This is a genomic window from Ruminococcus sp. AF17-22AC, from assembly GCF_003460065.1.
Classification (GTDB): Bacteria; Bacillota; Clostridia; order Lachnospirales; family Lachnospiraceae; genus Blautia_A.
In genome coordinates, this window is record NZ_QRXT01000001.1 from 517,225 (window position 1) to 632,567 (window position 115,343).

General features: G+C 41.5%; 105 protein-coding genes, 1 tRNA gene, 1 other RNA gene, 1 pseudogene and 1 other annotated feature (2 of these 109 only partly in view). Of the genes and pseudogenes, 7 read left to right on the plus strand and 101 right to left on the minus strand.

Going from position 1 to position 115,343, the window contains the following annotated elements; all coding sequences use genetic code 11:
- The 26 genes and pseudogenes from DWW86_RS02670 to DWW86_RS02790 form a co-directional block, all read right to left on the minus strand.
- A protein-coding gene (locus DWW86_RS02670) for an AAA family ATPase (RefSeq protein ID WP_117942174.1) crosses the window boundary here: on the minus strand, positions 1-450 show its beginning. The gene continues 1,257 nt to the left of window position 1, outside the view; the window shows 450 of its 1,707 coding nt (coding positions 1-450); it begins with the start codon at positions 448-450; its stop codon lies off the left edge, out of view.
- A gap of 135 nt (positions 451-585) precedes the next feature.
- Positions 586-1,416, minus strand: coding sequence for a hypothetical protein (locus DWW86_RS02675; RefSeq protein ID WP_117942175.1), 831 nt, complete (start codon positions 1,414-1,416; stop codon positions 586-588).
- Positions 1,410-2,666 (minus strand): AAA family ATPase, encoded by a 1,257-nt coding sequence (locus tag DWW86_RS02680; RefSeq protein WP_117942176.1) that lies wholly within the window; start codon positions 2,664-2,666, stop codon positions 1,410-1,412. Before DWW86_RS02680 ends, DWW86_RS02675 begins: the two co-directional genes overlap by 7 nt.
- Before the next feature lie 98 nt (positions 2,667-2,764).
- Positions 2,765-3,211 carry a hypothetical protein gene (locus tag DWW86_RS17055; protein WP_181985288.1) on the minus strand — a complete coding sequence of 149 codons (447 nt, stop codon included), beginning with the start codon at positions 3,209-3,211 and terminating at the stop codon, positions 2,765-2,767.
- Positions 3,208-3,729 (minus strand): VanZ family protein, encoded by a 522-nt coding sequence (locus DWW86_RS02690; protein ID WP_117942177.1) that lies wholly within the window; start codon positions 3,727-3,729, stop codon positions 3,208-3,210. Before DWW86_RS02690 ends, DWW86_RS17055 begins: the two co-directional genes overlap by 4 nt.
- Positions 3,730-3,927: 198 nt before the next feature.
- Positions 3,928-5,049 carry an acyltransferase family protein gene (locus DWW86_RS02695; RefSeq protein WP_117942178.1) on the minus strand — a complete coding sequence of 374 codons (1,122 nt, stop codon included), beginning with the start codon at positions 5,047-5,049 and terminating at the stop codon, positions 3,928-3,930.
- A 404-nt stretch (positions 5,050-5,453) separates the two neighbouring features.
- Positions 5,454-6,413, minus strand: a pseudogene (locus DWW86_RS02700) (acyltransferase family protein); the annotation flags it as partial.
- 112 nt (positions 6,414-6,525) lie between these two features.
- Positions 6,526-7,014 (minus strand): BCCT family transporter, encoded by a 489-nt coding sequence (locus DWW86_RS02705; protein WP_117942180.1) that lies wholly within the window; start codon positions 7,012-7,014, stop codon positions 6,526-6,528.
- A gap of 72 nt (positions 7,015-7,086) precedes the next feature.
- Positions 7,087-7,638 (minus strand): IS66 family transposase, encoded by a 552-nt coding sequence (locus tag DWW86_RS02710; RefSeq protein WP_117942181.1) that lies wholly within the window; start codon positions 7,636-7,638, stop codon positions 7,087-7,089.
- Position 7,639: 1 nt separating this feature from the next.
- A complete protein-coding gene (locus tag DWW86_RS02715; RefSeq protein ID WP_117942182.1) occupies positions 7,640-9,190 on the minus strand; it encodes a lipopolysaccharide biosynthesis protein in 1,551 nt (516 codons plus the stop codon).
- 897 nt (positions 9,191-10,087) lie between these two features.
- A complete protein-coding gene (locus tag DWW86_RS02720) occupies positions 10,088-10,738 on the minus strand; it encodes an acyltransferase family protein (RefSeq protein WP_181985289.1) in 651 nt (216 codons plus the stop codon).
- 45 nt (positions 10,739-10,783) lie between these two features.
- Positions 10,784-11,956 (minus strand): glycosyltransferase, encoded by a 1,173-nt coding sequence (locus DWW86_RS02725; RefSeq protein WP_117942184.1) that lies wholly within the window; start codon positions 11,954-11,956, stop codon positions 10,784-10,786.
- Between the two features lie 60 nt (positions 11,957-12,016).
- Positions 12,017-13,126, minus strand: coding sequence for a polysaccharide pyruvyl transferase family protein (locus DWW86_RS02730; RefSeq protein ID WP_117942185.1), 1,110 nt, complete (start codon positions 13,124-13,126; stop codon positions 12,017-12,019).
- A 12-nt stretch (positions 13,127-13,138) separates the two neighbouring features.
- Entirely contained in the window at positions 13,139-14,350 is a 1,212-nt protein-coding gene (locus tag DWW86_RS02735; protein WP_117942186.1) for a glycosyltransferase, read from the minus strand.
- Positions 14,351-14,365: 15 nt separating this feature from the next.
- Entirely contained in the window at positions 14,366-15,109 is a 744-nt protein-coding gene (locus tag DWW86_RS02740; RefSeq protein ID WP_117942187.1) for a glycosyltransferase family 32 protein, read from the minus strand.
- 12 nt (positions 15,110-15,121) lie between these two features.
- On the minus strand, positions 15,122-16,021 hold the full coding sequence (locus tag DWW86_RS02745) for a glycosyltransferase family 2 protein (RefSeq protein ID WP_117942188.1): 900 nt from the start codon (positions 16,019-16,021) through the stop codon (positions 15,122-15,124).
- Position 16,022: 1 nt separating this feature from the next.
- Positions 16,023-16,574, minus strand: a complete 552-nt coding sequence (locus DWW86_RS02750; protein WP_181985290.1) for an acyltransferase — start codon at positions 16,572-16,574, stop codon at positions 16,023-16,025.
- Between the two features lie 22 nt (positions 16,575-16,596).
- Positions 16,597-17,706, minus strand: coding sequence for a glycosyltransferase family 1 protein (locus DWW86_RS02755; protein WP_353652665.1), 1,110 nt, complete (start codon positions 17,704-17,706; stop codon positions 16,597-16,599).
- A complete protein-coding gene (locus tag DWW86_RS02760; RefSeq protein ID WP_117942191.1) occupies positions 17,706-18,818 on the minus strand; it encodes an EpsG family protein in 1,113 nt (370 codons plus the stop codon). The genes DWW86_RS02755 and DWW86_RS02760 overlap by 1 nt, the downstream gene beginning before the upstream one ends.
- Position 18,819: 1 nt before the next feature.
- A complete protein-coding gene (locus tag DWW86_RS02765) occupies positions 18,820-19,923 on the minus strand; it encodes a glycosyltransferase family 4 protein (RefSeq protein WP_117942192.1) in 1,104 nt (367 codons plus the stop codon).
- A 57-nt stretch (positions 19,924-19,980) separates the two neighbouring features.
- Positions 19,981-20,154 carry a hypothetical protein gene (locus DWW86_RS17060; protein WP_181985291.1) on the minus strand — a complete coding sequence of 58 codons (174 nt, stop codon included), beginning with the start codon at positions 20,152-20,154 and terminating at the stop codon, positions 19,981-19,983.
- Positions 20,155-20,368: 214 nt separating this feature from the next.
- Complete coding sequence (locus tag DWW86_RS02770; RefSeq protein ID WP_117942193.1) at positions 20,369-21,337, minus strand: ATP-grasp domain-containing protein; 969 nt, start codon at positions 21,335-21,337, stop codon at positions 20,369-20,371.
- A 14-nt stretch (positions 21,338-21,351) separates the two neighbouring features.
- The gene (locus DWW86_RS02775) at positions 21,352-22,020 is read right to left on the minus strand and encodes a sugar transferase (protein ID WP_117942194.1); all 669 of its coding nucleotides are present in this window, start codon (positions 22,018-22,020) and stop codon (positions 21,352-21,354) included.
- 16 nt (positions 22,021-22,036) lie between these two features.
- Positions 22,037-23,320, minus strand: a complete 1,284-nt coding sequence (locus DWW86_RS02780; protein ID WP_117942195.1) for a DegT/DnrJ/EryC1/StrS family aminotransferase — start codon at positions 23,318-23,320, stop codon at positions 22,037-22,039.
- Between the two features lie 11 nt (positions 23,321-23,331).
- Positions 23,332-25,413, minus strand: coding sequence for a polysaccharide biosynthesis protein (locus tag DWW86_RS02785; protein WP_353652666.1), 2,082 nt, complete (start codon positions 25,411-25,413; stop codon positions 23,332-23,334).
- A 231-nt stretch (positions 25,414-25,644) separates the two neighbouring features.
- Positions 25,645-26,703 (minus strand): helix-turn-helix domain-containing protein, encoded by a 1,059-nt coding sequence (locus DWW86_RS02790; protein WP_117942196.1) that lies wholly within the window; start codon positions 26,701-26,703, stop codon positions 25,645-25,647.
- 16 nt (positions 26,704-26,719) lie between these two features.
- Between DWW86_RS02790 and DWW86_RS02795 the strand changes: the two genes are divergently transcribed.
- Entirely contained in the window at positions 26,720-27,964 is a 1,245-nt protein-coding gene (locus DWW86_RS02795; protein WP_502696633.1) for a hypothetical protein, read from the plus strand.
- On the opposite strand, the gene DWW86_RS02800 is transcribed toward DWW86_RS02795, so the two are convergent.
- The 4 genes from DWW86_RS02800 to DWW86_RS02815 form a co-directional block, all read right to left on the minus strand.
- Positions 27,930-28,535, minus strand: coding sequence for a YobI family P-loop NTPase (locus tag DWW86_RS02800; protein ID WP_117942198.1), 606 nt, complete (start codon positions 28,533-28,535; stop codon positions 27,930-27,932). The two genes, DWW86_RS02795 and DWW86_RS02800, sit on opposite strands and share 35 nt — an antisense overlap.
- Complete coding sequence (locus tag DWW86_RS02805) at positions 28,535-29,350, minus strand: glycosyltransferase family 2 protein (RefSeq protein WP_502696634.1); 816 nt, start codon at positions 29,348-29,350, stop codon at positions 28,535-28,537. The genes DWW86_RS02800 and DWW86_RS02805 overlap by 1 nt, the downstream gene beginning before the upstream one ends.
- Positions 29,351-29,512: 162 nt before the next feature.
- The gene (glmS, locus tag DWW86_RS02810; RefSeq protein WP_117942200.1) at positions 29,513-31,351 is read right to left on the minus strand and encodes a glutamine--fructose-6-phosphate transaminase (isomerizing); all 1,839 of its coding nucleotides are present in this window, start codon (positions 31,349-31,351) and stop codon (positions 29,513-29,515) included.
- A gap of 134 nt (positions 31,352-31,485) precedes the next feature.
- Positions 31,486-32,496, minus strand: coding sequence for a calcium/sodium antiporter (locus DWW86_RS02815; protein ID WP_117942201.1), 1,011 nt, complete (start codon positions 32,494-32,496; stop codon positions 31,486-31,488).
- Positions 32,497-32,658: 162 nt separating this feature from the next.
- Here DWW86_RS02815 and fliB point away from each other — a divergent pair, with 162 nt between their 5' ends.
- Positions 32,659-33,864 carry a flagellin lysine-N-methylase gene (gene fliB / locus DWW86_RS02820; RefSeq protein WP_117942263.1) on the plus strand — a complete coding sequence of 402 codons (1,206 nt, stop codon included), beginning with the start codon at positions 32,659-32,661 and terminating at the stop codon, positions 33,862-33,864.
- Between the two features lie 38 nt (positions 33,865-33,902).
- On the opposite strand, the gene DWW86_RS17065 is transcribed toward fliB, so the two are convergent.
- The 10 genes from DWW86_RS17065 to DWW86_RS02865 all read right to left on the minus strand — a co-directional run bounded on the left by DWW86_RS17065 (position 33,903) and on the right by DWW86_RS02865 (position 44,493).
- On the minus strand, positions 33,903-34,073 hold the full coding sequence (locus tag DWW86_RS17065) for a hypothetical protein (protein WP_181985292.1): 171 nt from the start codon (positions 34,071-34,073) through the stop codon (positions 33,903-33,905).
- 9 nt (positions 34,074-34,082) lie between these two features.
- A complete protein-coding gene (locus DWW86_RS02825) occupies positions 34,083-34,358 on the minus strand; it encodes a hypothetical protein (RefSeq protein ID WP_117942202.1) in 276 nt (91 codons plus the stop codon).
- A 35-nt stretch (positions 34,359-34,393) separates the two neighbouring features.
- Positions 34,394-35,833: a hypothetical protein gene (locus DWW86_RS02830; RefSeq protein ID WP_117942203.1), complete on the minus strand. Its 1,440-nt coding sequence runs from the start codon at positions 35,831-35,833 to the stop codon at positions 34,394-34,396.
- Positions 35,834-35,847: 14 nt separating this feature from the next.
- The gene (locus DWW86_RS02835; protein ID WP_117942204.1) at positions 35,848-36,531 is read right to left on the minus strand and encodes a hypothetical protein; all 684 of its coding nucleotides are present in this window, start codon (positions 36,529-36,531) and stop codon (positions 35,848-35,850) included.
- Between the two features lie 138 nt (positions 36,532-36,669).
- Entirely contained in the window at positions 36,670-38,139 is a 1,470-nt protein-coding gene (gene spoIVA / locus DWW86_RS02840; protein WP_117942205.1) for a stage IV sporulation protein A, read from the minus strand.
- 134 nt (positions 38,140-38,273) lie between these two features.
- Entirely contained in the window at positions 38,274-38,843 is a 570-nt protein-coding gene (locus DWW86_RS02845; RefSeq protein WP_117942206.1) for a Fe-S-containing hydro-lyase, read from the minus strand.
- Positions 38,844-38,845: 2 nt separating this feature from the next.
- A complete protein-coding gene (locus DWW86_RS02850) occupies positions 38,846-39,688 on the minus strand; it encodes a fumarate hydratase (RefSeq protein ID WP_072521067.1) in 843 nt (280 codons plus the stop codon).
- A gap of 753 nt (positions 39,689-40,441) precedes the next feature.
- Positions 40,442-42,130 carry a [FeFe] hydrogenase, group A gene (locus tag DWW86_RS02855; RefSeq protein WP_117942207.1) on the minus strand — a complete coding sequence of 563 codons (1,689 nt, stop codon included), beginning with the start codon at positions 42,128-42,130 and terminating at the stop codon, positions 40,442-40,444.
- Between the two features lie 15 nt (positions 42,131-42,145).
- Positions 42,146-44,017 carry an NADH-quinone oxidoreductase subunit NuoF gene (locus tag DWW86_RS02860; protein WP_117942208.1) on the minus strand — a complete coding sequence of 624 codons (1,872 nt, stop codon included), beginning with the start codon at positions 44,015-44,017 and terminating at the stop codon, positions 42,146-42,148.
- On the minus strand, positions 44,014-44,493 hold the full coding sequence (locus DWW86_RS02865; RefSeq protein ID WP_072521064.1) for a complex I 24 kDa subunit family protein: 480 nt from the start codon (positions 44,491-44,493) through the stop codon (positions 44,014-44,016). The genes DWW86_RS02860 and DWW86_RS02865 overlap by 4 nt, the downstream gene beginning before the upstream one ends.
- 388 nt (positions 44,494-44,881) lie before the next feature.
- On the opposite strand from DWW86_RS02865, the gene DWW86_RS02870 reads away from it, so the two are divergent.
- The gene (locus DWW86_RS02870) at positions 44,882-46,387 is read left to right on the plus strand and encodes a 4Fe-4S dicluster domain-containing protein (RefSeq protein WP_072521063.1); all 1,506 of its coding nucleotides are present in this window, start codon (positions 44,882-44,884) and stop codon (positions 46,385-46,387) included.
- Positions 46,388-46,549: 162 nt separating this feature from the next.
- Here DWW86_RS02870 and DWW86_RS02875 read toward each other — a convergent pair whose 3' ends face one another.
- The 16 genes from DWW86_RS02875 to DWW86_RS02950 form a co-directional block, all read right to left on the minus strand.
- Positions 46,550-47,350 carry a glucosaminidase domain-containing protein gene (locus tag DWW86_RS02875; protein ID WP_117942209.1) on the minus strand — a complete coding sequence of 267 codons (801 nt, stop codon included), beginning with the start codon at positions 47,348-47,350 and terminating at the stop codon, positions 46,550-46,552.
- Positions 47,347-48,201 carry a bifunctional 5,10-methylenetetrahydrofolate dehydrogenase/5,10-methenyltetrahydrofolate cyclohydrolase gene (locus tag DWW86_RS02880; RefSeq protein ID WP_072521061.1) on the minus strand — a complete coding sequence of 285 codons (855 nt, stop codon included), beginning with the start codon at positions 48,199-48,201 and terminating at the stop codon, positions 47,347-47,349. Before DWW86_RS02880 ends, DWW86_RS02875 begins: the two co-directional genes overlap by 4 nt.
- A gap of 39 nt (positions 48,202-48,240) precedes the next feature.
- On the minus strand, positions 48,241-48,870 hold the full coding sequence (locus tag DWW86_RS02885) for a cyclodeaminase/cyclohydrolase family protein (protein ID WP_015542880.1): 630 nt from the start codon (positions 48,868-48,870) through the stop codon (positions 48,241-48,243).
- 940 nt (positions 48,871-49,810) lie between these two features.
- Positions 49,811-51,496, minus strand: a complete 1,686-nt coding sequence (locus tag DWW86_RS02890; protein ID WP_117942210.1) for a formate--tetrahydrofolate ligase — start codon at positions 51,494-51,496, stop codon at positions 49,811-49,813.
- A 65-nt stretch (positions 51,497-51,561) separates the two neighbouring features.
- Positions 51,562-52,263: a DUF3786 domain-containing protein gene (locus DWW86_RS02895; protein ID WP_083585457.1), complete on the minus strand. Its 702-nt coding sequence runs from the start codon at positions 52,261-52,263 to the stop codon at positions 51,562-51,564.
- Positions 52,264-52,273: 10 nt separating this feature from the next.
- Positions 52,274-54,202 carry a corrinoid activation/regeneration protein AcsV gene (gene acsV / locus DWW86_RS02900; protein WP_072521059.1) on the minus strand — a complete coding sequence of 643 codons (1,929 nt, stop codon included), beginning with the start codon at positions 54,200-54,202 and terminating at the stop codon, positions 52,274-52,276.
- A 102-nt stretch (positions 54,203-54,304) separates the two neighbouring features.
- Entirely contained in the window at positions 54,305-55,093 is a 789-nt protein-coding gene (gene acsE / locus DWW86_RS02905) for a carbon monoxide dehydrogenase/acetyl-CoA synthase methytransferase subunit (RefSeq protein WP_015542884.1), read from the minus strand.
- An 80-nt stretch (positions 55,094-55,173) separates the two neighbouring features.
- Positions 55,174-56,520, minus strand: a complete 1,347-nt coding sequence (acsC, locus tag DWW86_RS02910) for an acetyl-CoA decarbonylase/synthase complex subunit gamma (protein WP_015542885.1) — start codon at positions 56,518-56,520, stop codon at positions 55,174-55,176.
- Between the two features lie 25 nt (positions 56,521-56,545).
- Positions 56,546-57,487: an acetyl-CoA decarbonylase/synthase complex subunit delta gene (gene acsD / locus DWW86_RS02915; protein WP_072521058.1), complete on the minus strand. Its 942-nt coding sequence runs from the start codon at positions 57,485-57,487 to the stop codon at positions 56,546-56,548.
- 198 nt (positions 57,488-57,685) lie between these two features.
- Entirely contained in the window at positions 57,686-59,815 is a 2,130-nt protein-coding gene (acsB, locus tag DWW86_RS02920) for an acetyl-CoA decarbonylase/synthase complex subunit alpha/beta (RefSeq protein WP_072521057.1), read from the minus strand.
- 17 nt (positions 59,816-59,832) lie between these two features.
- Complete coding sequence (locus DWW86_RS02925; protein ID WP_015542887.1) at positions 59,833-60,606, minus strand: ATP-binding protein; 774 nt, start codon at positions 60,604-60,606, stop codon at positions 59,833-59,835.
- 43 nt (positions 60,607-60,649) lie between these two features.
- Positions 60,650-62,542 (minus strand): anaerobic carbon-monoxide dehydrogenase catalytic subunit, encoded by a 1,893-nt coding sequence (gene cooS / locus DWW86_RS02930; protein ID WP_072521055.1) that lies wholly within the window; start codon positions 62,540-62,542, stop codon positions 60,650-60,652.
- 176 nt (positions 62,543-62,718) lie between these two features.
- Complete coding sequence (locus tag DWW86_RS02935) at positions 62,719-63,489, minus strand: ATP-binding protein (RefSeq protein ID WP_072521054.1); 771 nt, start codon at positions 63,487-63,489, stop codon at positions 62,719-62,721.
- Positions 63,490-63,570: 81 nt separating this feature from the next.
- Positions 63,571-64,497 (minus strand): methylenetetrahydrofolate reductase, encoded by a 927-nt coding sequence (locus DWW86_RS02940; RefSeq protein WP_072521053.1) that lies wholly within the window; start codon positions 64,495-64,497, stop codon positions 63,571-63,573.
- A gap of 71 nt (positions 64,498-64,568) precedes the next feature.
- Positions 64,569-64,751 (minus strand): CooT family nickel-binding protein, encoded by a 183-nt coding sequence (locus DWW86_RS02945; protein WP_015542891.1) that lies wholly within the window; start codon positions 64,749-64,751, stop codon positions 64,569-64,571.
- Between the two features lie 105 nt (positions 64,752-64,856).
- The gene (locus tag DWW86_RS02950) at positions 64,857-65,258 is read right to left on the minus strand and encodes a DUF8180 domain-containing protein (protein ID WP_117942211.1); all 402 of its coding nucleotides are present in this window, start codon (positions 65,256-65,258) and stop codon (positions 64,857-64,859) included.
- 353 nt (positions 65,259-65,611) lie between these two features.
- On the opposite strand from DWW86_RS02950, the gene DWW86_RS02955 reads away from it, so the two are divergent.
- On the plus strand, positions 65,612-66,439 hold the full coding sequence (locus tag DWW86_RS02955; protein ID WP_286187632.1) for an aldo/keto reductase: 828 nt from the start codon (positions 65,612-65,614) through the stop codon (positions 66,437-66,439).
- A 144-nt stretch (positions 66,440-66,583) separates the two neighbouring features.
- Here the strand turns inward: DWW86_RS02955 and DWW86_RS02960 are convergent, their stop codons facing one another.
- Genes DWW86_RS02960 through DWW86_RS02975 form a run of 4 tightly spaced genes read right to left on the minus strand, consistent with a single transcriptional unit; the run spans position 66,584 to position 70,939 of the window.
- Complete coding sequence (locus DWW86_RS02960) at positions 66,584-67,594, minus strand: NAD(P)H-dependent glycerol-3-phosphate dehydrogenase (RefSeq protein ID WP_117942212.1); 1,011 nt, start codon at positions 67,592-67,594, stop codon at positions 66,584-66,586.
- 12 nt (positions 67,595-67,606) lie between these two features.
- Positions 67,607-68,263, minus strand: coding sequence for a glycerol-3-phosphate 1-O-acyltransferase PlsY (gene plsY / locus DWW86_RS02965; protein WP_117942213.1), 657 nt, complete (start codon positions 68,261-68,263; stop codon positions 67,607-67,609).
- Positions 68,264-68,268: 5 nt separating this feature from the next.
- Positions 68,269-69,594: a ribosome biogenesis GTPase Der gene (der, locus tag DWW86_RS02970; RefSeq protein WP_072521049.1), complete on the minus strand. Its 1,326-nt coding sequence runs from the start codon at positions 69,592-69,594 to the stop codon at positions 68,269-68,271.
- On the minus strand, positions 69,557-70,939 hold the full coding sequence (locus tag DWW86_RS02975; protein ID WP_117942214.1) for a DUF512 domain-containing protein: 1,383 nt from the start codon (positions 70,937-70,939) through the stop codon (positions 69,557-69,559). Before DWW86_RS02975 ends, der begins: the two co-directional genes overlap by 38 nt.
- A gap of 202 nt (positions 70,940-71,141) precedes the next feature.
- Between DWW86_RS02975 and DWW86_RS02980 the strand changes: the two genes are divergently transcribed.
- The gene (locus DWW86_RS02980) at positions 71,142-72,314 is read left to right on the plus strand and encodes a ribose-phosphate pyrophosphokinase (protein ID WP_072521047.1); all 1,173 of its coding nucleotides are present in this window, start codon (positions 71,142-71,144) and stop codon (positions 72,312-72,314) included.
- 75 nt (positions 72,315-72,389) lie between these two features.
- Here DWW86_RS02980 and pgeF read toward each other — a convergent pair whose 3' ends face one another.
- The 17 genes from pgeF to DWW86_RS03065 all read right to left on the minus strand — a co-directional run bounded on the left by pgeF (position 72,390) and on the right by DWW86_RS03065 (position 89,833).
- On the minus strand, positions 72,390-73,241 hold the full coding sequence (gene pgeF / locus DWW86_RS02985) for a peptidoglycan editing factor PgeF (protein WP_072521046.1): 852 nt from the start codon (positions 73,239-73,241) through the stop codon (positions 72,390-72,392).
- 20 nt (positions 73,242-73,261) lie between these two features.
- Positions 73,262-73,621, minus strand: coding sequence for a YraN family protein (locus tag DWW86_RS02990; protein WP_330392794.1), 360 nt, complete (start codon positions 73,619-73,621; stop codon positions 73,262-73,264).
- A gap of 68 nt (positions 73,622-73,689) precedes the next feature.
- The gene (rnhB, locus tag DWW86_RS02995) at positions 73,690-74,445 is read right to left on the minus strand and encodes a ribonuclease HII (RefSeq protein WP_117942215.1); all 756 of its coding nucleotides are present in this window, start codon (positions 74,443-74,445) and stop codon (positions 73,690-73,692) included.
- Positions 74,445-75,299: a ribosome biogenesis GTPase YlqF gene (gene ylqF / locus DWW86_RS03000; protein WP_117942216.1), complete on the minus strand. Its 855-nt coding sequence runs from the start codon at positions 75,297-75,299 to the stop codon at positions 74,445-74,447. The genes rnhB and ylqF overlap by 1 nt, the downstream gene beginning before the upstream one ends.
- A gap of 7 nt (positions 75,300-75,306) precedes the next feature.
- A complete protein-coding gene (gene lepB, locus DWW86_RS03005; RefSeq protein ID WP_072521043.1) occupies positions 75,307-75,900 on the minus strand; it encodes a signal peptidase I in 594 nt (197 codons plus the stop codon).
- A gap of 130 nt (positions 75,901-76,030) precedes the next feature.
- Positions 76,031-76,378 carry a 50S ribosomal protein L19 gene (gene rplS, locus DWW86_RS03010; RefSeq protein WP_015542902.1) on the minus strand — a complete coding sequence of 116 codons (348 nt, stop codon included), beginning with the start codon at positions 76,376-76,378 and terminating at the stop codon, positions 76,031-76,033.
- Between the two features lie 116 nt (positions 76,379-76,494).
- Positions 76,495-77,490 carry an OmpA family protein gene (locus DWW86_RS03015; RefSeq protein WP_072521042.1) on the minus strand — a complete coding sequence of 332 codons (996 nt, stop codon included), beginning with the start codon at positions 77,488-77,490 and terminating at the stop codon, positions 76,495-76,497.
- A gap of 12 nt (positions 77,491-77,502) precedes the next feature.
- Positions 77,503-79,134, minus strand: a complete 1,632-nt coding sequence (locus tag DWW86_RS03020) for an anti-phage protein ZorA-like protein (protein WP_117942217.1) — start codon at positions 79,132-79,134, stop codon at positions 77,503-77,505.
- Positions 79,135-79,331: 197 nt separating this feature from the next.
- Positions 79,332-79,946: a histidine phosphatase family protein gene (locus tag DWW86_RS03025; RefSeq protein WP_117942218.1), complete on the minus strand. Its 615-nt coding sequence runs from the start codon at positions 79,944-79,946 to the stop codon at positions 79,332-79,334.
- Positions 79,946-82,363: a phenylalanine--tRNA ligase subunit beta gene (gene pheT / locus DWW86_RS03030; RefSeq protein ID WP_117942219.1), complete on the minus strand. Its 2,418-nt coding sequence runs from the start codon at positions 82,361-82,363 to the stop codon at positions 79,946-79,948. Before pheT ends, DWW86_RS03025 begins: the two co-directional genes overlap by 1 nt.
- 55 nt (positions 82,364-82,418) lie before the next feature.
- Positions 82,419-83,438: a phenylalanine--tRNA ligase subunit alpha gene (gene pheS, locus DWW86_RS03035; protein WP_072523307.1), complete on the minus strand. Its 1,020-nt coding sequence runs from the start codon at positions 83,436-83,438 to the stop codon at positions 82,419-82,421.
- 49 nt (positions 83,439-83,487) lie between these two features.
- Positions 83,488-83,711: a binding site (T-box leader), on the minus strand.
- 4 nt (positions 83,712-83,715) lie between these two features.
- On the minus strand, positions 83,716-84,618 hold the full coding sequence (locus DWW86_RS03040) for a YihY/virulence factor BrkB family protein (protein WP_117942220.1): 903 nt from the start codon (positions 84,616-84,618) through the stop codon (positions 83,716-83,718).
- A gap of 60 nt (positions 84,619-84,678) precedes the next feature.
- Entirely contained in the window at positions 84,679-85,815 is a 1,137-nt protein-coding gene (locus tag DWW86_RS03045; RefSeq protein WP_117942221.1) for a SpoIID/LytB domain-containing protein, read from the minus strand.
- 72 nt (positions 85,816-85,887) lie between these two features.
- Positions 85,888-86,943: an aldose epimerase family protein gene (locus DWW86_RS03050; protein ID WP_083585455.1), complete on the minus strand. Its 1,056-nt coding sequence runs from the start codon at positions 86,941-86,943 to the stop codon at positions 85,888-85,890.
- A 71-nt stretch (positions 86,944-87,014) separates the two neighbouring features.
- Positions 87,015-87,192, minus strand: a non-coding RNA gene (gene ssrS / locus DWW86_RS03055) — 6S RNA.
- Between the two features lie 121 nt (positions 87,193-87,313).
- Positions 87,314-88,801, minus strand: coding sequence for a threonine synthase (gene thrC, locus DWW86_RS03060; protein ID WP_117942222.1), 1,488 nt, complete (start codon positions 88,799-88,801; stop codon positions 87,314-87,316).
- A 186-nt stretch (positions 88,802-88,987) separates the two neighbouring features.
- Complete coding sequence (locus DWW86_RS03065; protein ID WP_117942223.1) at positions 88,988-89,833, minus strand: cell wall hydrolase; 846 nt, start codon at positions 89,831-89,833, stop codon at positions 88,988-88,990.
- 586 nt (positions 89,834-90,419) lie between these two features.
- Here DWW86_RS03065 and DWW86_RS03070 point away from each other — a divergent pair.
- A complete protein-coding gene (locus tag DWW86_RS03070) occupies positions 90,420-91,016 on the plus strand; it encodes a cytidylate kinase-like family protein (protein ID WP_117942224.1) in 597 nt (198 codons plus the stop codon).
- 469 nt (positions 91,017-91,485) lie between these two features.
- On the opposite strand, the gene DWW86_RS03075 is transcribed toward DWW86_RS03070, so the two are convergent.
- The 7 genes from DWW86_RS03075 to DWW86_RS03105 form a co-directional block, all read right to left on the minus strand.
- Positions 91,486-92,583 (minus strand): DUF362 domain-containing protein, encoded by a 1,098-nt coding sequence (locus DWW86_RS03075; RefSeq protein WP_117942225.1) that lies wholly within the window; start codon positions 92,581-92,583, stop codon positions 91,486-91,488.
- A gap of 115 nt (positions 92,584-92,698) precedes the next feature.
- The gene (locus DWW86_RS03080) at positions 92,699-93,346 is read right to left on the minus strand and encodes an ABC-2 transporter permease (RefSeq protein ID WP_117942226.1); all 648 of its coding nucleotides are present in this window, start codon (positions 93,344-93,346) and stop codon (positions 92,699-92,701) included.
- Positions 93,343-94,194 carry an ABC transporter ATP-binding protein gene (locus tag DWW86_RS03085; RefSeq protein ID WP_117942227.1) on the minus strand — a complete coding sequence of 284 codons (852 nt, stop codon included), beginning with the start codon at positions 94,192-94,194 and terminating at the stop codon, positions 93,343-93,345. The genes DWW86_RS03080 and DWW86_RS03085 overlap by 4 nt, the downstream gene beginning before the upstream one ends.
- Entirely contained in the window at positions 94,188-94,568 is a 381-nt protein-coding gene (locus tag DWW86_RS03090) for a GntR family transcriptional regulator (protein ID WP_015542969.1), read from the minus strand. Before DWW86_RS03090 ends, DWW86_RS03085 begins: the two co-directional genes overlap by 7 nt.
- A gap of 158 nt (positions 94,569-94,726) precedes the next feature.
- A complete protein-coding gene (locus DWW86_RS03095; RefSeq protein WP_117942228.1) occupies positions 94,727-95,281 on the minus strand; it encodes a DUF5662 family protein in 555 nt (184 codons plus the stop codon).
- The gene (locus DWW86_RS03100) at positions 95,241-97,127 is read right to left on the minus strand and encodes a Type II secretory pathway, pullulanase PulA and related glycosidase (protein ID WP_117942229.1); all 1,887 of its coding nucleotides are present in this window, start codon (positions 97,125-97,127) and stop codon (positions 95,241-95,243) included. Before DWW86_RS03100 ends, DWW86_RS03095 begins: the two co-directional genes overlap by 41 nt.
- Positions 97,128-97,165: 38 nt before the next feature.
- Complete coding sequence (locus tag DWW86_RS03105) at positions 97,166-97,927, minus strand: exodeoxyribonuclease III (protein WP_072521029.1); 762 nt, start codon at positions 97,925-97,927, stop codon at positions 97,166-97,168.
- Between the two features lie 200 nt (positions 97,928-98,127).
- Between DWW86_RS03105 and DWW86_RS03110 the strand changes: the two genes are divergently transcribed.
- Entirely contained in the window at positions 98,128-98,502 is a 375-nt protein-coding gene (locus tag DWW86_RS03110; protein ID WP_117942230.1) for a DUF1292 domain-containing protein, read from the plus strand.
- Between the two features lie 68 nt (positions 98,503-98,570).
- On the opposite strand, the gene DWW86_RS03115 is transcribed toward DWW86_RS03110, so the two are convergent.
- The 17 genes from DWW86_RS03115 to DWW86_RS03195 all read right to left on the minus strand — a co-directional run.
- Positions 98,571-99,089 carry a dCTP deaminase/dUTPase family protein gene (locus DWW86_RS03115; protein ID WP_015542974.1) on the minus strand — a complete coding sequence of 173 codons (519 nt, stop codon included), beginning with the start codon at positions 99,087-99,089 and terminating at the stop codon, positions 98,571-98,573.
- Between the two features lie 62 nt (positions 99,090-99,151).
- The gene (nrdG, locus tag DWW86_RS03120; RefSeq protein WP_072521027.1) at positions 99,152-99,646 is read right to left on the minus strand and encodes an anaerobic ribonucleoside-triphosphate reductase activating protein; all 495 of its coding nucleotides are present in this window, start codon (positions 99,644-99,646) and stop codon (positions 99,152-99,154) included.
- A 2-nt stretch (positions 99,647-99,648) separates the two neighbouring features.
- Positions 99,649-101,742, minus strand: a complete 2,094-nt coding sequence (locus tag DWW86_RS03125) for a polyribonucleotide nucleotidyltransferase (protein ID WP_072521026.1) — start codon at positions 101,740-101,742, stop codon at positions 99,649-99,651.
- Between the two features lie 201 nt (positions 101,743-101,943).
- Positions 101,944-102,210: a 30S ribosomal protein S15 gene (gene rpsO / locus DWW86_RS03130; protein ID WP_015542977.1), complete on the minus strand. Its 267-nt coding sequence runs from the start codon at positions 102,208-102,210 to the stop codon at positions 101,944-101,946.
- Positions 102,211-102,346: 136 nt separating this feature from the next.
- Entirely contained in the window at positions 102,347-103,279 is a 933-nt protein-coding gene (locus DWW86_RS03135; RefSeq protein WP_117942231.1) for a bifunctional riboflavin kinase/FAD synthetase, read from the minus strand.
- 19 nt (positions 103,280-103,298) lie between these two features.
- Positions 103,299-104,183 carry a tRNA pseudouridine(55) synthase TruB gene (truB, locus tag DWW86_RS03140; protein ID WP_117942232.1) on the minus strand — a complete coding sequence of 295 codons (885 nt, stop codon included), beginning with the start codon at positions 104,181-104,183 and terminating at the stop codon, positions 103,299-103,301.
- Positions 104,183-105,145 carry a DHH family phosphoesterase gene (locus tag DWW86_RS03145; protein ID WP_117942233.1) on the minus strand — a complete coding sequence of 321 codons (963 nt, stop codon included), beginning with the start codon at positions 105,143-105,145 and terminating at the stop codon, positions 104,183-104,185. The genes truB and DWW86_RS03145 overlap by 1 nt, the downstream gene beginning before the upstream one ends.
- Before the next feature lie 11 nt (positions 105,146-105,156).
- A complete protein-coding gene (gene rbfA / locus DWW86_RS03150; protein WP_117942234.1) occupies positions 105,157-105,540 on the minus strand; it encodes a 30S ribosome-binding factor RbfA in 384 nt (127 codons plus the stop codon).
- 13 nt (positions 105,541-105,553) lie between these two features.
- The gene (gene infB, locus DWW86_RS03155; protein WP_286187634.1) at positions 105,554-108,241 is read right to left on the minus strand and encodes a translation initiation factor IF-2; all 2,688 of its coding nucleotides are present in this window, start codon (positions 108,239-108,241) and stop codon (positions 105,554-105,556) included.
- A gap of 138 nt (positions 108,242-108,379) precedes the next feature.
- Positions 108,380-108,697, minus strand: a complete 318-nt coding sequence (locus DWW86_RS03160; RefSeq protein WP_072521022.1) for a L7Ae/L30e/S12e/Gadd45 family ribosomal protein — start codon at positions 108,695-108,697, stop codon at positions 108,380-108,382.
- Positions 108,681-108,962, minus strand: a complete 282-nt coding sequence (gene rnpM / locus DWW86_RS03165) for an RNase P modulator RnpM (RefSeq protein ID WP_117942235.1) — start codon at positions 108,960-108,962, stop codon at positions 108,681-108,683. Before rnpM ends, DWW86_RS03160 begins: the two co-directional genes overlap by 17 nt.
- 3 nt (positions 108,963-108,965) lie before the next feature.
- On the minus strand, positions 108,966-110,135 hold the full coding sequence (nusA, locus tag DWW86_RS03170) for a transcription termination factor NusA (protein WP_072521020.1): 1,170 nt from the start codon (positions 110,133-110,135) through the stop codon (positions 108,966-108,968).
- Positions 110,136-110,181: 46 nt separating this feature from the next.
- Positions 110,182-110,646, minus strand: a complete 465-nt coding sequence (gene rimP / locus DWW86_RS03175) for a ribosome maturation factor RimP (RefSeq protein WP_072521019.1) — start codon at positions 110,644-110,646, stop codon at positions 110,182-110,184.
- A gap of 128 nt (positions 110,647-110,774) precedes the next feature.
- The gene (locus DWW86_RS03180; RefSeq protein WP_117942236.1) at positions 110,775-113,021 is read right to left on the minus strand and encodes a DNA gyrase/topoisomerase IV subunit A; all 2,247 of its coding nucleotides are present in this window, start codon (positions 113,019-113,021) and stop codon (positions 110,775-110,777) included.
- 14 nt (positions 113,022-113,035) lie between these two features.
- Entirely contained in the window at positions 113,036-114,961 is a 1,926-nt protein-coding gene (locus DWW86_RS03185; RefSeq protein WP_117942237.1) for a DNA gyrase/topoisomerase IV subunit B, read from the minus strand.
- Between the two features lie 157 nt (positions 114,962-115,118).
- Positions 115,119-115,190: transfer RNA gene (locus DWW86_RS03190), tRNA-Glu, on the minus strand.
- A 104-nt stretch (positions 115,191-115,294) separates the two neighbouring features.
- Positions 115,295-115,343: the final stretch of a PTS sugar transporter subunit IIC gene (locus DWW86_RS03195; protein WP_117942238.1), read on the minus strand. It continues 1,088 nt past the right edge of the window; only the last 49 of its 1,137 coding nucleotides appear in the window; the start codon falls outside the window, past its right edge — the gene reads right to left on this strand; it ends in the stop codon at positions 115,295-115,297.

Sequence of the window (115,343 nt, forward strand, 5' to 3'; positions counted from 1 at the left end):
CTTCTCGTCTATTCTGATAATCTGCCTGTACAGCTCTTTTTCCTTCTGTGACAATATCTTGCTGTCTTCCAGAAACTGAAAACGCATTGCTTCAGTACCAATGATTCCCTTCAATGCGGTACATGCCGCTTCAAATGTTCGCCCATCTACGCCTTTCATACTGATTGAAATTACCGGAAACTGCCCCATATATTGCTCACAAAGTTTCACATTGTGTGATATTTTCAATCCTTCGAATATTGACGGATCACAGCCTCTTTCAAAAAAAGTCTTGAGCATACTCATGTTCAGAGACTTTCCAAAACGACGCGGACGGGTAAACAGATTCACTTTTCCCCAATTATTAAGAAGTTCCTCTATTAATCCCGTTTTATCAATATAGTAAAAATTTTCCCGGATTAATTCATCAAAAAATTCTATTCCCACCGGAAGTCTCTTCTTAGCACCCATCACACATACCTCACAATCAAAAAAAGATTTCACGATATCAATGCTGATAAAATAATGATACCATGAAACCTTTTTTCCGTAAAGAAAATCTACCTGCAGCTGTCCATCGAAAACTCATTTCTTATTTCATTGCACTTAACTTTCTCCCATTGTAAAATCACTCAATTCCAAATATGTCGGTCTGAAAAAATGTCGGCAACGTGCTCCCAAAATATCCGGTACAATCGTTCTCATCATTCGATCACCATGTAACTTCTTAGAATAGTACAAATTTCTGGAAGCTGAGATTTTTTCAGCATATGTATGATTAGCACTATTTTCAAGCAGGTACTTCTTAATATCCTCCAAAATAACCCGAATAATCTGGTCACTTAGTTTTAGATATTCATCCCCAAAATAGCCATACATTTCAATATCATCCGCATACTCCTTTAAGACTTCGCGATCAAGGTACTGCTTTAATTGATGTGTAAAAAATTGTCGTTCCGAATACTCCAGATCATTTATAGAATTACTTTCATATAAGGCTTTAAATCCATTATCCCAGTCTGCCACAAACCAGGCTTCTGCTTCAGGTGAAGCAAATAGAAAAAACACCTTCATTTCCTTGTTTTCCAGAATGTCACGAACCCGATCCACAATCTCCTTTTTATACAAATCGATTTTTTTATCCGTCCAATTGTGAAATTTTCCGTCTAAATCATCTTCAATCAGAACCGCCCGACAGCAATTTATTTCATCTTTATGTTTATCAAGAATTTCATATACCTTTTTCAGAAGATTTTCTCCAGTCAATCCACTTATCTCTTTATCAATACTTTTAGGAAAACCTTTCTTTTTAATTGTCTTATTTGGCAGGTACTGCTTGTACTCAAACTCATCATTAACTTTGCGCAAGAAAAACTGCATTGCACCTGCCTCGGTATATCCACATGTCAAAAAACAGGCAATTCGATTGTTTACCACGGCCACCCTCCTAAAGCAGGATCATTCGTTCTATACAGGTCTCCCAGTTCCCATTCACCTAATTCATCTGCAATATCGGCATATGTAATCTTTTTAATTGTGCCATTATTGTCAAATACAAATACTGCAACATTTTCATATTTAAACTCCTCTGTAAATACATCCAGGAAATCTGGTGAATGTGTACTGATAAAACATTGTTCATAGTTTTCAGATGTCTGAATCCAGTTTCCTATTACCTTCTGCCATGCCGGATGCAGATTATTCTCCGGTTCATCAATCGCAAGCATTGATTTCTTCGTTTCCATCGGCATATTGATCAACATATTAAGAATCAGGCCCTTTAAAGTACCTTCCGAAATATCTGACAAATCATATTGCTCATCACCATATACCAATTTAAAAATCAAATTATCATAATTTGTAACTGTATCTACCATCTGCAGATTTGGAATAAGTTCTTTCATAAAAGATTCAAATCTGGACTTCCACATAATATCTGCGGATTTGTAATGATTAAACACATTTGTAAAATTTGCTCCATCATAACTTAATATACTGTCAAGATTTTTCACACTGACCGGGGCTCGCATTTTTCCTGTATTAAATTTAGAAGTCGCATAAACGCTGTATTGAGAAAAGTACTCCTGAATCTGATATAACAGTCTCTGGATTTGTCCTCTTACTAATGTATTACCATAAATTCTGGCATTATTTAACAGAATATCTTTGAACTGGCAAATAAGAGATTCTTTGCTATCAAGATTAAATCTTAATCTTGTATTACGTTTGCCTTTTTCAACAGCACTTGAGAATACACCCTTTCCGAGTGTTCTATCATGACATCGAAAATAATTAAACGCCTGCGAATATTTTTCATTTTTAGCAGCAGAGTTAAGCTCTTCCAGAACAATATTACAATTCTCTATATTATTTCCAACCGTACAGGCAAATACATATTCAACCGGCTCTCCATTTAAATCAAGCTTCCATGAAAATCTGATTTCTTTATCATCGGTTGCTTTATTGTTCAACATATGCCCCCAGCCATTTCTGGCTACTGCATTTAAAAAAGATGATCTTAAGTTCCCCTCATCAGCCCGATCAAGCATTTCAGCCAAAAAAGTAAATGCTCTGATAAAATTAGTCTTACCTGAGTTATTTGGTCCTATAAGAATATTTATTTTTTCAAACGATAAGTTCTCCGCTGTAATATTTCTAAAATTCTTGCAGGAAAAATTCTGTATCATGATTTCACTCCGTTTCGCATATTTCCAATCTAATAAGTCTCATTATATCATATTTTATATTATATATCTGTCGAAATTTCTGTGATTTCTCATAGAACTTATATTGCACCCGCACCACCTGACAGACAGTTTCCTTTGGTGCTATGAAGACATTCTTCAATTCTTACCGCATTTTTTAGATCTCGCGTCACCCACACCTGATCATATATTTCAAGTTGTGAGATAATCTTTCCTACTTCGTAAGAAAACTCCATTTCATTCATGTCATTCGGGCTGCCCATAACTCGATAAATCTGTTGCAGTCTGCTCAATATCTGGTCGGCATTTAAATCCAGTGGTACGTAAATACGGACATTATCATCAGCTAAAATGCCTCCATCAGAATGAATTTTCCCAGTGAGCGCCTTTTGATGTTGTTTTTCCGTCTCGTAACCAAAAGCAGCATCTGCAATTGAAAGATCATTGATATAAAGAACTTTCTCCGGAATTGGGTGGATGTCTAAATCGTGATGCATAATGAATTCCTCCACAATTTCCATGTTCATCTTTTCTTTATCCCTTCCGCAACCACCTCTGCCAATACCCCCAGCGCACACCCAAGTGTATTACAGATTACATCGTCCGTCTCTGCCCTTCCCAGTGTAAATACGTACTGAATACTCTCCACACTAACACTCACCAGAAATCCAATCCATATACAAAGCAGCCATTTCCGGCGTTTGTTCTTTATATGATCAAATACATACGGCAGGGTCAGGCCAAATGGAAGGAACAGAACTACATTCATCACCATTGTGCGGATTGCTTCCTCATTATCTTCCATTGTCATCAGTTCATCGAACGGAATCAGCTGTAGCTCCCTTGTCCCCGGGTTTCTTCCCCACAAGGTAAACTTAATAATCAATCCAATGGCAACAATGCACAAAAAGGCATTCGCATATTTCCATATCCTGTACTGTTCAATCTTTTCGGTGTTAAATACAATTTCCAGACATATCCATAAAAGAATGCCTGAAATAATCAAATTAAATACTTCCCTCATCGGCAATGTATAAAACGTCATGCCTCAATTTCCCTCTTTCTGTGCAACACTCACAGTATTTTTCATCAAGTCACCCGCCTTTTCCCTAAAAAAAACATCCAGATCAAAACCGGCAAAGCAAGATTATAAACGAACATATATCTGGCTTCAAAGAAAATCGGAGTAGATTCAATCAATACAATACCTAAAAACAAGAATATTCAATTCATTATTAATATTCTACCTATTTTTAATCCTTCTGGCCATCGGCTCCAACACCATATTTAATAAATATGAACACGCAATACAAATCCCCAACATCAATCCTAATATAATTATCGGATATCGTCCTACATAAACTAAATTCTTAAAAATATAAAGATAAAAGAACATATGTATTAGCCAAATATTTGTAGAGTGTTTTCCTATCAGCATAAAAAACGTTTCTACACATTTAGGTTTATTCCATGTCAGGAACAATACTATAATAAGTATTCCTGTAAATGGTGCAACAAACAAACTCGGAACAATCAAAGTATGTCCTATAAGTATTCCTACTAATAAAACAATCCCAATAAATATGCGTTGCCATTTTTTCAGCTTTCCTATGACTTTGTTTATTTTTTCCATCCAATTATATTTCAAGAAATATATGCCTATGCAAAATTCAAATAACGTCATTCCAAATGTGCCGTACTTAATCAGCCCCCAATTTGTGGTCGGCATATAAAATCTTACATAATATGCAGAGGCGTATACTAATAATAAGCCAGCCCCACTGATCCACATCGGAAATCTATCACAGCATTTAAATATAAGCGGTGATATCACAACTAACACCATATAAATAAATATGTACCACCATGCTCCATTATAAGTTGTATTAACAGCAAAAAAATTACCTGCGAATTCACCAATAGATCCTGGTATATTTTCACCATTACCTGCTAAAACACTTATAATAGTAAACGCAAATAATACAACCCAATAATTTATTAATAAAACAAGCAAACCTTTACCACGTCTTTTTACATATGTACTTATATCTGATTCCTGAAATTGCTTATATAAAGCATATCCTGAACAAAAAGCAAACCCCATTACGCAAAAATCGCTCAACTGTGCAATGTAAAAAATCAACGGTTTTCCTGCCAGAAAAAGCACTGGTACATATAAGCCAGAATAATCTAATCTATCAAACAAATGTAATATTATCATTGCCAGAACGGATAACCCATGTATCATTCTCGTATCAGCATACGTCAGCTTTGTTTGTTTGTTTGTTTGTTTGTTTGTTTGTTTGTTTGTTTGTTTGTTTGTTTGTTTGTTTGTTTGTTTGTTTGTCAATATTGTACTTTTCATAATTCAACTTTACAACGCTCCTTTTTCTACATGATTTAAGACACCCTACAAAACTATAATTGCCCACTCACTTTCTGTCACTTACTTTTAATCTGAATAATTCAAAATTTCCGTTAAAAACTTATAAAAAGTAAACTCTTCATTCTGATAAGAAACCTATTTTACATATTCCAAATTAGGCATTAATTTTTTAACATATTCAGGAGATGCATTCTCTTATAAATAATCAAATGTCCAATTTGAAAAAACAATGTGTGCATTATACTGCCCAACATTTTTAAAAACATCTATAGGTTGAAGGCATTCAACTCTCTACCAACACAATCGCAAACTAAGCATTTCTCGCATCATCGGACAGACAGCTTCCCGTCTGCCGAATTTGCAGTGTTATCGCCCAAAAATAATCATTTAAATTTTAATATGTACTTTTCAATATAATTTGTGATGAAATGCATACACATAGCCACGACAATTGTCACACCTACTACTATAAGTGATGAAATAATCCAATTACCATTTATATTCATTAACGATACTGGCCCTACAATAAACATATAATGATATAAATATATCTCAAAACTGATTTTACAAATCCATTTAAGTAACTTATTACCATTATTTTGGGGAAAAATCACTGCGAACACTGCCAGCATACTACCCGCTGCTATATATTGCGTATAACCAACAATAATACAATTATAGAATCTTGTATTGTCCCAGAGAATTCGACCTCCAAACCTTATTGCAAATGCACATAAGATTATTAATACATATAAAATAAAATATTTATTTTTAAATTGAAATCCATCTTTTAACTTTGTTCCAAACCAATATGCTATTACATAGAAACATACATATGCTCCAATTGTATGACATGTTACCCACGGAATATATGCCAATAGTATTGGTAAAAACAGGCTTATAATAAGTACCAGCAACTTCCATTCATTTCTTATTTTCACATTACAAAATATCTTTGATAATATCGGTGTTATTAAATAACAAATTAATAATGCTGTAAGAAACCATGTATGATCCGCACCTAATACACCTACCTGAGCACCCTGCACTCCAATAACACATGAAATCCAATTACCAAACTGCAGATGTCTACCTGTTATCAGATATACCACCGCTAAAAATATTAAAAAAGTTTCATACGGAATATAAATACGGCAAGACCTTTTTTTATACCATTTTGTAGTATTCTTAATTGCTCCCTGCAGACCAAAACATATGCCAGAAATAATGATGAAAATATTTACACCTATATTAAATAATTGTGCTGTCATTTGTACATAAACATTAGAATTTTCTACCACTAAATGACACAACAATATGCAGATTACTGCAAAGGCTCTATAATATGAAAGATACTCTGTCTGTCTGTCTGTCTGTCTGTCTGTCTGTCTGTCTGTCTGTTAAAATTATATTTAACTGTCTGCACTTCGTCTACCTCTATTCCCTATTAATACTCTATTTTTTATGACATTTTAGATAATTTCCTGCTTCCTTAATAAAGCTAGCTGTTATCATTACAATAACAATTCCAATTGGAAAAGCTGCAATAATACTCACAGACTGGAGATTACTCATCGAGCTTTCCGAAAAGACTAGCGCAATAGGCAAAACAATAAGTAAAATGCACCACAGCAATTCTACTCCACGGTGAGGCTGTTCATTTTCTTCTAAACTGTAATAACTATAGCACGATGCAGTATATGCTATCGAATCAAATGATGTCGCATAAAAGGCAATCATAGTAATTAAAATAATCACCAACACCAACGGTGCGCAAGGCAATGTTTGAATTATTTTAATGATCATATCATAGAGATCGCCTGACTTATTATATTCAGCTATAAAGTCCATCGCCCCTGATGTCTGAAGCCCCAGCGAATAATCTCCTAATACAATGAAACTGACAACTGTAGAACCAACTCCAAATACATATCCTCCCAGAATTGTCTGTCTTACGTATACGGTAAACTATCCGTACTGCTATAACTTTAAGCCGCCGTTTCCGGCGGCAAGGTTTTAAATATTAGTTGCTTTTGTTTTGCTCCGGCATATTGCTGGAAGTTTTTCAGACCATGGCAGGATATCATCTATAAAACTGTATTCCCTGTCATCCTGGTGGTCCTTCAATACAGTCAGGACATGTTCAAGATACCGGAAAGGATTCAGATTGTTAGCTTTTGCCGTTTCTGTGATGCTGTAGATAATGGCACTGGCATTTGCGCCATCCAGACTGTCGATCAGCTTCCATGTATGCTTATGGAGACAAAAGCTACGCAGAGCACTTTCTGTCGCATTGTTATCCATAGGAATATCACCGTCTTCCAGAAAAGCTTTCAGAGAAACTTCCTGATTGATACAGTAGTTGATCCCATCCAGAGTCTTTCCTCTGGAAAGCTGATTTTTAGTCTGGATCTCTTTTGCCCATGAAAAGAAGGCCTCTACAAGAGGTCTGATATTGGCCTGACGGTACATCTTTCTGACTTTTGCAGGCTGTCCCTCCATCTGGTTGTCCAGATGATAGATTGCTGCGATCCGGCTGACTGTTTCGTAAGCGCTTAAATTTTTCACTCTATTGTTGTCTTATTTTTTGAATTATCCTATTTCTTGCTGATTTATCTAACACTATAAGAAAGTTAATAGCCAGTCCCAACACACCAAAGACTATGGCAATAACAATCAGCCTTAACCATGTGTCGCAAACAACAATCTGCTTCAATCCAAATCCTACAATGCATAAAGCCATTGTACTTATAAAGGATTTTGCAATAACAGGATAAAATGTTGTTATTTTCACTCCTACATATTTTGTAGCATTTGGCACAATATAAACCAACATTCTGATTGTTTCTACCACGCTGCTTACCCCAGCAACTGCATAAATGCCTAAGCTTGTCGTTTTTACAAGCACCAATGTTAAAACAGTATTTGTAATACCTGTTATTAATACACTCAATGCACTTTCTTTCACGTGTAAAGTAACTGTAAATATCGTACCAATAGAGTTACATCCCGCACACAATATAAAACCTGCACAAGTCAAAATAGACAATATCTGTAACTTCTCTGAGTCCAATGTTGGTTGCCATAAACCATAAAATTCACTTCCAAAAACAATAAGATACGCTAACGGAATTGTAACAATTGCGCCAATTATCATACAAGATTGATTCACTACATCCACTAATCCTTTGGTATCATTTTTAGCATAGCATATCGTTATTTCAGGAAAGAAAACACTTGCCATCGTCTGCCCTATTCCCGATATCATACTCGGAACACTTTTTGCAACTGACAGAATTCCCATCTCCGTTACATTGATAAGCAGATTTGTAATAAGTAAATCAAAACTTGATAATAACATTTCCCCTAGAGATGAAAGCGAACTCCAGACTCCCTGCGACAACAATTCTTTTATCGAATTCCACGAAAAATTTTTCTTACGCACTCTTAATTCTGGAACTAACCTACATTTATATATGTAATTATAAACTATTAAAATAATACCAGACACTATTGTTCCTATTCCCAAAAAGAACACTCTTGGACGGAGTAGTGTAAATAGCATAACTAATAATATCGCCCGAATCACATTACACTGTATATCTCGAATCGACTGCAAATATACTTTATTCTTAATATAAGGTGCACTAGAAAACACTGCGGCTACTGTATTAAAAGAAAAATTGCAAAAAACCAAAAAGAATAATATTTTTGTATCAAATATCAAGTTTTCAGGTATATTAATAAGATTTTCCAATCTAAAAATACATGCTAATCCTATAATAAAACTTACGACTCCAATGATTAAATCGCCAAAAAATAACGAGGAATAGTATCTATTAACTTTATCTATTTCACCTCTATGATACGAAACAATGATATAACGACTTCCAACAGCATTTAAAGCCGTCTTCACCAAAGTTGCATAACTGATAAAATTATTTGCCAATGTAATAAATCCGTTCGCTTCTGCCCCCAATTTCTGAACTATATATGGAGACAGAAAGAAACTAATACCTAAAGTTACTGCAAATGATATTAAATTTGCAACTAGATTAATCATCATTTGGACACTTCTAGATTCATCCAACTGTCTTAAAAATTTAATATTTTTCTTCATAATATATTCATTTTCCTTTTAAAGTATAATCCAGTATAATATCAACAAAATTTTTTGTTTTTGTAAAATATATGGATTTCTTAAAAATTCTCCTATCAGTAAAGAGTACGTTTTCTTTACATCTTTATATCGTGAATCTTTTTTGCTCCGCTCTTCTTCCATTTTTTTAGCACATCAATTAGTACAAAACTGTATGTAGTATCACACCATAAAAGGGCTTCCTGAAGATTATTTTTTTATAAAATTTTCGATTATCCTGATGAGCATATATACAATCCAGCATCTGCCAAGATTGATATGTTTTTATAATGCTATTCATATTCTGCTGATAATAATAGTATCCAGTTTTATTACTGATAAGAATCTTTTTTGCTTCCGCTGATTGTCAAGGTAGTTGTCAGTAAAAATATATATTTTTTTGTTCTTGCAGGTTATCAGGGTTATATACAGGTATATGATCTTTTCCTTTATCTTAAAATTTCGCTTCAAATACGTTAGTAACCCCAAAATTTACTACTTTATTTCTATAAATACTTCTCTCAATACATATTTTTAATAAAAACAAATTTTTTAGATAATAATGTTAGTGCTACGCCAGAAAGAAAGCTCAATATTATTGTTGTTATAAATAATAAAATAGGTATCATTTGCCATTCCATTTTTTTCAAAAGTGTTATCCACAAAGGATGAATGCAGTAAATAACTGTACTTAAATTTCTAAACCATTTATATTGGTTACCAGATAATTTCATTTCATAGAAAACTTGAAATATTAAAACAGTTACACACACAGTAAATATAATATAATTCAATGATGTTATATTAAATCTATGAAGGAGAACTCTTGCTTCTAAGTACAATCCAATTATCGAAAAAAACAACCAGACTTTTTTGCTCTTATGCTGAAATACTTGAAAACAGCCCCCCCCATATCATAAATGGAATTCCTATAAAAATCGTAGATGATAATGCTCCTGGAAAAATATTTATCCCTGAAATCAATGATATAATTTTCAATTCAGGACACACTGAGTTCCAATTGATAACTAAATGTACCAAATACAGTCCACTTCCAATAATTAAAAGTTTTTTCTTATTAATCTTAAGTGATAAATAATATATAATCGGAATCCCATAAATCAAAGCCAGCATATACCAAAAATGATAATAAGAACCATATATAAAAAAACTAATTCCAAAAGCAATTAAAAAGTGTATAAACGAAATCTCTTTAACAGACATCCATTGTAATAATTCAACTATAAAATAGATTATTGACCACATAATATATAGAGTAATAATTCGTATTTCACTTTTAATCAATTGTTTTCTATTTTTGTTTGAATTTTCTATTTTTCCATTATTATCATATTGCATTTTTGTAAATGTAAAATATCCAGAGCACATAAAAAAGAACGCAACTGCTATTCTACAAAAAACATCACTTGAATAATAATCTATTTCTTTTCCACATACTAATAAGGGTCGAGTATGTATCGATACAATTAATAATGCTCCTAAAAATTTAGCTATATCTAATCCACCCATTACAGACTTCTGTTTCATATTTTTTACTATTCCTTATTGTCTAATCTAGCTATTCAATAAATTATATAATTTTTCTATTTCTTCTATATTTCCTTTTTTCTCTTTCTTCAGATTGTCAACTATATGTTCTCGTAATACCGAATCTCTGCTTATGCGTTCAATCGCCTCTGCAATTGCCTTCGGTTTCATATCAACAATCAATCCATTCTCACCATCAACAAGTTGATTATATACAACATCAAAATTTGTGCTAATTACAGGTGTATTTAAAATTCTCGCTTCACCTAATGTCAAACAATATCCTTCAAATCGAGAAGTCTGAACATATATATCTGCATTGTTCATATATATGTAAGGATTATCTGTTGCACCTACTAGTATTACATTTTTTGTTAATGCATATTTAGATATCATATCTTCCAAGTTTTTTCTTTCACTGCCTTCCCCGATAAAAAACCATTGGAAATCAATACCTTTATCTCTTAAAAGCTTTGCCGCTTCCACTGCCATATCATAACCCTTTTGATATACCAACCTACCCGCAGTAACCAATATAAACTTGTTATCTATCTTTTTAAACGGATTTGAAAAATTAGCCATTTTATATATCAGCTGTGCATTATTTATATCATAAAGTGTTCTAATCTTTTCTTTCATTTCTGGAAAAGCTTCTATGATTAGTTTCGTCAGTTCATCAGAAACTGCCGCAATATATTGATACTTTAAATAATAAGGATAATCATATTCTTTATTGTGACCCGCTGCCTCATAATTCACATTAATAAAAGCAATTTTTTTATTCGCATTTACTTTTTCAGCCACATAATGTGTTGGATTTCCTTGTCCCCATGCTATAGCTACATCATATTTCTCTTTCAAATTATCAAATGCTTTCCCAGCATATTTCCAATAACATTGCGCATCATGTAAAGTTCGATGTTTAGCATTTTTTCTTAAACCAATGGATGCTTGAATATGCGTTATTAAATATTTAGGATTCTTTAATTGCTCCTTAAAAGAGTTCATCTTTAAGAATTTAGGTTGCGGCAATATATTAACTTCTTTTGGCAATAAGCTTAAAAACATTCCGTTTGGTCGAAACATCAATAAATCAACTTCGTATTGGCTATAATCAAACGTCGACAATAAGGAAGTCAAACTTTTCTCTGCCCCTCCTAATCCTAATGAATTAATCACAAATAAAATTTTCTTCTTCATTTTTACACATACTCCTGAAATTCTAGATAATGTCAAATCTTCCTCTTTTTAATTCCACAATTAGTCTATTTTTTTACTGTTTAATACTTCCATAATATAAGCTTTTGAATTAGACACTTCTTTACTTAATTGTTTTTCTACAATTTTATAGTCTATCATCTTTAACTTGCTTTTACCATTTTCTTGAATTAAACATTCTGATATTCCTAATTGCGAAACTAAATCCTGCATCCTTGTATTAATCGATTCCTTTCGAGTGAATACAACAAATTGTTTTTGAAAAATAATAGAAAAAGCCGTCGCATGAAATGAATTTGAAACTACAAATTCAGCATGCTGAATTAACCACAAAAATACCCTCGGTCCTTCTTTCTCAAAGCTTCTATCACACCTATCATTCTTTAAAAATGAATATAACTTCCACCCATTTTCTTTAGCTAACTCACGCGCAAATTGAACAAGTTCTATATTATTATCAAAATCATATATCAAAATATATGATTCCGAAACGCTAACTTCTTTTTCAATTGTTTCCCATTCCTCCACATTTAATAAAAAGACTGGATCAAGAACTTGAACAACATCTTTAGAAGTTAAATTCTTTGCAATCTTTACTCCCGAAGACTCCCGCACCGAGATAAAATCTAAATTATTTAACCAATATTTTATCTTCGGCTTCCATTCTTCTAAAACATCTTCTGTAGCAAAACTTGCAGCATACGATGCTTTTATTGCAGACATTGGAACAAAATCCAAATAAAAAGCTGGATCTTTTCCATTATTGAAAAATGTATTCCAAATTTGATCACTCCCAGCAAAAAAAATATCTGCTTCTGGTAAATTTCTTTTTAAGTCTTCGTTAGAATGGTATTGTTTAGAAGTTACTGACAGGTACTCTTTCGTAAATCTGTCGAATTCTTTCTTTCTCTGTCCATATTTTCTTTTTACGCGACCCGGAAACTTAGCAAGTTGATACAGTTCACGTAACACTGGTTTATCATATATTGGATTTCCTATACCTAATAGTTTATGTGAAACCAGATACTCTGGTTTATAATCTATAATTTCTACATCATGCCCTAATGATTTCAAGTATTCTTGTAACGCATATGCCTGCAAACTTGCACCAACATTATATACATCATGGCATGTAATTGTTTTTATTTTCATTCCAATTTCCTTCTATACATTATCTTTAATTATATGATATATCTTCTCTATTTCCTTCGAATTTGTATAATCTCTTGTTGCCATATTATTCTTTAACACTTCTCGCAACTCATCATTCTTAATTACCTCTGCAATATGATCTGCACATCCCTCATTATCCATCGGAACAATAATTCCATCTACACCATCTTCCAACTGGCTTCCTGATGTTACATAATTTGTAATAATAACTGGCTTTCCTAACAGCTGCGCTTCACGAACAGCTACACATTTCCCCTCATATCTGGATGGTTGCACATATATATCACACATTCTGATATAAGGATATGGATTTTCTTTTTTGCCAAGTATTATCACATAATCCTGCATTTCCGCTTCTGTAATTTTCTTTCGAATCAAGGCTTCTTCTCCACCATAACCTATTAAATACCATTTAACTTTAATACTCTTTTCAATGATGTGTTTACAAATCTCTGGTACATTATCAAAATTTTTGGCATTTGTAAAACGCCCAATAGAAAGCAAATTAATATAATCTGATTCAAAAACTTCCGAAACATTCTCTTTTGCCTGTTTTTCTGTTAATGCGTTTGGAAGGATGTTTTCAATAACAATGATTTTATCCTTCAGTGCAGGAAACGTCTTTAAAAAACTTCTTGTTACATCATCTGAGATAGATACAATATAATCATATTCCTCCCACATTTTAAGTTCTGATTGTGTATCTACTTGAACTACCGAATAATCCGTATGTATCCATGCCATTTTACATTTAGCGTTTACTTTCTCAGTTACAAAATAATGTGGAGTTAGAAAGCTAATTGCAAGATCATATTGTGTATCTGGCTGAATAGCCGGCATAAATCTTTTTGTGTATTTATGACTATATTCAATAGCAACACTGCTTTGTGTATATTGATTCTTTTTATCAAACACCTTTGCCTTATACTTTCCAACTAATCTTGCCAGTGTTAAACAAAGATGCCCTTCTTTCAGCGTATCCTTCATCGGTCTCGCCAATACACTATAAGCTGGTATTTCTGGTAATACATTAATATTGTTTGGTATATATTTTAGAAGTTCGCCTTCATGACGCAATAAAAATAAATCTACCTGATATTCTTTTGTATCAATGTTTTCTAAAAGACCCAGCAATGCTTTTTCTGCTCCACCTATTTCCATTGCATGAGAGACAATCAAAATCTTCTTTTTTTCTATCTGCATTTTTATCCCTATGAACTACTTTCTAAACTTTTTAAAACAATCAACACCCAATATTCTATGTAATGGTTTCATAATTGCGCTTCTTATTCGTTGCTTTGGAGTTAACCAACTACCAGCATACCAATGAATAGATACTGTATTTCTCGTTTTGTTTAATACTCCTGTTGTGCTCTCGTATGGATTAAAATACTCTTTTGGATAAACTGTTACATGTGAAAGTTTTTGTATTTCACCGCCCGGTTTTAATCCCAGTTTGATCATTGCCTGTGTATTCAATATTGGACATCCTATTGTTCCCGATTTTCCATCCAATAATGGTGTATATTCTTCTATCATTTTTTTTAAGGCTAGGCCACTAGCGACTGAGCCGAAGGCTAGGCCACTAGCGACTGAGCCGAAGGCTAGGCCACTATTTATAATTTCTTTTTTTTGTTTTGATTCTTCCGTCTCAAAACCAAAAAAGGCTTCTTCTTTTAATAAAAAATCAGGATTTCTTACCAATTCTACATCTGTATCAAAATAGAGTCCTCCATTCTGATACACGACCAGTAATCGAACATAGTCACTTAAGAACGCATACTTCTTTTGTTCATAACACATTTTCGTATATCCGTTCATATTCACATCGAAATTATCTTCATTCCATTCAATGATTTCATAATCCGGACAATGCTTTTTCCAGCTTGCAATACATTTTTTTGCATGTTTAGGTTTTTCCCCTCTGCCAAACCAACAATAATGAATTTTTTTAGGTATCATATTTTTCCTCTTTTATTTTACTTCTACTATTTTGTTTCCGTTTTTTCTTATATATTTAGATAAACTCCATCCCATTGGCCACAATAAAATCGTCATTAATTTTCTCGGGGACTTTCTAATATACCCTTTTGTACCTGCATGAATATTACTTGAAACATAATGAACTGTTGTTTTGCATAAATATTTAAATGGTACATCCGGCAAGCTCATAATAACTCGACGTAATTCAGCAAAACTTCTCGGGCTATCTAAATATTGTTTAAAAATATTTGCAGACATCCCATCTTCCTGATAATCTACAATACAAAATGGTTTATTCACACTCATAAATTTATACTTTGCGCTGAGTTTTAAAATCATATAATGGGGATTAAAGTTTTTTTCGCCCTCATATACTGGCATAGGAGCAACTTTTTTATATAAATCAGTCCTTACTACATACTTTTTATCACCCCGATTATTTTTAGACGCAAGCAAATTTATAGGATTAATCAGTTCTCCATCTGGCAAAAAATCTCCTATTAATTTTCCACCTGAAGTATAGTCCAGTCCAATAAGTCCAGCTATATCATTAGCTTTTTTTTCATTCCATATATTCAAAATAACCTCGATTGCATTATCCGGAAGCCAATCATCAGAATCTATACATACAGCAAGTTCTGTATCCAAATGTGCTATTGCCGTATTATACCCTGTATGTAAACCACCATTATTTTTATAAATATAATGAATATCAATTTTGTTTTCCTGTATCCATCGCTGCACTATTTCTTTAGTCTTATCAACAGACCCATCATCAATGATCAGCCATTTAAAATCTCCATTTGTCTGTCTGAGCAAACTTTCATAGCATCGATGCAATAATTCACCTCTGTTATATGTTGGTGTAAAAACAGTAATTTTCTTCTTCATATCAATCTATATAAGCAATGCCCTTTTGGACTGCTTTTTTCATCTCCTCTATTTTGTCTGATGAAATTTCATGCGAAAATCTATATTCTCTGCCGAATCTTCTTGTTTCTTTCATTTGTTCAATATTTTTTTCTTTAAATGCGTCAATATCTTTAATAACTCTGGCCGGATTTCCAGCCACTACACTATTATTCGGTATTGATTGTGTCACAACACTGTTCGCACCTATAACTACATTATCCCCTATTTCAACGTTAGGCAAAATTGTTGTATTTGCTCCAACAAAAACATTGTCTCCAACTTTTACTCTTCCAATCCGAGTATAACCGGTTACTTTTTTCGAACTTGCATCATGAGCAAGAACTGTCACCCTGATAGAAAACGTTACATTATTTCCTATTTCAATCAAAAAGCAATGAGTAGGATCAATATAGCATCCCTGTTGCCGATTAAAATCATCTCCTACTTTCAGTCCACGTTTAATCAATGTCGTAGTTAAAACTTCTCCATTTATCCTTTTTACTATATTTTTTATAAATTCATGAATTTTCACTTTCTCACCTATTCTCTACTACTCACTTCAGATTAGTTGTTTTCTCATAGTAGAACTTCTCCAACCATTTTGCTGATTCTTCTATATCAAATCCGCTATCCTTAATCTTACCGCTTGTATCCACCCTTTTAATTGACTTCATCCGAAGTATTTTTTCACTCCATAGCTCTACCGGTTCCGACAAGCTTAACGATTCAACCAATTCTGGAATAAGCACGGTTTCTTTTGGAACATTCGATGAAATCACACATGGTAATCCCGCTGCCTGCGCTTCAACCATTGTTACCGGAAGTCCTTCATATAAAGACGGAAAAACAAATACATCCATAGCTTGCATTACATCTGCTACATCTGAACGTACTCCTGTAAATATAACATTTTCCTTCAAACCTAGTTTTTCTACTTTTTGCTCCATCTCTCTTCGAAGATTTCCATCTCCTACTAATAATAATCTGCTTTTCTTTTTTTCTGAAAAATTCTTGAATACCTGAATAAGGAATTCATGATTTTTAGGCGGCGAAAAGCGTCCTACATGACCTATCACTATTTCCTGTTCTTGAATATCATAATAGCTTCGAATCTTTCTTCTTTTACTTGGATTAAACACATACTGTTTACTGTCTATTGCATTATTCATTATATGAAAATCCGCACCTGAAAACATCCATTTTCCTGCTTTATCGCCACATGCCATTAAGTCCGTTGCATATTTAGGGATTTGTCTGCGATAAAACAATTTTATGAGATATTTTAAGTTTTTATCCTGACTGCTGCTATGGCTATGTGCAATTCTCACTTTCACATGATTATTTTTAGCAATCTTCAGAATTACAGAGCTCATACAATCCTGGTGCACATGAATAATTGAATACTCAGGGTGCTGTTTAAAAAAAGTGTCTAATTCTCTTCGATAAGCTACACTAAACGGATTCAACATGGTAATCCTGTATATACGTCCTCCTAAGCTCTCGATTTCTTCATCATAATCAGCTTTATAGGATCTGTGTACCAAAAAATCAAATTGCACTTTTTCCCTGTCTATATTTCTATAATAATTCATAATCATGGTCTCCAATCCGCCACGATTCATATGTGTCACTACATGCAAAATTCGTATCATTTTATTCTCCATTAAAACAACTGTTGTAAATATTCACCAACCGTAATATGTCCCATTGAAAATGCTCCATACACAACATTGGTCGAATAATAAAAGAAACCTAAATATCCAACAATCATAAATGCTTTTATCAGTGTTCTCCGTGAGTTGTCCAATTTGTTAAGCATCCATGGTAATGTAATTGCCTGTGCCATAACAAAAAAATTTGCCAAACGAGCAAAATAATTTGCTGTTCCAAATATTCCAATAAACATAATACATCCATTTACCATTGCCAGATTAAAAAAAAGATTATCATGTTCATCTGTTTCTTCAAATATTTCCTTATGATAAATCATTGCTAAGAATATAGGTACACAACATACCAGTACCCTAAATATGTTAACGCCCACCCCCTTGAAGGAGTCAACTGTATACCCCTCTCCCATGCTGGATGTAATTTCAACAATTGTTCCTAATAGCGAACGTAGTGAAAATGCTATACATATTGTTCCAACTATTAATATGAACGTATTTCTTGTCCATGGTTTAAATCTGAGTAGCGGAACCAACAAGAATATCACCGCGTAGACATGAAATGTCATTGCTATAAATACAACCAGGCAATATCTTATCCATTTTTTATCCAACGCTAAATTTAATCCACACAAACAAATTGCTGTTGCAATAGATTGTTTTATTGCTGCTCCTGCAAATATGTATGCGCCTACACAGAAAAACAGATATATGTTCTGCGTCAATTCCGTTCCGTTTGTTCGAATAAAGTGTAGATATAATCCCATCGTAACGAGCGCATATACCATCAACCACGATTGCGTCGAAACTCCTAATGTTTTCATTACAGCATTACATATATTAAATCCCGGATCTGCACTTAAAGAAGCATTAAAAGTTTCCCAGAAATACGGAAATGACTGCGTTTGTTCATACGCAATTTTATAGGTATATGTATCATTATAATTAGTCCTTAGTCCAAGATATCCACCCAGTATAATCGTCATTATCAAAAAAATTATACTGAATCTTCTGTTTCTAGAATATTCATTCCATCCCACAGGATGTAAATAATCATATATTTTCGTACAAGTCAGTGCAAACAGCATTAATAGCCATAATTGAGTCATATTATACTCCCATTTTTTCTATTGTTTTCTCGACAACCTTGCGTTTATCAAAAACAGCTTCCATTCTCTTTCTTCCGGCCATTCCCATAGTTCTCCGCTCATCATATGAAAAGTCACACATTCTTTTCATCTTCTGATACAAATCATCCGAATTCTGCTTTTCACATAAAAAGCCTGTCACGCCATCTTCCACAGCTTCCAAACAGCCATGAATATTACTTGTAACGACAGGTCTTCCCATCGCTGCACTTTCAAGATTCGTATTTGCCATTCCCTCATGCCAGGATGGTAAAACAAAGCAGTGGCTTTTTGCGATAAAAGGTCGAATCTCTTCCTGATATCCTTCGTAATGCAGCCAGCCTTCTGCTGCATAGTTTTTCATTTTCTCAGAGTAATTTTCTTCAAATCCTCCCAGAACAGTTAAGGAACATTTATATCCTTCTGCTCTTAATCTTCTCATTGCAGCAAACAATTCATCAATTCCCTTTTCCTGCATTACTCGTCCAATAAAAAGAAATTTCATCTCGCTGTCATCAATAGGATAATCTGCATAGGCAAAGTGTTCGATATCTACTCCTGCACCTGGAAGCACATAGGTCTTGTTCTTTTTAATAATTTTATAATCGACCATGATATTTCTGTTTTCTTCATTTTCAAAGAAAACGATTTTGGCTCTTCGAAGTGCGGCACGGTACATAATTGTTACCATTTTTCTCAGCATGCCATCATTCTGAAATGCTGTACCAAGCCCTGTAATATTTACTGCATAGGGGATTTTCAGCAGACAACATGCCATTCCACCATAAATATTCGGTTTAATTGTATATGTAATTACCAGATCCGGTTTCATTTTCTTAACAGTCTTATAGTACTTATGGAAAAGTCCTAAATCTTTTACAGGATTCATACCACGTCGTTCCATCGGAACTCTTTTCAAATCACATCTCATTTTCTTTAGTCTGCTTTCTGCATTTATCTCTTTCTGTTCGTCTGATTGTGGTACTATAGCTTTTACAACATGACCTTTTTTTACAAGTTCATGTATGAGCATCCCCCTAAAACTTTCCAATCCAGTTGAACAATTACATATAATCAAAATTCTCATAATTTTAGTACAACTCTCTCCACTTTATAATCCTGTTATTTTTTTATAACAATGCTATCATACATCATTATCATAATTTCCAAAGCAAGGCTGATTTTCTATTCCCTTTATGTTATTTTCAATCACTTTTATAAAATAATCATCTGCCCCATACGCATATAAATATCCATCGCCAAATCTGAAATTTATTTCTAATAAATAATATTTACCATCTAGATACCATAAGTCCATATCTATCGTTCCATTGAACTAAAAAACTTTCAGCGTCTCACAGATATATCTATTTAAATGTTCATCTTTAAACGATACTGTTTTACTGGCTCCATCAATTTTGGTTTCAAGTTTTTTTCTTACTGAACAATGCAACCACCTGATTACTAATAATATCTACATATATATCAACATCTAATGTATTTTCCTATTGTCACGAATAAATCCCTTTATATTACATTTCAAAATTCTTTATACAAATTTCATTGTACTTCATCATATAAATGTCCGATTTGTATGTTCCAATAGAAACCTCATTACTATTCCCTTCAAGATTATTTCGTATCAGTTTCATATGGTCGCATCCACACTCATACGCATGCGGATATCCCCCACCAAAACGTGGATTAACTTCTGATATATAGTACTCTCCATCAATATCAAAAATATCAATATCAATCTGACCTCTGTATCCAGCTTTTGAAACAAATTTCTTAATAAGATCAAATAACTTATCATCTTTAAAAGAAACTGCTTTATCGGTTTCTCCGGCTCTCATTTTTAATTTTTTCTTAGTAAAAATAGAAACAATCTCTCCAGACATCATATCAATATATACATCTGCACCAATTTCTTGTCCATTAAGAAATTGCTGAATCATAAGTCCCTCATCATGAGCAAATAACAATTCTAATGTTTCCTCATCATAAACTTTTGAAATAGCAATACTTGCACTTCCTCTTGCCGGTTTCACAAATACTGGATATGTTATTTTTTTATTATCAATATCCTTATAGAACTCTTCTTTATCTACATAAGATTTTGCACAATTATATCCATTTCTGTTCAGCCATAAAAACATCTGATATTTATCTAGCGACATTTCACACAGTTCATATGAAGAACCTATTACTTTTACGTCAATATCTTCAAATTTTTTTTCATTCTGTGCAAGCAAAGATAATTCTGGATCTATCAATGATAAGACGCCACTAATTTTTTCTTTTTTACATATATCAAAAATAATATCCATATATTCCGGATCTGTCATTCTAGGAACAATATAATACTTATCGGCTTCATATATTGCAGGTGCCAGTTTACTCATATCAGTTGCAACAACATTTCCCTTTCCTGCAAGCGTTTTTACAAAATACTCAACTATTTTATTCCTAGTTCCTGCACTCAAAATCAATATATTCATAATATGCTCCTTAACTACTTATTACCATTTTCACTCTTTAGCTTTTCTGCACGTATTTCCGCCATATTACCTTCTGTTTTATTTGTATCAATTGCAATATTACTATGTGACAAAATTTTTTTTACCGTTTGAAATATGATTTTCATATCTCCTAAAAATGTAATTTTTTCAGTATACTGAACATCCAATTCAAATCGCTTATCCCAATCCAGAAAATTTCTCCCATTAACTTGGGCTAAACCGGATAAGCCAGGTCGAACATCATGTCTATGCCGTTCTCGTTCTGTATACCAGGGAAGATACGATGGCAACAACGGCCTTGGTCCTAAGATACTCATATCTCCTTTAGCTATATTAAATGCTTCAGGCAATTCATCTAGGCTAGTTGTTCTAAGCATTTTTCCGAATCTAGTAAGTCTCTCACTATCCGGCAATAAATTCCCATTTTCATCTTTTGCATCTGTCATTGTTCTAAACTTATATAATTTAAATATTTTCTCATCTTTTCCCGGTCTGTCCTGTGTAAAAAACACCGGAGAACCCAATTTTACTCTAACCAATATTGCAATTATAAAATACAACCATGAAAAAATTATTATTGCAATTAGACTACAGATTAAGTCTAGCGGTCTTTTTATGTATTTTTCATATGGTCCATATGGCTTATGTTTTATTTTATCCATTACAAATCCCTCTATTTTACTCGAAGCAGTATTTAATTACCTCTATGATTCTGTCCTGCTGCGCTGCAGTCATTTTATTATCACTCGGTAAACATAAACCTCTGTTGAAAATATCCATTCCCACATCTACCACACTTCCCTCAATATATGCGTTTGATCTTGCACGTCCATTTCCATCTCTGACAATGAATGGATTCAGACGATAAATCGGCTGCATATGCATCGGTTTCCATACTGGTCTGCCCTCTGCATTAATTGAGGCAATCGCTTCAAGAATCTCTGTAGGACAGGTTTTTCCGGTTTCTTTTACATAGCATACATCCTGTTCGCCACGTACCTGTCTGCACATTGCATCGTTATCAATAATAAGACAGGAAAGCCAGTAATTTGGCTCAGAATTTTCAAGGTCCATCGGATTCATAGATACCGGTAATTCTTTCAGCCCCTCTTTATATCTTTCATAGATTGCTTTTTTCTGGGCAATATGTTCATTCAAATATGGGAACTGTCCACGCACAACACCTGCAACAACATTGCTCATGCGATAATTATATCCTAATTCCTCATGCTGATACCATGCTGCATTTTCTCTTGCCTGTGTAGACCATTTACGAACTTTATTCGCCGCATCTTCATCATTTGTCAGGAAACAACCTCCGGCACTTCCTGTAATGATTTTGTTTCCATTGAATGAAATCGTATTGTACTTGCCAAATGTTCCTGTCTGAACGCCTTTATAGGTTGCTCCCATAGATTCTGCAGCATCTTCAACCAAGATAGCATTATGCTTTTTAATTACTGCGTTTAATTCGTCTATTTTTCCCGGAGTACCATAAAGGTGTGCAATGACAACAACTCTTGTGTCAGGATAAATCTCAAATGCTTTTTCCAGTGCAACAGGATCCATGTTCCACGTATCATACTCTGTATCGATAAATACAGGTTCTCCACCTTCATACACAACCGGATTGACAGTCGCATCAAAAGTCATATCAGAGCAGAAAACCTTTTTTCCTTCCAATGCTCCGTGCCCTACTTTTGGCATTCCATATGCTTCAATACCAGCCAGTTTCATTGCCAGATGAAGGGATGCTGTCCCCGCTGATAATGCAACTGCGTATTTACAGCCAATATATTCGCATGCCAGCCGTTCTACTTCATTGATGTTTTTTCCAACTGTAGACATCCAGTTGGTTTCATACGCTTCTTTTACATATTCAATCTCCGGTCCGTGCATTGTCGGACTGCTCAACCATACCTTTGAATCAAATTTTTCAAATAAATTGTCTGCTTTAAACATTTTTTCTCCCTTTATCTCTTTCCATCCGGGTGTTCCCCTGCCGGATGGAATGTTGTCACAATCTCCTCAACCATCTCTACGATATGGTCACTGTTCTCATAACTTGCTTTCGCCAGTTTTTCCAGTTGTTTCAGGAATACCTCCGTATCAAACGGAATCGGTTTGCCGATGTGGATCAGCTCGTTATCAGTCTTTTTGATTCCCTCTTCTGCCATAAGTTTTTCTTCGTAAAGTTTTTCACCCGGACGAAGTCCTGTATATTCGAGCTGAATATCCACATCCGGTTCAAATCCGGAGAGACGGATCAGGTTGCGGGCAAGTGTATCGATTTTGACTGCTTCACCCATATCCAGTACGAAGATTTCACCGCCCCAGGCATAAGTTCCTGCCTGAAGGACGAGGCTGACTGCCTCCGGGATCGTCATAAAGTAACGAACAATGTCAGGATGTGTGACGGTCACCGGACCGCCTGCTTCGATCTGTTTACGAAACAGCGGAATTACGGAGCCGTTGCTTCCCAGTACATTTCCGAAACGTACTGCTACATACTGGGTTCCTTTATGATCTTTATTTCGAATACTTTCGATATTGATGACGCTGTCTTTCGTACTCATACCATCTGCTGCCATATGATCCAGCGGATCTCCTGCAAGCTGACCATCAATTATCTTATCCATGTGGGCATGTAAGAACGGAAGCAGATCAATTCTGCCTGCTTTGCTGATGGCATCCATGCTCTGTACGACCATCTCACAGAGACGTTTGCTTGCACCCATGATGTTTGTCGGATTAACTGCTTTGTCCGTACTGATCAGTACAAAGCGCTGTACACCGTATTTCATTGCAGCATATGCTGTTTTGTATGTACCAATGACATTGTTTTTGATTGCCTCATTCGGGCTTGTTTCCATAAGCGGTACATGCTTGTGGGCTGCTGCATGATAAACGATATCCGGATGATACTGCTCGAACACCATATTAATGCGACGACTGTCACGTACAGAACCGATCAGAACTTTCAGATTCAAGTCTTTGTATTTTCGTTTCAGTTCCTGTTCAATGTCGTATGCATTATTTTCGTAAATATCAAAAATGATGAGCTGCTTCGGGTTGTGGGATGCAATCTGCCGGCACAGTTCACTTCCGATAGAGCCGCCGCCACCGGTAACAAGAATCGTTTTGCCCTTCAGGTACTGAAAGATTTCATCCATATTTACTTTGATCGGTTCACGTCCAAGAAGGTCTTCTACCGCTACCGGTTTCATCTTGCTGAGCGATACATCACCATTTACCAGCTGATAAGTACCGGGAAGACTTCTCAGCTCACATTGCGTCTCTTTGCAGATATTCAGGATATCTCTCTTCTCTTTTGCATGTGCAGAAGGAATCGCAAAAAGGATCTGATCGATGTTGTATTTCTCGACATTTTCCAGAATGTTCTCGCGTCCGCCTACGACAGGGACATCTTCCATGATTCTGCCCCATTTGTTTGGGTTGTCATCTATAACACAGCATGGTCTTGCTGTTGATTCTGTAGATGTTTTCAGTTCTCGCAGAATCATCTGTCCTGCTGCACCGGCACCGATGACCATTGCATTGTGAATTGCTTTTTCATTCTGGGTACGGCGCACTCTCTCCAGTGATACATAGCGGAAGCTGAAACGCACCGCTGTCACCAGACAGAACTGCACGATACATCCGATGATGTAATAGGACATCGGCATCTGTCCAAACAGAAATGTAATGCCGAAAATCTGAAATAATGTCGTAATTACTGTAGCAGCAGAGATTCTGTTTAGTTCACTGATACTGGCAAAACGCCACAAGCTGTTGTACAAATGGAATATATAGAATATCAGCACGCAGAATGCTGTATAAAATGGAGCGAATTTAATAAATGCATTAAAGTAATTCTGTGGAATGCTGGAAAAGCGCATGTCAAAGCGCAATAATAGACCAAGAAACCATGAAAAATTAACAGCCACTATATCATAGATGATCAGATAAAATGCTATGATCACCCAGTGCTGTAAGTGTCTCCGGCTCCCTGTGTAAGAATCTTCGGTAGTCGTTTTATTTGTTTTTTTGCTCAAAATATTTTTCTTCCTTCCATTTTCTGTATTTCTATTTATCTTATCTGTTTTTATATCCAGCGAAATTATAGCACAAGTATCTATGTATTGGAAGTAATATGGTAAAATTGAATCGAATAATTTTGATTCGTGGAGAAATTTGTCAATTTATGGTAAATGCAAGCGGCGAAGCCGCCTGCGGAAGCATACCCCTTTCACTCAGCCCATTTTAAAATCTGTAGTATGTATATACTAACTATTTTTTCTTCTCTGAAAATGCAGACCATGAAAAATACTACCTATCACTTTACTACTAATCTTATTATTACGTGGTGCATCAGAGTATAATCTGAGCATACAAACATCTCGAAAGCCGGTTGGATCCTGCTCTAATATTCTTTTAAAGCTCCCTTCATCGATTTCATAATATTCCTGCATTGTTCGATGTTTTTCAAAACACTTAATAAATTCTTTTCCCGGATGTTCTTTATTACACATCTCTTTAAAGCGCTCTTCTGAAATATGTATGCGATCCTTATTAAGCAACAATTGTCCTTGAATTTCCCGTTCTTCTTCCATAGTTAGCTTATTGCGTACCATAAAAATACGATGTGCTGTCGGCATGCGATTATTTGCCCCAGCCGAAATAGTAGTTGCAACTCCCATATTACACTTTAACTTTCTATCCTCATCCTGAATATTAAGAAGCGGACATACTATTTGGCACATCTCACCAAGTTTTTCGCTCTTCAAATTAATAAATACTGCCTTCTGTAACGGTGAAATATACACATCCCCTTTGTATATTTTATCCTTTGCCGAAAATTCAAAACCACTATCACTCGAGACATTATTGCCAATTCTCAATTCTGCTGTACATCTTCCTGATTCTTCAACTATATTCAAAAGTCCCCTCACAATCTGTTTTTCATACTTGTCCGTTGCACAAAAATATATGAAAAATGTTCCCTTTTGTCCTATAAAGACCGGATCATCTGGATTATTAATAAGCGTACCTCCTAATGCTGTCTCTGCCTGAACTGTCTTAGCCAAATTTGTAACAGCATGTCTAATCTCTTCCAACGGATTTGAACCCAATGCTTCAAATGCTAAGAACAAATTTTTCATTGAGCTATCTGTTTTTCCATTTATAAGATTAGACACTGTAGCCTGACTCTGGCCTATTCTTTTTGCAAGCTCTTTTTGTCCAATGTTCTGAAGCATCATTCTGCTAGCAAGCTGACGTCCTAAACGTATTACCATTTGGAACTGTGTCCCAATATCTGCTGCACGCAGCTGATCCGCCTCCAATTACCGCCATATCTTTATTGAGGATGCATTGAAACATGCAGATATCTATGTGAACGGAGATAAAGCAAATATCTCAGCAAAAGAACCGGCAAGCCGTATCAATGAAGCACTCGGAAAGCTGGTAGCCATGCAGTATAACAAGCTTACCTATATGGAGACAGCTCCAGAACTCTCTGATATTGCTGCAGTATTCAATGGCAACGATGGACAGCTTTCTTTCCTTGGAACCAGTGATACAACACCAAATAAATTAGCACTGGAAGAAGTAATTCAGGTCATCGGCCTTAATAATACCAGACATATGAAAACATCCCTGAAATCCCTGCAGGATAAATTCGGGGCAGCTCCTTATGGCTTTGATCCGAAAGACGTGCAGTGGCTGGTTGCCATGCTCTTTAAGATGGGAAGAGTATCCCTGACCTATAACAGCCAGAGTTTATCTATACTGTCCAATACAAAAGATGAACTGATACGTTATCTGACAAAACGTGAATTTGTCGAGAAACTGCTGATTGATATCAGGGAAAGAGCAACAGACGGACAGATCCGTTCTGTAAAAGAAGTATTGAAAGATTATTTTGGTTTCTCCGTATCCAGTGATGATGACGATACTATTATGAGAAACTTTAAGAATAAAGCACAGGATAAGCTGGAAACATTTGGTGAAATCATGATTGAATATCGTGTAAATCCGAAGCTGCCATGTAAATCTCTGATGGAACAGGCGAAGAAAAATCTGGAAGAACTTCTGGCTATCAAAGAGCCGGTAGAATTCTTTAAAACAATAGATAAAAAACGAGATGATCTGTTAGACGATGCAGATGATACTGCACCGGTATTTGACTTCTTCAAAGGTGGTCAGAAAAAGATCTTCGAAAAAGCATTGGAACAGATCCAGATGTTTGAAAACAGTAAGACATATGTCCGAGAACAGGAAATTATGGATAATGTTGCCCAGATGGAAGCTATTGTGACAGCGAAAAATCCGTTTAGCCAGATTCAGAAATTGCCGGATATGTCTATGAAGTTTGTACAGCAGTATGGAGCTTTACTGGAAAAAGAAGCAGAAGAGATGCGTCCGGTTATAGGTGATGATCTGGAAAAAGTGTTACATACACTGGATGAGAAGGAGTTTGCACCTGTATTCAGAGATAAGTTCGTAAATGCCTTTGCAGAATTAAAACAGAAACTGGATACATCTCATGAGATTGCGGCAGTGAAGAATATTAGACTAGAAAGTGATCCGTACCGATCACAATGAGATAAAGTGCTGCGTGAATCTCTGTCTTATAGTGAACAATTATGCTGGCCGCCGGTAATGTTGCCTTCAGAAGTTTCCCAAGCGGTGTAAAAAATGTCAGCAATAGTACAAGAAACAAAAACAGAGAGCCGACTACTGTTTTTGTTCTCAGATGTCCGGTGCTTTCATGAATCATCTCAAAACTGCTGGACGGAATGTCTTTTTTGTGAAATCGAGAATATATCTGCAAAAGAATCCGCCGCTCTGTCTCATTCTTATTATCACTGTCATTGCATTGGCTTTCTCCCATAGAAACATAAAGAAAGCGCGGTTCATCCTTTTTGCGCCAGTCTTTAAAAGGGTTATTAATTTCCTGCTTAAGCTTCGCCATTCGCAGATATCTTTTTTCATAAGAGCGGAGCAGACTGCTTTTACCCACGCCAAATCCACCGACAATTCCAATATTGTGGATACGTGGTTCATCAAATGCTGAATCCAGATATTTATAATAGATTTCTCTTTCCTCTGTCTCCTCCAGTGCCGGATCACAGGAAAGTGGGAAAATCAGATAATCTCTGTTTATTGAACTCATTATTTTTTCCTCTTCGCCCAAAGCATAAAGTATTTTTCCAAACCATTCACGGTGTATTTCATCATTGCAATGACTCTTGTACCAAGTGGGATTCCTGCCCTGATATAGGTTCTCCAGTTCATCTGTGCGGATTTGCTCTTCTGTCCTGATTTGGATGCTGCAGATCTGCGGTAGATCAGCAGTGGTTCATCGACACCGTATGCATACGGAATCTTGTTCAATATGGCAAGCCATGTGGCAAAATCTTCGTGAATACCGTCTTCTTCCGGCATCGGAAATTCTTTCATCAGCTCTTTGCGGATCAGAACGGATGAACAGGAAATGACGTTTTGTCCCAGCAATTTTTTGCGGTTGATTTTTTCCGGTACATGCAGGATATGCGCGATTCTGTTTCCTTGTGCATCAATAAATGCAGAGCCTGTAAAAACAAGTGCTGCCTCCGGAATTTTCAAAAGTAATGCCATCTGTTTTTCCAGTTTGTCAGGTTCCCACAGATCATCACTGTCAATAAACGCGATCCACTCTCCTGATGCCTGGCGGACACCGTTGTTGCGGGTCGCAGCCGCGCCGGAATTCTGTGGATTCTGAAGGATACGGATACGTTCATCTTTTTTTGCAAGTTTTTGCATGAGTGCATATGTATTGTCTTTCGAACAGTCATCTATGATCAGCAGTTCCCAGTCTTGCCATGTCTGAGAAAGGACGCTGTCCACAGACTGTTCCAGATATTTTTCGCAATTATAAGCCGGAGTTATGATGGATATTTTCGGCATGATTTTCCTCTTTTCTACTGTTTTAACTACATAGTAATCAATCTATTTGTAGTTTACCACAACACATCCGTTGTTGTCATCTTTTTGAAAAAGTAATACCATCTTTCGATTTCCAGCACTTACGAAAGAAGCACCATCCGAATCTGCCATGTAAGCAAATGTACGGATGATGCTTTCTAATGATATGTTTATTATATTTATAGTTTATTCTACAGTAACGCTCTTTGCGAGGTTTCTTGGTTTATCAACATCAAGACCTTTTGCAACGCTGACATAATATCCCAGAAGCTGCAGCGGAATCACTGCAAGGGATGTTGCAAAGTGCGGATCTGTCTTCGGGATATATACGGTAAAGTCCGCGGTTTCTTCGATATTATAGTTGCCAAATGTGGTCAGTCCCATCAGATATGCGCCACGGCTCTTGCATTCTACCATGTTGCTGACAGTTTTTTCATAAAGTGCCGGCTGTGTGAGGATGCCGATCACCAGTGTACCATCCTCAATGAGGGAGATGGTTCCATGCTTCAGTTCACCTGCTGCATATGCCTCAGAATGGATGTAGCTGATTTCCTTCATCTTCAGGCTGCCTTCCATGCTGATTGCATAGTCAATTCCACGGCCGATAAAGAAGACGTCTTTTGAATTTGCCTGTTTGGATGCAAACCACTGCAGGCGCTCTTTGTCATCGATGATTCGCTGGATTTTATCCGGCAGAGTCTCAAGTTCTTTGATGTATGTGCTGTACTGTTCTTCGGAAATCGTACCTTTTACTTTCGCAAACTGGATTGCCAGTACATAAGCAGCGATCAGTTGTGTGCTGTATGCTTTCGTAGTTGCAACGGAAATCTCCGGACCTGCAAGTGTGTAGAATACATTGTCTGCTTCACGCGCGATGGAGGAACCGACTACGTTGACAATTCCCATTGTGCGGATGCCTTCTTTTTTGCAAAGGCGCAGTGCCGCAAGGCTGTCTGCGGTCTCACCGGACTGGCTGATGATCACTGCCAGAGCCTTCTGATCCAGAATCGGATTACGATAACGGAACTCAGATGCAAGCTCTACACGAACCGGTACACGTACCATATCTTCAAACATATACTGTGCTGCCATGCCTACATGATAAGCAGATCCACAGGCAATGATATATACCTGGCTGATCTCCTGAATTTCTTCATCGGAAAGTCCAACCTCAGAAAGATCAATCTGTCCGTCTTTAACTACGGAATTCAGGGTATCTCTGACTGCTTTTGGCTGCTCATGGATTTCTTTCATCATGAAATGCTCGAAACCTGCTTTTTCCGCTGCCTCTGCATCCCATTCAATTGTCTTCATTTCTTTCTGGATTTCTTCGCCGTCCAGATTGTAGAAAGTGATCTCACCTTTGCGGACACGTGCCATCTCCAGGTTGCCGATATAATACACATTTCTTGTATATTTCAAAATTGCCGGAACATCGGATGCCACATAGGATTCTCCGTCAGCTACACCAAGGATCATCGGGCTGTCTTTACGTGCCACATAGATTTCTTCCGGATAATCTTTAAACATGATTGCAAGTGCATAGGAACCGCGGATACGAACCATAGCATGGTTGATTGCATCGACCGGTGTTCCTTCGTATTTTTTGTAATAGTAATCTACAAGTTTGACAGCTACTTCTGTATCTGTCTCTGAATAGAAGGCGTATCCTTTGCGAAGCAGTTTATCCTTCAGTTCCTGATAGTTCTCGATGATACCGTTGTGTACGGCAACTACGTTTCCGTCATCGCTTACATGCGGATGTGCGTTGTTTTCGGATGGTTCTCCGTGTGTTGCCCAACGGGTATGTCCAATACCACAGGTTCCCGGAACGGATTCTCCGTCGTTTGTTTTCTCGGCAAGTACTTTCAGACGTCCCTTTGCCTTGATAACCTCTGTCTCGCCTTCTCCATTACGGATGGCGATTCCGGCTGAATCATATCCACGGTATTCAAGCTTTGACAGTCCATCCAGAAGGATTGGTGCTGCCTGATGGTTTCCTGTAAAACCTACGATTCCACACATAAATATTTCTCCTTTTCTCTTTTGCTTAATATATGCAGCATTACAATATAATGTAAAAAATAGACATAATTATACAAAAATCAATTTTTCGTCTATGATAGCACAAAACTATCGGATATTCAACCCGGTTTCTGTTACCTGAGTATGATGTAGATGGTGTAGATCAGATACAGGCACACCATGGATGCGCCCTCTGTACGGGTAACTTTTCTGCTGGTTATCGCATAAACCAGAACCAGAATGGAAAATCCAATCAGCACCAGGATATCAATCAGATTGACGGTAATCAGGGCTACCGGACTGATAGATGCTGCAATACCAAGTACCATCAGGATATTAAAAATATTAGATCCGACCGCATTTCCGACTGCCATGTCGATTTCATTTTTCCGGGCAGCCACAAGAGAAGTAACTAGCTCCGGAAGGGAAGTCCCGATGGAAACGATTGTAAGTCCTACAAGTGTCTGGCTCATGCCAAGGTCGATTGCGATTCGGCTGGCTGCATCTACTGTCAGGTCCCCGCCAAAAGCAATTGCCGCTGCACCGCCTACGATACAAAGAATACTCTTTGGATAAGAAAGAAGTTTCTGTGTGCTTTCTTCTGCTTCTTCAATACTCTCGATTTCTGTCTTTTTTCCCTCTGCCCTGGCTTTCATTGCAGTACGTATCATCACGACAATGTAGGCTGTAAACAGTACAAGGAAGATAATTCCATCAAGATGCCCAAGGATCATCTTGTGTTGGTCCCCGATTGCCAGACAGCCAAGTCCAAGCAAAAGCAGAGCACAGATGATGGAAAGCGGGATGTCTCTTGTGATGGTCTCGCGCTGTACCATAATCGGCGTGATAACGGCGCAGACTCCGACAACAAACATCAGGTTAAAAATATTTGAGCCGACTACGTTGCTGACGGCAAGTTCATTATTATGTGCCAGAGATGCGGTCACGCTGACTGCTGTTTCCGGCAGGGATGTTCCCATTGCTACGATTGTAAGTCCGATGATAATGGACGGAACTTTTAGTTTGCGTGCAATACTGGAACTGCCTTCTACAAAGAAATCCGCTCCTTTTATCAGAAATGCAAATCCTATTACAAGAAATACCAGTACCAGTACAAATGGTGACTGATTGACAAAATTTTCCATAGTCTGTCTCCTTTTTGGTTTCACTTCAGTTGTTGACAGTATATCCCAATTTGACATATACAGCAAGGGGAAGTATGATTGAATTGTTTTATAGAAGAAATATTGTTATAGAAAAGTATGATTATTTTTGCAGAATTATATTTTCAGAGAAAGGACTATCCTATGCAGATCACACGCCCTGATTTTTATAAAGAATTTTCCTGTATTGCAGGAGCCTGTCCTGACACATGCTGTGCCGGCTGGCAGATTATGATTGACGAAAAAAGTCTGAAAAAGTACAAAAAATTCAAAGGGACTTTTCGCAATCGGCTGCACAATGATATCGACTGGTCGGAACAGGCTTTCCGTCAGTATGATCGCCGCTGTGCATTTCTGAATGAAGAAAATCTCTGTGATATTTACAGCGAAGCCGGACCAGATATGCTCTGTGACACCTGTCGTAAATATCCACGCCATATCGAGGAGTTTGAAGGACTCCGCGAATACTCGCTTTCTCTTTCCTGCCCGGAAGCTGCGCGGATTTTTCTTTCTCACAAGAATACGATTTCTTTTGTGACACAGGAAGTTCCTTCAAAGGAAGAAACTTATGAAGAGTTTGATTATTTTCTTTTTACAGCTCTGATGGATACGAGAGATTATCTTTTTTCCATTATTCAGGATCGATCTGTTCCGGTGAAGTTGCGCTGTCAAAAACTGCTGGTATGTGCGCATGATTTCCAACTGGCGTTGGATAAAAATGAGCTGTTCCAGTGGGAGGATATCCGCGCACGACATGAAAAGTCCGGATTTACTGCAGAATTTCAGGCTAAAGTGCGGAGCCGGACTGCAGGTAAAGGTGTTACTACAAACAAAGATACTGATGTTATGGCATCTGATTCAAATTTCCGGAATTGTGATTCTGCCCCATTAGAATTAAGGAAGCAGATCTGGCAGACAGTAATTCCGCAGATGGAAGTCCTTCGTCCGGGCTGGCATGAATATCTGGAGGAAACGATGGTGCCGCTTTATGACGGTGATTTTGCTGAGGAACCTGATATTTACAAATCCTTTATCACAGCATACCCCGACTGGGAAATTCAGGAAGAACAGCTCCTTCTCTACTGGATTTACACGTATTTTTGTGGTGCTGTATATGACGGACAGATCTTCGCCAAAGTAAAAATGGCGATTGTATGTACTTTTATGATCCATGATCTGGCAGTCGGAACTTATCTGAAAAATGGCGGAAGTTTTTCTTTTGATGAGATGGTTTCCATCTGTTATCGCTTCTCACGCGAGTTGGAACACTCTGATCTGAATCTGAATAAATTTGAAGAGTTGATGGATGAGGAAAATGTATTTAGATTCGGTAATTTATTAAAGATTTAACACCATGCAAAAGAGGAATCACTTTATTGTGATTCCCCTTACATCTGAATTCGCTGAGCTTTTCTCATCCCAAGCTCAATCTTTTGCTCATTTGCTGCTATATTTTTTCCGATTCTTTTATTCATTTCAGCTGAATGTCCAATTAATCCCTTTGCATCTATGTGAACTCCTGGTTTCATTGTAACAAGCAACGCTTTATTGATTTTCAAAATAATTATTCACTCCTTTTCTTTACAATATTGAAAATTACTATACATAATAAACATGCTGGGAAGCATAATATTTTCTTCTTTTTCTGCAAGCTTTTTCTCTAAATCAGTATATGTTTCTTGCGGCAACCTGTATACTCCATTTCCCGAAATTCTTAACAAAATAACACTGTCTACTTTTGATCTGCTTGAAGCAGTCGCATCTAATACAACTTCCCCAATAACATACCCTTCCTGATAACAACGAAATGTAGATATCTCCGCCACCCATACTGACTTAGGCATAAGCACATCTGCATAAAATATTTGCTCGTCAATGTCTATTCCATTTTTATACGAAATTGTTTATATTCGGCACTGTTTGCCAAATAGTATCTAACTGTTAATGGATTCTCAGACGACACAGAAATACTTTCTATCAGATATTTTAAATCCTCCATTTTCTCTTTATCAGAGACTTCACTGAGCTTAGAATAGCACAGATTTTTAAAAACTTCAATTGCTTTTTTCAGACGATCCTTTTGATTTTCAATAAACGTATCACAAATCGTTACTGCTGCAGCTGCTTCTAAAAAAACATGTTTTTCCAATGGTACAATATATGCTTCTAACTTATAATTTTTATCTATAGTAAAATGATCCATTGCTTCTTCTACATATGGAATCTGATTATCATCATTTATAATATACGTATTATATAGTTGTGATGTATCAATGCATGGATAATCCCCCAGTTTAAACTGTTTGCATTCTGTGATTTTCTTTTGTTTTAAACCATGCCCAATAACTAAAGTTGCATGTTTTTTCGCATCAGGGCGAACAGCCGTGACTGCAAGTATCGGAATCGCTGATTCTACATAATAATGAAACCAGTTTTTAAAATTTGTTTCGTGTATATTATCCCAGTGTGATATAACTTCATTTTTTTCAGCATCTATGCTACTTTCAAAAGAGTCCTCCAACGTTCGCTGATAATCCTCTGCACCAGCATATATCATTGGTGAGTATCCAAATTCTTTTAATATATAGGATATATCGTTGCAATATAAACCATGAGACGGAAGTATCCTCTCCGAAATGCGATGACTCAATTTTTCCTGAATATCGCTCGGTAATACTCTTGCATACAATGGAGAAGACGCAGACTCAAAATCCCCCAGACAATAGATAGCTGTTTCGGCACATTTCATTGCAACCCCATCCTGACTGCAGAAAACGAACGCATGCGTAGTAAAAGTCTTCCCCAGTAAATGCATTCGATATTGAGCTGTAATCATGTATCGAAAAGGATGTATTTTCTCGTTTGTATTTGGTTCTTTTGTAACCATTTTATAAGGATTCAAAAGTGTCCGACCATATGTATGCCCCGTCTCATTATGTGTGTAGGATGGGCGAATAACAACCGTTCCCAAAAAATCTTTTTGAAGCTCTCTCTCACTCTCCTTTTTATTATCCCAAAATTCATCTGAACTATGACTATTTTGAAATATCGCAAGCCTTTTACAATGACGTGGCCAATTAAAATGAAATTTAGCCCAATAATGATAATAAACATCTCTATAGGCAGCATCAATATAATAATTTTGAATTACAACCGTAATTGTTTTCTCCGGAAACTCATACAAATGGCATATCCGTGTAAAACTCTTCCGATCAATCCATGAATTTTGTTGGTAGAAATCATTTATATTATTTTCATCCAAATTGTATAGCACTATATTTCTGCCTAAGTTATTTACATCAGCCTTATTATTTGACATATCTGTACATCTCCTCAAAAGTGATTGCAAATACTTTCTTTTAGATAAATATTGTCATTATCAATCCTTATACAATTTATATACTCCAGTTTTGTTAATTCATCCTGAAATTTAATTTCATTCATTTCAGGATAATTATGATTTCGCAAAATTTCATTTGCCCTTTCATAACATATAGTTTCGCTCAGCATGAAGTTCTGAAATAATATTTCGCTTTGAAGTGCCATTATAATTGCTGTCCCATTTTCTGTAATTTGAACCTGTAAAGTCTGTCCTGTTACAATAACCCCATTTATCAGTCCTGTAAGCAGCACCACCGGCATTTTCTCCGTAATTCCATAACCGGTTCCAATAATCGTGCATAAAGCCTGTATTGTCTTAGCCACATCAAATTGCAAATTAAAATATATGTTTCCAGGTTTGACACTCACCAATCCAAACTCATTTCGAGTCATATACTTTTTCTCAAACAGGCGTTCCACGCTTGTCTCATATACATCGGGTGCTTCCATCTTTATAATAAGTTCATCTTCCAGATACTTATAAATTTCTTTCCCCTTATTTTTATCTACTTCAACTTGTTCACAAATTGATTGTATATATTTTTCTCTGTAATCCTGTAATTTTCTATTATCCTTTTTCATATGTTTCCTTTCTGAAACAGTATCTTTTAATTTATAATTATATACATTTTTCATATCTAAAACCACTTAATCTTCTCGACATTTTTCGACATTCCAGCCTTTTTAGTAAGCAAAAACACATGGCATCATATTACTCATATGATATCATGTGTTTTCATAAACTATGGAGAATATCTATATTTTTTATAATATTCAGATGATAATACAGACCATGCCGCCTTTGCTGTCATTGACAATTTTCTGCATGGTATCCTGCAATTTTGACTGGCTTTCTTCACCTATCGAGGCAATTTTACTGCGGATGCCATCCTGCACAAGCTGCTCGATGGATTTGCCGAAAATATTGGTCTCCCAGATGCTTTCGCCTCTTTGTCCACTCTCGCCAATGTACTGGATCAGATCTTTTGCCTGCTGCTCCGTGCCTACGATCGGCGCGATCTCCGTCTCGATTTCTGCTTTGATCATATGGACAGATGGACTTTTTGACTTGATTTTTACTCCGAATTTGCTTCCCTGCCGGATCACGGACGGATCCTCAATCTGAATTTCATCAAGCTCCGGAACAACAACACCATAGCCGGTATCGCGAACTGCTTCCAGTGCCGACTGCACTTTTACGTACTGTTTTTTCATTGCCGCAAGCTCTTTCATCGTGTGGATCAGATCATATTCGCTCTCCATCTGAATTCCGCTCATTTCACTGAGTATTTTATAATAATATTCATCTTTGACCTGCACCCGGACACGGACACACCCGCTCGACAGGCTGACTTCCTCAAGCATGGTTTCCTGCACACACGGAATTCCGAGAGTGACTGATTCTCTGGTAATGTCTTTGATATGATGAAATTCCTTCATCTTCGTGCGAATGCAGTCCAGAATCTGTGCTTTCAGCTCGTGATCTGACGGAAGCATCTCCACCCATTTCGGAACAAAAAACTGAATCTCTGTCACCGGAAATTCATACAACACATTCGAAAGAATTTTGGTGACATCTTCTTTGCGAAGCTGTTCACAGTTTGCCGCCATGGTGATGACACCATATTTTTCCTGAAGGGAGTGGACAAGTTCCTGCGTTTCTTCTTTGTACGGTGCCTGAGAATTCACAAGAAGCAGAAATGGCTTGCGTTGTTTTTTTAACTGACTGATGGCCGCTGCCTCTGCTTCGACAAAGTTTTCCCTTGGCAGTTCCCCGAAGCTGCCATCCGTCGTAATCACAAGGCCGATCGTGGCATGTTCCTCGATAACTTTGCGTGTTCCGGTTTCAGCCGCCTCATGGAATGGAATTGCTTTTTCAAACCACGGGGTCTTTACCATTCGTTCTTTACCCTCTTCGATGTGTCCGCTGGCGTCTTTTACCAGAAATCCAACGCAGTCAATCAGACGGATGCGGACTTTCTGCTCATCTCCGAGCGGTACTTCTACCGCCTCTTTCGGTATGAATTTCGGCTCAACTGTCGTGATCAGTTTTCCGGATCCACTTAGCGGAAGCTGGTCACGTACCTCTGCCTGTTTTGCCGGTTCCATCTCCGGCAGTGCAACCAGCTCCATGAATCTGCGGATAAATGTGGATTTTCCGGTGCGGACGGGTCCCACAACGCCTATGTATATATCACCGCCAGTTCTTGCCTGAATATCCCGGTAAACCTGAAATTTTTCCATAAAAAAGCCCCCTTGCATATACTCACACAATCCCATGTATTGTTACATATATATGCATAAGGGGCTTCTGTTATGATTTTGTCTGTTTTCTTATAGAATAAATCTGCACAACTAATTCATGTTTTACATAAGATTTATGCTTCTTTTGTACCATGTTCTTTCAGGTATGATTCTCTTCCCTGTTCGTAAAGATTGTTTCCTTCGCAGTCAATGATGACTACCAGTGGCATTTCTTCGACATAAAGACGTCGAAGTGCCTCTGACTGGAGATCTTCATAAGCCACCAGTTCTGCTTTTTTGATGCATTTTGCAAGAAGTGCGCCTGCTCCGCCGATTGCGCCAAAATAAACTCCATTATATTTTTTCATTGCTTCTATGACTTCCGGAAGGCGGGCTCCTTTTCCGATCATACCTCGTGCACCCACGGACATCATGGTCGGTGCATAGGCATCCATTCGTCCGCTTGTAGTCGGTCCGGCGGAACCGATAACCTGTCCCGGTTTGGCCGGAGTCGGTCCTACATAATAAATTGTTGCATCTTTCGGATCAAAAGGAAGTTCTTCGCCTCTGGCAAGTGCCTCGCACATTCTCTTGTGTCCGGCATCACGGGAGGTGTAAATGGTTCCGGTAAGGTAAACGGTATCACCGGCATGAAGGCTTTTTGCAAGTTCTTCTGTCAGGGGAAGTGTAATATGTCGTTCCATTTTCAGATCACCTCCGTTTTATGTCTTGTCACATGGCAGCTGATATTGATCGCACATGGCATGCCGGCAATGTGAGTCGGCATGGTCTCGATGTTCAGACCAAGTGCAGTTGTTCTTCCTCCGAATCCCTGCGGTCCGATACCAAGCTGGTTGATTTTTTCCAGCATTTCTTTCTCAAGGTCTGCGTAGTATGGATCCTCGTTTTCGGTATCTATCGGGCGCATCAGAGCCTTTTTTGCAAGGAGAGCTGCCTTATCAAAAGTACCGCCGATTCCTACTCCGACAACCATCGGAGGACATGGGTTTGGGCCTGCTGTCTCTACAGTTTCGATGATAAAATCTTTAATTCCTTCGATTCCTGCGGATGGCTTAAACATGCGGATCGCACTCATGTTTTCACTTCCGAAGCCTTTCGGACCAACGGTGATTTTGATGTTTTCGCCCGGAACGATTTCTGTATAAAGCATTGCCGGTGTATTATCGCCGGTGTTTCCTCTGCGAACCGGATCTTTGACAACGGATTTACGCAGATAACCGTTGGTGTAGCCGCGGCGTACGCCTTCGTCTACTGCCTCGCTCAGGTCTCCGCCTGTTATATGTACGTCCTGTCCGATTTCAAGGAAAACGCAGGCCATTCCGGTATCCTGGCAGATCGGAACCTGTTCGTTTTCGGCAATTTCGTAATTTTCGATAATGTTGTCAAGGATGCCACAGGCAATCTGTCCGTCCTCACAGGAACGACAGGCCTGGATGGATTTTTTGATATCATCCGGAAGCACCTGATTGGCTTCGATGCAAAGTCTCTCGATGGTGTCCGTAATCATGGATGCTTGTATTTCACGCATGTCGGTTGCACTCCTTCGTGTTTTTTGTTTTATTGTATCGTATCGGGAATTTTTGTGCAAGAGTGGATGAAGGAATTTGCGGGGAGGGGATATATAAGCTCGCAAAAGAAAGGCAGGTGGTCCGGGGACACGCTTCGTTTCCTGTGTCCTCCCGTGCGCCTATGGATGAGTGATTTTGTTAACTCGCTAACGCTCAAACAGAACAAAATCACTCATCGCTGGCACAGTCGTTCACTGGGAAGCCTCGCTGAGTCCCCGGACCATCTGCCTTTCTTTCTGTGAATTGGTATCCCCTCCACACAATTTAATTTCATCGCACCCGTCAAAAATTTGCCTGGATGCGAAGTTGGCTCAGGGCCGGGGCGGAACGCCCCTACCGGGAGTTCTAATGAACCGGAGTCATAATGCTTGATTCATTTGAACTTGAAGGTATCTATGAGAGCATGTGATATAACCGCCGTGATGACAATCATAAAACATGAGGAACTAGAAAAAGCTGACCGGGATCTGTCTCCTGTAACCTGGTGCAGCTTCCGAAATTTTTTCGTTCCAGCGATAACTGCGTTGCACTGTCTGAGCGCTTCAGTGCGAGTTTGCAAAAGCAGTTATCAATAGGCGAACGAAAGAATTTCGAGAAACGCAAGCCGGTTACAGGGACAGATCCCGTGTCAGCTCTTTCCACTACACCTCAGTGATATGCCCCTCACCTTGGTGTTATATCACATTACTCTCATCATACCCTCAAATTACAAATCAATAAAACTCATTATGAAGCAGTTCATGCTCCTTGCCTTTGAGCAATCCGGCATACAGTTCCTGTACAAGCGGGTTCTCATCGGACTTTTTGATGATCATAGTATTATCTGCATTGTACAGACCTTTTGCTCTCGCATACTTGGTTCTGTCACCTGCTCTGGTCGGCTGGCCGCCACCCATGATACATCCACGACGACATGCCATGATCTCAATCAGATGATACTCGGCTTCGCCGTTCTTTACACGATCCATAACGATTCTTGCATTTGCAAGACCGCTGGCAACGCAGACTTTTACATCAATTCCTTTATACGGAACCGTAAATTCTTTGATGCCTTCTTCTCCACGAACACCGCACTCTGCGATTTCATTCATGGTTTCTTTGGAATGATCCGGATTCAGACGACGGAGAACTGCCTCTGTAACACCACCGGTAACACCAAAGATTACACCACCGCCGGAACCAAATCCAAATGGCATATCACATGCTTCCGGATCAAGTGACGCAAAGTCAAGACCGAAGTTATCGATCATACGGATCAGTTCGGTAGTCGTAATAACGATATCCGTATCTTTCTCTCCATGTGTATAGCTGTTCGGACGAACTGCTTCTGCTTTCTTTGCAGTACATGGCATAACAGAAACCATAATGGTCTTCTTTCCTGCTGCATGCTCCGGATCACGGAAATATTCTTTAATTACTGCGGACATCATTCCCTGTGGAGATCTACAGGTAGAAAGATTCGGAATAAATTCCTGATACTGGTCAGTGATGAATTTTACCCATGCAGGACAACAGGATGTCAGAAGAGGAAGTTTTTCTCCTTTTTCAATTCGATCCAGGAACTCCGCTGTTTCTTCCATAATGGTAAGGTCAGCACTGAAACTTGTATCATAAACTTCATCAAATCCCATACGGTGAAGTGCATTGACGATTTTGCCCATTACACTTCTGCCTTTCTGGAGGCCGTAATGGTCACCAACGGCTACACGGACTGCCGGAGCGATCTGTGCAACCACACGGATTTCCGGATCCGCCAGAGCCTTCCAGACTTTATCAGAATTGGTATGAATGGAAATCGCTCCGGTCGGACAGAATACACGGCACTGGCCACAGTTTACGCACTGTGTTTCTGCAATCTTTTTGTTGAATGCCGGCATAACCATAGCTTCTGTTCCACGGAATGCAAATCCAAGTGCTCCGATTCCCTGAATCTCCTCGCAGGCACGTACACAGTTTCCGCAGAGGATACATTTATTCGGATCACGTACTATGGATGGTGAACTGAAATCCAGTTCATGCTGCTCTCTTGTATTTTCGAATCGGATGTTTCTTACGCCGAGACGATGTGCCAGTTCCTGAAGTACACATTCACCGCTCTTGATACAGGTTGTACAGTCACGGCAGTGTGCTGCAAGAAGCAGCTCCACGATCAGCTTACGATAGTTTCTCAGTCTTCCGGTATTTGTATAAATTACCATTCCATCTCTCGGCTGTTCGGAACAGGATGCAAATGTTTTGCCTCTGTCATCTTCAACCGTACATAAACGACAGGCTCCGAATGTGGAAATCTCTGAATGATAGCACAGTGTCGGAATGTTAATGCCTGCGTTACGGATCACGGTAAGGATATTTTTTTCATCGGTAAATTCCACTTTTCTACCGTCAATTGTCATTGTACCCATAAGTCAGCCCCCTTCCTATGCTTCCACATAAATTGCATCAAAGTTACAGTTATCCTTACAGGTACCGCACTTAATACAAAGCTCATTGTCGATATGATACGGATGTTTGATCTTTCCGGATATTGCTGCTGCCGGACAGTTCTTCGCACACTTGCCGCAGCCAATACAGAATTCCGGATTGATATGGAACTGACGAAGTGCGGTGCAGACTTTTGCACGACATTTCTTGTCTCGGATGTGTTCTTCATATTCATCGCGGAAGCGTTTCAGAGTACTGATTACCGGAAGCGGTGCACTCTTTCCAAGTCCGCAGAGAGCCATGCTCTGAACCATGGTCGCAAGTTCTTCCAGTTCATCAAGGTCGGACATTTCGCCCTTTCCTTCTACGATTCTTTCGAGGATTTCCAGCATACGTTTGGTTCCTTCACGACATGGAACACATTTGCCGCAGCTTTCACGCTGTGTAAAGTTCATAAAGAATCTGGCCACTTCTACCATACAGGTGTTTTCGTCCATTACTACCAGTCCACCGGAACCCATGATCGCATCCAGCGATTTTACGGAGTCAAAATCAAGTGGACGGTCGATCTGATCTTCAATCAGACATCCACCGGAAGGTCCACCTATCTGTACACCCTTGAATGCCGCTCCGCTCTTTAAACCGCCACCGATATCATAAATAATATGACGAAGGCTTGTTCCCATCGGAACTTCGATAAGACCTGTGTTTTCGATCGCACCGGTCAGGGAGAAAGTCTTTGTTCCCGGGCTTCCTTCTGTACCGATGGTACGGAACCAGTCAGCACCCTGAAGAATGATCTTCGGAACATTTGCATATGTCTCTACGTTATTAAGAACTGTTGGTTTTTCCCAGAGTCCTTTTTCTACGGTACGCGGCGGTTTTACACGCGGCATACCACGCTTTCCTTCGATGGATGCGGTAAGGGCAGAACCTTCACCACAGACAAACGCGCCGGCTCCACGATTGATATGTAAGTGGAAATTTATTCCAGAACCAAGGATATTGTCACCGAGGAGACCATACGCTTCCGCCTGCTCGATAGCCATGCGGAGACGTTTTACGGAAAGAGGATATTCTGCACGTACATAAATATATCCATTCTCAGCGCCTACTGCATATGCTGCAATGACCATACCTTCGATCATCTTATATGGATCACCTTCCATTACGGAGCCATCCATAAATGCACCCGGATCACCCTCGTCACCGTTACATACAACGTAGCGGACTTTTTCTTTCTGACGGGCTACCTGCGACCATTTCTTACCGGCCGGGAAACCAGCTCCGCCACGTCCACGAAGTCCGGATTTCGTTACTTCATCGATAACCTCCTGCGGAGACATATCAAAGAAAGCTTTTGCCATAGCCTGAAATCCGCCGACTGCAATATATTCATCAATAGATTCTGCATCGATATTTCCACAGTTTTCAAGAACGATTCTTGTCTGCTGATTCAGGAACGGAATATCAGATGGATGTGGACAGACAGTATCATGATCACGATAAAACAGTCTGCTTACCGGCTGACCTTCCATAACAGTACGCTCTACGATTTCCTTACAGTCTTCCACCTGTACATGCACATACTGATAATCGTAAGGCTCGATTTTCATAAGAGGTCCAAGTTCGCAAAGTCCCTGGCATCCGGTCTTAACAACACCGACATGCGGAACATCTTTCTGCATTTCCACGCTTACCCAATCCAGATTCTCGCATAATTTCATCATTTCGTCGTAAATCTTCTGTGCGCCGGAAGCAATACATCCTGTACCGGAACAGACAAGTACACGACAGGTAAAGGATTTCAGGGTATTTTTTGCTTCAGTCTGCTTGTTGAGCAGATCTTCTTTACTCACAATACTCATACCGTCTCACCTCTCAATTCATTTAACAGATCGATTGCCTTTTCTGGTGTCATCTTCGGGTGTACTTCATCATTAACCGTAAGTGTTGGTGCCAGTCCGCACGCACCAAGACAGGATACGGTTTCTACTGTAAAAAGCATATCGTCCGTCGTATGCTTCTTATTACTAAGTCCAAGCTCTTTCATCAACGCTTCCTTAACCGGCATGGATTTACGCACATGACATGCAGTTCCGTCACAGACTTTGATCACATATTTTCCTTTCGGCTCAAAAGAAAAATTCTCATAGAAAGTAGCTACACTGTACGCCTTAGCCTCTGTAACTCCGATCTTGGATGCAACATAAGTCAGAAGTTCTCCCGGAAGATAACGGTATTCTGCCTGAATGTCCTGCATAATTGGAATCAGTGATGCTGGTTTACGTCCGTAATGCTCGATGATCTCATCTGTCTTCGCGTAATAAGACTGATCTAACATTCAATTCCCTCCTTGTTTGAAAATAGTTTTTCCTGCGCTCATCGTTTTTGTCTAATTTACACAGCTTTGTTAGCTCCAATTATACATTAAATATATATTTTAAACAAGGAAAATATAGATATTTTGAATTAATTTATTTAATTTTTTTATTTTTCGCGACTTTTTCGTGACATTTTTAACATATTATATAATTTTTTATCAATCTTGTTTTCTTCATCTAACTTTTGCATAATTTGTTATTCTAATACAACTTTGTATAAAATATATTTCTATTCAGGCTTTTGTGCTTGTAAAAATACATAATATTTATTGCTTTTGGAATTTCTTTACACTATTATAGTGAAAGGTAGATGAAAAAATTTCTTATTAAGTTTAAGGAGATATACATATGCGAAATTATGACACACCAGTCAGGGCAATCCGACACAAAGTCTTTGCCGAAGTTGCTAAAGCCGGATTCGAATCTTCTGATGAAACTCTGATCCATGATATTGAAGCAATTCCTTACAATATCGTGGAAGAAAAAGCCAAATACCGTGAAAGTATCTACAGAGAACGCGCCGTTGCCAGCGAAAGAGTCCGTCTTGCCATGGGACTTTCTCTTCGCCCGGAAAACAAAGCCGTCCATCTGACAGACGGTCTTGCAGCCAGCAATATCAACGAAAAATATTATGAGCCGCCTCTTATGCAGGTCATCCCATCTGCATGTGCAGCCTGCCCGCCAAACAAATACATCGTCAGCAATATGTGCCGTGGCTGTGTAGCTCATCCATGTATGCAGGCATGTCCAAAAGGTGCGATTTCCATGAAAGACGGCAAATCTTATATCGATCAGGAAAAATGTATCAAATGCGGCAAATGCAAGGCAGCCTGTCCATACGATGCCATCTCACACAACGTACGTCCATGCGAGCAGGCATGTGGAGTCAAAGCGATTGGAAGTGATGAGCAGGGCCGTGCAAGCATTCTGGAAGACAAATGTGTATCATGTGGTATGTGTATGGTAAGCTGCCCGTTTGGTGCAATTTCTGATAAATCTCAGATTTTCCAGCTTTCTCACGCGCTTCGCGACGGAGACAAAATTATTGCAATCGTTGCCCCGGCATATATCAGTCAGTTTGGCGATGATGTAACGCCAGGTAAATTCAAAACCGCGCTGCAGGTTCTGGGCTTTTCCGATGTACATGAAGTTGCTTTCGGTGCTGATGTCGGTGCAATTTCTGAAGCACACCATTATGCCAAAGAAGTCGCTACCGGTAATCTTCCGTTCCTTCTGACTTCCTGCTGTCCATCCTGGTCCATGATGGCAAAGAAATTTTTCCCGACCATGATCGACAATATTTCTCAGGAACTGACACCGATGGTTGCCACTGCACGTAAGGTAAAACAGGAACAGCCTGACGCAAAAGTTGTTTTTATCGGACCATGCGCTTCCAAAAAGCTTGAGGCAATGCGCCGTACCGTCCGCAGTGATGTTGATTTTGTTCTTACCTTCGAAGAACTGGATGCCATGTTTGATGCACGTGAAATTGATCCTGCTTCTTTTGAAGAAGATGGTTCACTCCATGATGCAACGGCAGCCGGACGTGGTTACGCTGTTGCAGGCGGTGTTGCAGGAGCTATCGAAGCATGTCTGAAAGAATATTATCCGGATGTACCGGTTCACATCGAACATGCAGAAAGTCTTGCCGAATGCAAAAAAGTCCTCGCGCTTGCCAAAGCCGGCAAACTCAATGGCTGTATGATTGAAGGTATGGCATGCCCTGGTGGATGTATGGGCGGTGCCGGAACCAATGTACCGGTTGCAAAATCTTCGAAAGAACTGAAGAAATTCCTTGCTTCCTGTTCTAAGAAACTTCCACCGAAGGGACTTGTTGACATCGAACTTAACTGATATATTTCCAGCTCTTTTACAGGAAATATTATTAAAGATTTTCTTCTATATATAAATACCAGAGATATTATCAGATATACTTTTTAATCTGATAATCCTCTGGTATTTTTGTTTTGTACTTTATTTCAAACCTCTGTTCTGTGTTTTCTGTCTATATTTTTATCATTCAGCTTTCAGCTGAGCAAGTAATTTTCTAAGTTTTTCTCCGTAATCAGATCCAGCCGCCCATCCTCCGCCATTCGGATTTTCCTGCTGTCCGAGCCATTCTACATAAGGCGCACTGCCTCTGGCCACAAGGTCAAATCTTGTATCTACACAGTCCTGATTGAGCGCTTCCTCACATGCATAAGCCTTCAGATGCTGCACCTGTGCACGGATTCCTGTACGGACATCAGGATAAGATACCCCGGCAACTCCGCCTCCGGTCGTTCCAATGCCTGCAAAATTAAACTGTGATGCGCCGGAATCTCCTCCATATTGAAGCCATCCGGTTTCCAGCATTGCCTGTTCATATACAACTTCTCCACGTACACCTTCTGCGTTCGCTTCCTCAAGAATTATTGTGCAAAATTCATCGATGGTTGCTGCTCCGCCTTCTTTCAAGGTTGCCGCCGGGTATTCTACGCCGCGTTCTTCATACTGTGAAGTCATCTGTGCAAGGGAAACTGTCGTTTCGCCCATAATTGTGTAATAACCATACGTATTGTCTGTAGAATCATCTACAAAATCCGGATCCGATGTATAATCCGGTGCCTCTAAACTTTCTGGTTTATGAATCTGGCCTTCTCCGGAATGATCTGGTTCTGTATTTTCTGTATCTGCGCTTCCAAATACGCTTTCTGTCGTATCCACTGATGTCAGCTCCGGTTCACTCCCAGATGCCAGACAAGGTGCCCCTGTCAAAAGGGCACCTGTCAGTATTATCTGAGAACAAAAGAGTATTGCTTTTTTGTTTCTTATCATCCATTAACCTTTCTCATTGCAGCTTCTACTACATGTCCTACAAGAACAGATGTAGTAACACTTCCAACACCGCCCGGTACCGGAGTGATTGCATCAACGATCGGTTCAACTGCTGCATAATCAACATCGCCACAAAGTTTTCCTTCTGCATTTACGTTGATTCCTACGTCGATGATAGTCTGTCCTTCTTTTACATATTCCGCACCGACAACACCAGCACGGCCGGCTGCTACGATCACGATATCTGCCTCTCTTGCTACAGATGGCATATCCACTGTTCTTGTATGGCAGATTGTTACAGTTGCATTTTTCTTAACAAGCATCATTGCTGCAGGTTTTCCAACTACAAGGCTTCTTCCGATAACAACGGCTTTTTTGCCTGTGCAGTCGATTCCGTAATGATCAAGAATTTCCATACAGGCCTGTGGTGTACATGGCGGGAAACCGATTTTCTTTCCTGTGTAAACACCGGACATAGAAAGATCTGTCATACAGTCTACGTCTTTTTCTGCTGCAAGCGCATTCTCGATCACTGCCTGATCCAGATGTTTCGGAAGTGGACGGAACAGAAGAACGCCATGGATATGGTCATCTTTATTTACTTTATCGATAGTTGCAAGAAGCTCGTCCTGAGTTACATCTCCTGGAAGAAGAATTTTTTCACATGCAACGCCCAGTGTTTCGCAACGTTTTGTTGCTCCTCTTTCATAAGAAATATCACTTGGATTCTCGCCAACACGGATGATGCACAGAGTCGGATTAACACCCTTTCCCTGTAACTCAGCTACGTTTGCTTTAATTCTTTCGTTCAGTGCTGCTGTTACTTCTTTACCTAATAACTGCTTTGCCATTTTTTATATTTCCTCCGCTAATAATTATGTCACTGAATACTATTTCAGACGTCCCAGAACGCTTTCGAACGTTTCATCTGCAATCTTTGTATATTTTTCAAGCATTGCATCTGCTTTTTTGTTTAATTCTTCTGCGTATTCTCTGTCAGCCATGGATTTTGTATTGATGTATACATTCAGGCTGGCACCTTTTAATGCCGCCTTGCAGAATGCTGCACCAACACCTGCATCACTGATTGCAAGTTTGGAACCTTTTGCACCGAATTCTACGATGAGCTCGATTGCTTCACAGCATTTTTCCATGATCTCCATCGGAACGGAACATGCATCTTTCAGCACGATTTCCATAACGCGTGCTTTTTCTGCTTTTTCTTCTTCTGTTTCTCTCGGCATGCCATATGCTTTGGAAAGCGGTTCAAAAACTTCTGCATCTCTTTCGATCAGACGCAGGAAATCTTTCTGAAGCTGATCGCATTTTGCTTTCAGTTCCCACATTTCATCTTCAACATCTGCATATTTTTTCTTGCCTACTGTCAGGCTGCCTACCATGTTACCAAGTGCAGTTCCTACTGCACCAACCAGAGCAGACGCTCCGCCGCCACCCGGCACCGGGGCTTTAGAGGCAAGTACCTCTACAAATTCTGTACATGTGCTTGTGGAAAATCCCATTTTTTCTCCTCCTGAAAAAAGGGTACCTAATAAAAGGCTCTTTTTTCTATACTTTCAATTTTCTTTTATATTTTTCAGGATTAATCCTGAAGACCTGTTCATATTTGGATTTTCAGGATAATTCCTGAAGACCTGTTCATATTTGGATTTTCAGGATAATTCCTGAAGACCTGTTCATATTTGGAAATATGAGAAAACCTGCGAGGGGAGACGCTCAAAGTTGCGAAGGCCGCTCTCCCCTCGCACTCCCCACCTGGCCACGCAGAGTAGGAATGTCAGCAAATGGTAGTCGACGTTACATCTCAATACCAACACCATAGACTCCCTGGCTCTTATTCTACGTATATTTCCATTTGTACGAATGACTTGAAATTGTAATACCGTGATTGAAGTCATCCTTTTTAGACCACTCCAGTGACTTGTATTTATATTACTGCTATCTAAGTCATCTATTTTCGCCTTTCCAGGTGACCTGATCTTACAATTCCACAATCCGAGTCATTCATTTTGAGTTTTTTGAATGACTTGATCTTACATTTTCACAATCCGAGTCATTCATTTTGAGCTTTTTGAATGACCTGATCTTGCATTTCTTTAATTTAGGTCACAGAAACTCACCTTTTTCTATGACCTAAATCTTCACAATCGCAATTCAAGGCACCTCATACCAACAATTCACTTGACCACAGGGAGCATTTCTCGCCCTCAGGCCCATACCACAATTCTTGCTCAGCGGGGCCAAAAAGGGGGAGTATACACGCAATCTATTATTGCGTGTATGAGCAAGTAGCGTAGGCGGATTGCGAATGTCCGCAGCTTGGGAGCTTCGGCCTTTCGCAACTTCGAGATGCTCCCCCTCAGGGTTTTCACAGGTTCCAAATTGAATTTCCTTGCTTTATAAAGCAAAAATACACCTTTTTAGTATAGGACTTAATTCTTATCAGAAAAGTCCCGTAATCTTTCCGGTCTCATCTACATCGATTCTCTCTGCAGCCGGTACTTTCGGCAGTCCCGGCATGGTCATGATCTCGCCTGTCAGGGCTACGATGAATCCTGCGCCTGCGGAAATCTTCAGGTTACGTACTGTAACTTCGAAGTCTGTCGGTGCACCGAGTTTTGTCTGATCATCTGTCAGGCTGTACTGTGTCTTAGCCACACAGATCGGGCAGTTGCCGAAGCCAAGAGCCTCGAGCTGTTTTGCCTGTTTCTGGGCATTTGCTGTAAGTACAACTCTCTTGCCGCCGTAGATTTTCTGTACGATCTGGTTCAGTTTGTCCTCAATGGAGCCTTCCAGTTCATAGGAATAAGTAAAGTCGTTTGGCTCTTCAACCAGACGCAGAACTTCTTCTGCAAGTTTGATTCCGCCTTCGCCGCCTTTTGCCCATACTTCGGAAAGTGCTACGTTTACGCCGAGTTCTTTACATTTTGCTTCTACAAGGTCAAGCTCTGCCTTGGTATCTGTCGGGAATGCATTGATTGCAACAACACAAGGAAGCTTATATACATTCTTGATGTTGCTTACATGTTTCAGAAGGTTCGGAAGACCTTTCTCCAGTGCTTCCAGATTTTCATTGTTCAGGTCTGCCTTCGGAACGCCGCCATTGTATTTCAGGGCACGTACGGTTGCTACGATAACAACAGCGCTTGGATGCAGTCCTGCCATACGACACTTGATGTCGAGGAATTTCTCTGCACCGAGGTCTGCACCAAATCCAGCCTCTGTGATTGTGTAATCAGCAAGCTTCATACACATCTTTGTAGCTGTTACAGAGTTACATCCATGAGCAATGTTTGCGAAAGGTCCGCCATGTACGATCGCCGGAACATGTTCCAGTGTCTGAACGAGGTTCGGTTTCAGGGCGTCTTTCAGAAGTGCTGTCATAGCGCCCTCTGCATGAAGGTCACCGGCTGTTACCGGCTTCTGCTCAGATACTTTACCATAGGTGTATCCGATGATGATTCTGGAAAGTCTTTCCTTCAGATCCTTGATGTCGCTTGCAAGACAGAGAACCGCCATGATCTCGGATGCAACGGTGATGTCGTATCCGTCTTCACGCGGCATGCCGTTTGTTCTTCCGCCGAGTCCGTCTACTACGTTACGAAGCTGACGGTCGTTCATGTCCACGCATCTCTTCCATGTGATCTTTCTCGGGTCAATGTTCAGTGCGTTGCCCTGGAAAATATGGTTATCGATCATTGCTGCAAGAAGGTTGTTTGCTGCGCCGATCGCATGGAAGTCGCCTGTAAAATGAAGGTTGATGTCTTCCATCGGAACTACCTGTGCATATCCGCCGCCTGCTGCGCCGCCCTTAACACCGAATACCGGTCCGAGGGATGGCTCACGAAGTGCTACCATAACGTTCTTTCCAAGTTTCTGCATAGCATCAGCAAGACCTACGGTTGTAGTAGTCTTTCCTTCACCTGCCGGTGTCGGGTTGATTGCTGTCATGAGGATCAGCTTGCCATCTTTTCTGTCGCTTTCTCTCAGAAGATTGTAGTCAATCTTTGCTTTGTATTTTCCATACTGCTCCAGATATTTGTCATCAATCCCTGCTTTTTCTGCAATTTTTGTGATTGGAAGCATTTCGCACTCCTGTGCAATTTCGATGTCACTTTTGAATCCCATAAAAGTTACCTCCTTTATTTATGCATGTCTTTATGAAAAGGCTACCCGCCTTTTTTTCAAGAAATTTATAATACTTTTGCAAAAGATTTCAGCGATCCGATGATCACATCACCCATAACCGCCATATCTTCTGCCTGAAAGGATACCGGGAAGTTGTCTGAAAACAGGATCTGAGAGGATGGCGGAAACTCTTCGTCCCCCTCCCACAGGATCATCTGCACCAGATATCCCGGAAAGATTTCAAGCTGGTATGCAATGTCACCATGATTTATCAGTTCACAATGCATATGTTCCATGATTGCCTGAAAGTCTTTAATACGGTTTCCATAGGAAAATGCCAGACGTTTAATGCAGCGGCCATCAAACTGACGGAGATACACCTCACCCCATGGCATTTCCCTGTAAGTTTTAAATTTGCCGGTACCTTGTGTGAAGGCACCGTTCAGCAAAAAACGAATGGTCAGAGTTCTGGCATAAACCATAGTTTCCAGAGGATAAAATCCCATATCATCCTCTTTATGACTGACCTCAAAATCCGGCCATGAAATCTGATATACTGTCCCGAGAAATTTTAAAGTAAAATACTTCTCTTCTTCATTGTAAGAAATGCCAAGTCTTGTGGCAATTTCCTTTGGATCAGCGTCTCTGTACTGGCTCAGATAATGTTCCCATGGGAGACGTTCTTTGCTGTCTTTTTCATATCCGAGTTTATCTCCTACAGATTCATTTTCTGTCGGATCAAATGTTGTTTTTGCGTCAGAACTCATAACACACCTCTTATCTCTGTTTTACGTTAGGGAACATGGATGCATCAGTATGCGGGATAAAGCAGGCTCCCACAAATTCATCCATGTAAGTCGGAACTGTCGAAAGTTCCATATAAGTCATATTGGATGCAAGCTCATATGTTTTCTTCTCTGCTGCTGTTGAAAGAAGCATCAGATATGCACCAGTCAGGGAAGAGTTGCCAATATAATGGAATTTATCCAGTGGTACATCCGGGAACATTCCGATATTGACTGCATTCTGCATATTGATTCCACTGCCGATACCACCAGCAACATAAACATCGTCTATCATGGATACATCGAAGTCCAGTGATGACAGCATTGTGCGGATTGCTGAGAAAATTGCGCCTTTTGCACGGATGAAGTTGTCAATATCTACTTCTGTGATCTCGACATCTTTTGCAGATCCTGCTTCCTCTTCAAATGCGATCACGTAACTTCCCATTCCATAATGGTCGTGACGGACTCTCTTTCCTTCACGGACAAATTTGCCCTTTGGATTGATAATTCCTGTCATATAAAGTTCACTGATCACATCAATGATACCTGATCCACATAATCCAACTGGCTTCGTACCCGGTTCACCGACAACTTTGTAAGTCGGCTCCATCGTTTCTTTGTCGATTGTACATGCTTCAATAGCTCCGTCAGTTGCACGCATACCACAACTGATATCACCACCTTCAAAAGCAGGTCCTGCTGAGCAGGCACAACTCATCATGAAATCAGAGTTTCCAAAAACAAGCTCGCCGTTGGTACCAAGGTCAATGAACAGTGAAAACTCCGGTCTGTTCCAGATCATACTTACCAGAGTACCTGCTGTAATATCTCCTCCGACATAGCTTCCGATATTCGGTGCCATGATGATGTGTGCATCTTTGTTGATTTCAATTCCCACATCCGATGCAAACAGAGAATTTGTCTTAAAGAATGCCGGAATATACGGCTCTGTACGCAGATAATCTGCATTGATTCCTGCAAACAGATGATTCATTGTTGTATTGGATGCCACACACATACGATAGATCTGGCTTTCCGGAAAATGAATGCTTCTGCACATCTCATGGATCATCGGATTGATTGTCTCTTTGATCACTGCATCCTGCAGTTTCTTGATTCCGCCCGGTTTTGTCGTCTCAATGATACGGTTGATTACATCTGCACCATAACGGATCTGACCATTACCGGAAGAACTTTTTGCAAGGATTTCTCCTGTTGCCATGTCAATGATCACAGCTGAAACCGTTGTCGTACCTATATCCACAGCAAGTCCGCCCATTACAACGTCTTCTTTGCTGTCAAAAATATCGTATACAAACATATCATCCGGAGTCACACGTACAACGCATTTTACCGAAAACTTACTTGCACGAAGTACATCCGGAAGTTTACGAAGAACTGTGTATGGCACTCTGATCCGTTTCAGATTCATAAATTTCCGAAGTGCTCTTGTCAGTCTTTCTACATCCGGCATGGTATCATCCAGAGTAGGTTCATTCATCTGAAGTTCTACTACTTCCAGACTGTTTCTCAACTGAATCCCGGTTTCTTCTACCTGATCTTTTGCTTTTTCAAAAATTGCAATTTCTTCCCTGGAACTTAAGTCAGCCACTTTCATTCTGCTCTTGTATGCAGAAGCGATATCCGGCACCAGCACTTCCACGTCAGCACTGATCTTGCTCATACATGCAAGACGCCAGCCCTTCTCAAATTCCTCATCAGAAATATGAAGTGTTTTCTTTGAGTCCAGTTCTCCGCTTTTTAACTGCACTCGGCACTTTCCACAGGCTCCGTTTCCGGAACATGGGGCATCGATTGCCACATTGGCACCACGTGCAACCTCCAGAAGATTATCCCCCGCATTGGCAAATGCTTCTACCTCACTGCCATTTTCAAATGTAAATGTTACCTTAAACATGCGGTAACCACCTTTCTCGCGTCGATATGCAATGCAAAAAAGGCCAGAGGCCGCAAAGCCTCCAGCCCTTTTGTACCTACAGTCGTAAAAACGACAGACTGATTAGATTTCCAGATAAGAATCTGCGTACAGATAGTTATTTTTGATGATGTCACAGGATTTGATTGTTTCCATCAGACGAAGATCGTTAGGGTTAACGATTGCTGAGGTAAGTCCCTGCATCATAGCCATAGCTACCATAGCGGAGTCCATGATCGGACGGATATGTTTCGGCATACCGTTGGAGTTATTGGAAAGACCACCGGTGCTCTTCATTCCCATGTCAGAGATCATTTTGATGAATTCAAGAACTTCCATCTGTTTGTCCTGCATTCCTTTGATAACGAGGAATAACGGGTCGAACCACATATCGTTCTCAACGTCCATACCCTGTTCCATACCTCTCTCCATCAGAGTCTGCATGTACATCATACGTTCGTCATTGTCTTTTGCGATTCCTTCGCCGTTGCAAAGAGCGATAACGATTGCATCGTTTGCTGCTGCAACATCAACATATCCGATTCTTCCAGCTGCATCAGCGGAGTTTACGATCGGTTTTCCTTTGGAACGGTTGTATACAGAAATACCAGCTTCGATAGCTGCTACATTGGAAGTATCCAGTGCAAGCGGAACATTGTCGAAGTTGCTCTGCAGAAGTTCTACAGCCCATTTCATAAGTTCCGGTCCATCGTTTTCTGCTGGTCCGATATTAACATCCAGATATGTAGCACCTGCGTCGAGCTGCTGTTTTGCTCTCTTGAGGATCGGCTCAGCATCTCTCTCTGTGAATGCTTTATTAACTGCCGGTGCTGTTGTGGAAAGTCTCTCTCCGATTGTAACAAATTTTGCCATACCTGTGTTCTCCTTTACATGGTTTTAGATGTCTCAGGGAGTATTCATTCTCCCTGAGCATAAATTTTATTTTATGCGGCTTATGCCTGCATATCTTTTAAGAATTTCACAAGCTGTACTGCTTCTCTAGGTCCTACGATAATCTCCCATCCCGGAAGTTTTGCTTCAAGATCACCCTTGAGGACTGCTACTTTACCCGGAATAACGAGTTTACGGCATTTTACCTTCGGCTCTACTTCTTCTTTGATGTACTCGGAAATGCTGGTGCTGGAGAATTTACCAGCTGCCCAGGATGTCAGTACGGAAAGTCCGCCTGCATCATTGATTACAAGATTAAGCGGAACACCGGAACGCTCCAGTTCACCGGAAACTACGAAATATGTAAGAGCGAAGTCTACAGTTGTAACAACGAGAGAGTTCTCATCTGCTCCGTTGAGTGGGTAGATACCCGGCTCTACTTTCATTGGTTTCTGTGGGTCTGTATATACGTTCTGACGAAGACCGAACAGTGGAAGTGCCTCTGCATAGGTCATCTGTTCCATAACGATGATGGAACCGTATTTCATTGTAAATACGGAAGCAAGTGCTGCCTGTAAATGATGATCTCCCTTAGCAATTTTAACCAGGTTAACGATGGACGGATATCCAAATGTTCTGTCCTGATCTTTCAGTGCTGCACGACGAACCTGTACAGTGTTTGCGAAGGTTTCTTTGACGTCAGCGCCTGTTGTGTCAAGAACAAGGTTCTTGTTGCCAAGTTTTTCAAGTGCTGCTACTGTGTCATATAATTCGTTCAGGTCTTTACCGGATACACCGAGAACAACACCAGCTTCTGTAGCAACAGCATTCATTGCTTCGTAGTTGGAAGCATTTGCACCGTTCAGAACCGGTTTGCCGTCTTTGCATACTTCAAGAGCTGCTTTTGCGATCTCAGGATCTGTACATCCGAGAACCAGAGTTCTTCCAAGACCTTTTGCTTTTTCTACAAGTGCTGTATATTTTGCTGCGTCTGCATCTGCATCACAGTTTACATATACAAGCTCTACATGCATTCTCTCACCGATACGGTCATAGTCTACATGTGGGATTGCTGCAAGCTTAGCATCTACTTCTGCATCATCCATGCATGTGCAAAGGGATACAGCGTATCTTGGTTTGCTTACAAATGTTTTTTCATGTCTGAACAGAACAGTTTCTCCTCCGAGAGTGAATTCTGCATCACCTGTTCCGATCTTGATTGTCTTCATCGGCGGAGCAGTTGCCTCAGACAGAGAAGCCAGTGCTTCGTCAGACATATGTGGACACTGCTCAATCTGCATTGCGCCCTGTGCAACTTTCATGGAGAAAGCCATACATGTCGGACATCCACATTCCTTACAGTTTTTCTTTGGTGTTAATTTAAAAATCTGAATACCATTCAGTGCCATAGCTATTTTTTCCTCCTATTATTCCTTACGCAAGTGCTTTGATCAGTTTGGAAATAGTCTTGACAGACTCCGGATGTCTTAAGATTACGGCATCAGAACCAGCTGCAAGGTCTGCTGCTGCTGTCATAACTTCCATATCGATTCCACGCTCGTCTGCTGATCCCCATTCAGGCATATCAGCTTCAGAAGCAGTTGCTTCTTTAACTGCCCATGTCTCTGCGGATACAGGTGTAATAATAGGCATCTGCAACATATTGTCATTCTGACCTAATGCTGCACCTTTGATACGGTCCATTGTAGAAACAACGTACTCATATCCGTAACCAGCTGCTGCACTACCGATGTTCATAACGATTTTCTTCGCATCAACACCAAGCTGTGTAGTAACAACGTTTAACTGTTTTGCAAGGTTGATATCAACGGCTGATTCAGCGCCGACGATCTGATTGTAAGCAAGACCTGCTGCTGCACCGATTGCTTTGTAGTTTTCTTCTTTTTCGGAAAGAAGAAGGGCATTTCTTCCCTGAAGGACTTCTGCTACTTTCGGGAGAAGTTCCGCATCCTTCTCTACGTTTTTGCAGCCTTCTACAACCAGTGGACAGTCAATAGCGCCTGCTACTTCTTTAACAACCTCGATCAGTTCATCGATAGATTTGTTTACCCCGTTCGGATCTCCACCGTCAAGGATGAGGGCAACAAAATCTGCGCCTTCGATAGCTGCTGCTTTTTTTGCGATATCAGCCATGGAAGTAGCGCCTTCATAATAAGCTTTTACACCTTCGGAAAACTCATCCAGACCCAGATCTGAAATCTCAACACCGATCTTTGGTGTGTTCTCTGTCGGTGCATCAAAGGTGTAGAACGGGAAAGAATTTTCTCCGCCGATTGTCACAGTCTTATCTCCGCTTCCGATTGTGACAGCGTTAATCTTTGCATTAAATTTCTGTGGTTTCTGATTAAACGGCATTTCTCATAAGCCTCCTCTAAATTATTAAAAACTCAACTACTATTATACTACATAAAATTACCAGTGACAAGATAACACAGGTCTTTTACGTTAAAAAAATATCAAAAATCGTCACATGTGCAAAGATTTTGCACTGTCACAGCCGGTTGTTTGTAACAGCTTTACGTTGTGATTCGATTTTCATTTCCTTTGCGGGAGTTACATCATTGGATCCATAGCCAGAGCCGGATGTCCTTTTTCGGTCAGGTATTCAACCAGTGCTTCCGGATCTGTTGCTACTGTCTCATCACCGATCATATCAGTGAAGTTTTCAATTCCGTAAAGTTCCTGTGCTGTCTTATTCAGACGTTCAGCAACGAATTCTTTCAGTTCTTTCGGCATCCATACGATACGTTCGATACCGCCTTCAGCCTTCATAAATTTCTTAGAGGAAATGAAGTGTTTTCCATGTCCCATGAAACCAGGTGTCTGAACACCGCCGCCTGTCATGGATGCCATTTCAGGGAATGTCATTCCAAGTGGTGTCATGCCTGCATACTCACGGTTTGCAATTACAACACCGTTGGAGAATGGCTCGATACCGCAGATACACTCGAAGCATCCACAGGAAGTCATAGGATCCTGCATGATGGAGTACAGAGTAACGTGCTCCAGAGCACCCTGTGAGAATTTCTGAACTGCTTCATCAACGTCTTCGTAAGAACCAAGGTTCTCATCGATCGGACGTTCTTTTGTGATAACCTGGCAAGGTCCGTTCGGATCAAGCTGATGTGTTGCTTTTGCATCCAGCCATGAAACGGCACCGCAGAGACCAAGTCTTTCTGGTGTTACTACGCAGACATGGCTCGGGGAGAATGCCTGGCAGAGGATACAGCTGTAATATACGTCTACAGATTCATCTGTCAGAGTATCAAGACGTTCATCACGTTTGTCAAAGATCGGGATTGCAACTTCATGACGTACTCTTGTACATTCTGCCGGATCTGTATAGATAACAACTTCACATTTGTCAACAACTGCGTCAAACTCGTTCTTAACAGAAGCGTAAAGAACTTCACCGATATGTTTGATCTTGAAGCCTGCGTTGAATGCATCAATGCTGATACGGATACGCTGCATATCACGCTGTCCTGTATGGTATACACCTTCGATACAGTTGATGTAGTTATGGAATTTACGTTCGATAACCGGTTCAAAGTCTGGCTGCATGTTCTTGCCTGCAACTTTAACAATATAGGCGATGCTGTTCTTGCTTCCAAGTTCCATGTCGTCTACTTCCGGTCCAACTACTGTAATCTTGTGATCTTCTACTTCGGAAGCGTCACATGTCTGTACAAGCTCTGCACAGTCTACACGAGAACCATCGAACTCAACCTGCATGTCTTTACGACGGATGATCTCACCTTCGAATGCGGATGCAAATGCAACCGGAATATCGATATTTGTGATCTTGATCTTGATGTCGCGAGCTTCAAGAGATGTAGCATTGAATTTGCTTACGTCTTCCTGAACGATCAGGCTCTTTGGTACACGGAAGATGTTTTCTGTTTCGTTTGTGATTACCGGGAATCCAAGTGCGATAGCACCAGCTCCACAGGCTACGATCACGTCATCCAGAGGTTTGAATGCGTTAACGAATGCCGGTACACGGTCCATTGTGTATTTCATCAGTGTGCCTGCATCTCCAGGTGTTACATTACCGAAGATCAGTGCTGCACGAAGTGCAACGGATACTACATGGATAACTGCTGTAACGTCTTTGCCAAGCGGAATAACACGTACGTTTGCACCTGTCTTCATTCCTGCTTCTGCAACCTGGTCGATGATTCCGCCAACCAGTGTTACGAGGATACCCTGTGCCTGATAGCTCTTTACAAGAGCAACGCCTTCTTCTACGGATGGAGCAGAGCCGAGGATTACAGCTACACCAGGGATATCTCCTGTTACAAGCGGTACGCCAAGCTCACGGATTACTGCATCTGCAAGATGTCCGTAGCATGGTTCTTCGTATGGTGTTGCACCATCAATATATTTGAGAACTTCAATGAATTCTGCGCAAAGTGCTGTAGCAACACCGGACATGAATGCATCGTTTAATCTTTTTTCTCTTGTCATAAGTGTTTTAACAACACCAAGAGCTTCTTTTAATTCTTTTAAAGTCGTAACTTTGGTTCCTGTTACAGCATAGTAACATGGAAGGCTGTAAGCGGTGTTCGGGAAGCTGACAGCTTTGTCTTCGCCATACTGAGCGATTGCTCCGTCAATAGCGCCCTCTGTTAAACCATATACAGCATCATTTCCGCCGAATACTCTATCAAATAAAGTCACTTTAATACCTCCTGTTTTTACAGATTTGAATTCTGATCAATCTTTTCTTTTATTTTTGTGATTTCAGCTGTTACAGTCTCACTGAAATCATAAGGGGATTTACCCTGACGGTCAGCGTCGATAACCTCCGTATTGTAATGGAGTATGCCAAGAAGGTCTTCTGCCGGGATTCTGGAACGGATAAATTCCTCATCCTCTGTATTTCTGACCTTGTTTGCCACAACCTTAACCTGTGCTACTCCAAGATCACTGGCAAGACGCTTGACATTCTTGTATGTCTGTACACTTCTTGCACCTGGTTCGATCACTACGATAAATGCGTCAACTCCCTCTGTGGTTCCTCTGCCGAGATGTTCCAGGCCGGCTTCCATATCAAGAATCACCACATCTTCTCTTCTCAACACCAGATTGTTAATAATACGTTTCAGCATTACATGCTCCGGACATACACATCCGCCGCCGCCTGTCTCGACAGTTCCCAGGACAAGGAGCCGTACGCCGTTACAGACCTTACCGTATTTATCCGGAATATCGTCTACCTTTGGGTTCAGATGATAGAACTGATTTCCTGCAGTTGCTCCTGTGCGTTCCTCCACAAGCTTACGCATTTTGGAAATCGGCACGATAGAATCCAGTGTTTCTTCATCAAATCCCAGCGCCAGGCCAAGATTTGCATCCGGATCCACATCTGCTGCAAGTACCGGTCTGCCCTCTGCTGCATACAATCTCGCGAGCGTTGCTGCAAAAGTAGTTTTGCCTACGCCGCCTTTTCCTGTAACTGCTATTTTCATTTTATGTCATCCACCTTTTATTACAATTTTAGATTACAGCAGATTAGATTCCTAATGCTGTTCTCTTTTCTTCAATTCTTTCGATCATCAGATCAACTAATTTCTCGATATCTGTTTCTACTGTGTAAGCAGCACCTGTCCATTTTCTTGTTCCTTCTGTGAGAAGTTCACCCATCTCTGAAGAACCGGAAACATATGGATCAACACCAAGGAAGGTATCAATACCGGTACCTACTACGTAGTTACCGATGGATACAGCTTTTTCAGACATCCACTCAGGAGCACATCCAACTACCGGAAGCTGATTGATCTGAAGTCCTGAATCTTTTGCAAGTTCAGCAGCCAGGATCATCATACGGGAGATATCTACGCAGGATCCCATGTGGAGTACCGGCGGGATATCAGCCAGCTCACAGACACGTTTCAGACCTGCACCGCAGAGTTCTCTTGCGGATTTGTCCATCAGACCAGCTTTTGCAGCTGCCTGTGCTGAACATCCGGAAGCGATGACAACGATATCGTTTGCGATACATTTCTTCATCAGTTCGATATGTGCATAGTCAGGACGGATCTTAGGATTGTTACATCCAACCATAGCAACAGCACCACGGATAACACCGGAAGTGATGCACTCAAGTAACGGTTTGGTTGTTCCTGTTTCGTCTACCTGAGAGTTTGTAACACCGTCAAGAACTTTAACAATTGCTTCTACTGAGTAACCAACAGTAGCTTTCTGTTTCAGCTGCGGGATATGTACAAGTTCTGGTTTTCTGTTCTTGAAGTTATCGATAGCCATCTTAACGATTGCTTTTGCGTTTTCTCCTGCTGTCTCAGCGTTGAATCTGATGAATTCAGAATCCGGCATCTGAGCGATCGGAGAAGTTGTGATAAATTTGGTGTGGAAGCATTTGCTCAGAGGTCCTAAGGCCGGGAAAATACACTGAACGTCTACTACGATTGCTTCGCAGGCGCCTGTCAGTACTACGTTTTCCTGCTGCAGGAAGTTACCAGCCATCGGAACACCACGACGCATAGCTACTTCGTTTGAAGTACAGCATACACCGGAAACTGTGATTCCTTTAGCTCCTACGGATTTTGCATAATCGATCATTTCTTTGCTGTCTGCATATTCACAGATCATCTCAGAAAGACTCGGATCATGTCCATGTACAACGATGTTTACGTTTTCTTCAACCATTACACCAAGGTTAGCTTCTGTATCAATCGGCTTCGGAGTTCCGAACAGTACGTCAGAGAACTCTGTTCCCATCATGGAACCGCCCCATCCATCAGCCATACCGCAGCGAAGGGACTGTTTTACAAGTGCTTCCGGAAGAGAAGAACATCCCATATGGGCCATATGCATAGAAGTTGCAACCTCACGGTCGATAGCACGTGGTGCGATTTCGTTCTCGATCAGTTTTTCTTTCTGTCCTTCCGGCATTCTGTCAAGGAATCTCTGATATCCGAATGGTTTACCATATTCCATCAGACCGATCTCAGCCATCTCATGAGCCAGATCATAGATATCTTTTCCTTCTGTTTCTACGCCCCATTCTTTTGCGATACGGATCAGTTTCTCAGGATCTTTTACCTTATAGTTTCCGTCTTCTTTTGCACAGTACAGTGTGTGGCAGATCTCACGACCGTGATCAGAATGAGTAGCTGCACCGCCTGCTGTAAATTTCAGGAAGTTTCTTCCTACGATACCGTGTGCGTCACATCCGCAGATTCCTCTCGGAGCCTTAGGTGTGATACGGCATGGTCCCATAGCACAGATTCGACAGCAGATACCCTGCTCACCGAACTTACAGTGTGGAGTCTGGTTTTTTACACGAAACTGCCAGGCATCTGCGCCTACCTTTGCGCCAGTTTCCAACAGTCTGTTGGTAGCAGCTTCAAATTCTTCCACTGTAGTTAATTTGAATTCACTCATTATAGACCTCCTTTTAACGATACATGATTTGACATGTATTTTTCTTTTCTTTCTTTTTTATGTAATAACCTCACTGACAGAACCCATCCCCCGCCATGGGTTATTTTTAAATTAATAAAAAGTGCTTTTTCCAGCACAAATGCCCTTGCTGCCAGTTTTGACAGCAAGGGTCTTTTTTACAGATTTAAGTTTTTGATAATTTCTTTCAGTGCGACTTTCACCGGATTATCTTCCGGAAGAGACGCTGTCGGACGGCCTTCGCAGTCATATTCATAGACTGTGTCATCCTGTGGAACTACACCGAGAAGGTGCAGACCCTGTTTCTCTATTTCTTCTTTGATTCCATCATTCAGTTCACCTTTCGGTGCACGGTTCACAATAAGCCCCACTGATTCCGGATGCATATTGCATTCATCGATCAGTTTTGCAATTCTGCCAACCGCCTGAACTCCTCTTCTGGAGCAGTCACTGACAAGGATTGCCGTCTGCATGGACGGAAGGACACCTCGGCTGATATGTTCCATACCTGCCTCGTTATCCACAACGATATAAGGATAGTGGTTCTGATATTTTGCAAGCTGCGCCTGAAGCAGGCCATTTACATAACAGTAACAGCCTTTTCCCTGTGTTCTTCCCATAACGAGAAGGTCAAAGTCATCTTCTTCAGTTAACGCATCCTCAAAACGCATCTCTGCGTAATCTGCTTTGGACATTCCTTTCGGAATCGGACTTTCTTTAACCAGTTCTGCCTGTGCAATTTCTTCTCTGACATCGCCGAGAGTTGTCTCAACTTCCACTCCGAGGACTTCATTCAGATTGGAGTTTGCATCTGCATCTACTGCAAGGATTGGTCCTTTGCCCTGTTCGCAAAGATACTGAATCAGCATTCCGCATAAAGTAGTTTTACCAACGCCGCCTTTTCCGGCGACAGCAATCACGTGTGCCATAATAATAGAGTGCCTCCTGCTCTAATTCCGCATTTATGAAATTATAAATCCGTAATTTAGTCTTTCTAGTCTTACTTCGAGTTATACAAGTGTACGCATACCGGATTCTTTGATGATCTCGCTTACGTCTTTCCACTTGTTCAGTGCATACAGATGGATACCTTCTACGCCGAGAGCGCGATATTTATCAATCTGTTTGATCGTATATTCGATGCCGGCTTTCTTGAAATCTTCTTTCTTCTGCTCAAGAGCATCGTCGAATGGAGCTTTGTCGAATGGGTTCGGGAAAATCCAGTATTTGGAAATCAGTCTGGAAAGTTCACGATCCATTACGCAGCCGTTACGGGACAGTGCCATGTTGATTGTAGCAGCCTGATCAAGGATTGGCATAATACCTACATCGATTGGCATTGTAACACCGGCTTTGCGGATCTTGTCCTGCCAGCGTGCAAACTGTTCCATATCCCAGCAAAGCTGAGTCATGATATAGTCAGCGCCGTTGTCCTGTTTCATTTTAAGGACAGATATATCAGCATCCAGACTGCGACATGCAATATGTCCTTCCGGTGAACCTGCTACTGCGATTTCAAATTTGTCGCCAAATTCTTTACGGATAAATTTAACAAGGTCTGTTGCATAGTTGAAATCTCCGCCTGTGGAATTCTCTCCACGCGGGAAGTCACCACGAAGTGCAAGGATATGATCAACGCCTTCGCTTAAATAAGTTTCAAGCTGATCTTTGATTCCCTCTTTTGTGTTTTTGATAACTGTGAAATGAGTTACCGGTACAGCGCCGGCTTTCTTAACCATCTGACATACTTCTCTGTTGGTGCCGACGTTTCCGCCGCCTGCTCCGTATGTAACAGAAATGTATTCCGGTTTGAACTCACAGAGATGTTCAATTGTTCCCGGAAGATTTTCCATTCCCTTGTCTGTCTTCGGCGGGAAGAGTTCAAAGGAGAGGAGCTGTCTTTCTTTCATCAGTTCTGTTAATTTTACTGTTGCCATATTACATACCTCCACATATATGTTTTTTATCTAATGGGTTTTCGTTACCACCCTTAAGATCTGATTAAGATTTATTCACAGGCCAGCTTTACAATGCTGTTTGCCAGATCTACCATAAGGATACGGCCTTCTACAACTCTTTCATCACCCATGATATCTCTGAGTACAAGTTTATTTCCGTCTACATCAATTCTGGCTACATTTTTAAAGATTACAGAATCATCACTTTCTTTATATACTGTTGCAAGACACATATTTCTGCCTCCTATATTATGTCATTGTCTATATTCACGGATTTCATGTTCAAACGCCTTTACCTGCAAGTATAAGTGGCATTTTGACCTTTGAAGTCCGGTATATTATTTCATTTCTTCTTTAACTAAAGTCAGCGCAAGTCCCAGCCGCATATTGCCTTTCTGGAAATCAGCCACTGCTTCTTTGATTGTCTTAGCTGAATTGCCAAGACCCATCTTCTCAAGGTTGTCGGCCATCTGGTCGAGTTCCGCTGCGTGGTGTTCATTATGCTGAAGCATATATGTCAGCAGCGCAACCGTTTCTTTCTTACAATCACCGCCCTCACAGGATCCGCAGTGATCTGTACTCCCACAGTCTCCATGAGAATGTGTGTGTTCCCCATCGCCATGTGTGTGTGAATGTGTATGTGTCACACCGTCCGCATGAGTATGTGCATGAGAATGCTCCGGTGTATGTTCATGTCCGTGCTGAACGAGATTTCCGTTCTCATCCTTAATAAGATGCATGTTATTCTCCTTTCTCCGGTTCTACCTCCGGAACGCCTGTAAACAGGCGCACTTATGACAAGAATTTATCAATTAAATCCATTATACATCTTTTATTTCTGTTTATCAAGAATATAATAAGAAAAAATAGACAAAAGCAGTTGTCGTTCTCTTACTTTTTTTTACATATTTATAAATCATCAGCTTATGTTTTTGTTATGCAAATAACATGGTCGTTAAATTAATAACACCCGATCATTTACATTATTCCACAACACTTGTATTAATTTTTTAACATATTTGATGTTCTTCTTTCACAATTTTATGGTATAATATACAAAAATTGTGGATTTTGCTAACAAGGAGGAATCATTTTGACCACTTCCGTATTTTTAAATAATGACCGTACCATGCCATTACTCGGTCTGGGATTATATAAGATCACTGACAATGCCGAAGCAGAAACAGCGATCACTGCTGCTGTCCAGAACGGTTATCGGCTGTTTGATACGGCATCTGCTTATAAAAACGAAGAATTTGTCGGACATGCCCTTGCAAAATGTGGCATTTCCCGCAAAGATCTTTTCATCACCACAAAGATCTGGAATAATGCGCAACGGCTTGGTGATGTAGAGGGTTCTCTACAGCGAAGTCTTGACCGTCTTGGTCTGGATTACATTGATCTCTACCTGATTCACTGGCCGGTTCCGGGCTGTTTCTTAAACACATGGAAAGACATGGAAAAAATCCTTGAATCCGGACGCGCACTTTCTATCGGTGTCAGCAATTTTGAAATTCGCCATCTCGAAGAACTTCGCAGAGTTTCCGGCATCGTACCTGTTGTCAACCAGATTGAATGCCACCCTCTCTGCTACCCTAAAGAACTGATTGAATACTGTCAGTCAAACGGCATTCAGGTACAGGCCTACGCCCCTCTGGCGCGAGGTGCTTATCTTGACAATGATATTCTTTGTGTTCTTGGCACCAAATACGCACATACACCGGCGCAGGTCGGACTTCGCTGGGCAATCCAGAAGGGAATTTCCGTAATACCAAAGTCCACACACCCGGAACGCATTGCTTCCAATGCCAGAATTTTTGATTTTACAATTGACCAGGAAGATATGGAGCTTCTCGATACACTGAATCAAAATTATCACAGTGCTTCTATTCCGGAGGATCTCAGGGATATTGTTTTTTAATTTTTATCTTGGACTCAAGAATTGCATTTACGCACTTATATGGCAAAGTAAAACCGACTGATCAGACCGATCAGCCGGTTTCTTTTATGTATATTTCTTTTGCATCATCTTTTGTATTTCATATCGGTTGTTTTATCTTTATGTTCATTGCCACGGAAGCATTGGTGTTTCCACTTTTTTATCGCGAAGCATCAGATCACGTACCGCATCAGCAGCCGGTTTGTCCTCAAACAGCACCTTATTTACTTCCATAATAATCGGCATGTCTACATCATACTTTTCTGCAAGGCTCTTCGCCGCTTTTGCAGAATATACACCTTCTACTACCATCTTCACTTCGTCCATTGCCTGCTGCATGGTGTAACCTTTACCCATAAGGTATCCGGCCTTACGGTTACGGCTGTGTACACTCGCACAGGTTACGATCAGGTCTCCCATACCGGTAAGTCCGTAGAAAGTCTCCTGACTTGCCCCCATCTTTGTACCAAGACGGGCAATTTCTGCGATTCCGCGTGTGATCAGTGCTGCTTTTGTATTATCTCCGTATCCAAGACCATCTGCGGTACCTGCTGCAAGTGCGATGACATTTTTCAGTGCCCCGCCAAGTTCCACACCAAGAATATCCGGAGTTGTGTATACACGGAAGACCGGACTCATAAATATTCCCTGAAGGTACTCTGCTATTTCCCTCTTTTCAGCACTGACTACACAGGTTGTCGGAAGACCTCTTCCCACTTCTTCTGCATGGCTCGGACCGGAAAGAACACAGACATTCGCTGCCGGAATCTCTTCACTGATAATATCACTCAAAGTCATCAGCGTATGTTCCTCAACACCTTTTGCCACGTTGACAATGATCTGGCCATCTTTAACAAACGGAGCCATCTGTTTTGCAGTACTTCTGGTAAAAGGAGACGGCACAGCAAGAACTGCTACATCCACATCTTTCAGGCATCCCTCGAGGTCTGTCGTAATTTCAACTTCTTCCGGAATATGAACTCCCGGAAGTTTTGATTCATGTTCACGTTTTTCGTTCAGCATCTTTACTTCATTTTCAAGCGCTGACCAGAGTTTTACCTGATGTCCGTTTTTGTGCAGGAGCAGTGAAAGGGCTGTTCCCCAGCTTCCAGCTCCCAGTACATTTACTTTTGCCATTTGCCCCACCATTTAACCTTTCTTTGTTTTTGATTTACTCAGAAAGACCTTGCTTTCTGTTCCTTTTGATAATCGTACAATATTTGCTCTGTGACGCCAGAATGCCAGTACAGTAAGCGCTGCCATCACGAGATACATTTCCGTCGTATGTATTCTGTCCATACCATATCCACTGATTTCTCCAAATACGATCATCGCAATCAGAGCTGCCAGATAGGATGTCAGCGAGCATAAAGAAACATAGTGCGTCGTAAAGAAAAGTACTAAAAACACCACTGCACAAATCACAAACAATCTCCAGTCAAATGCGATCAGGAATCCGACAGACGCTGCAATTCCCTTTCCTCCCCGGAATCCAAGTGTGATCGGGAAATTATGTCCGAGAATACATCCAGCAGCAGCATAAATGCAGAGCAGCGGTATCATCTCTGCCGTCCTGTCTGCAAAAATCAGTCTGACCACCACAATTGCAAGCACACATTTCAGGCAGTCGCCAACCAACGTCATTGCCCCTGCTTTCTTTCCGAAAGTACGCAGGGCATTTGTCGTTCCTGCGTTACCGCTTCCATGCTCGCGAATATCGGTTTTGTGCATTTTTCCGATGATATAGGATGTCTGGAAAAGCCCAAACACATAGCCAATCAGAATACTAATCAAACGTTCTGTCATTTTACTCAGCTCTTTTCCCCGCGTTCACGGATAATAAATTTCAGGGAAGTTCCCCTGAAGCCAAATGCATCTCTTACTTTATTTTCGATATATCTGGTGTAAGAGAAATGCATCAGTTCTTTGTCATTTACAAAAATAACAAATGTCGGTGGTTTTACGCCCACCTGTGTCATATAGAAGATCTTCAGGCGTTTGCCTCTGTCTGACGGCGGCTGCTGCATCGCAACTGCTTCGGAAAGAATCTCATTGAGTACACCTGTCTGAATACGTAAAGTCTGGTTCTCAATAACTGCATCAATTGTTTCAAACAATCTCGGCAGACGCTGACCTGATTTTGCAGAGATAAATACCAGTTCTGCATATGGCATGTATGCAAGTACTTCGCGGATACGGTTCGTGTGCTTGTAAATGGTCTTGTCGTCTTTTTCAACTGCATCCCATTTATTAACTGCGATCACAACGCCCTTGCCACGTTCATGTGCAATACCGGCGATCTTTGCATCCTGCTCGGTCACACCTTCTGTTGCATCAATCACAACAACAACCACGTCTGCACGCTCCACTGCCGTAACTGTACGGATCACGCTGTAACGTTCCAGTTCTTCTTTGATTTTGCCTTTGCGCCGAAGGCCTGCTGTATCAATAAAGATATATTCTCTGTCTTTCCATTTAACTTTTGCATCTACTGCATCTCTGGTTGTTCCGGCAATATCCGAAACAATCACGCGGTCTTCACCAAGAAGCTTGTTGATCAGGGAAGACTTACCTACGTTTGGTTTTCCTACAACTGCGATCTTCGGAATATCCTCATCCTCATCTGTATCCGCATCCTCCGGGAATTCCTTTACAATTTCATCCAGCATATCACCAATACCGGTACGGTTTGCTGCTGAAATTGCAATCGGTTCACCGATTCCCAGATTATAAAACTCATAAACATCCATCATGTATTTCTGGACACTGTCTACTTTATTTACGACCAAAACAACTGGTTTCTGGCTTCTGCGCAGCATATCTGCTACTTTTGCATCAGAATCCACAAGTCCCTGCTGCACATCTGTAATAAACACAATTACATCAGCTGTGTCGATGGCGATCTGTGCCTGCTCTCTCATCTGTGATAAAATAATATCTCCACTGTCAGGCTCGATACCGCCTGTATCAATCAGTGTAAACGCCTTGTCCAGCCATGTCACATCTGCATAAATTCTGTCACGGGTAACACCCGGTGTATCTTTTACAATTGATATCATTTCGCCTGCCAGCGCATTAAATAACGTAGACTTACCAACATTAGGCCTGCCCACTATTGCCACTACCGGTTTGCTCATACATTTGTCTCCTTATCTGTTTTTTATTTTCTGTCGAATCCAGCACTGCTGATACAAGGTCAGCCCCTGCCGGATCTACAACGATAATCTCTCTTCCAAGTTTCTCGGAAAGTTCAGTTACTGTAATGTCGTCGAGAAAAACATTTTCCCCACTCCTCAGCATATTACACGGAATCAGAAGTCTGTCTCCAAGCTTTCTGTCGGAAAGCTGTTCTGTCAGATCCTGTCCGGTAATAAGTCCGGACACCGTGATTTTTTCGCCAAAAAAATTATTCTTGATGGCGATCACCTCAAACGTGATCTTCGGATATTTTCCTCGAATAGTTTCCATGCATTTCTCTATATAGGGTGCTGCTAGTCTGCCTGTCGCAACGGTAACATGATATGACCTGTCATCGCCATCTCTATTGGCAACGGCTTCGCGCACTTCTGTATCCAGAAGCCGGAGCATACCAACTCCGTTTTCCAGCTGCAGATATCCATCATAGCGTCCTTCTTCCGGAAGTTTCTCCCCTGCAAGAATGTACCATTCATCTGACGCATGGATAAAGTGGATTCCATGTTTTTCGTACATAATCTTCTGCCAGCGGTGTATCTGCTCCAGAACTGCTTTTGCATCTTCTTTTGTAAATGACTCCAGCGGATAAAGTCCGTCACGGAATTTCGTAAGACCGACCGGAACAACGGACACACTCTGAAGAACCGGTGCATATTTCGCCATTTCCTGCAAGCTGTATTCCAGCTCTTCTCCATCATTGACACCTTTGCAGAGAACAATCTGCCCATTCATTGTGATCCCTGCCTCATAAAGCTGATCCACTTTTTTTAATGCATCTCCTGCAAAACGGTTGTGCAGCATTTTGCACCGAAGCTTCGGGTTCATCGCCTGAAAAGATACATTGATCGGTGAAAGATGGTATTTGATCACACGGTCTATATCTTTCTGACTCATGTTCGTCAGTGTCACATAGTTTCCCTGCAGAAAAGAGAGCCTGGAATCATCATCTTTAAAATACAGGGTCTCTCTCATACCCGGCGGCATCTGATCGATAAAGCAGAACATACAGTGATTGCTGCAGGAACGGTAATCATCCATCAGACCATTCTCAAATTCGATTCCAAGATCTTCGTCGTAATCCTTTTCAACTTCGAGCTCCCAGAGCTCGCCATTTGCTTTCTCTATCAAAAGCTCTATATATTCATCATTCAGGAGATAACGGTAATCAAACACATCTTCCACCGGCTGGTGATTGATCTCCGCCAGAACATCTCCCGGTTCCAGTTCCAGTTCTTCACCAATACCGCCCGGAAGAACGCTGGAAATCACATGTTTCTTTTTTTTCATAGAATTCCTTTCTGATTTATGACCATATCTGAGCTGCGTCATATGAGAATTTGATTTTAATATCCCAATGGACATATTACCCCAGATAATACTACTATAACAATTTCAAAGGTAAAAATCAATAAATTCCTTGACTGGATTTAGGGCAAATGTTATAAATGTATTAGGACTCAGTTTGAAAACTACACCTAGGAGGAATATTATGCCAAATATAGAGTTACTTGAAAAATCAACTCCAACCGCTCCGATTCGTATCGTAGCACTTGAAGGATGTCAGGATCTGGCGAAGGAGGTTGACAAGAAACTTGTAAAATTCCGTAAAGAACTTGCAGCAAAGAAAAAGCCAAGTACAATTCCGCAGGGTTACAGCCTGCCTTCTTTTCTGGTTGATTCCGAGATTATCCGATTCGGTACAGGCGAAGGTAAAGGATACATCAAAGAATCTGTTCGTGGTACGGATCTTTTTATCATGGTTGATATCACAAACTACAGCCTTACTTATAAAGTCTGCGGCCACGAGAACCATATGTCTCCGGATAACCACTATCAGGATCTGAAGCGTATCATTTCCGCCGCTACCGGTAAAGCACACAGAATCAATGTCATCATGCCATTCCTTTATGAAGGCCGTCAGCACCGTCGTACCAAGAGAGAATCTCTTGACTGTGCACTGATGCTTCAGGAATTAAGAGATATGGGCGTATCCAACTTTATCACCTTTGATGCACATGACCCACGTGTTCAGAATGCAATTCCTCTGGACGGCTTTGATAACTTTTTCCCAACCTATCAGTTCCTGAAAGCCCTGGTAAAAGAAGTCAACGATTTCAAACTGGACAACGATCATCTGATGATCATCAGCCCGGATGAAGGTGCTATGTCAAGAGCTGTGTACTTCTCCAACATCCTCGGCGTAGACATGGGTATGTTCTACAAACGTCGTGATTACTCTACCGTTGTAAACGGTAAGAACCCAATCGTTGCGCACGAATTTCTTGGTGATTCCGTAGAAGGCAAAGATGTTGTCATCATCGATGATATGATTTCCTCCGGCGAAAGTATGCTGGATGTTGCAAAGCAGATCAAAGAGCGCCACGCAAAGCGTGTATTCATCTGCACCACATACGGTCTGTTTACAGATGGTCTCGACAAATTTGATGAGTACTATGAAAAAGGCTGGATTGACAAAGTTATTACTACCAACCTCAACTACCGTTTGCCGGAGCTTCTGACCAAGCCTTACTACATCGAAGCAAATATGAGCAAATATCTTGCAAGTATTATAGATATCATCAATCATGATGTTTCCGTAGAAAAAGTTCGTTCCAGCAACGAAAAGATCATGGAACTTATGGAAAAAGTAAATAATCGCTGATTTTTAATGGGAGCCTGCATTATGCGAGCTCCCATTTTTTCTGTATCATCCAGATATCTGGCATGTATTTTTCTTCTATTTTAATCCGAGAAATGCTCCAAGATTTCCTCTTTTACCATGCGATGCACGATGAGAAAACAGGAAATCCGGATTGCAGCAGGTGCAGATTCCAGGCATGGAGATGTGCTTCTCCGTGATTCCTGCTTCCGTAAAAATAATCTTATTTGCTTCCCAGAGATTTAACTGATATTTTCCGTTTTCCTTCTTATAAAAAAGTTTTTCCCAGTGTTCCGGTGCAAAAGATTTCTGAAATTCCAGTATCACATCTTCACTGACCTCATAGCACTCCTGGCAGATAGACGGTCCAATGGCCGCATACACATCAGCCGGATCTGTGCCATATGTTTCCTGCATTTTCCGAATCGTAACTGCACCGATTTTTGCAACAGTCCCTCTCCATCCGGAATGAGACAGGCCAATCGCATGATGCACCGGATCAACAAAATACAGCGGCACACAATCCGCATAAAATGTTGCCAGCACCAGACCTCGTACATTCGTGATCATTCCATCTACATCTGTATAAGGTCTGGGCTTCGTAATCCCATTTCCGCGGTCCTCTTCTGTAATAATGCGTACATTCGCCGTATGTGTCTGATCCGAAGTCACGATATCTCTTTCCGAAAAGCCAAGTGCAGCCGCAAATCTTCTGTAATTTTCATAAACAGCGGCATCCTTATCTCCTCTTGTAAAACTGAGATTCATGGATGCATAAATCCCTTCACTTACTCCACCCAGCCTTGTGCTGAATCCATGCACAATATCCGCAAACTGTTCAAATGCCGGATATGTAAGCCAGGTCACACCTTTGTTTTCTTTTATCTGCATATGTGAGGCAGTTCCCTCATGCCATCTGATTTCCGCCATCCCATTTTTCCTCTCTTTTGTCACTTACAATAATCAAATGCATTTCTTATCCACTGAATCTGTTGTCCATCAATTGCAACAACATCAAATCTGCATGGTGGTTCCTGATACCCATAACGAATCAGGAAAAAACTTGCTGCACGACTGATCCGTTTCTGTTTATGTATGTCTACTGCAGCAGCCGCAACCCCATTACCGCCGGAACTTCGGTATTTTACTTCAACAAACACCAGATATTTCCCATCTCTGGCTATCAGATCGATTTCTCCGCTCTTGCAGCGAAAGTTCTTCTCCATCACCAACAGTCCCTGTTTTTCCAGAAAGGCAGCCGCCTGATCTTCATAGCGACTGCCTGTTTTTCTTTTATTGATACAAAACACTCTTTTCTGCTTTTATGTCGGTATCTTTCGTATTCTTGAATTTATGTTATTGTAACACAGCTTTACTGTCACACAAAGTTTTTAATAAATGTTGCACGATGAATTGGTGTCGGTCCAAATTTCTTCAATGCTTCAATGTGCTCCGTCGAACCATAGCCTTTATTGGATGCAAAACCATATCCCGGCAGTGTTTTATCGTATTCGACCATCAGACGGTCTCGAGTAACCTTCGCCACAATACTTGCCGCTGCAATAGAAGCACTTTTAGCATCACCTTTTATGATCGGTACCTGCGGAATCTCCACTTCCGGGATCGTAACCGCATCATTCAGCAGAAGCTGCGGAGTAACCTTCAGCTTGCTTATTGCCTGACGCATGGCTTCATAGGTTGCCTGCAAAATATTGACCTCATCAATCTTCGCCGGTCCGACCATCCCGATGCCAACCGCCACTGCTTCACTTAGAATCACATCATAAAGTTCTTCTCTTTTATGTGCTGTCAGCTTCTTTGAATCATTCAGGTACAGAATCTGATGATCCGCCGGAAGAATTACTGCGCATGCTACTACCGGGCCGGCCAACGGCCCTCTGCCGACCTCATCTATTCCACAGAGATAACCCAGATGTTCGTATTTGCGCTCATACTGCATCATCTGTTCCATACGGAGTTTCTCTGCTTCCAGTGCCTTTATTTTCTTTTCGTACTGCAAGATCAGTTTCTGTACACCACTTCTGGGATCTTCACGGTAGCAATCACACATGCTCTGCCAGTCGGCTTCTCCCGCCGCTGCAAATTCATCTTTTATTTCACCGATCTTCTTCATCAGTTTTTCTCCTGCTCTGCCCACTCCAGAGTGATGCGCCCAATTTTTCCTCCCCGGAAATCGTCAAACAGAAGTCCGGATGCCTTTGTATAATCCAGTTCTTCCCCTTTTTTGAGGCAACCGCGTGCTTTCGCGATGCCACCAAGGATTTCTACGGCATTTCCTGCCTCGGAGATTCCATAGCGTTTCTCAAGAAGACCTGTATAACGTTCTTTCAGATAGTCGATGAGCTTTAATGCCAGTTCTTCCATATTCAAAATATCATCTTTGATCGAACCCACAAATGCCAGACGGATTCCAACTTCCTGATCCTCAAATTTAGGCCAGAGAATTCCCGGTGTATCCAGAAGTTCTACATTTTTGTTCAGACGGATCCACTGTTTGCCCTTTGTAACACCCGGTCTGTTGCCGGTCTTTGCACAGGCTTTACCTGCAAAAGTATTAATAAAAGTAGATTTTCCCACATTTGGGATTCCCGCAACCATGGCACGAATCGGTCGATTTTTGATTCCTCTTCTGCGGTCGCGTTCGATTTTCTCTTTACATGCTTCCTGAATCACATTCTGTATGGTCTTCATGCCGGCTCCATTTCTGGAATCCACTTTTACTACATGAAAACCTTTACTCTGAAAATACTCTTTCCATGCCTCATTCTGTCTCTCGTCTGCAAGATCCGCCTTATTCAGAAGAATCAGACGTGATTTGTTCTGTCCGAGCTGATCAATGTCCGGATTTCTGCTGGAAAGCGGCACTCTGGCATCTACCAGCTCTATAATCAGGTCTATCAGCTTCAGGTCTTCCTGCATCTGTCTCTTTGCTTTGGTCATATGACCCGGATACCACTGTACGTTCATATATTACCTAACCTTTCGTAAATCCCAGTTTTTCAAAGGGCGCACACGTAAACCAGATTTTGCCTGCGATATAACGTTTCTTTACCATACCGATATCTGCATAACGGCTGTCTTCACTGTTGTTCCGATTATCTCCAAGGACAAAATATTCACCGGATTCCAACGTAATGGAACTGGACGCAAGCCCCGGATTGCTGATCATAGGAAAATCTTTGCCCTCTTTATATGCTTCCCCATCTATCAGGATCCGTCCACCCGAAATCTGGATTGTCTCTCCCGGAAGTCCGATCACACGCCGGATATGCAGTGCTGCATCATCACTGGCATTCGTTCGAAACACGATCAGATCTCCTCTTTTTGGGGAAGAGAATTTATATACCACACGGTTTATAAAAAAACGGTCACCAACCGCAATCGTCGGTTCCATCGAACTTTCCTGCATCGTCACTGTCTGAAACAGCATAATACCAACCATCGCAGCCAGTACCAGTGTAACAACGATTTCAAACACCCAGCGCATAAAGCCGCGTACTTTTTCATCTTCCAGTTTTTCTTTTGCTTCCTGAATTTTGGGACTTTGTTTCCAGTTTTTTATATCCATATTCATTCTCCCATAATGGAATCACAGTATAATCAGTGGACGTGCCACCGACACCTCTTCAATATGCAATGCAAAAAGAGGGACAATAGCTGTCGTTATTGTCCCTGCTTCTGAAACCTTTGAAATTTTCTTATCTAACGCGTTCTTTAACTTTAGCAGCTTTACCTACACGATCTCTCAGGTAGTTCAGCTTAGCACGGCGAACTTTACCATGACGGATAACTTCTACTTTAACAACGTGTGGGGAATGAAGCGGCCATGTTTTCTCAACGCCTACACCATTGGAGCTCTTTCTTACTGTGAAAGTTTCTCTGGTGCTTCCACCCTGTCTCTTAAGAACAGTTCCTTCAAAGATCTGAATTCTCTCACGGTTTCCTTCTTTGATCAGAGCGTGTACTCTTACTGTGTCACCTACACGAAACTCCGGTACTTCTGCTTTTAACTGAGCAGCTTCGATGTTTTTGATAATGTCGTTCATTTTATTCTCTCCTATTCTTATCTGGATGTTCTTAATACATACGACTGTAACAGAGGACCATCTTTTTTACAACATTGTTGATTATACTATACTCTCCCTGCTAATGCAAGAAGTTTTTAATTGTTTTCTGTATTTTCCGCATCTGTCTGATCCGCGGTATCTGACTGGCTGGCTGTACCTGCAAGAAGCTGATTCAGTTCGTCAATCATTTCTTCGTCTTTCAGACGGAATTTGACTTCTACTCGTCTGGATGCATCTTTATCTACATTTCCGTCTGCATCCAACACCGGATTTGCCATGGAATGTCCGTTGACTGTCAGGTACTTCTCGAGCTCCTGTGACTGCTCGTCATTCAGGAAATTACCCTGAATATCAATCAGATACTGTGCCACTGCCAGTGATCTCTGCTGAGACAGCTGCAGATTGTAACTGTAATCTCCGTCTGTATCTGTATATCCATCGATAATGATCTCTGCAAGGTAATCTTTGTAATCATCCTGCAGAAGTACTTTACAGTAGATTGGAAGTATCTGTTCCAGTGCCTGTTTACCGGAATCGGTCAGCTCGGCCTGATCATAATCAAACATTACACTCGCTTCCAGAGTCAGCGCACCGGTCTGTGCATCAATGTCAACATTTATATTATTTTTGGAAAATTCATTTTTCAGTGCCTCAATAACATCAGCCTTTACACCGATAATCTGATCGATCTGCGCCTGCTGGTCTTTCAGCTGTGCTGTCTTCTCGTCAAGTGCTGTCTGCTGTGCATTCAGTGTTGATTCCTGTTCTTTCAGTTTTGCAGCGAGAGCCTCCAGCTGTTTCTGCTGCTCGGCAAGCTGCTCATCCTGACTCTTTAACTGTTCATCCTGATTCTGCAGCGTCTCATTCTTTTCATCAATGGCATTCTGTTTATCCAGAAGTTCCTGCGTGTACTGCTCCTGCATCGCAATCTTTTCATCACGCTCCTGCAGACTTTCGTTATAGCTTTTCTGTGCCTGAAAAAGCGTCACACACATGATCAGCACAAAGAGCAGGAGCACACCTGCCATCATATCAGAATAAGAACGCCAGACGTTAAATCCATTTCCTTCTGATTTTTTCTTTTTGCGCATCTGCTTCTCCTTTTATCTGAATAAACCGAATTTACCTTTCTGTACACCTTTGGAAAGTTCACGGATATTTCTGGAAATCTCTTCCAGAAGTTCCTGCTGCTGTTCGCCCTGCTCCTGAATTGTTTCCTGAAGCTGTTCCAGCGTTTCTCTCTGTGCAATCTGTCCACCACTGAGCTGAACATTATTTCCGCTTCCTGTCGCCGAGATATCTGCAAGCAGACGACGAACCTGTTCCATAGTCCTACAGGACAGTTTCTGATACTGCGCAAAATCCTGAAGTTTCTGTTCAAACGCCTCAACAACTTCACGATTTGCTTTTGCCACATCCGCATTACCTTTGCTCGCTGCGGAAATACGTTCCATTCCCTGCGCTGCAGCCTCGACATATTTCTGCATGGTCTGGTTACATGCAACCCAGAATTTTGCAGAAGAGGTCTCTGCTTCCTTAAGATAATCCGCAAGATGCTGGTAATCTGCCTGCTGCTGTTTCTGGATTGTCTGATTATCCCGTACAATACGGTCAGCCACAGAAATGTATTCTTTCTGAATACTTACGGACTCTTCAAGCATCTTTTTCATTGTAGTCTCATGCTCTACATAAGCATCATTGAGCTGCTTGCTCATAGCCTGATAGAGGTTTGTCGTATAGTTTACATTGTCCGTCTGTGCATCTTTCAGCTGAGTAAGTGCTTTCCCGAAATCTGCAAACTGTGTTTCAAATGACGCATTCATTTCTTTCAGGAATGCATCCAGAATCTCTTTTACCGCATCTTCCTGGCATCTGGTCACGGAATCAACCAGTGTATCCAGAGAATCATTCATTTTTTTGAAAGTTGGTGTAATAACCTTTTCAAAACTGTCCGCCATTTTTACTGAAAACTGCTCTGCCATCTGATTCATGGCCGCCGTCTGATTCTTCTGGCTTGCAACCAGAAGGTTCATTGACTCACTCTCTGCGCTTGGCATGACATATGTATGAAAGCGATCAAGAAACAGCTGAAGATTTTCTGTCATAGATGAATATTCGCTCTTCATTCCTGAAGTATAAACGATGGAAAATGCAATACCGTAAATAGATGTCAGGAATGCAACCTTGATACCATCGACCAGAGAAGAGACAGAACTTGTCATTGCCTCATAATCCGACGGCTGGAAATCCTTAAGTCCCCATACCAGACCTACGAAGGTACCCAGGATACCAATACTGGTAAAAAGATCCGGCGCCATTTCCAGAAGTCGCTTATGCACATGCATATCGAGGTCATCCTCATTCAGAAATTCTTCGATGTCCACGATTCCTTCCTGACTCTTCGCAATACTGTCTGTAAATGCCTTCATCTTGCTATCCAGATAGGAATGGTGAAAAATCCCGTTCAGTGATGCCACTTTATCCGGTGCTACTCTTCCCGGCATTTTAAAGGCATCCTCCAGCTCGTCCGCCGCATCCTTCAATGCAAGCGAAAGCTTATTCATGCGAAACATTCCGCCAAACAGCCCCACGATATAGACAACTGCAATGATACCGAGAAAAATAAAGTTGTAGATCAGCACGCTTGCCGCACTGTTGCCTACGTACAATGTCATTCCGAGAGCGGCTGCAAACACAGCCAGAAACAACACGACATTCATGATTTTTTTCCTCATAGCCAACCTCCCTGTAGTGTTCATTTTTATTCGTATTTCTTCGCAAAAAGCATTGATTTCGTACTATTTTCTGCCTTTTCTATCATATCATATCATATTTTTACGAACAAGCTGTTTTCCTGACTTTACCCGTTTCTCACAAATTTTTCATATTTCCGGCAAAAAAACAGGCGATTCTTTTCGAACCGCCCGTCTCATTATGCATATACTTTATCTTCTTCCAAAAGCACAGCCTCACCATCTTTTACTTCAACGATATTCACACCACAGTTCGGCGGGACATGTCCATGCCAGAAGTCTTGCGGATCCTGATAAATGTTCTGTAAAAGCGCACGCACTGCACAGCCGTGTGATGCGATCAGAATCGTTTTGTGCTGATAATCCGGATTGCCGGTTACTTCTTCCCAGAATTCTTTTGTCCGAGCAAGAATATCTGAAATATTTTCTCCGTTCTTCGGACGTTCAAATTTCCATGGATCATTAAAAAACTTCTCCATCTGCTCATTCAGAAATACATGCTCATCTGTAAAGCAGACAACCCCTTCCAGTTCGCCAAAATTGATCTCCTGGATTCTTTTGTCCTCGATGACCGGCACCTTATGTGGCTGCTTTTCAAGGATCAGTTCTGCCGTCCTTCGCGCTCTCACAAGAGGGCTTGTGATGCAGAGATCAAACGGGACTTCTTTTAATGCTTCACCCGTTTTCTCTGCAAGCTCGATTCCCTTCTCTGCAAGTGGGATATCCGCCGTTCCCTGCACTTTGTGGAGTTCGTTCCACACGGTTTCCCCGTGCCGTACAACATAAAGTTTCATCAGCTTCTCAGCTCGATTCCAAGGTCTGTCAGACCATTCAGGATTTTTTTCATTGCGGCTGTGATCTCAGCCTCTTCCAGAGTCTTGTCATGATCACGGAATACAACAGAATAAGCCATGGATTTGTATCCGGCTTTGATCTGTGCACCTTCATAGATATCAAAGAGCTGATAAGATTCAAGAATCTTTCCGCCTCTCTGCTCCAGAACGTCTTCGATCTGTCCAGCAAGCACATGTTTCGGAACAACCATACTTAAGTCACGGGTAACTGCCGGATATTTGGCAATTCCGCTGAATTTGTGGTTGAATCCACAGAATTCAAGGATATCCTGAATATCGATCACTGCGACATATGTTCTTTCTCCGATTCCATAATTATCTGCAACGATCGGATGTACCTCACCGAGATAGCCGACTACTTTGCCTTCATAGCTGATGTTGGCCTGTCTGCCCGGATGCAGGTATGTCTTATTGCTGTCCGGTGTATAGTGAACTTTCTTCTTCATGCCGGATTTTTCGAAGAATTCTTCTACAACACCCTTCATATCAAAGAAATCACCAGCTCCGTACATACCAAGAGTAAAGTGTGTCCTTTCATCCGGAAGCTCAGTCAGCGGAAGTGCCTTCGGCAGATAAACTTTACCGATCTCGTACAGACGAACACCTTTGTTTCTTCTGTTGTAGTTTGTTGCCAGAGAAGACAGCATACCATGCAGTGTGGTCGTACGCATGATACTGTAATCTTCACCAAGCGGATTACTGATCGTAATAACTTTACGAAGATCACTGTCCTGCGGAATGCGAAGTTTATCAAATACCTTCGGGCTTTCGAAAGAATACGTCATTCCTTCGGAGAATCCACAGTATTCTGCGATATCTCTTGCCACATTCTCAATGCGGAGTTTGAACGGAAGTTTACCTGTGGTAGCTTCTCCATTTGGAAGTGTGGTCGGGATCTTGTCATATCCGAAGAATCTTGCAACTTCCTCTGCTACGTCTGCCATGCAGTGGATATCCTGACGGAAAGTAGGTGCTACGATCTCGTTTGTCTCCGGATCCAGTGTCAGTTCAACTTTTGCAAGGTATGCAAGCATTTCTTCTTTTGTAAGGTCTGTTCCGAGAAGTGCATTGATGCGCTCCGGCTCAAACGGTACTCTGGAAGGTTCTCTCGTCTCATTACAGATATCTACACATCCGCCTACAACTTCACCTGCTCCCAGTTCTTCCATAAGCTGGCAGGCACGGTCGATTGCTGCTTTGGCATTGTTCGGGTCAAGACCTTTTTCGAATTTACCGGATGCATCGGTACGAAGTCCGATTCTCTTTGAAGAAAGACGGATATTTGTACCATTGAAGCATGCTGCCTCAAACAGAACCGTATGCACATTGTCTGTGATCATGGAGTTTTCGCCACCCATGATACCTGCGATACCGACAGCCTTTCTGCCATCGCAGATCATCAGAACCTGATCGTCCATCTCACGTTCCTGACCATCCAGTGTTACAAATTTCTCTCCGGTTTTCGCACGACGTACAATGATTTCTCTTCCTTCGATGGTATCCAGATCGTATGCATGCATCGGCTGTCCGTACTCTTCCATAACATAGTTTGTAATGTCTACAAGATTGTTGATCGGACGGATGCCGTTGGAAGCCAGGCATCTCTGCATCCATTTCGGTGACGGGCCGATCTTGACATTTTTTACAACTCTTGCTGTATATCTCGGACAAAGTTCCGGATCTTCTACAGTAACTTTGATATAGTCAGATGCTTTTTCATCGTTTCCTGTTTCTTTGACTACAGGAGGAATGAATTTCTTATCAAAAGTAGCAGCTGCTTCTCTTGCAATTCCAAGTACTCCATAGCAGTCTACACGGTTGGATGTGATCTCATATTCGATAACAACATCATCAAGACCAAGTGCTTTGATTGCACTTTCTCCTACTACCGCATCTTCCGGGAAAATGTAAATGCCGTATTCCGGTGCTTCCGGATACATTTCTCTTGAACTTCCCAGTTCTTCGATTGAGCACATCATACCGCAGGATTCTACGCCTCTGAGTTTTCCCTTTTTGATTTTGATCCCGCCAGAAGTCATTTTACCGTCATGACCACCGGCAACACGACCGCCGTCCAGAACAACCGGTACTTTATCTCCTTCTTTGACGTTCGGAGCACCTGTTACGATCTGAACAGTCTCTGTTCCGATATTCACCTGACAGATGATCAGTTTATCTGCATCAGGATGTTTTTCTATTTTTTCAATCTGTCCGATCACGATCTTGTCCAGATCTGCATCCAGTTTTTCGAAGCCTTCCACTTTTGTTCCTGACAGTGTCATGGCATCTGTGTATTTCTGGGCTGTTACATCCAGATCCGGCACATACATTTTAATCCAGGACATTGATGTATTCATGTTTTATATCCACCTTTCGAATAAAGTTCATTTAAATTAATTCTGTTGAATTGAACTAGAATTGTTTTAAAAATCTGACATCATTCTCATAAAGAAGACGCATGTCATCGATTTCATATTTCAGGAGCGCGATACGTTCCAGACCTACGCCAAATGCAAATCCGGTATATTCATCAGGATCGATTCCACACATTCTAAGTACGTTCGGGTGAACGGTACCGCAGCCGAGGATTTCGATCCAGCCGGAACCTTTACAGAAACGGCAGCCTTTTCCGCCACATTTAAAGCATGAAACATCAACCTCTGCACTCGGCTCTGTAAACGGGAAATGATGTGGTCTGAATTTTGTCTTTGTCTCCGGTCCGAACAGTTCCTGTGCAAACTCCTGCAGAGTTCCTTTAAGATCTGCAAATGTAATATTCTTGTCGATGACAAGACCTTCGATCTGATGGAAGGACGGAGAATGTGTTGCATCTACTTCGTCAGAACGGAATACACGTCCCGGTGCGATCATACGAATCGGCAGTTTGCCTTTTTCCATGGTACGCGCCTGTACCGGGGAAGTCTGGGAACGAAGAAGGATAGAATCATTGATAAAGAATGTATCCTGCTCATCTCTTGCCGGATGATCTTCCGGAATGTTCAGTTTTGTAAAGTTATAATCTGCATATTCCACTTCCGGACCCTCTACTACTTCGTAGCCCATTCCGATGAAAATACGCTCTACTTCTTCGAGTGCAATGCTGTTTGGATGACGATGACCGATCATTGCTTTCTTTGCCGGAAGTGTAACGTCGATCACTTCTGCTTTCATTTTTTCTTCACGAAGTGCTTCTTCCAGTTTCTTTCTGGTTGCTTCCAGATGTTCTTCAATCTTCACACGGGTCTCATTTACCATCTGACCTACTTTCGGACGATCTTCCGGAGCAACATCTTTCATACTCTTTAAGATTGCAGTCAGCTCACCCTTTTTGCCAAGGTAAGCAACTTTTACTTCATTCAGCCTTTCCGGACGATCTGATTCCTCGATCCGTTTTCTGGCTGCTTCAGCTAATTCCTGAAGTCTTTCCTTCATATCCATGGTTTTACTCTCCTTTTTTTAACATAAAAAAAATCCGTCCCTAAAAAGGGACGGAATTATAACCGCGGTACCACCCTGCTTCCCATGGAATTATCCACAGGCACTTGAGTCATGCTTAACGCGCACCCACGTCGCTTCCTACTGAAAGTTCAGAAACGAGGCTCCGGCGGGAAATTAAGAAACTGTCTGAACTTAAAGGAGCTTACAGCCGATGACTCCCTCTCTCTGTAAGAAAACAATTTCCTGAAACGCCTTCACAGCTTTTCGCTTATCAAGCTTTATGATGCCACAGCGCCAAAAATCTGTCAAGCAGTTTTTTTATCTGCTGCCATACAGTATACTGTGCCTGGCGGAACTGTTTTTCAAAATATGCATTTAATTCTGCCCCGTAAAGCAAGAGATTCATGCATACATAAAGCCACAGCATAACCATGATCAGTGCAGACAGACTTCCGTACATATTACTGAAATTCGGAAAAAATGTAAAATACAATGAAAAGAAATAGGAAAACATTGACCATGCCACAGCAATGATAAATGCCCCCGGCACCTGACTCTTCAGGGATGCTTTTCTGTTTGGCAGGTATCTGTACAATACAAGAAAAACAAGAAAGAGTACAACAAAAACAAGAAATGTCTTGGCACTCAAAATTCTCCCTACTACCTTCCCGAGTAATGGCATGTGAACAACCAGTTCCGCATGTATCCGGTTACCCATAACCAGAAGCAGAAGACTGGTAATAATCGCAATAATAAACAAAAACATATACAACATCGAATACAACCGGTTCGTCAGCCAGTTTCGAGTTTCTTTTACGTGATAGATCACGTTCAGTCCCGCAATCAGGGACTGCATGCCCTTGCCGGAAGACCACAGTGCGAACAGACCGGAAATCGGTACGACTGCTGCACTCTTCGTGAATACTTCTGCGATGATCTTGAGTACAAAATCCTGTAAATTATCCGGTACAAACCCGATGATCACCTGTCTGAGCATCCGGTAAGTAAGCGGTGTATACTGTACAAGTGCGGTAAGCACCAGCACAAAAGGAATAAACGACATGATCAGGAAATATGCCGCCTGCGCAGCATATGCACCGATATGATCCTCCTGCATACGCTTTATGAAACCCAGGATCAGCGCTATCGTGCCTTTTTCTGATTTTTTTTCCATATTTTTTCTCCCAGGGTCAAATATGTTTGTTGTACATTTTACCATGAAATCATATTTCTGTCATCCCAGATTTTCAATTGTAATATTTTTGAAAAAATAATCCAGAATTATCCTGTAGTCGTAACCCTCTTCTGCCATCACATTTGCCGCCGTCTGGCTCATTCCCACACCATGCCCGTAACCGCCGCCTGTAATCTTCACAGATTCACCTTTTTTCATTTCCAGTTCAAAATATGCACTCGGCAACAGTTTTCCTCCTTCAGTCTCTGTGCCATCCTTTTCTGTGATCGTGCAGCCTTCCGGAGAAAAGAACTGCCGGATTTCATATTCATTTTTTAATTCAAAAGAGTCTTCTTTCATACTCACCGTAAGATCGGTTACTGCTCCGCTTTCATTTCTTGCATTTACCGTAATTGCTGTCAAAGCATCCTTTTTATCCTGATATGCTTCTGCCCGCTTTTCTATATTTTCCCACGGAATTTCAACGGACCAGCGGCTCCACGGTTCCCGTTCATCAAATTTACAGGGAACACTTTTCAGATAAGAAGCAGCCTTTGCAGCACCCCAGATTTCATCCGTGCTGGTCACACCTGCCGAAGTCGAAAAATAATATGCATCGATGGCTTCTCCATTCTGACATATGATCTGCCCCTTTGTTTCTTCGACAGCCTGTGTCGTGGAATCCTGTGGCCGAACATTTCCATACACCTGAAAGCTCACGCTGTCATCCACATCCGCATCATACTCTGTCAGTCTGCCCTCCTGTATCTGTTTCCATGCATAGGTTCTTGCACATACCGCCTGTGCTTTCAGTGCTTCAAGCGAATACGATGACGGCATTTCACTTGGTACAACACCTTTCAGATATTCTTCCAGACACAGTTCATTTACCAGTAGAATTCCCTGCTCATCCGGTATTAGCTCCATACTCCCATGATATACCGGTGCACCATCCTGGCGCTTCAATGATTGAATACAGATGCCATCTTTTTGCGCCGGAATACGTATGGTTGTTTTTTGCTTTTGAAGTTCTTCTGCTTCATATCGTATTTCCCTGCCGTTATAAGCGACCGTCACCATCGGGTGATAATATGACTGAAAATCACTATCCGATATCAGCACACGAATTACCGGATCCGGCACTTCTGCATAAATTTCTGCCACACATTTTGCCACTGCAGCACTATAAAAAATCATACTTATTCCAATAAAAAATCCGACCTTCTTCATACTGCATTATATGAAGAAAGCCGGAAAAATAACTTTTATTTATTTTCTGACGGAGAAACAATAAATGGTCTCGGAATAATATCGCTCACCAGCATCCAGAACCGGGGAATGGAACGCTTCTACATTGACTGCATTCGGCTCTACCTGTGTTTCCAGGCAGAACGCTTCTCTCTGATTGTAGACATGTCCGTTCTTACCATGCTCGTTTTCTACAAAGTTGGCTGCATAGAACTGCACGCATGGGCAGTCACTCAGTACACTCATCTCTATACCGGTCTTTTCGGACCATGCACGGGCAATCTCACGGACACTGGCTTTGTTATAATAATCGGTCACATAGTTATGATCATAGCCGCCTGTAATCTTTAACTGCTCGAAGTCGGCTTCAATCTCATCACCAATCTGATGTGGTGTGCGGAAATCCATCGGGGTACCTTCAACCGGTGCATTCTCTCCAAGTGGAATAGATCCCTCTCCAACAGGTGTATAAGCTTCTGCATGAATCGTCAGGTACTGATCCATTGCCTTGCCACTGCCTTCTCCTGCCAAGTTGAAATAAGAATGATTGGTCATATTGGCGACTGTTGTCCTGTCACAGACACCTCCGTATACGATCCGAAGCTCATTATTTTCTGTCATTTCATATGTAACAGAAACCTGAAATTCTCCCGGGAATCCATTTTCTCCATCCGGACTGATTCTCGAAAATGTCACTGCATTTTTGTCCTCGGAAATCTCTGCCGCATTCCAGATTTTTTTCTCAAAACCATTCGGTCCACTGTGCAGATTGTTTTTGCCCTCATTCGGTGTAAGGGTGATTTCCTGTCCGTCCAGCACAAATCTGGAATCAGCAATACGGTTTCCGCTTCTTCCGATCGTCGCGCCAAAGAAGCATCCGTTAACCTCATAGCCCGCAAGATCATCATACCCCAGAACTACATCTGTAAGTTTACCTTCTCTGTCCGGTACACAAAGCTTTACCAGAATTGCACCAAACTGTGAAATTTCTGCATAAGCACCGGCTTTATTTTCCAGATGGAAAATCTGAATTTCTTCTCCTGATGATAATTTTCCAAATGTTCGTTTTGTTACCATAATTTCCTCCCAAACCTGACTATACATAATACATCTTCAAAAAAAGAGCCATATCTCTATGACTCATTTCTTTAAGATCCGGAATGCCGTTCCCTTCCATTTGACGCCTAGCCTAAGCCAGGATGGGTGTCCGCAACTGAAGATCTGCCTACCACAACGAGAGGTCTGACATCACTTCAACAATGTAGGAGTCCCTATTTGTCAATGTAGGTTCAAATAAAAAAGGGGTCTCGCACATTCCAGAAGTTATTTTCTTTTTTTATTGTACTCTATTATATGTGATTTTTCAACACATAATACTGGAAAAAGTTTCTGTAAAAAGATTCTTTTGTTACTGTTCACAGCAACATTCTTTTCTGTGTTTGTTAAATCAGTGAATGCCGAGAACTTTTTTGACAGTATCCGGCATATCCGGTGCATCTACCACAATATCATGCAGTACCGGTGCTGTACGGATTTCTTCTACTGCTTTCGGCACTTTGACACCGGAAATGGCAGAAAGCTGATCTGCCAGTGCAAAATCATCTTTGTCTTCTTTATCTGCAACAGCATCCATTACGCTTCTTGTGAATTTGTACGGACTTGCTGTAGATGCAATCACCGTTACAGTATGATCGTCTGTATCCTTCAGATATTTCTTATAAACGCCTGCCGCAACAGCTGTATGAGGATCAATCACATAATCACTGTTTTTGTAAACATTATGGATGGTTTCTTTTGTTTCTTCTTCGCTGCAGTAATTTCCATAGAAATCTGCAAGACCTTTTTTCATTTCATCAGTGATTGTATATTCTCCGCCTTCACTTAATGACTGCATCAGTTCTGCACACTTCTGTGCATCTTCGCCTGTCAGACGATAGATCAGACGTTCCAGATTGCTGGAAATCAGAATATCCATGGACGGAGAAGTGGTAAGGATAAAGTCTCTCTTTCTGTCATAAGTTCCTGTACGGAAGAAATCAAAAAGGACTTTATTCTCATTGGATGCACAAACCAGTTTATTGATTGGAAGTCCCATCTGTTTTGCATAGTAAGCAGCAAGAATATTTCCGAAGTTACCTGTCGGAACTACAACATTGATCTTGTCTCCTGCTTTTACTTTGCCCTGTCCGACCAGTCTGGAGTAAGCATATACATAATAAACAATCTGTGGAACCAGCCTTCCGATATTGATGGAGTTTGCGGAGGAAAACTGGAATCCGGCACCATCAAGTTCTGCTGCAAGCTCACGGTCGTTGAACATCTTCTTGACTGCTGTCTGCGCATCGTCAAAGTTTCCGGTAATTCCAACTACATAAGTGTTGTCACCCTTCTGCGTTACCATCTGCTTTTCCTGAATCGGGCTGACACCGTGTTTCGGATAGAATACGATGATTCTGGTTCCCGGAACATCCGCAAAACCTGCAAGTGCCGCCTTTCCGGTATCGCCGGATGTTGCAGTAAGGATTACGATTTCATTTTTGACTGCATTTTTCTTTGCAGCAGTTGTCATAAGATGAGGCAGGATAGAAAGTGCCATATCTTTAAATGCAATCGTCGCACCATGAAACAGTTCCAGATAATATGCCCCATCTGCCTCATGAAGCGGTGCGATCTCAGAAGTATCAAACTTCTCATCGTATGCACTTGCAATACAGTTTTTCAGCTCTTCTTCTGTAAAGTCTGTAAGGAAACGGCTCATAACTTCATATGCAGTTTCCTGATATGTCATCTGTGCAAGCTTTTCTGCCGGCACATCCAGTTTCGGAATCTCAGTGGGTACAAACAGACCTCCATCTTCAGAAAGTCCTTTTAAAATTGCCATGGAAGCAGTTACTGTTTCGCCTTTGCCTCTTGTGCTCTTGTATAATACCTGCATGTATCCTTCCTGCCTTTCTTCGGGTTTGTTTCATTTTTGGTCACAGTATACCACGTTGCCGTGTAAAATTCCATAGCAAATTACAGAACATTCCCAAAAAGTATTTTTTATAATTCCTGTCAAACAAAAAAGATTCCGGTGAAACACTTAGTATCCCCGGAACCCACTGCGTTTTCTTTATGTATTTTACTGCTGAACTGCCTCAGGATATGTATAAAATTCATGCACACCATGCTTAAACAGCTTTTTAAGGTTCTTATCAAACCACCGAATGTTATTCTTGGCTGCTGCTGATTTCTGGATAAAGAACAGCGCACCCTCTGAATAATCCACACCTTCCAGTGCCTGCTTAACAGCCTCTTTTGTTTCGTTGGTAGGGACTACTTCAGAAATACGTCCATCAGCTACCGGTGAAAACTGTGCCACACCATCTATATACTGCCAGATGACATCTGTCGCATTATTCGGAAACTCCGGATATTTGATACGGTTCATGATGACATTTGCTACCAGAACGCGACCTTTAATGTCCTCTGTGCCTGCTTCTGCCTCTACGATCTGCAGAAGATTCTCATAATCCTCATCCGACATCATCTTCGCAGAAGAAGAATGAGAAAGCACCTGCGCATCAAAGTTATCTACTGTGGTCGTCATCGAGTCGCTGACATTCATCTCCACCGCACTGCTGGTAACTTTGCTGACACGCTGACCAACAATCACATCATCACAGGAAATACCGATACGCTTGACGGTCATACCGGCTGACGGTGTTGCATTTACTCCTGAAACCACACCTGCAATTCCGGTTGGCAGAGAATCATCCGTATAGACCGTATATGTGCTGCTTTTCTGCTCAGATGCAGCATAAACCTGATTCTGTCTTCCGCTTCCGATAAGCTTACATCCGCCGGTCACAGTCAGTACTGTAAGCGCACAGACGCTCAGTGATACAAATCCATGAAGGGAAGAATTCTGTACTTTGCCGTCTTTATCCTTTCTGTTATGCTGTTTTGTTAATCCTGTTTTTCTCATACTCAAACATTCCTTGCATCTTTGTCATTACTTTTTTCGTTACTGTTTCGTGTTTTTAACTTTTTGTAACATTTCTGTAATGCATAAGAAAATTATATTTAATATGCGTAGATATGTCAAGTAATTTTTTCCAGTACTGTTTTCCCTGACAGGATCATTATAACTTTCATGCCTCTGTATGGTCAATCATTTTCGTTCGACGTTTGTCCCTCAAATCCGACAATCGTTACTGTTCACAGCAACTTGGATACGGTTTTAACCGGTATAGCGAAGTGCCTCGATCGGCTTTTTTGCCGCTGCTTTCCTTTTTTAAACATCCTTTTCCTCCATTTATAACTTTGGGGGATTCCTTTTTCTCTGTTTCTGATTATTACTTTAACGAAAAGATGTGTTTACTTCTTGAGAGAACTGTGAAAGGCAGATGAATTAACCTTAAAGATACCTTAAAACTCATTTTAATTCGTCAGTTTTATTGCAAGTGTGATATTTTATTATCATTTTATTTTGTTTTTTTATTGAAATTTTCCAAAAATTGTACTATGATAAAAGCAAATAAAAGTTTGATTCTTTGAGAGGAGGCAGCTATATGAGTAAACGTATTATCACAATCAATCGTATGTATGGAAGTAATGGACGGATAATCGGAAAGGCTCTTGCCGAAGAAATGGGAATCGGATTTTATGACCGGGAACTGATCGAGCTGGCAAGCAGAAAAAAGCAGGTTCCGCTCAGTCAGTTTGCAGAAGTGGATGAAAAGCGGCCAAGTCCATGGGGATTCCCTATTGACAGTGAGCTGCAGATCGGTGTTGACCGTTATCCGATCCCCATGAATGATGTTCTGTTTGGCATCCAGAGGGACATCATTCTTTCTTTAAGCGATCATGAAGACTGTGTGATCGTCGGCAGGTGTGCAAACAACATTCTCACTGACCATGCTCTGAAAGTTTTTATCTATGCACCATTTGAAGACCGTGTACAGACAGTTATGAAACGGCTGGATCGTGAGGAAAAGAGTGCAAGGAAACTTGTTAAGAGAATGGACAAGGAACGTCGTGCGTATTTTGAGTTTTTCACGGATCAGAAGTGGCTGGATATGGGACAGTATGATCTGTGTATTGACAGCAGTAAGTTCAGTCTGGAGGAGATTGTGAAGATTCTGAAGGAAGCTGCAATGAAGAAGTAGATGAGATTGCAGGTAACGAGCTGGAAGGATATTATTATATAATTCACGAAAGAACCCTGAACAGGGAGTTCGCAGACGACTTCGTCGTCGGTAATTTCTAAGATATGACCTGTCTGTAAAAGGCATCCCCTGAAATCGTAAACTCGCATTTTGCTCGAACAGTACGATTTCAGGGGATAATACAGCCAGAACATATCTAAGAAATTGCACGACTTCTGCAGATGTCTGCGAGACTTCCTGCTCAGGGTTCTTTCTGTGAGTACAAATAATTAAATTAATATGGCTTCCGGCTCTTGAACTTTGAAATTGGGAGGAGTGAGGTTTCCTGCCGTGAGTGTATTCAATAATTTAAGAGAGCATTCAAAAGAAAGTGTAAGTTCCTGTTACTGAAATCTTAAGTAGTCCTCTAAAGATAAAAAAGCAACTTATCTCCGTCCTTTAATAATGTAAATAAATTCTGGCTTCTTCTTTAAGAATGCTTTGCAATGTAATCTTTCAAATATTCGTAGATCTGAGTTTCGGTTGGCGGGCAGCCTTCTACGTGGCATCGGAAGTTTCGGGTGCAATGGCCGACACCGAGTTCGCCAGTCTTTCCACGGTAGCCCTGTCCGATACATATTTTTTCGTGGAGTTTTTCGAAGAGGCCTTCTTGTTTCAGCATATCAAGTGCCGGAATCAGGTAGCCGTAGCAGGCGCTGCAGGATTCTACTTCTTCTACTGCATCTGCCACATCGACTACTTTTCGTCGTTCTGCAATGTGATGTTCTGCTGCTTCTCCAAGGAGCTGGATGTCTGCTTTTGAAATATCAGCGCAGCCCACGCCAAGTTCTGCTGACATTTTTACATATGGTACTTCTTCTGCTTCATAATGTAACTGTTTGCAGACACAGGCATCAACCAGTACCGGATCCATCGCAGTCCAGATGCGGTTCATCACAACCGGATTGCCTCCGTCTTCAAAATCCAGATCTCCGCAGATATTATCAACCACAATAAAGTCCTGATGTATCCCTGTATTCAGATGTGCGATCGGCTTGTGCAGTCCCATTGCATGAAAGTGTCTTTTTTCTGTGTTTGGAATCAGCCCTTTCATGTTTTTAAGCGCACAGGTGATTTTTGTCTGACAGTGTCCTTTCATGACCGGCACATTGATAAGAAAATCGACTTTTTTTACACTCTCGCAGATTTTCAGTTCCAGTCCGCTGCAGTTTTTCACATAGCTCTTATCTTTCTGTGTGTCATAAAATCTGACATCATAATCCTCACAGAGACTGCGATATCCACAGACTTCAAAAGCATCCGCTGTACGATCTCCCACCCAGGATCCCTCCAGGATCATAATATTCTGAAAGCCATTTTCTTTCAGATATTCCAAAATCCCGGCTACGATTTCCGGATGTGTGGTGCCGCCCTCGGACGGATCGGACGGCGACACCAGATTCGGTTTGATCCCGACCATTTTATTCCGGTCACCGATCAGTTCTGCAAGATTGCTTTCTGCAAGAAGCTCCTTTGTCATCTTTTTGTATTCTGTCCCACTCTTTATAAAAATCTGATTTTTATTCATAAAATGATTCTCCTGTTTTTTTGAACTGGTTTCTTTGCAATTCAATTTTGTCATCAACAATTTTAATTTAGTCATTTTTATATATTTTGACTAAATTGAATCATAAATGACATAATTAAAATTCTTCCATCTTCTCCATAATATGTTCACTGCTTTTTATGGAAATCCCCAGGCAGCCAACGCATACAATCACCATCCCAACTGCAATCCAGGCTCTATTCCGGGCGAAGGAAAAATCCTCCACATTTCCGTTTATATGAAGCTTCTGCAGTATTTCATTACACAAAGCAATGACTGCAAAAACAGCAACGGCAAGACCTCCCATAAGAATTCTTACTCTGTCTCCGTATTTCAGTCTCAACGGCAGCATCAATGCCAGACACAATATTGCGCAGTAAAAAACAGCGCCCGCACTTACCAGTAATTCCATATTAACCTTCCTATAGACCAGCATACTGATCAACAAAGAGATTACTCCAAGCACTGTAGTCAGGCCGATACAGAAAAGATATTTTTCCTTCACGTATTCTCTGCGTGTCACAGGCAGTGTCAAAAGAAATTGCATCCCGTGATCTGATGTATCATAAGAAATTGTTCCGGCAGACAGTCCAATGCTCACAAACATCATATATGCAGTAAAAAAGCTGCCACCATCCATGCTTTTGCCACTGAACAAATATATCACTCCTATAAGAAACAGGACTCTCCATATTTTGATGTTTAATCTTGCAAGTTCCAGATCTTTCCGCAATAATCCTCTCATACCCTTTCCCCCTTCACAAGCATAGCGATTACTTCATCTATATTTCCTTTTTCATTGACAATCATCGGATAATTTTCCAGATAATAGGTTCTCTGATCTGTCAGACAGCTATAACCAAAGGATTCTTTTCTGACACGAAGAAGATATTCTTTATCAAGTCCGGTGAATTCCTGCTCCGACATTTTGAGCAATCCATACTCTTCCATAATGCGGTCTGTATCTTCATGCAGTACTATTTTCCCCTTATCGATCATGTACAGATCATCACAAAAATGTTCAAGATCTCCGGAAATATGTGAACTGAGTACAACAGACCGTCCCGGCACTTCCATGTAACCCCGCAGAATATCCAGAATCTCTTCTCTTGCAATCACATCCAGACCTGCCGTTGGCTCATCAAGAATCAAAAGACGACTGTCGTGGCTGACTGCCAGCAGAATTTTCAGTTTGGCCTTCATTCCGGTAGAAAACTCTTTTATTTTTTTCTTCTGTGGAATATGAAAGTACTCACACCGTCTGTAAAACTGTTCCGGCTCAAAGTCCGGGTAAAATTCCTGCATAATTCTGCCCACCTGCTGCACTGTCAGGTATTCTGAAAAACCGCTGTCCGAAAAAACAGTTCCAAGCTTTTGCCTGTCTTCTGCACTCAGCTCTCCCGCTTTTTTCCCAAACACTTTCACGTCTCCTGCGTCCGGCCGGATTAATCCCAGCATCAGTTTAAATGTCGTACTTTTACCGGCTCCATTTGCACCGATCAGACCAGTCACTCTGTTTTCCGGTATATGCATATCCAGTTCAAGTGTAAAATCCTCATATTCTTTTTTCACATGATCCAACTGTATTAACATTCCCCATCCTCCATTATAATCTGAAATGTTTCGCAGATTTCCTGTGCGGTCAGTCCTCCGATCCGCGCTTTGCGCACTGCTGCTTCCAGTTCTTTTTCCAGTTCCCTTCGCCGCTCTTCCATCAGAAGTTCCTGATTCGTAGCTGCAATAAAACTGCCTTTTCCATGGACGGTTACCACCATTCCTTCCGACTCCAGACTGTCATATGCTTTTTTTACCGTAAGTGCACTGATCTTTAAGTCTCTGGACAGTGCCCTCACTGACGGAAGTGCTTCTCCCGAAACAAGCGTTCCATTGATTATTCCAGCCTTGATCTGTGCAATAATCTGCTCATAAATTGGTTCCATGGAAGTATGATTGATAATCAGGTTCATATGCATCCCTCCTTGATAAACAGTATATAACAGCATATTACTGTTGTCAACTGTTATATACTGTTTGTAATTTTATTTTAACATAAGATTACAAAAAGCCTCTCTCTATCTGCTCTTCGATAGAAAAAGGCTTTATCCTGCTTTGAAGCAATTGCTTTTTAATATTTAATTTTTCTGGTCTCACCCCTGAGGTATCTGTATTTGATATAATGAAGTAATTTTTCCTCTCCATGATCATTCAGAATACGAAGAAGTGCCTCAAGTTCTTTCTTTGTCTGCGGATGGATAAACCAGAGCTTTTCTTTACTTTTCAGGAAATAATCCAGCGGCTGGCTGTCATCATAAGCATCTCCCAGATAATTTCTGGATGCACTGATACGGTCGACCACCATCTCTGCTACATATTTTCGCGGCATCTGTGCACCCATGATCACATGCTCGCCATCAATGGAATAATCTACCCAGTGTTCAAAATGATGTTTATTGCGCCCCTTGTGATGCAGCCACGAAGTAGATACACCTATGTCTTCTCGCTCTGCATTATTCGGACTTCTCGTTCCCTGATAGTATCTGCATCCCACGAGAAATTCTGTCGGAGAATACTTTGAAAGATCGTGAAGCAGTCCCTGCTTATATAACCCTATACGGAAACAATATTTCATTACAAGAAGTTTATGCCTCGTTATCGTTTTGAAGTGGAGCCACGGATGCATGTTCTGATTCCTCCTGCCTTGCTGTCAGCACCACGATCGTTCGTGGATTGATCTTGACAGATTTTTTGTATGGTTCCTCCTGTTCACGGAACCACGGTTCTCCCATCTCGGATGTGTCTGCTATCTTTTTCCAGTTCATTCCCTCCGGAAGATTCGGGAGTGCAATATTACGTTTTTCCCAGTGAAAATTCATCCCTATATAAAGAAAATCATCTTCTGTGCCATCGTCCTTCTGTGCATAGGCACCGCAGTACATGATACCAAGGAGGCGGCTCGTATTATCGCGATTTAAAAACCATGCGCGCTCTCCGTGCACAGAAACATCCGGGAAACCTTTTGCCATATAATCTACACCACGCATTTCCTTCGGCATATGGAGAATCGGATGATTTTTGCGAAAAGCGATTGCCTCCTTCACAAAAGAAGATAGTCCGGTATGTCTTCTGGCATTTTTCCAGTCGGTCCATCCGGTCGGATTGTCCTGACACCATACATTGTTGTTGCCAGCCTGTGAATTTGCAAATTCATCTCCGCCATAGATCATTGGTGTACCCTGACTGAGCAGCAGCATCAGAAACGCATTACGCATCTGCTGTTCTCTCATCCTGCGTACCGCCGTCTTTCGCGTACTGCCTTCTACTCCGCAGTTCCATGAATAATTAAATTCACTGCCATCCCGGTTATCCTCGCCATTGGCTTCATTGTGGCGATAATTATAAGAAACAGTATCATACAGCGTAAAACCATCCTGCGCCGCCATATAATTTACTGTACCAAAATTCCCGGTATTTCTTCGCACATGGAACTCTGCGCCGGAGATCATTCCTTCATCACTCTTAAGGAAACGTCTCATATCCAGCATAAATCCGGCATTATATTCTGCAAGCATATTTTCTGCATCTGCTTCCCCTGAAACATTTGAAAACAGCTTTTTTGTTCCATAAAGGATTGGGTCACGCTCGATCACATCCTGCTGCACCCCATCTCCCAGCAGATGAAAACCGTCTACATGATAATAAAGTTTCCAGAACCACAGTGAGCGTATCATCTGCAAAGAAGGTGTTCCCTTAGGGAAATACATTTCCATAATGCACTCGATCCCTGCTTTGTGCAATGCCCGGATCATATCGCGAAACTCTCTGTCCGGTTCCTTCGTAGCACAGTAAGATTCTTTCGGTGCAAAATAAAATCCCCTGGTATATCCCCAGTAATTTATTCTGTCATCGGATTTCTTACGAACTGCCAGATTCACAGCATAATCTGCCTGTACACATTCCTGAAATTCATATGCCGGCATCAGTTCTACCGCATTGATCCCAAGCTCTTTCCAGTACGGAATCATCTCAGTAAGTCCTGCAAAAGTACCTCTTTTTCGAAGTGCAAGCTTCGCCTGTCTGGTATATCCACGTACATGTATTTTGTAAAGGATCATTTCACTGTACGGAATCTCCGGTGCGGTGTCGCCCTCCCAGTCATATTCTTTTTCTGAAAGAAATGCACAGCGAACCTCATGTTCATCTTTCGATAACGGCGCACCAAATTTCTCGCGCCCACGGATTACGCAAGCAAAAGGATCCTGTACGATTTTTCCATCTATGCGGAAATTGTATTCATATCGTTCCGGTCTCAACCCGGTTACCAGCATCGCACACATCCTGCCGGTGCGATACTCCTCTGTAAAAGGAAACTCTGTTTCCGGTTCCGCAGCCCCCTTTCGATATAATACCAGTGAAGCTTCTGTATCACCTGGAACCTCCACTGCAAAATTAATGCCGTTTTTCTTTTTGTTTACACCGGGGACTACCGGATCTCCCTTATACGCACAGATTCTGTTCTTTTTTTCCATTCCCGGTTCTCCTTGTCACTTTATTTCGCTCAGATCCATTATTTCTCAAAATCAATATCCAGTTCTACCGGACAATGATCTGAGCCCATAATTTCTGTATGAATCGATGCATCCTGAAGTCTGTCTTTCAACGACGGAGATACAATAAAATAATCGATTCTCCATCCTGCATTCTTTTCACGTGCCTTAAAGCGATAAGACCACCAGGAATAGATTCCTTCTTTATCTGGATAGAAATAGCGGAAAGTATCAACAAATCCGCTTTCCAGCATACGTGAAAAGCATGCTCGTTCTTCATCGGTAAAACCTGCATTTTTGCGGTTGGTCTTCGGATTCTTCAGATCGATTTCCTGATGCGCCACATTCATATCACCACAGCAGATCACAGGCTTCTTTTCCTGCAATTTCAGAAGATAGGCCAGAAAATCCCGTTCCCATTCCATTCTGTATTCCAGGCGACGCAGTTCACTCTGGGAATTCGGTGTATATACTGTAACAAAATAAAATTCTTCAAATTCAAGTGTGATCACACGACCTTCTTTGTCGTGCGCTTCTATCCCGATTCCATTTACTACCGACAATGGCTCTTTCTTTGTAAATACGGCTGTGCCGGAATACCCTCTGCGGTTCGCATAATTCCAGTACTGGTGATACCCCGGAAGCTCCAGCTCAACCTGTCCCTGCTGGCATTTCGTCTCCTGCAGACAGAAAATATCTGCATCCAGCTCCTTAAATCTATCCTCAAAACCCTTTGTAATACAGGCTCTGATTCCATTTACATTCCATGAAATCAATTTCATTGTCTCATTTACTCCTTCAAATCGATCAAATGTCTGATATTTCCATTATACATGATTCACGATACAGTTTAAACACATTTTTTTATTTTCTTCTCACGCATTTTCTCTGTCTTTTCTCCGGCATTTTTGCTTTCCCGTTGTATTCGCTTCTGTTATCTGTTAAAATAGACTGATAATGAAAACAAAGTGAGGAAAATCAAATGAGTGACGAACTGAAAAATGGCTGTACGCCAAGCGACTGTGCTTCCTGCGGACTGGACTGCGGCAGCAATTCTTCCACCGAAAGCCATAATACCATCACCCTGACTCTGGACGATAACACAGAGATCGAATGCGCAATTCTGACTGTCTTCCCGGTAGATGCCCAGGAATATATTGCCCTGCTTCCACTTGACGAAAACGGACAGAATCAGGACGGAGAAGTTTATCTTTACAAATTCTCCCGTACCGAGAAAGGTGATCCGATCCTTGCAAACATCGAATCCGATGACGAATATGCAAAAGCTGCCGAAGCTTTTGATATCGTGCTGGACAATGCACGTAAAGCAGAAGCTGCCGGTGCACCGCTCGAATAATTTATTTTATATTAAAGAAAACGGAGGTTTCCGCCATTATCGGCTGAAACCTCCATTTTAATTACGTCTTATTTCTTTTCTGTGGTGCTTCCGAATCCACCATTGCGGACTCCGGTTGCTTCATCATCTACCGTGATTCCATACTCTACAAAGATTCCCTGCATAAAGCCTGTACCGGCTGCAATACTGACAGTTTTATCTTCGTTGCTGTCATTTGTGATCTTTGAGAAAATATGACCTTCATTATCCGAATAGAAATAATCACTGTCAATGATTCCCACTGTATTATTTAACTGGAGACGGAATTTGAATCCAAGTCCGCTTCTCGGGTAACATTTCAGTACCCAGTCCTGTTCCATTTCCACGCGGATACCAGTCGGGATCTTTGCAGTCTCTCCCGGGGCCAGTGTAATATCAACAGGGGCAAAAAAATCATATCCGGCACTTCCGGCGGTTGCCCTTAATGGAAGACGGATGTTTTCGTAAACAGATAAAATTTCTTTCTCATCTGCTGTCGGAAAAGTATCTTTCCAGTCCTTTGCAAACTGTGCAGGACTTACTTTATGAAATTTTGCGATTCGTCTCATGCTTCCTCCTGTGCCTCATTATATAACAGGTATTTTGCTTTTGATCTGCAAATTAAACTTGCTTAATTTGCACAATGTAAAACAATTTTTCCCTCGCGAAGTGTCGCGGGAACATTAATGACACGCTGATTGGAAGAGCCTTTCCATCGAAGAGAGGTATCTGCTTTGTCAGCCTGAAACTCTCCATCTACACAGACATCCAGATACTGTACAACTGCTTCATTCTGAATTTCTTCCCATGTAGAGCCGGTATACAGCCAGATTGTCTTGTCCGGATATCTTTCACGGATTTTTTTCGCAAAAGCAGTAACTGCTGAAATGTTCGATGGATGCAGTGGATCACCTCCTGAGAAAGTGATCCCACTGATATAATCTTTATCCAGCTCTGTAAATATTTCGGCTTCCTCCGCTTCTGTAAATGCAAGTCCACCATTTGGATCCCAGGTGATCGGGTTCTGGCAATCCCGGCAGCAGTGATTGCAACCGGCAACCCACAGAACAACCCGAAGCCCGTCTCCGTTCAGCATATCATCTTTGGTTATATTATGATATCTCATATTTATGCTTCTTCCGGTACGTCCTTAATACTGAAACTCATTCTTCCCATCTTGTCTTTACCAAGGCAGATCACTTTTACCTTGTCACCAAGAGTCAGAACATCTTCTACACGGTTGATTCTGTGATCGCTGATCTTGGAGATATGAACCATACCTTCTTTGCCAGGAGCAAACTCAACGAATGCACCGAATTCTTTGATGCTTACAACAGTACCTTCAAAAATCTGTCCTGCTTCGAAATCTGTTGCGATCGTCTTGATCATTTTCTTTGCTTCATCCATACCGTGCTGGTCAACACCGCAGATAGATACTGCTCCTTCATCTGTAATGTCAATCTGTACACCTGTACGCTCGATGATCGCGTTGATGGTCTTTCCTCTCTGACCTACTACATCACCGATCTTCTGAGGATCGATCTGGATCTGGACGATCTTCGGTGCATATTTGTTTACATGATCACGAGGCTCTGCGATACATTTTTCCATAACCTCTGTGAGGATGTACTCTCTTGCTTCTTTTGTTCTGCGGATTGCTTCTTCTACAATCTGTCTTGTCAGGCCATGGATCTTGATATCCATCTGAATTGCAGTGATACCGTCATGTGTACCTGCAACCTTAAAGTCCATATCTCCGAAGAAGTCTTCCAGACCCTGGATATCTGTCAGAACGATGTAATCATCATCTGTAGCACCTGTTACCAGACCACAGGAAATACCTGCAACCGGTTTACGGATCGGTACACCTGCTGCCATAAGAGACATGGTAGATGCACAGATACTTGCCTGAGAAGTAGAACCGTTGGATTCGAATGTCTCAGATACTGTACGGATTGCGTACGGGAATTCCTCTGCTGACGGAAGTACCGGTACGAGAGCTCGCTCAGCCAGTGCTCCATGTCCGATCTCACGACGTCCCGGTCCTCTGGACGGTTTGGTCTCACCTACAGAGTAGGACGGGAAGTTGTAGTGGTGCATATATCTCTTGGATGTTTCGAATTCATCCAGTCCGTCGATTCTCTGTGCTTCGGAAAGCGGAGCCAGAGTTGTCATTGTACAGATCTGTGTCTGTCCACGCGTGAACATTGCGGAACCATGAACTCTCGGGATGATGTCTACTTCTGCAGCCAGAGGACGGATCTGTGTGATCTGACGACCGTCCGGACGTTTGTGATCTTTGAGGATCATCTTACGTACAGTCTTCTTCTGGTACTGGTATACAGCCTCGCCGAGAACTGCCAGCCATTCTTCATTGTCTGCAAATGCATCCTGAAGTCTTGCAGTAATCTCACGGATATTTTCTTCTCTTGTCTGTTTGTCGTCTGTGAATACAGCTTCTTCCATTTCTTCAGAAGGAACAATCTTTTTGATTGCCTCAAACAGTTCTTCCGGAACTGCACAGGAAGCATAAAGATGTTTTTCTTTGCCGCACTCTGCAACAATCTTATCGATAAAACGGATAATCTCCTGGTTTACATCATGTGCTTTGTAAATTGCTTCGATCATGGTGTCTTCCGGAACTTCATTTGCACCGGCTTCGATCATGATAACTTTTTCTCTGGTAGAAGCAACAGTAAGCTGAAGATCAGAAAGTTCTTTCTGAGCAAGTGACGGGTTGATGATGAACTCGCCATCGATCAGACCTACCTGTGTAGTTGCGCATGGACCATCAAACGGAATATCTGAAATACAGGTTGCAATGGAAGAACCAAGCATAGCCGGGATTTCCGGATTGCATTCCGGATCTACAGACATAACCATGTTTACCAGAGTAACATCGTTTCTGTAATCTTTTGGGAACAGCGGACGCATCGGACGGTCGATAACGCGGGAAGTCAGGATTGCATGCTCGCTTGCCTTTCCTTCTCTCTTATTGAATCCACCCGGGATTTTGCCCACTGCATACATTTTTTCTTCGTATTCAACGCTCAGAGGGAAGAAATCAATTCCTTCTCTCGGCTCTTTGGATGCTGTTGCTGTGGAAAGTACAGTAGTGTCACCGTAATGCATCAGTGCTGCACCATTTGCCTGCTTTGCAACACGACCGATATCTACAGTCAGCGTTCTGCCGGCTAATTCCATAGAATAACTTTTGTACATACTTTTTCTCCTTTAAAATCTGTGTTTGACATTGTAAACAGAAGCCCGAAACAACTGAAAAAACCATTGGCCGCAATGAGCTTTTCAGTAGTCTCGGAAATAACTTCTGTTATTGTTTTTTGGAATTTTGTGTCTGACAGGTTCAGATGTTTTTATATGCAAAAATGGGGCGGATGGTTATCCGCCCCGTCCGCATACTAATTATTTTCTTAAACCTAATTTTTCAATCAGTGCACGGTATCTTTCGATGTCTGTTTTCTTCAGGTATGCCAGAAGTCCACGTCTCTGTCCAACCATCTTCAGCAGACCGCGTCTGGAGTGATGATCTTTGTGATGTGTCTGTAAATGCTCTGTCAGTTCCTGAATTCTTGCTGTAAGAACTGCAACCTGTACTTCCGGTGAACCTGTGTCGCCTTCACATCTTGCATATTCTTTCATGATTGCCTGTTTTTTTTCTTTTGAAATCATTCTGATTTCCTCCTTAAAATAATTTAATAATTAATGAACCGCCACATATTAAGAAACGGTTGGAGATTCCAATCTCTGAATATGGGCTGATTTACACCTCGACTAGTATAGCATAAAACAAATGACGTGTAAATAATTATTTTGATTCAAAGCGCAAAGTTTTTTGTGAAATATTCTCATTCTGAAAATATTCTTTGCCGGACTGAATATCTTTCCGAATCTGCGCCTTTAGCGCTTCAAACGAAGTAAACTTCTGTTCCGGGCGGGTATATTTATAAAAATCCACGGTACATTCCCTGCCATAAAGATCCCGATCACAGTCAAACAGATTCGTCTCCACACCAAGAAAACTCTCTCCGACCGTCGGTTTGTATCCGACATTGGTGATTCCCGGATAATCTCCGTCTTCAAAATGAGACATCGTGACATACACTCCGTTTGGCGGCATCAGCTTCGACTTTGGAGGAATGATATTTGTAGTAGGAAAGAAATCCCTGTGTCCCAGCCCCCGGCCATGTTCAATTCTGCCAGAAACGCAAAAAGGTCTTCCGAGAAGATCCTGTATCTTTTCCATGTTGCCTTTTTTTAGTTCTTCACGGATATAGGTACTGCTGACCTTGCGGTTTCCCTCCATCTCTTTCGAAATGACAACAGTCTCGTATTCATATTTTTCACCGAATTTCTGCAAAAGCTCCGGTGTTCCCCTGCGTTCATATCCAAAGCGGAAATCCTCACCAACAACCACGCACTCTGCCTGCAGATCACCTTTTAAGATCTGGCGGATAAAATTTTCGGCTTTCATATGTTTGATCTCATCATTCAGCGGACACTCCAGAAGAACATCAACTCCCATCTTTTCGAGATATGTCTGTCGTTCTTCGGAAGTAAGGATCGTCTGTCTGTCAGAGATAAATGCCATCACCACAGCAAGTTCACCATATTCTTTTTTGCGCTCCAGAATCGTCCGGATCAATTTCCTGTGTCCACGATGGATACCATCAAATTTGCCAAGTGTCACTGCACTTCTGCCAAGTTTTGGAAATTGTCCATTCAGTTTTACGTATTCCATATTATGCTGTTACTCCTGCCTACAAAAACATCTTCTGGGGCTGATAGCGGTTCTTTGCCTCATCCCACTGATAAATCCCTTTAAATTCGCCCTGACTGTCACACATTCGAACCCATCCTTCTTTGTGGCTGCCTTTTACAAAATATTCCGTAAGGGCATTTCCGTTTTCAAGAAGGCGGTCACCTTCCCGTGTACAAAAAATTTCCGGATAATCTTTCAGTACCTGCCCGATACGGATCACCCGGTCTTCAATCGTACCATCTTTGACTGCCTCTTCTACTTCTGCAAGCGTCATACTGTCTTCCCATGTGAAATTCCCGGATCTGGTACGGATCAGTTCTTCCATGCAGCCACCGCATCCAAGCTTCTGCCCGATATCATGACAGAGCGTACGGATGTAAGTTCCCTTACTGCACGTAACAGAAAAACGAACATATGGAAGATTTATTTCTTTTATATCAATTTCATAGAAATGAACCGTCCTTGCCTTACGCTCCACGGTTTTGCCTTCGCGTGCAAGCTCATAGAGCTTTTTGCCATCTACTTTCAGAGCAGAGTACATCGGCGGAATCTGCTTGTATTCTCCGACAAATCCCCGAATCACAGCCTCGACTTCCTCTTCTGACACTTCAACAGTTTTCTCACAGAGAACGGTTCCTGTCATATCCTGTGTATCAGTCTCCAGCCCCAGATGCATAAGCGCCTCATATGTCTTCTGCTTATCAGTCAGAAGATCTACGAGTTTGGTCGCTTTGCCAAGGACTACCGGAAGCACACCTTCTGCTTCCGGATCCAGTGTCCCTGTATGTCCGATTTTTTTCATATGGAGGATTCCGCGCAGTTTCGCAACAACATCAAAGGAAGTAAAACCCTTTTCTTTGCGGATATTCAGTACGCCATCCATTATGCGTCTTCCTCCTCAGCCAGCTGTCGTTCAATCTCTGCCGTGATATTATTGATCACATCGTACATAGAGCCATGCAGATCACATCCTGCTGCCCTTGTATGTCCGCCGCCGCCAAAGAAAACAGCAACTTTACTTACGTCCACTTTGCCATTCGAGCGAAGAGAAACTTTGAATGTCTGTGTCTCTGTCTCATAAATAAACATTGCAACTTCTACTCCTTTTGTAAGGCGGAGCTGACTTACGATACCATCCAGATCACTGCCCTCAACACCGTAGAAATCCATATCTCTTCTTCGCAGATAGCCAATAATGCATGTACCGTTCTGGAGAAGGATGCTTTCTGCAAGCACACGTCCCATAACCTGATTCTGAATATATGTTTTCTGATAGAAAGATTCATCAATGATCCTGCTGAACGGAATTCCGGTCTTCATCAGCTCACCGGCAATGCGCATGGTCTCCGGTGAAGTAGATGAATACTGGAATACACCGGTGTCGTGCACCATTCCTGTGTAGATTGCGGTTGCGATCGGAAGTGTTACCTTCTCAGAATCGAGGATTCCGTACAGCACCTCACAACAGGAACTGATATCTCCCTGAACATAGTTGATATCCGCAAATCCCGGATTGCTCACATGATGGTCGATGCAGACAGTCTTCTTTGCGTTTTCAAAAAGATTACCTGCAAGTGCCAGACGGTCTCTGGCACTGACATCACAGGTAATAAAGAGGTCATATACGCTGTCATCTGCCTCTGTTTTTATTTCATCGATACATTCAATATGTCCGAAGATTGGCTTCGGATGATCAAGATAAACGGTCACATCAATATCCGGAAAATATGTTCTGATATACAGGTACAGCGCCATACAGGAGCCGACACAGTCGCCATCCGGACGGATATGTCCGCCAATCCCGACAGTTTTTACACCTTCCAGTACTTCTGCTATATTTTTCATGGTCATTCCTCTTATTCTTCCTCAGGCTTGCCCAAAGAAGCATCTCTTTTTGCAACATCGTCAATCAGTTTTGACATATTTACACCATATTCGATCGATTCGTCCAGAATAAAACGAATCTCCGGTGTATTTCGAAGGTTCAGGTTTCTGGCAAGCTGGCGGCGGATATATCCTTCCGCACTGTTCAGTCCCCTGATCGTAGCTTCCTTTGCGTCCTGATTGCCCAGCACACTGATATATGCCTTGCAGGTTTTTAAGTCCGGAGCCACTTCCACAGCCATGACAGAGGTCATCGGGTGAATCCGCGGATCTTTGATTTCTCCGCGGATGATGGAACTGAGTTCCTTCTGAACCTCCCCATTGATCCTTGTATTCTTAATGCTGTTTTTTCTCATTTATGATCTACTCCTATCTTGGCACTTCTACCATGATATACGCTTCTACTTTATCTTCTTCTTTGACATCGTTGAATCCGTCAAATACAAGACCACATTCGTATCCTGCTTTTACTTCTTTAACGTCATCTTTAAATCGTTTCAGAGATGCAAGCTCACCTTCAAATACCAGATCGCCTTCTCTTGTAATACGTACTTTGCAGTTTCTCTGGAAAATACCATCCAGAACATAGCTTCCTGCGATCGTACCGACACCGGATGCCTTGAAGAGCTGACGTACTTCTGCATGACCGATAACTTTTTCTTCAAATACCGGATCAAGCATACCTTTCATTGCTGCTTCCACATCTTCGATTGCCTGATAAATAACTTTGTAAAGACGAAGATCTACGCCTTCCTGATCTGCAAGCTGTTTTGCCATCGCATCCGGACGAACGTTAAATCCGATGATGATCGCATTGGAAGTTGCTGCCAGAGATACGTCGGATTCATTGACTGCGCCTACACCGCCGTGGATCACACGAACAACAACCTCTTCATTAGAAAGTTTGATCAAACTCTGTTTCACGGCTTCTACAGAACCCTGTACATCTGCTTTGACGATGATCGGCAGTTCTTTCAGATCACTTGCCTGAATCTGATCAAAGAGATTATCAAGAGAAAGTTTGCCTTTTGTTTCTTCAAGGAGGTGTTTCTTATTCTCGGTAACAAATGCTGCCGCAAAGTTTTTCGCTTCTTTGTCACTCGGGAATGCCATCAGGATCTCACCTGCATTCGGCACATCACCAAGACCAAGAATCTCAACCGGTGTGGACGGTCCTGCTTCTTTGACACGTCTTCCTCTGTCATCCATCATTGCACGTACCTTACCGCTACATGCGCCTGCTGCAATAAAGTCACCTACATGAAGAGTACCCTTCTGTACAAGGATCGTTGCAACAGGACCTTTACCTTTGTCAAGCTGAGCCTCGATAACAAGACCTCTGGCTGCACGGTTCGGGTTCGCTTTCAGTTCAAGTACTTCTGCTGAAAGAAGGATCATCTCAAGCAGTGTATCAATTCCTTCTCCTGTATGTGCAGATACCGGTACGAAGATGGTGCTTCCGCCCCAGTCTTCCGGAATCAGTTCATATTCAGAAAGTTCCTGTTTTACTCTTTCAATGTTTGCACTTGGTTTATCAATCTTGTTGATTGCAACAATGATTTCTACACCTGCTGCTTTTGCATGGCTGATAGCCTCAACAGTCTGTGGCATGACACCATCATCAGCCGCAACAACGAGTACCGCAATATCAGTAGAGTTTGCACCACGCATACGCATTGCTGTGAATGCTTCATGTCCCGGTGTATCAAGGAAAGTGATCTTCTGTCCGTTGATTTCAACAACAGAGGCACCGATGTGCTGTGTGATTCCACCTGCCTCGCCTCTTGTTACATGTGTATTACGAATTGCATCCAGAAGGGATGTCTTACCATGGTCAACGTGACCCATAACGCAGACAACCGGCGGTCTGGAAACCATTGTGGATTCGTCTTCCTCTTCTTCTTTCAGAAGTTCTTCGATCACATCTACTTTTTCTTCCGGTTCTGCAATGATATCGTAGTCAAGTGCAATTTCCTGTGCTTTTTCGAAATCGATCTCATGGTTTACAGTTACCATGATGCCTTCCATAAAGAGCTTCTTAACAATTACAGACGGCTGCATCTTCATTGCTTCTGCAAGCTCGCGGATTGTCATTTTCTCCGGAAGAGTGATCTCTTTTACTTCTGGTTTCTTCTCTTCCTGTTTTGGCTGAGGAGCAGGTTTCTGAAGAGCTTTCGGAATTCTGGAAAGATTTCTTCTTCCGCCCTGATTCGGTCTGTTGTGACCTGCACCGGAATTTTTCTCAAAATCTTTCTTTTTGTTCTTATTCTCTCTGTCACGCTCTCTCTTGCTGTCCTTGGATGTTTTTGTCAGTTCCGGTGTGAATACGGCATCATTATCTCTTCTTCCGCCGCCGGCTCTCTGTCCGCCACGGTTATTTCCGCCAAAGCGTCCTTCACCTCTGTTGTCCGGTCTTCCGTTTCCGCCCTGTCCTGGTCTTCCCTGACCACCCTGCTGCGGACGGCCATTACCTCTCATTGGACGGCCATTGCCTTCACCCTGACGTGCCGGACGGCCTTCTCCCTGTCTCTGCGGACGGCCTTCTCCCTGTCTCTGCGGACGGCCACCACCGTTACGGTTGCCCTGCGGTCCACGGTCAGATGGTCTTTTGTCTCCATTGTTTCGGAAATCACGGTTTCCTCTGTTATCACCGCGGTTATCTCCACGATTCTCACGATTATCTCTGTTCGGGCGGTTCTGGTTTCTGTTGTTATTATAGCCACCCTGCTCGCTTCTCTGCGGTCTTGCCTGAGTCTGAGCTTCTTCTGCTGCCGGTTTCTCAGCCGGTTTCTTAGCTGTCGGTGTTTCCTGTACCGGAGTACTCTGCGGTTTCTTCGGTGCAGTAGTTTCTGCTGCCGGTTTCTGAGCTACTGTCTCAGCCGGTTTTGCTGCCTGTGTTCTCTGCTGCGGTCTTGCAGCCGGTTTTTTATCTGATGCCGGACGTTTCGGTCTGTTTTTGCCTCCGTCACTGGCATTCTGTGCGTGATATACGCGAATAATATTTTTTTTCTTTTTGGGAGCCTCTGTCTTTTCTGCTTCCGCCTTCGTTGTTACCATCTTTTCATCTGCCACCTTGGTAATCTGCTCCTTTCCCTCTTGTGTTGATTTTTCTTTTATTCTGACATGTTCTTGCTCTTTGATCTTCGGCACATTGGTTCCTCCTTTACGTCAATGAATCAAAACCAGTTTTCATTCTTACTTTTCGGTTTTCGCAAGTTCTTTCATCATTGCTTTCGCAAAGTTTTCATCCTGTACCGCCAGACTGGCACGAAATTCTTTTCCGCAGAATTTTCCGAGTTCTTCTTTATTTGCGATGAAGTAAATCGGAACTTCATAAAATTCACACATATTACTGAATTTCTTTCTGGTGTTTTCTGATGCGTCAGCCGCTACCAGAACCAGAAATCCTTTGCCGGTCTTTACAGATTTTTCTGTAGAAAATTCACCGCTGGCAATCTTGCCCGCTTTTGTTGCAAGACCAACCAGTGATAACACTTTATTGTTGTTTTTCAATATTAGCTAACTCCTTTTTCAGGTCTTCGTAGACCTCAGCCGGTACCGCCATCTTCAATGAGCGTTCGAGCCCACGGCTTTTGACTGCTTTTTCCAGACACTCCTGTGACAGACAGACATATGCCCCTCTGCCGTTCTTTCTTCCGGTCGCATCCAGCACGATCTCATTTTCCGGGGTCTTCAGTACTCGGATCATTTCTTTTTTGCTTTTCATTTCTCTGCATCCGGTACACTGACGCAGAGGTGTTTTATTTTTTGTAGCCATAGATTATTCTTCTGTCAGCTCTTCGGAAACAGCTTCTTCTGCTTCTGTATCTTCAGCAGTTTCTTCTGTATCTTCTTCGCTGTACTCGTCCTCATCATAGTACTCATCTTCATCATCATAATCATAGAGCTCACCGGATTCTCTTGCCTGTGTCTCGCTCTTGATATCAATCTTGAATCCTGTCAGGCGGGCTGCCAGACGTGCATTCTGTCCCTCTTTACCGATTGCAAGAGAAAGCTGATAATCCGGAACGACTACCAGTGCTGTCTTTTCGTCCGGATCTGCCATAACAGCGATTACTTTCGCCGGGCTCAGTGCATTCTCGATCAGGATTGCCGGGTTTTCATCCCAGTTGATGATATCAATCTTTTCACCGCGGAGTTCCTCTACGATGGAGTTTACTCTGGCACCGTTCATACCAACACATGCACCAACCGGATCTACATCCGGATCATTGCTCCATACAGCGATCTTTGTACGGGAGCCTGCTTCTCTGGCAATGCTCTTGATCTCAACAGTTCCGTCTTTCACTTCTGCAACTTCAGATTCGAAGAGACGTTTTACCAGTCCCGGATGAGTTCTGGAAAGAAGAATACGTGGTCCCTTCGGTGTATCCTTAACTTCAAGGATATAAACCTTGATTCTCTCGGTTGGTTTGAATTCTTCACCTTTTACCTGCTCGTTTTCACTGAGGACACCGTCTGCCTTACCGAGGTTTACGCTGACGTTCTTGCCCATCACACGCTGTACGATACCGGTAACAACTTCTTTTTCCATTCCGAAATACTGATCATAAAGAACTTTACGTTCTTCTTCACGGATTTTCTGAAGGATAACATTCTTTGCATTCTGTGTTGCGATACGTCCAAACTCTTTGGAATGGATCTCTACTTTAATGATATCACCAATTTCTGCATTGGTATTAAGCTTCTGTGCTTCTACCAGTGAAATCTCCATTGCAGGATCTTCTACGAATTCCTTAACCTCACGCTCTGCATAAACGCTGAAATCGCAGGTTTCCGGATTAATTGTCACATGCACATTATCTGCTTTACCGAAATGGTTCTTGCAAGCCTGGATCAGGGACTGCTCGATAGCTCCCAGTAATGTATCCTTGCTGATATTTTTTTCTTTTTCCAGGATATCCAGCGCTTCCATTAACTCTTTGTTCATTTTTTTTATTTCCTCCTCATTTTATCAAAGCATATCTGAATCGTACCTAAAATTCAATTGCCAGTCGGATCAGGGCAATGTCCTTCTTTTCAAATGTGCGTAAGACACCGTCCTCATTGATCGTAACACTGTTTTCATCATATGCATCCAGAACACCACAGAATTCTTTCTGTTTGTCGATTGGACGATATGTCCGGACTTCTACCAGTCTGCCCATGCTTCTGGCAAAATCCTTTTCTTTTTTCAGTGGTCTGTCAAGACCCGGCGAACTGATTTCCATAATATAACTGTCTTCAATAAAATCGTTTTCATCCAGTTTGTCGCTGAATGCCCTACTGACTGCCTCACAGTCATTGACCGTGATTCCGCCCGGTTTGTCAATGTATCCGCGAAGATACCAGTTACCTGCTTCTTTTACGTATTCTACATCTACAAGCTCGAATCCCTCTCGCTCTACGATCGGTAAAAGCAAAGCTTCTGCTTTCTGTTCATATTCATCCCGTCTGCTCATTTTTACACCTGCCTTTCGCACATCCGGATTATCTCGCAAAAAGAGTGGACCGAAGCCCACTCTCTTGTTTATCCGTTATCATGTTATCCCTATCATATCACCATCACTGATGAAAAGCAAGGAGTTTTTTATATTCTGGGCTTTACACCCTTTGTATCACGTTTTGCCAGACGCACTTTGTTCAGGGAATATTCTTTGTCATGATAAGTGATCGTATATTCCTGATGTCCCGCCAGAAGATATGCATGTTCCAGATAGTCATCGCCGGCAAGTTTCATTCCACGCACACCAATGGCCGTCTTTTTCATAATGGAAATCTCCTGTTTCAGGAAACGCAGGAAGCATCCACCATGACTCTGTAATACGATCTGCTCCATTTCCGCCGAACCGCCTATAAAGATCAGTTCATCATCTTCTGCAAGTTTCGTCGATGCGATCGTACGTTTCGCCACATCAAACTCAGCGCCCTCTACCAGTTTGCACATAGATGACTTTGTCACAAACAGCAGGCGGTCTGTGCGGATCTGTCCGACCGGTGCCACATACAGCATCCGTTCTTCTGCACTGTTGTAATTGCTTAAGTTATCTGCCGGAGTACCTTTGTCTCTGAAGCGTACCAGTGGAATATCTGCCGCCTTGATCGTATGCATCTTGCCTTTGTCTGTAAAGATACAGATCTTATCTGTATTCATACAGCTGAAGACATATTTGCTTTCGTTGTGAATTGCTTCTTTATTTCGTTCGTACGCATTTTGGTCGATCAGTTTCATATAGCCGAAGCGATCCATCAGGAAGCAGACTTCCATCTCTTCCATCTTCTTTTCTTCGTAAACGGCTTCCTCTGCATTCTCGACTGCCGTACGGCGTTTTCTTCCATATTCTTTCTTGATCTCATCCATGTCTTTTATGATCACTGCCGCCATGGAATCATAGTTTTCCAGAATATCTTTATAAAGTGCGATATTTTTCATCGTCTCCTGGTATTCTGCCTGCAGCGCTTCGATTTCCAGACCAATCAGTTTATACAGACGCATATCCAGAATCGCATTTGCCTGTCTTTCTGTAAACAAAAGTTTCGCAGCCGCCTTTTCACTTGCTTTTGATTTAAACCTGATGCCCTCTGTAATTCCTTCGACCAGACATTTCTTTACCTGCTCACGGTTCTTGCTTCCGCGAAGGATCTCAATGATCAGGTCAATAACATCGCAGGCTTTGATCAGACCTTCCTGCACTTCCTGTTTTTCCAGTTCTTTGTCCAGAAGTGTATGATATTTTCTTGTGGTGATCTCAAAGACGAAATCTACATGATACTCGATGATCTGTTTCAGGCTGAGTGTTTCCGGACGTCCGTCTGCAACTGCCAGCATATTAACACCGAAAGTATCTTCCAGACGAGTCTTCTTGTACAGCATATTGGTCAGGTTTTCCACATCGGTATCTTTTTTCAGTTCAAGCACGATACGGATGCCTTCTTTGGAAGACTGGTTTGAAATATCTACAATGTCGGTCGTCTTCTTTGTCTCGACAAGAGATGCCACGTCATTGAGAAACTTGCCGATGTTTGCTCCGAGCATGGTATACGGAATCTCGGTAATAACAAGTTGCTTTTTGCCGCCTTTGAGTTTCTCTACTTCTACTTTTCCTCTCAAACGGATCTTACCGCTTCCTGTCTCGTAAATCTTACGCAGATCATCTTTATTTACTACAATACCGCCAGTCGGAAAATCAGGACCTTTGATATAACGCATCAAACCTCTTACGCTGATGGTATTATCTTTCATATAAGCCTTGACCGCATCGATCACCTCACCGAGGTTGTGCGGCGGAATACTGGTCGCCATACCAACCGCGATACCATCAGCACCATTGACAAGAATATTCGGAATACGAACCGGAAGCACGGATGGTTCTTTCTCCGTCTCATCAAAGTTCGGCACAAAATCCACTACGTTTTTATCGAGATCACTCAGAAAAACTTCCTGCGTGAGCTTTTCCAGACGCGCTTCGGTATATCGCATGGCCGCTGCTCCGTCACCTTCGATAGAACCAAAGTTTCCATGTCCGTCTACCAGCGTCCTGCCCTTCTTGAAATCCTGCGCCATCACAACCAGCGCATCATAAATGGAACTATCACCATGCGGATGATATTTACCCATGGTATCACCGACAATACGGGCGCATTTACGATATGGGCGGTCATAACGGATCCCCAGTTCATACATATCATAAAGTGTTCTTCTCTGAACCGGTTTCAGACCATCTCTCACATCCGGAAGTGCACGTGAAATAATGACACTCATCGCATAATCAATATAGGATTTCTGCATAATTTCCGAATAATCGGTACGAATTACATTTTCCTGTTTTGTTTCCATATCATTCTCCCACCTTATACATCAAGTTCCGCATCTGCCGCATGTTCATAGATAAATGCTTTACGCGGAGGTACTTCACTGCCCATCAGAACTTCCGTTACGCTGGAAGCAAGACGTGCATCTTCGATCTCAACACGTTTCATTCTTCTTGTCTCAGGATTCAGAGTTGTCTCCCAGAGCTGTTCTGCATCCATTTCTCCAAGACCTTTGTAGCGCTGTAGTGTAAAACTGCCCGGTTTGTGAGTCTTACGGTATTTTTCCAGAGCTTTATCATCATAGAGGTATTCTTCCGGACCTTTTTTCGGCATGGCCTTATAAAGAGGCGGCATCGCAATATACACATGTCCCTCATAAATCAGTTCCGGCATAAAACGATAAAACAGTGTCAGGAGCAGGGTAGAGATATGCGCACCATCCACATCGGCATCAGCCATGATCACAATTTTGTCATAACGAAGCTTACTGATGTCAAAGTCATTGCCGTACCCTTCGGAAAAGCCACAGCCAAATGCATTGATCATGGTTTTGATTTCAGCATTCGCAAGCACTTTATCGATTGTCGCTTTTTCTACATTCAGGATCTTGCCACGGATCGGGAGGATTGCCTGATAGTTACGGTTACGCGCTGTCTTTGCTGAGCCGCCCGCAGAATCACCCTCGACAATAAAAATCTCACACTGTGCCGGGTCTTTTTTTTCACAATTGGCAAGTTTGCCATTGGAATCAAAGGAATATTTCTGTTTTGTAAGAAGGTTGGTCTTTGCACGTTCTTCCGTCTTGCGAATCTTTGCAGCCTTTTCCGCACAGGACAGAATGGTTTTCAATGTTTCCAGATTACGGTCGAAATAAAGCACCAGCTGTTCGCCCAGCACTTTACCTGTTGCTTTGGCTGCATCCTGATTATCCAGCTTTGTCTTTGTCTGGCCTTCAAAACGAGGTGCAGGATGTTTGATAGAAACAACTGCAGTCATTCCGTTACGGATATCAGCGCCTGTAAAATTCGGATCTTTGTCCTTGAGGACACCAATCTCTCTGGCATAGGTATTCATAACGGTCGTAAACGTTGTCTTAAATCCGGTCAGATGTGTACCGCCCTCTGCGTTGTAGATATTGTTGCAGAATCCCAGTACGTTTTCACGGAACTCATTGGTATACTGAAATGCCACTTCCACCTGAATGCCATCTGCCTCGCCTTTCAGATAAACAGGCTCATGAAGTGATTCCGTATTGTGGTTCATGTCACGGATATAGCCAACGATGCCCTCCGGTTCATGATATTCTTCTTTTACCGGTTCTGTTCCTCTGAGATCCTCAAATACGATCGTCAGTTCCGGATTCAGATAAGCAGTCTCATGAAGACGGCTCTTGACATCTGTCGCAGAAAAACGTGTCTTCTCAAAAATCTCCGGATCCGGAAGAAAGTTGATACAGGTTCCGGTTTCTTTTGTCCGGCCAAGTTTTGGAAGGAGACCGTTTTCAAGTTCAAGAGTCGGAACTCCCCGTTGATAATGGTCATGATGTACATAGCCATCACGACTTACTTTAATATCCAGATAAGTAGAAAGTGCATTTACTACCGAAGAACCTACACCATGAAGTCCACCACTTGTCTTATAAGCAGAATTATCGAATTTGCCACCTGCATGAAGCGTCGTAAACACCAGTCGCTCCGCAGACATTCCCTTTTCGTGCATATCTACCGGAATTCCACGTCCGTTGTCTGTTACAGTACAGGAACCGTCCTTCTCCAGAACTACATTGATCAGGCTGCAGTATCCTGCCAGATGTTCATCTACTGCATTATCCACGATCTCGTAGATCAGATGATTCAGTCCCTTCCGGGATACACTTCCAATATACATGCCCGGACGTTTGCGTACCGCTTCCAGTCCTTCAAGAACAGATATACTCCCAGCATCGTAGGTTTCCTTTTTCGCCATCGGTCTATTTTCCTTTCTTTTCTTACTTTACTCATTCAAACATTTGTTCTTTATCATACATGATTTTCCCCGAAAAAGTCAAATATTAATCTTAATCGATTTCAGGGCAAAAAAATAATCAGGACCTCGATCCTGATTATCTGTAAAATATTTATAGCAGCCAGTACGGGAATCGAACCCGTGTTTTCGCCGTGAGAGGGCGACGTCTTAACCCCTTGACCAACTGGCCTTGCGTCAACCGACTTGCTTAGTATATATCAGCGAGTCGGAAAATGCAAGCCTTTTTTTCAATTTTTTTAAAAAATTTTAAAAAAGCAATTTTTATGACAATTTTCAGCCCAGATCAATCTTCAGATCTCCCGGCTTGATGATTCCTTTTGCA

Bases quoted from the DNA above. Each gene is read 5' to 3' on its own strand.
- DWW86_RS02680 (WP_117942176.1), bottom strand. From the start codon at position 2,666: ATGATACAGAATTTTTCCTGCAAGAATTTTAGAAATATTACAGCGGAG.
- DWW86_RS17055 (WP_181985288.1), bottom strand. From the start codon at position 3,211: ATGAACATGGAAATTGTGGAGGAATTCATTATGCATCACGATTTAGAC.
- DWW86_RS02690 (WP_117942177.1), bottom strand. From the start codon at position 3,729: ATGACGTTTTATACATTGCCGATGAGGGAAGTATTTAATTTGATTATT.
- DWW86_RS02695 (WP_117942178.1), bottom strand. From the start codon at position 5,049: ATGAAAAGTACAATATTGACAAACAAACAAACAAACAAACAAACAAAC.
- DWW86_RS02715 (WP_117942182.1), bottom strand. From the start codon at position 9,190: ATGAAGAAAAATATTAAATTTTTAAGACAGTTGGATGAATCTAGAAGT.
- DWW86_RS02720 (WP_181985289.1), bottom strand. From the start codon at position 10,738: ATGGGTGGATTAGATATAGCTAAATTTTTAGGAGCATTATTAATTGTA.
- DWW86_RS02725 (WP_117942184.1), bottom strand. From the start codon at position 11,956: ATGAAGAAGAAAATTTTATTTGTGATTAATTCATTAGGATTAGGAGGG.
- DWW86_RS02730 (WP_117942185.1), bottom strand. From the start codon at position 13,126: ATGAAAATAAAAACAATTACATGCCATGATGTATATAATGTTGGTGCA.
- DWW86_RS02735 (WP_117942186.1), bottom strand. From the start codon at position 14,350: ATGCAGATAGAAAAAAAGAAGATTTTGATTGTCTCTCATGCAATGGAA.
- DWW86_RS02740 (WP_117942187.1), bottom strand. From the start codon at position 15,109: ATGATACCTAAAAAAATTCATTATTGTTGGTTTGGCAGAGGGGAAAAA.
- DWW86_RS02745 (WP_117942188.1), bottom strand. From the start codon at position 16,021: ATGAAGAAGAAAATTACTGTTTTTACACCAACATATAACAGAGGTGAA.
- DWW86_RS02755 (WP_353652665.1), bottom strand. From the start codon at position 17,706: ATGGAGAATAAAATGATACGAATTTTGCATGTAGTGACACATATGAAT.
- DWW86_RS02760 (WP_117942191.1), bottom strand. From the start codon at position 18,818: ATGACTCAATTATGGCTATTAATGCTGTTTGCACTGACTTGTACGAAA.
- DWW86_RS02765 (WP_117942192.1), bottom strand. From the start codon at position 19,923: ATGAGAATTTTGATTATATGTAATTGTTCAACTGGATTGGAAAGTTTT.
- DWW86_RS17060 (WP_181985291.1), bottom strand. From the start codon at position 20,154: ATGGACTTATGGTATCTAGATGGTAAATATTATTTATTAGAAATAAAT.
- DWW86_RS02770 (WP_117942193.1), bottom strand. From the start codon at position 21,337: ATGAATATATTGATTTTGAGTGCAGGAACTAGGAATAAAATAGTTGAG.
- DWW86_RS02775 (WP_117942194.1), bottom strand. From the start codon at position 22,020: ATGGATAAAATAAAACATAAGCCATATGGACCATATGAAAAATACATA.
- DWW86_RS02780 (WP_117942195.1), bottom strand. From the start codon at position 23,320: ATGTTTAAAGCAGACAATTTATTTGAAAAATTTGATTCAAAGGTATGG.
- DWW86_RS02800 (WP_117942198.1), bottom strand. From the start codon at position 28,535: ATGAGTTCAATAAACAGAGATTATCTGATTTTCCCACTTTCCTGTGAT.
- glmS (WP_117942200.1), bottom strand. From the start codon at position 31,351: ATGTGTGGAATCGTAGGTTTTACAGGAAACCATCAGGCAGCACCAATC.
- DWW86_RS02815 (WP_117942201.1), bottom strand. From the start codon at position 32,496: ATGGAAAATTTTGTCAATCAGTCACCATTTGTACTGGTACTGGTATTT.
- fliB (WP_117942263.1), top strand. From the start codon at position 32,659: ATGCAGATCACACGCCCTGATTTTTATAAAGAATTTTCCTGTATTGCA.
- DWW86_RS02825 (WP_117942202.1), bottom strand. From the start codon at position 34,358: ATGCCTAAGTCAGTATGGGTGGCGGAGATATCTACATTTCGTTGTTAT.
- DWW86_RS02830 (WP_117942203.1), bottom strand. From the start codon at position 35,833: ATGTCAAATAATAAGGCTGATGTAAATAACTTAGGCAGAAATATAGTG.
- DWW86_RS02835 (WP_117942204.1), bottom strand. From the start codon at position 36,531: ATGAAAAATGTATATAATTATAAATTAAAAGATACTGTTTCAGAAAGG.
- spoIVA (WP_117942205.1), bottom strand. From the start codon at position 38,139: ATGGAAAAATTTCAGGTTTACCGGGATATTCAGGCAAGAACTGGCGGT.
- DWW86_RS02845 (WP_117942206.1), bottom strand. From the start codon at position 38,843: ATGGAACGACATATTACACTTCCCCTGACAGAAGAACTTGCAAAAAGC.
- DWW86_RS02850 (WP_072521067.1), bottom strand. From the start codon at position 39,688: ATGCGTGAAATACAAGCATCCATGATTACGGACACCATCGAGAGACTT.
- DWW86_RS02855 (WP_117942207.1), bottom strand. From the start codon at position 42,130: ATGGGTACAATGACAATTGACGGTAGAAAAGTGGAATTTACCGATGAA.
- DWW86_RS02860 (WP_117942208.1), bottom strand. From the start codon at position 44,017: ATGAGTATTGTGAGTAAAGAAGATCTGCTCAACAAGCAGACTGAAGCA.
- DWW86_RS02865 (WP_072521064.1), bottom strand. From the start codon at position 44,493: ATGTTAGATCAGTCTTATTACGCGAAGACAGATGAGATCATCGAGCAT.
- DWW86_RS02870 (WP_072521063.1), top strand. From the start codon at position 44,882: ATGCGAAATTATGACACACCAGTCAGGGCAATCCGACACAAAGTCTTT.
- DWW86_RS02875 (WP_117942209.1), bottom strand. From the start codon at position 47,350: ATGATAAGAAACAAAAAAGCAATACTCTTTTGTTCTCAGATAATACTG.
- DWW86_RS02880 (WP_072521061.1), bottom strand. From the start codon at position 48,201: ATGGCAAAGCAGTTATTAGGTAAAGAAGTAACAGCAGCACTGAACGAA.
- DWW86_RS02885 (WP_015542880.1), bottom strand. From the start codon at position 48,870: ATGGGATTTTCCACAAGCACATGTACAGAATTTGTAGAGGTACTTGCC.
- DWW86_RS02890 (WP_117942210.1), bottom strand. From the start codon at position 51,496: ATGGGATTCAAAAGTGACATCGAAATTGCACAGGAGTGCGAAATGCTT.
- DWW86_RS02895 (WP_083585457.1), bottom strand. From the start codon at position 52,263: ATGAGTTCTGACGCAAAAACAACATTTGATCCGACAGAAAATGAATCT.
- acsV (WP_072521059.1), bottom strand. From the start codon at position 54,202: ATGTTTAAGGTAACATTTACATTTGAAAATGGCAGTGAGGTAGAAGCA.
- acsE (WP_015542884.1), bottom strand. From the start codon at position 55,093: ATGGCAAAATTTGTTACAATCGGAGAGAGACTTTCCACAACAGCACCG.
- acsC (WP_015542885.1), bottom strand. From the start codon at position 56,520: ATGGCACTGAATGGTATTCAGATTTTTAAATTAACACCAAAGAAAAAC.
- acsD (WP_072521058.1), bottom strand. From the start codon at position 57,487: ATGCCGTTTAATCAGAAACCACAGAAATTTAATGCAAAGATTAACGCT.
- DWW86_RS02925 (WP_015542887.1), bottom strand. From the start codon at position 60,606: ATGAAAATAGCAGTTACAGGAAAAGGCGGCGTAGGCAAAACTACTTTT.
- cooS (WP_072521055.1), bottom strand. From the start codon at position 62,542: ATGAGTGAATTCAAATTAACTACAGTGGAAGAATTTGAAGCTGCTACC.
- DWW86_RS02935 (WP_072521054.1), bottom strand. From the start codon at position 63,489: ATGGCACACGTGATTGCTGTCGCCGGAAAAGGCGGCGTTGGTAAAACT.
- DWW86_RS02940 (WP_072521053.1), bottom strand. From the start codon at position 64,497: ATGGCAACAGTAAAATTAACAGAACTGATGAAAGAAAGACAGCTCCTC.
- DWW86_RS02945 (WP_015542891.1), bottom strand. From the start codon at position 64,751: ATGTGTCTTGCAACAGTATATAAAGAAAGTGATGATTCTGTAATCTTT.
- DWW86_RS02950 (WP_117942211.1), bottom strand. From the start codon at position 65,258: ATGCATCTTATTAAGGATGAGAACGGAAATCTCGTTCAGCACGGACAT.
- DWW86_RS02960 (WP_117942212.1), bottom strand. From the start codon at position 67,594: ATGGCAAAAGTAAATGTACTGGGAGCTGGAAGCTGGGGAACAGCCCTT.
- plsY (WP_117942213.1), bottom strand. From the start codon at position 68,263: ATGACAGAACGTTTGATTAGTATTCTGATTGGCTATGTGTTTGGGCTT.
- der (WP_072521049.1), bottom strand. From the start codon at position 69,594: ATGAGCAAACCGGTAGTGGCAATAGTGGGCAGGCCTAATGTTGGTAAG.
- DWW86_RS02975 (WP_117942214.1), bottom strand. From the start codon at position 70,939: ATGAAAAAAAAGAAACATGTGATTTCCAGCGTTCTTCCGGGCGGTATT.
- DWW86_RS02980 (WP_072521047.1), top strand. From the start codon at position 71,142: ATGCCAAATATAGAGTTACTTGAAAAATCAACTCCAACCGCTCCGATT.
- pgeF (WP_072521046.1), bottom strand. From the start codon at position 73,241: ATGGCGGAAATCAGATGGCATGAGGGAACTGCCTCACATATGCAGATA.
- rnhB (WP_117942215.1), bottom strand. From the start codon at position 74,445: ATGAAGAAGATCGGTGAAATAAAAGATGAATTTGCAGCGGCGGGAGAA.
- ylqF (WP_117942216.1), bottom strand. From the start codon at position 75,299: ATGAACGTACAGTGGTATCCGGGTCATATGACCAAAGCAAAGAGACAG.
- lepB (WP_072521043.1), bottom strand. From the start codon at position 75,900: ATGGATATAAAAAACTGGAAACAAAGTCCCAAAATTCAGGAAGCAAAA.
- rplS (WP_015542902.1), bottom strand. From the start codon at position 76,378: ATGAACGACATTATCAAAAACATCGAAGCTGCTCAGTTAAAAGCAGAA.
- DWW86_RS03015 (WP_072521042.1), bottom strand. From the start codon at position 77,490: ATGCGCAAAAAGAAAAAATCAGAAGGAAATGGATTTAACGTCTGGCGT.
- DWW86_RS03020 (WP_117942217.1), bottom strand. From the start codon at position 79,134: ATGAGGAAAAAAATCATGAATGTCGTGTTGTTTCTGGCTGTGTTTGCA.
- DWW86_RS03025 (WP_117942218.1), bottom strand. From the start codon at position 79,946: ATGAAACTTTATGTTGTACGGCACGGGGAAACCGTGTGGAACGAACTC.
- pheT (WP_117942219.1), bottom strand. From the start codon at position 82,363: ATGAATACATCAATGTCCTGGATTAAAATGTATGTGCCGGATCTGGAT.
- pheS (WP_072523307.1), bottom strand. From the start codon at position 83,438: ATGAAGGAAAGACTTCAGGAATTAGCTGAAGCAGCCAGAAAACGGATC.
- DWW86_RS03040 (WP_117942220.1), bottom strand. From the start codon at position 84,618: ATGGAAAAAAAATCAGAAAAAGGCACGATAGCGCTGATCCTGGGTTTC.
- DWW86_RS03045 (WP_117942221.1), bottom strand. From the start codon at position 85,815: ATGATTTTTTATAGTGCTGCAGTGGCAAAATGTGTGGCAGAAATTTAT.
- DWW86_RS03050 (WP_083585455.1), bottom strand. From the start codon at position 86,943: ATGGTAACAAAACGAACATTTGGAAAATTATCATCAGGAGAAGAAATT.
- thrC (WP_117942222.1), bottom strand. From the start codon at position 88,801: ATGCAGGTATTATACAAGAGCACAAGAGGCAAAGGCGAAACAGTAACT.
- DWW86_RS03065 (WP_117942223.1), bottom strand. From the start codon at position 89,833: ATGAGAAAAACAGGATTAACAAAACAGCATAACAGAAAGGATAAAGAC.
- DWW86_RS03070 (WP_117942224.1), top strand. From the start codon at position 90,420: ATGAGTAAACGTATTATCACAATCAATCGTATGTATGGAAGTAATGGA.
- DWW86_RS03075 (WP_117942225.1), bottom strand. From the start codon at position 92,583: ATGAATAAAAATCAGATTTTTATAAAGAGTGGGACAGAATACAAAAAG.
- DWW86_RS03080 (WP_117942226.1), bottom strand. From the start codon at position 93,346: ATGAGAGGATTATTGCGGAAAGATCTGGAACTTGCAAGATTAAACATC.
- DWW86_RS03085 (WP_117942227.1), bottom strand. From the start codon at position 94,194: ATGTTAATACAGTTGGATCATGTGAAAAAAGAATATGAGGATTTTACA.
- DWW86_RS03090 (WP_015542969.1), bottom strand. From the start codon at position 94,568: ATGAACCTGATTATCAATCATACTTCCATGGAACCAATTTATGAGCAG.
- DWW86_RS03095 (WP_117942228.1), bottom strand. From the start codon at position 95,281: ATGCATCCGTGGCTCCACTTCAAAACGATAACGAGGCATAAACTTCTT.
- DWW86_RS03100 (WP_117942229.1), bottom strand. From the start codon at position 97,127: ATGGAAAAAAAGAACAGAATCTGTGCGTATAAGGGAGATCCGGTAGTC.
- DWW86_RS03105 (WP_072521029.1), bottom strand. From the start codon at position 97,927: ATGAAATTGATTTCATGGAATGTAAATGGAATCAGAGCCTGTATTACA.
- DWW86_RS03110 (WP_117942230.1), top strand. From the start codon at position 98,128: ATGAGTGACGAACTGAAAAATGGCTGTACGCCAAGCGACTGTGCTTCC.
- DWW86_RS03115 (WP_015542974.1), bottom strand. From the start codon at position 99,089: ATGAGACGAATCGCAAAATTTCATAAAGTAAGTCCTGCACAGTTTGCA.
- nrdG (WP_072521027.1), bottom strand. From the start codon at position 99,646: ATGAGATATCATAATATAACCAAAGATGATATGCTGAACGGAGACGGG.
- DWW86_RS03125 (WP_072521026.1), bottom strand. From the start codon at position 101,742: ATGTACAAAAGTTATTCTATGGAATTAGCCGGCAGAACGCTGACTGTA.
- rpsO (WP_015542977.1), bottom strand. From the start codon at position 102,210: ATGATTTCAAAAGAAAAAAAACAGGCAATCATGAAAGAATATGCAAGA.
- DWW86_RS03135 (WP_117942231.1), bottom strand. From the start codon at position 103,279: ATGGAATACGTAAAACTGAATGGACAATTTCCAAAACTTGGCAGAAGT.
- truB (WP_117942232.1), bottom strand. From the start codon at position 104,183: ATGGATGGCGTACTGAATATCCGCAAAGAAAAGGGTTTTACTTCCTTT.
- DWW86_RS03145 (WP_117942233.1), bottom strand. From the start codon at position 105,145: ATGAAAAATATAGCAGAAGTACTGGAAGGTGTAAAAACTGTCGGGATT.
- rbfA (WP_117942234.1), bottom strand. From the start codon at position 105,540: ATGAGAAAAAACAGCATTAAGAATACAAGGATCAATGGGGAGGTTCAG.
- infB (WP_286187634.1), bottom strand. From the start codon at position 108,241: ATGGTAACAACGAAGGCGGAAGCAGAAAAGACAGAGGCTCCCAAAAAG.
- rnpM (WP_117942235.1), bottom strand. From the start codon at position 108,962: ATGGCTACAAAAAATAAAACACCTCTGCGTCAGTGTACCGGATGCAGA.
- nusA (WP_072521020.1), bottom strand. From the start codon at position 110,135: ATGAACAAAGAGTTAATGGAAGCGCTGGATATCCTGGAAAAAGAAAAA.
- rimP (WP_072521019.1), bottom strand. From the start codon at position 110,646: ATGAGCAGACGGGATGAATATGAACAGAAAGCAGAAGCTTTGCTTTTA.
- DWW86_RS03180 (WP_117942236.1), bottom strand. From the start codon at position 113,021: ATGGAAACAAAACAGGAAAATGTAATTCGTACCGATTATTCGGAAATT.
- DWW86_RS03185 (WP_117942237.1), bottom strand. From the start codon at position 114,961: ATGGCGAAAAAGGAAACCTACGATGCTGGGAGTATATCTGTTCTTGAA.